The following is a 115,343-nucleotide window of genomic DNA, read 5'->3' on the forward strand; positions in this document are numbered from 1 at the left end:
CTTTTGCCATAAAATACTCCTGTTCTGGCCGCAGGCTTTTAAGAAAGTGTTACCCGGGCCCCCACAAGAATATCAACCGAAACGCATCCATTCTCAAGTAATGCTTTTGCACAGGCTTCTGCCGTAGCGCCTGTCGTTAGAATATCATCCACCAGAATGACGGATTTCCCACGCAGGGTATCACCATGGCGGGGCTGTATATCTATCGTACCTGCAACCTGCTTACGCCGCCCCTGACGAGAAAGGCCCGCTAATGCGGCCGTTCTGGAGCGCCGATACAGACCATCCAAGCAACAGGCTACGCCTGTATTGCGAGACAAGATTTTCGCCATGAGAGCGGCCTGATTATAACCCCGCTGCCACAGTCGCCAGCGATGAACAGGCACAGGGACCAACAACGCATCAGGCTTCAATATGTCCTGCCCCGCCTGCGCCATGAAACGAGCCAGAATAGCCGCATGTTCTGTCCGGTCACCATATTTCAGCCCCATGATGAGGCGGCGGGCCTGCCCTTCATAAAGAAACGCAGCGCGCCCCCTATGCCATAAAGGGGGATGAAACTCGCACTCTAGACAGAGGTACCCCCGCTCGGCAACGTCATCATACGTTATGGGCAGGGCACAAGCATCACAGAAAGGTGCGTGAACAAAACGGAGCCCGGCAAAGCAGGCTCCGCATAATATACCCCCCTGAGAGGCAATATCCTCACCACAGGAGATACAGCTAGGCGGAACGAGCCAGTTCAGCACGCTCCGCCCCAGTCTTTTCAGAAGGCTTTTCCCCGTAGGAAGACCCTTAATGCCCAGCGGCAGCAGCCTCAAAATCTGGCGCTTCCAGACCAGATGCTTCCAGCTGACTGATGAAAGCAGCCTTCAGGCGGGCCAGCCCTTCATGAGATTGTGCTTCAATCCGCCCGACTAAAACGGCCTGCGTATTGGAAGCACGAAGCAGCCACCAGCCATCAGCCGTATTCACCCGAACGCCATCCACGGAGGACACATCAGCCCCCTCTTTCTTCAGGCGCTCAGCCACTTCCTTGATGACATCAAACTTCCGTACGTCATCACAGGGGAAACGCAGCTCCGGCGTGTTGACCATGCGAGGCAGAGCCTCACGCATCTCAGCCAGTGTACCCGGCAGACGGGCTACAATGCCCAGAATGCGGATAGCACCATAAAGTGCATCATCAAAGCCGTACCATTTGTCGGCAAAGAAAATGTGTCCTGACATTTCGCCCGCAAGCGGAGACGATGTTTCTGCCATCTTGCTCTTGATGAGTGAGTGCCCTGTCCGCCACATCAGAGGCGTACCACCGGCCTTGCCGACTTCGTCAAACAGCACCTGACTGGCTTTGACGTCCGCAATGATGGTTGCCCCCGGATGCTTCTTCAGCACGTCACGGGCCAGCAGAACAAGAATCTGGTCCCCCCAGAGAATCTCACCCTTGCCATCCACAATACCGACACGGTCAGCATCACCATCAAAGGCCACGCCAACATCAGCCTTCTTCTCCCGGACCGCCTTGATCAGGTCCTGAAGATTTCCCTCAACAGTCGGATCGGGGTGATGATTGGGGAAGGTCCCGTCAATCTCAGGATACAGAACTGTATGCTCACCCGGCAGCTTCTTCACCAGACGGGAAAGAACTTCACCCGCAGCAGAGTTGCCATTATCCCACACAACCTTGAGCGGTCTCTCACCGTCATAATCCTGAAGCAGACGCTCGATATAAGCCTCTGAAGGGTCAAGCGTCTCAATCTTGCCCTCTGCCTTGGGAACAACATCACCCGCTTCGGCGAGACGTCCGATTTCACGAATCTGCTCACCAAAGAAAGGCTTGCCCTTCAACATCATCTTGAAGCCATTATGATCAGGCGGGTTATGGCTTCCCGTCACCATAATGGCCCCGTCAGACTTGCCCATAACAGCAGCATAATAGAGCATGGGGGTCGGGCCACGCCCAACACGGCGAACCGTCACGCCAGAATCAACAGCACCACGGACAAGCGCTTCTTCCAGTGCTGGAGAAGACAAGCGACCATCATACCCTACGGTCACAACACTGCCGCCATCCCGGCGGATCATGCTCGCAAAGACACGTCCCAGCGCATAGGCATCTTCAGGATGAAGGGTCTTCCCTACAATGCCGCGAATGTCATACTCACGCAGGCTTGTCGGCTCAAAATGATGTCTGAATCCCGTCATGACGTTTCTCCCTCTCAGACGTATTTCTTCAGGAAAGCACGCACGTCATCGGCCAGATCATGACGCTCCAGCGCCAGAGCCACTTGTGCCTCAAGGAAGCCCAACTTGCTGCCACAGTCAAAACGTGTGCCTTCATAACGCAGACCATGGAAGGGTACCTTCCCGATCATCTCGGCCATGGCATCCGTCAACTGCACTTCGCCACCCACACCTTTCTTCAGGGCGGAAAGAGGCTTGAGAACATCGGCTGTCAGCACATAACGGCCAATGATCGCCAGATTGGACGGTGCATCTTCTGGTGCAGGCTTCTCGACAAGCCCTTTCACCTCAACCTTACGCCCATCATCCTCACCGATTTCCAGAACACCGTAGCGATCTGTCCAGTCATGAGGAACTTCATCAACGGCAACTACATTACCGCCTGTCTGATGATAGACATCAGCCAGCTGGGCTACGCAGCTACGCCCGCCCTTAACGATATCATCCGGCAGAAGAATGGCGAAAGGATCATCCCCAATAAAGCTACGGGCGCACCAGATGGCATGCCCCAGCCCCAGAGGATTCTGCTGGCGAACAGCCACAAGTGACCCCGCCTTGACGCTGCTGCTCTCCAACGCCTGAATGGCAGACGTCTTGCCACGCTCACGCAGCGTTGTCTCAAGCTCGTATGCCACGTCAAAATAATCAATCAGATTATCTTTACCGCGAGCCGTGACGAGGCAGAACTCCTCAATCCCGGCCTCACGCGCTTCATCAATGGCATACTGGATCAGAGGCTTATCCACCACTGGCAACATTTCTTTCGGCATAGCCTTCGTTGCGGGCAGGAAGCGTGTCCCCAAACCAGCGACAGGCAAAACGGCTTTCTTTAATGGCTTGATCATCTCAACTCTCTCTAGATCCGTACCCTGTCCAGTATCAGCGACAGAGTTCTTTCTTCAATTCAGACGTGCCAGCAGGATATAATCTGGCCACCCCATTAAGCAGCCCCTTATATAAGGGAAATTGCAATACAAATACCACCCTAATATGAGGTGGTGTCCTAGCATCAAACGTATTTTTTCATGAAATCAATGTAACATGACTACTGCCATGCTTTAGCCATACTACTCTAAGGAAAGTATGGTGCGGCCGAGAAGACTCGAACTTCCACGGGGTTATCCCCCACAAGCACCTCAAGCTTGCGCGTCTACCATTCCGCCACGGCCGCTCCGTGACAAGCAGTCTCTTTTTCCTCATTTCTGAGGCGTGACCGCTTCGGTGAAATGGCCTATAGCCCATCGAAACAGAGAGGGCAATGGTCATGACACAGTTTTATGAAGAAATTATCTGGCAGGAAGACAAAAAGCTCTGCCCCTACCCCGATGCTCTGGATTTCATGCGCCAACAGGTGGAAGCCATTCATCAGAAGCAGGCCCCCCAGCGCCTTTGGCTGACAGAACACCCCCCTCTCTACACAGCCGGCACGTCTGCCAAACCGGAAGACCTCATCAACCCACACAATTACCCAACCTTCGAGGCTGGACGAGGTGGCCAATGGACCTATCACGGTCCCGGTCAACGTATCGCCTATGTCATGCTGGATCTCACACGTCCGCATGGCCCTCTACCTGCACGGGACGTACGGGCCTTCGTGCAGATGCTGGAGCGCTGGCTCATTATGAGCCTGCAAGCCATGAATATAGATGCCTTCACCCGGGAGGGACGGATCGGCGTCTGGTGCTTTGATGGCCAGAGCGGACTGGAAGCCAAGATCGCCGCTCTTGGCATCCGTGTCACACGCTGGGTCAGCTGGCACGGTATTTCGCTGAACGTATCGCCCTCACTCAGCGATTTTGACGGCATCATCCCCTGCGGCATCCGAGATTACGGCGTCACCAGTCTGCAACGCTTCAACCCCACCTTGAGCATGGATGATGCCGATGCCGCTCTCCTCAAAAGCTGGACGACCCTCTTTGGCCCCGTGACCCGTCAGACAGACTCCTGACCCTCACTCTGGCAAGGTAAAGCTGCTCTCGGATACGGGCTGATTCTCCTGCACATCAAACAGAGAAAGCCCGAAATGATGATGACGGGCATCAACACCCTGTATGCCCACCAAGGTCAGCTTACCATGCACGTCAGAGAACTGAAGCGTCAACAGGCCCTGGGAGGGATTGTCGGCTTCCGCTACGGAAATCTGGAGGGATTCAGCACCACGGGAGACTTTGGTGACCTGCACCTCTTTCTCAAACCCGATGGGATGACGCAGCAAAAGACCCAGCGGATTACGCTTGAGGGACAAATGCGTCACCGCACCATCATCAGCGTTCCGCAGGACAAGGCGACCATCCCGTGCCACAGCCCGCATGGCATGAGGTACCTCATACACCATCTCAAAACGGCCCGGCGCATAGGTAAATCGGCCATCACCCTGCTGCTGAGCTGGACCATCCTGCACAAAGGACGCCTGAAGGGATTTCAGCCCATTCAGATAGCTCTCGGCCCGATGGATGTCATGCCGATCAGCCGTGGCAAGATGGTCATACCCAGATGTGGCACAGCCTGAGAGGCCAAGCCCAACCACCGGGCCAGCAATCACACCACCCCAAAGCAGAAAGCCACCTGCAAGACGTTTCAGAAACTGTCCGTTTTTCACGCCTGATTCTCCCCTTTCAGGGTCAGAGATAAGGCATGAAGCCCCGTCCTGAACTCCGCTGCCAGAAGGTCATGGACGAGTCTATGCCGCTCCAGACTTTTCATCCCATCAAAGCGCTGGCTGACCACATAAAGGTGATAATGGGTCTCACCTGCCTGTTCGGGCCCTCGGCTCTCCTGCGAGGCTGTCCGCATGGCGACATGATGGCTGTGCCGGGCGCTGTCATCCCGGATTTCCAGCACGGAAGGATTCAGCGCCTCCTCCAGCACTGCTTTCATACGGTCGGCTCTTTTCATTGCGTCTCTTCCATGCTTGCCCACGGGGTCACAGGTTCTGTCTGTCACATTCATAACAGGAATCTTTTCTCCTCATGAGAAAGGATGCTTGCATCCATGCCAGACCTCTCCCCATATCGTCCATTATGCAACGCAAACCATCCAGACATAAAGCCTTCGCGCCAGACCCGGACGCTCCCCAGCAATGTTGCGACCACCCGGACTGCGACCAGCCCGCCGGCTATCGTGCCCCTCGTGGACGGGATAATCTGCGCAGCTATTACTGGTTCTGTCTGGAGCATGTCCGCCAATACAATGCCAACTGGGACTATTACCGGGGCATGACACCGGGGCAGATCGAGCGGCACCTGCGGGAAGATACGTCATGGCAGCGCCCCTCATGGAAGATGGGGACACCGGGCCACGATTCTGCACGATCCTCCTTCACACTGGATGATCTGCATGACCCGCTGGATATTCTCAGAGGCCACAAAGCCCGCCCCTCACGGGAAGCTGAAACACGCCGCCACGCCCCGGCCGCTCTGCGGGAACCTCTGGCACAGCTTAATCTGGAATGGCCGACCACCATTGAGGTCATCAAGACCCGCTATCGTGTGCTGGCCCGCCGCTATCATCCTGATGCCAATCAGGACGATCCACGGGCTGAAGAACGCTTCAAGGTGATCGGCACAGCCTATGCCACGCTGCGCGATCATTTTGCCAACAGCATGGAGCAGGAAACAGCCAGTGCTGGATAGCTGTTTTGCCTTTCCCGCATCTTCCCATCTTTCAGGGTTTATGTAATCGTACCTGTAGAGTCCTTAATAAGATGGACATATCTTCAGTCTTCCACATCACTCTTTCAATGACAGGAATCATGTCATGGCTCTCCCTTCCACACAGTCCCTTTCCGAGGTTCTCCCCCAGACACCTGACAGCCTGAAGCCCGCGCGGGAGCTGTTCGGGCTGGAACTGGACCTTGAAGTCCCTGTCTGGTCCCAGAAGACAGACCATGTTCCTGAGATTGACCCCGCCTACCAGTTCGACCGGGATACGACCCGGGCCATTCTGGCCGGTTTCATGCATAACCGCCGTGTGCTGGTGCAGGGCTTCCACGGGACAGGAAAATCCTCCCACATCGACCAGATCGCCGCGCGGCTGAACTGGCCCTGTGTCCGCATCAATCTGGACAGCCACATTTCCCGTATCGACCTCATCGGTAAGGATGCCATCACGCTGGAAGACGGCAAGCAGGTCACAGAATTCCGTGAAGGTCTCCTGCCATGGTGCCTTCAGAATCCGTGCAGCCTGATCTTTGATGAATATGATGCCGGGCGGCCGGATGTCATGTTCGTTATTCAGCGTGTTCTGGAGGCTAACGGTGCCCTGACCCTTCTGGATCAGAACCGTGTTATCCATCCTCACCCATCCTTCCGCCTGTTCGCCACAGCCAATACGGTTGGGCTGGGCGATACGACCGGGCTGTATCATGGTACGCAGCAGATCAATCAGGGCCAGATGGACCGCTGGAACATCGTCACCTCCCTGAACTATCTGCCCAAGGAGCAGGAAATCCGCATCATCAAAGCCAAGATGGGCGATGCTCTGGATGCCACACTCATCGGCCAGATGGTGGAGCTGGCGGACCTGAGCCGTGCGGGCTTCATGAATGGTGACATTTCCACCGTCATCTCCCCCCGAACAGTTCTCTCATGGGCCGAGAACATCACAATCTTCAACGATGTGCCGTTCGCCTTCCGTCTGAGCTTCCTCAATAAATGTGATGAAGCCGAGCGCAGCATCGTGGCTGAATATTATCAGCGCTGCTTCAACGCCTCACCGCTGGGTTAAGGTCTCATGTCTGATCCGCACGAACTCTTTCGCAAGGCAATCTTTGCCACGCAGCGCGCCCTGAGTGGTCATCAGGATGTCCCCATGACGCCCGCTCTGGCCTCTCTTGAGCGTGCGGCTCTTACCCCTGAGGACAAGACCTACATCCGAGGGGCCACGGATGCCGTGGCCCTCCACCAACGGCATCATGACCCGGAGAAGCGCATCACCATCCCCGATGCGCAGACCCAGACCATCACCGATGGTATGGAACAGGCCCGCTGCGAGGTCTATGGAGCCCGCCATATGGCAGGGGTTCAGGCCAATCTGGAGGATTATCTGGGGCGTAGGCTCCACACTCTCAACAGTGCCAAAATGATCGAGCGGGATGACATGCCTGTCCCGCTCGCCTTGGAGCTGCTGACGCGAGAAGCCCTATCTGGCCGGAAACTGCCGGAAAGCATGACCGGCCCAGCGCTGGACCAATGGCGCCAGTCCCTCAGCCCAAAAGCTCGTGATGCTCTGGCCCGACTGGCTGACGTGCAGAATGACCAGACTCTTTTCAATGAGGCGTCCCGGCAGTTCGTAAAAGTCTTCACCATGAAGGAGGCCGATGAAAAGACGGATGAGCCGGACCCTTCAAAATCCCGTGGCCAGAGTCAGGAAGACAAGACAGACGGCGAATCCTCCGCTCCCGATCCTCAGGGGCAGGAAGAAGAAGACGGCACGACAGAGGATGCCGAGGCCGCCATCAGCGATGATTCGGATGAATCCGCCAGCGCAGAAGGCCTTTCCTCCGATGAGATGGAAGCCATTCTGACGGAAGGCGAAAATGGCTACGAACAGCCTGCCGGTCCTTCCGCTCAACCCGAGGAAGAACGGGACTGTGTTGTAAAGAAGCTCGACAGCTATCAGGCCTATACGCAGGAATTTGACGAGGAAGTCCACGCTAGCGATCTCTGCGACCCGACCGAGCTGGACCTGCTGCGTGAAAAGCTGGATGAACAGCTCCAGCAGACTCAAGGTTTCGTCTCCCGTCTGGCGCATCGCCTGCAACGCAGACTTCTGGCGCAGCAGCAGCGCCGCTGGCATTTCGATCAGGAAGACGGCATTCTTGATGCAGCCCGTCTACCACGCATCATCAGCAACCCGTCTCTGCCTCTTTCCTACAAGCAGGAAGGCAAGATCGACTTCCGTGATACGACCGTCACCCTGCTGATCGACAATTCAGGTTCCATGCGAGGCCGCCCCATCACCACGGCGGCCATCTGCGGCGACATCCTTGCCCGCACGCTGGAACGCTGCGGCATTAAGGTCGAAGTTCTCGGCTTCACCACACGGGCATGGAAAGGCGGTCAGAGCCGGGTGAAATGGAGCGAAGCGGGCCGCCCGAAAGAACCGGGCCGCCTGAATGATCTCCGCCATATCATCTATAAATCGGCAGACACACCGTGGCGGCGTGCCCGGCGCAATATCGGCCTCATGCTGCGGGAAGGACTGCTGAAAGAAAACATCGATGGTGAAGCCCTGCTCTGGGCATGGAAACGCCTGAAGCACCGCCCGGAACATCGCCGTATCCTCATGGTCATTTCTGACGGGGCACCAGTGGATGACAGCACCTCCTCCGCCAATGGCCCGGAATATCTGGACCTCCACCTGCACCGTGTCATTCACCAGCTGGAAAATGACCCGTCCGGGGAGCTGCTGGCCATCGGCATCGGGCATGATGTGACACGTTATTACGCCAATAGCGTAACCATCAGCTCTGCCGAAGACCTTGGGGATACCATGGTTGCCCAGCTCACAGCTCTGTTTGCACCATCAACGACCAGAAAAGGACGGAGGGGATAATTTTCCCCTCCCCCCATTGCCAGAACTTCTGGTCTCCGCCACTCTCCGGAACATTATGTTGCATTCTTCTGCCCGTTTTCTACGCACTCTGACCATGATGGGAGGCCTCTCCCTACTGGCCCTGACCAGCACCGGCGGTCTGTCATCTGCCGCTGCCAGCACCCTGCCCCATCTTTCAGCAGACTGCTTTACCTACACGCCGGGGCAAATCGTCAAATCCGGTCAGGGTGTGCTCATCAAGGGGATGCAGGCAGAGCTGACAGGGACGCAGCATCGTATCACCATCACCTCCAGCACGGTGGTTGACCATAAACGCAAAATGAATGACGAGGCTCTGGCACGCCTCAACGCTGCCGTGGCCTATGCGGCCCTGACGGCCTATCATCGCGGCATGACCGAAGCCTGTTCCACCCAGCCCTTGCCCGAAGTAAAGGAAGTTCAGAACACACTGCCAGAGCTGACCTGGAAGGGCATCACCATGACGAGACCAGACCGGGTCTCCACGGCGAACTCAGCCCATGTGAATGTTCTCAGCACAGCGCCAACCATTCATGTGGTTTTTGATGCCACAGGGCTGCATTCCGCTGGTGCTATCCTGCTACCTTCTACCCTTTCGGGTGACGTAACATTCGTTCCGACCTCTAAACCACCCTATCACCTGACCATCAACAGGTTTCACACCATCCTCAATGGCAGTGATGTTGATGGTGAGGGACGGGTAACGGCTGGTGAAGGCTCTAAAAACCTTCAGGCAGATGTGCATCTCGCCATAAGCAAAATCGGCGATATGATCGATCAGGTCGGCAAGGTTGCCCCGGCGAAAATTACCGCCGCACTCCTCATTGCCCGCCTCATGGGCGAGCGGGAAGCCAATCACCGTACAGGCTGGCATATCATCGTGAATAATGGCACGATCCGGGTCAATGGCATCAAAGTGCCTGCCCCTTTCTGAGCCCTGCACTCAGATCATACAAAAAAAGCCGCCCCTTTTTTGAGGCGGCTTTTTTTCATGCCTGCTCCAGCTTCTGGATACCTTCAAGCGTGTGCATCTGCTCTGCCAGACGGGGCGTAATGCGATAGAAACCCGGTAGTCTGATTTCAATATCCTGCGTTTCTTCAAGCGTTGGCAGCAATACAATGCGCCCACGCCCTCCCTTCACGCTCTCCAGCATGTCATGGAGTGGGTCCAGTGCGGTTTCATGATCGATCCAGACCCGCAACTCACTCTTTTCATGCGCCGCAGCCGCTTCAAGGTCCTGCACGCTGTTCGCCGTGATGCGCAGAGCATCACCATCCAGTTTCAGCTCAGCCTGCACAAGCACGGCCTGCCCTGCTACCAGCAGGTCTCGACAGGCCTGCAAGGTCTCGGAGAATAACGTAACCTCACAGCCACCACTGGCATCCGTCAGCGTCACCCACGCCATCTTCTTGCCCGTCCGGGTGGGGCGTTCCTTCTTATCCACCACACAACCTGCAATGGAGACACGCATCACCCCCTGATGGGCTTTACTTTCCAACTGGAGAGACGGCGTCACACCAAGGCGCCGCAGCACATGCTTATAAGCATCCAGCGGGTGAGCGCTCATATGAAAACCGATCACACTGGCCTCGTGAGACAGCCGCTCGAAATCCGGCCATGGGCGGACTTTCTTCAACCGGAGAACTTCCCGCAGGCTGCTATCCACGCCACCACCGAACAGCCCCACCTGCCCCACTTCTTTCTCCTGCGCACGGGACTGTGCCCGGCGCAGGATGATCTCCGCACTGGCAAACACCGTATGACGGTCTGGCTCCAGACTGTCGAAGGCTCCGGCTTTGGCCAGACTTTCCATCTGTATCTTGTTGATGTTGCGGGAATCGCATCGCTCCGCAAAATCCGTCAGGTCACAAAATGGCTTTGTCCCCCGATCCCGCACCAGCCCTTCCATCGCCACAAACCCAACACGCTTGACGGCTGCCAGAGCGTAACGGATGCCAAGCTGCCCATCCTCCATTTTTTCAATAGAGAAATCAGCCTGCGATTTATTGATGTCCACTGGCAGAACAGGAATCCCCATCCGTCTGGCTTCCTGACAGAGAGCTGCCAGTTTTTCCGTCTTTTCCCGTGCCAGAGACATGCAGCCTGCGAGGAAGGCCACCGGGTGATTCGCTTTCATCCAGGCTGTCTGATAGGAAACGAACGCATAAGCCGCCGCATGGGATTTGTTAAACCCGTAATTGGCGAATTTAGCCATGAGGTCGAAGACTTCTTCCGCCTTCTCCGCCGTAATGCCCCGCTTCGTGGCGCCTTCACAGAAGATAGCCCGCTGCTTTTCCATCTCCGAGGCAATTTTCTTACCCATGGCACGCCGCAGCAGGTCAGCACCACCAAGGCTGTAACCAGCCATTTTCTGGGCAATCTGCATCACCTGTTCCTGATAGACCATGATGCCATAGGTCTCTTCCAGAATCGGGCGGATTTCCTCATGGGGCGGCTCCCACGGAGCCCCATGTTTGCGGCGACAATATTCCGGAATGTTTTCCATCGGGCCGGGACGATAAAGCGACACACCGGCGATCAGGTCTTCCAGACGGCTGGCAGCCATCTGCTTGAGCATGTCCCTCATGCCCGCCCCTTCGAACTGGAACACGCCCGCCGTGTCACCACGGGCCATCATCTCGAAGGTTTTCTTATCATCCAGAGGAATATGGGAGAGGTCCACCTCCACCCCCAGCTCCCGCAGGAAATCGACCCCCCGCTTGAGAATGGTCAGGGTCGTCAGCCCCAGAAAGTCGAACTTGACCAGCCCGGCCTGCTCCACGAACTTCATGTTATACTGGGTAACCAGCATTTCACTTCGAGGATCGCGGTAGAGCGGCACAAGCTCCACGAGGTCACGGTCACCAATCACCACACCGGCTGCATGAGTCGAGGCATGGCGATACAGCCCTTCCAGCTGCAAGGCGATTTCCAGAAGACGGCGGATCATCTCATCTGTATCCCGCATCTCCTGTAAGCGGGGTTCTTCCTCAATGGCCTGTGCCAGTGGTGTCGGCTTGGCCGGGTTGTTCGGGATCAGCTCCGCAACACGATTGACCATGCCGTAAGGCAGGCCCAGCACACGCCCCACATCCCGCACCGCCGCCTTGGCCTGAAGCTTTCCGAAGGTGATGATCTGCGCCACACGTTCATGGCCATATTCATTCCGCACATAGCGGATGACCTCATCCCGCCGGTCCTGACAGAAATCGATATCAAAGTCCGGCATGGATACACGTTCAGGATTCAGGAAGCGTTCGAAAAGCAGCCCAAACGGAATGGGATCAATATCCGTGATGGTCAGTGCATAGGCGACCAGTGACCCTGCCCCGGACCCACGCCCCGGCCCTACCGGAATGTCATGCGCCTTGGCCCACTGAATAAAGTCCGCCACGATGAGGAAGTAACCGGGGAAGCCCATATCAGCGATGATGTTCAGCTCGGTCTCAAGCCGTTCCTCATATTCTGCCCGGCGTTCCTCACCATCCTTCATGACGGCCAGACGGTTCTCCAGTCCTTCCCGTGCCATCGCCCGGAGGGTTTCTTCTTCCGTACTGCCTTCACGAACTTTCGGACAGACCGGCAGAAGTGGCTTGCGGGTATTCACCGCTACGGCACAATGCCGGGCAATCACCAGCGTATTGTCGCAGGCTTCCGGCAGATCATGGAATAGTGCCCGCATTTCCTCCGGCGTCTTAAACCATGCCTGACGGGAGACACGCCAGCGATCTTCCTCCGCCATGGTGCGCCCTTGGGCAATGCAGAGCAGTGCATCATGTGCTTCATGCAGCTCCGGCTTGGGAAAGAAACATTCATTAGTCGCCACAAGCGGCAGGTCCAGCTCATCGGCCAGAGCGATCAGCTGCGGCTCGGTGATCTCCTCCCCGGCTTCGTCCAGCCGGTTGATCTCAACCGCTACATAACCCCCGAATGCTTCCTTGAAACGCTGAAGCATCTGCCTTGCAGCTGCAGTCTGTTCACCAAGCAACAGCCTATTGATTGGCCCTCTATTGCCGCCCGTCAACAGGAACAGTCCCTCGGCACGGCTACAGAGCACATCCAGCGGCATGGATGGGTCTGCCGAATCACCATTCAGAAAGCCCTGCGTGGAGAGATACTGAAGATTCTCCAGCCCTTCTTCCGTCCTGGCCAGAACAACCAGCGGTTCCGCCGGAACACCGGGCCTGCCCGAAGCTGATGGCAGAGCCAGCTGACACCCGATGATAGGCTGTACACCGGCCTTGCGGCAGCTCTGGGAGAACTCCAGCCCACCGAACATATTGCCACTATCCGTCAGCGCTACGGCAGGCATGGCGTTCTTTTTGGCCAGCTCTACAAGCTCGGAAACACGGATGGCTCCCTGACTGAGAGAGTAGGCAGAGTGATTACGGAGATGAACAAAACTGGCGTAAGACATGGCCCATAGTTACCATGCCCTCACACCACTGCGGAACAGAAAACGCCCTCACCCCTGAAAAGGAACGATGCGCCCTTCGTCCAATGTTACGGTGCGATCCATCGCTGCGGCCAGAGCCTCGTTATGGGTAGCGATCAGCGCCGCCACGCCTTCTTCCCGCACGACACGCATAAGCTCGGCAAACACAAGATCAGCCGTCTTCGTATCCAGATTGCCCGTTGGCTCATCGGCCAGAAGCAGACTAGGACGGTTTGCCAATGCACGGGCAATCGCCGTCCGCTGCTGCTCCCCGCCAGACATGCGGCCCGGCAGGGCCTCCAGCCGATGGGAGAGCCCAAAACGGACCAGCAGATCTTCCGCCCGCTTTCGGGCCTCAGCTGGTTTCACGCCCGCTGCCAGCTGGGGGAGCACAACATTCTCCACTGCCGTGAATTCCCGCAGCAAGTGATGAAACTGATACACGAAACCGATTTCATCCCGCCGCAGAGCCGTCCGACCTGCCTCGCCCATTCTGGAAGTCGCCTGTCCCCTGATGAAGACCTCGCCCTTATCAGGACGCTCCAGTAGGCCAGCGAGATGCAACAGAGTGGATTTACCTGTTCCACTCGGTGCAACGAGCGCTACCAGCTCACCACTTTTCAGGGTGAAGTCGGCCCCACGCAGAATATGCAGCTCCTCATCCCCAGAATGGAAGGACCGGCCCAATGCCTCAAGTGACAGGACCGTGTTCTGCTCTTTCTCACTCATGGCGCAGAGCCTCCACCGGGTCCGTCTTTGCTGCACGCCATGAGGGATACAGTGTCGCCAGCAGGGACAGGACCAGCGACAGCACCGCTACCTCCACCACCTGCGACCAGACCAGACGGGCAGGCAGACGGGCCAGAAAATAGACTTCCGGATTGAACAGGTCTGTCCCCGTCAGGGATTCCAGAACGTGACGGATGCGTTCGATATTCAGGGCGAAGCAGATGCCCAGCCCTGTTCCCACGACCGTGCCCACAACACCAACAGACGCCCCGCACATGAGGAAGATACGCATCACGCTCCCCCGACTGGCCCCGAAGGTCCGCAAGACGGCAATATCCCGTGTCTTGTCCTTCACCATCATGATGAGTGAGGAAATCACGTTGAAAGCCGCCACGAGAATGATGAGCGTGAGAATGAGGAACATCACGTTCTGCTCCACCGTCACGGCATCCAGAAAACCGTTGGCGCTCTGCGTCCAGTCCAGCACCTGAAGACGGGGATCATTCAGGGCCTCCGCAATCCTGCGGCTGACGGACTGGACATCCAGCGGGTCAGACGTGCTGACCTGCATAAGAGATACACCATCACCCAGCATCAGGAACTTCTGGGAGGCCGCCAGAGGCATCAGGATGATGTTGCTGTTATAGTCGTTCCAGTTGGCATCAAAGATCAGGGCCACATGCAGCTTCCGCACTCGTGGCATCGTGCCGAATGGTGTGGCCTGCCCGTTGGGGGACAGGATGGTCAGTGGTGAGCCGACATGCAGGCCAGCCCGTTCGGCCAGCGTAATCCCCACGGCCACGGCGGAATCACCCTGGAAGTCATCCAGACTTCCTTCCATGATTCCATCACTAAGGGCTTTCCAGTTCCGCAGATCATCCTGCGCCAACCCTTCCAGCATGGCGCCCGTGGAATAACGGCCCGCTTCCGCAAGGACCGTGCCCTGCGTCATGGGCAGGACCTGCGTCACACCGGGAACCTTACGGATCAGCGCTGCATCATCCTTATATTCCCGGATGACCTGCCCGTAGGCATAGACGTTGAGGTCCCCATGCAGGCCAAGAATCCGACCCATGAGATCGGCCTTGAAGCCGTTCATCACGGCCATGACGATAATGAGCGTTGCTACCCCCAGAGCAATCCCCACAAGGGAAAAAAGCGCAATGACGGATGCAAAACGCTCCCCCTTGCGGGCCCGCAGATAACGTAGGGCAACTGTCCGCTCAAATCGCCCGAACATGATTAGCCAAGCCCCAGCTTCGCCAGAGCTTCCTCCAGAGGCAGCTCACTCCGCTCACCGGAAGCACGATGCTTCAGCTCCACCATGCCCGCCTTGGCCCCACGGGGACCAACGATGATCTGCCACGGATGACCCATCAGGTCGGCATCGTTGAACTTCACGCCAGCACGATCGGAACGGTCATCATAGAGCAGCCCTTCCGGGTCACGGCTGTAGATGGTCTCGCAGAGCTGGTCACACAGCTCATCACCGGGGCGAAGATTAAGCAGAGCCGCCCGATAAGGCGCCACTTCCTCCGGCCAGATGATCCCGGCTTCGTCATGAGAGGCTTCGATAATGGCCCCGACCAGACGGGACACGCCAATGCCATAAGACCCCATATGCGGATGGAGAGGCGCACCATCGGCACCACTCACTTCCACGCCCATGGATTCGGTATATTTCGTACCGAAATAGAAGATGTGGCCGACTTCAATCCCACGGCCCCCACGGCGGCGATCTTCCGGCACACTCTCCCATGCGGAAAGATCGTGCTTTTCATCCGTGGCGGAATAGGTCGTCTTCACGATCTCACGCAGCTTCTGGAAGTCTTCCTCCTCCTGCGGGTCGAGGCCGATGTTATCCCAGTCAATCTCATCCCAGCCAGCATCATAGAAGACCTCGCTTTCCCCAGTCGGGGCGAGGACGAGGAATTCATGGCTCAGCTCACCACCGATTGGCCCGGTATCAGCGGCCATCGGCACGGCCTGCACGCCCAGACGGCGGAAAATCTTCAGATAGGACAGCATGATACGGTAATAGCTGCTTACCGCCTCATCATAGGAGAGGTCGAAGCTATAGCCGTCCTTCATGTAGAACTCACGGCCACGCATCACGCCAAAACGGGGGCGGATTTCATCCCGGAACTTCCACTGGATATGATAGAGCATCTTCGGCAGTTCACGGTAGGATTTCACCGTGCCACCAAACAGGTCCGTCACCATTTCCTCATTGGTCGGGCCGTAAAGCAGCTCACGATCCTGTCTGTCCTTGATGCGCAGCATCTCTGGACCATAGGCATCGTAACGGCCGGAACGCCGCCACAGCTCGGCGGACTGAACGGTTGGCATCAGGATTTCCTGCCCACCAATTTTATCCTGCTCCTGCCGCACGATAGTGGCGATGTTCCGCAGGACACGCAGCCCCGCAGGCAGCCATGTATAGATACCTGATGAAGACTGACGCACGAGCCCTGCCCGCAGCATCAACCTGTGAGAGGCGATCTGTGCCTCAGCGGGGACTTCTTTCAGAGTAGGCTGAAACGCCTGACTTAACCGCATATTCCTGTTTCCTCAGACGCGCAGAAGGTGAACATCAACCAGCGGACGCTTCCGCAGTTTCCGGCCCAAAGCCCGGCGCAGCGCCGTACGGGCTGCATCCCGGAATGCCTGATCGTCCTGACGGAACTCATCAGGTATCTCATCAATGGCATAGGCAAATTCTTCACGGATGCGGGAACTTTCAGGGTCATCCCGTTCCAGAAGACCCGGCGCACTGATGCGCGGCTCACCGATGACATAGCCCTCATCATCCACGGCAAAGCTGGCCAGCACCATACCGTTGAACAGCATCCGGCGGCGGGCCGCCAGTACGCCGCCCGTCATGGGCAGAAGACGGTCGCCATCCAGGGCCAGCAGGCCGGTTGGTGCCGTATCGACCACTTCAACAGGCCCCGGCCCCAGATTAAGAATATCACCATCTTCCAGCAGCACGGCCTCGGCACCGCATTCACGAGCCAGTGCCCCGTGAGCCGTCAGATGACGCCATTCCCCATGGGTAGGAATGCTGTAACGGGGACGGACCAGACTGTAGAGATGACGGATATCGCCACCAGTCGCATGGCCGGATGTATGCACCATGCCGTCCTTATCCGTCAGAACGGTCACACCGCGGCGGGTCAGGTTATCCTGTACGGTCATAACCGCCTGCTCATTCCCCGGAATAACACGGGAGCTGTAGATGACCGTATCCCCCTCGCCCAATGAGATGGTGGAGTGGGTATCACAGGCAATCCGAGACAGGGCGGAACGGGCCTCACCCTGACTGCCGGTGATAATCATCAGCAGGTTCTCATCCGGAACATCCTTGATGTCATATTCCGTCAGGAACGGTGGCAGATCGGCGAAATAGCCGCATTCACGAGCAGCGGATTCAAGATTGCGGAGAGAACGCCCCACCACCATGATCTCACGACCAGAGGCCAGACCAGCCTTGGCGATGCTTTCCACACGGGCCACGTTACTGGCAAAGCAGGTAACGGCGACACGCCCTTCCAGTTTGGCAATCATTTCCGTCAGGCCGACACGGACTTCCGCCTCGGACTGGGAGCGCCCTTCTTTCATGACATTCGTGCTGTCGCCCACCATGGCCAGCACGCCCTCATCACCCAGTGCACGGAAGGCATCTTCATCTGTCACAGGACCAACCAGCGGGGTCGGGTCCAGCTTCCAGTCGCCAGTGTGAATGACAATGCCATGCGGGGTACGGATAGCAATGGCCTGCCCTTCCACAATGGAATGTGTCACCGGAATGAACTGAAGGTCGAACGGCCCCACCTCAAACCGGGAACCCGGCATGACGATGTGAATGATGACCTGATTCTGCAGTCCGGCTTCAGCCAGCTTGCGGCGCAGTACCGCTGCCGTGAAAGGCGTGGCATAGACCGGGCAACGCAAATAACGCCACAGATGGGCCACAGCCCCCACATGGTCCTCATGAGCATGTGTGATGACCAGCCCGTGCAGACTGTCCCTCCGTTCCGCAATGAAGGTCGGGTCAGACATGAGCACATCAGCTTCCGGTGTATCATTACCGGAGAAACCAATGCCGCAGTCAATCGCCAGCCAGTGCTCCTTACCGTCCTCACGCAGACGGTAAAGATTGAAATTCATGCCGATCTCGCCCGTCCCTCCCAAAGGAAGGTAGGCGAAATCACTTTTCTGTTCTGTCATAAACGCATCATATCCTGTTCAAGCGTTATCAGGGTGCCCGGAGGCATTATGGGCCTGTTGCCCAGAAAAATCGGTAATGAAGCGATCCCGGTTCTGCGCTGCCAGCATCCGCAGCCCTTCCAGCGTCAGATCAGGCGCCACTTCATCAAATAACGTTGTCCCTTCAGAAAAGAGCGGGGCCAGACCGCCGGTCGCCACAACTCTGGGACGTTCATCCATCTCACCGGCAATGCGGTGTACAATTCCTTCGACCAGACCCACATAACCCCAGAAAAGGCCTGATCGCATCGCAACACTCGTGCTGCGGCCTATTGCTTCCACCGGCCGCCCAACACTGACACGAGGCAACCGTGCCGCTGCCTGATGCAGCGCATCCATCGAGAGATTAACCCCCGGTGCAATCGCTCCGCCGCAATAGCGGCCCTGAGCATCGACAACATCAAAGGTTGTCGCCGTTCCAAAATCCACGACCACAAGCGGGCCACCACCATAAAGCTGGCGTGCCGCAAGGCCATTCAAAAGGCGATCCGCTCCCAGCTCGGCGGGCGTATCCACCAGTACATCCATCTGCCAGTCCAGCTCATGGTTGGCCACCAGGGGCTCGACATGCAGCCAACACCGGCATAAGCGCCGCAGATCATACAATGCAGCCGGAACCACCGTACCGATGATTGCCTGCGTTATACAATCCGGGCTCAACCCGGTCCTCTCCATCAGGCTTAGGAGCCAGACAGCATATTCATCTGCCGTTCTACGGTCATCTGTCGAAATGCGCCAGCGTCCTACCCATGATCTGCCATCATGAACGGCAAAAACCACGTTCGTATTGCCAGCATCAATGACGAGCAGCACATCGTCCCCTTTACTCACAGATCACATCACCCGTCACAACTGAAACCACGGCACCACCGTCCAGCGTGAGCAGAAGATGCCCCTGTGCATCCAGCCCGGCAAAGCGGCCTACTGTCTCCCTACCATGTCTTTGAAGGATCAGTCGAGTACCCAGAGGGTGAGCCCGTTGCATCCAGCCTTCCCAAACAGCTTTATTCCCCTCACCCTGCCAGCGTTCGCGCCAGTCATCAAAAAAATGGAGGATGGCACGAGCACAGGAAACAGCATCTGGTGGAGGGCAGAAATCTGCCAGAGCGGCAAGCTGTCGCCCTTCAATGGCCGGGGCCTGCCGCAAATTGGCCCCCATACCGATGACGGCCCAGCACGCAGAAGGGTCAGCACCAGATAGAAAGCTGGTTTCTATGAGAATGCCCGCCATCTTACGCCCGGAAAGCAGAAGATCATTAGGCCATTTCAGCCGTAGCTGGTCAGACAATGTGTCGGAACCAGACGCAGAAACCAGCCCATCATAAAAGGCCAGACTGACCAGATAGGGCAAAACCGCCCGAAAATCCTGATTGTCGGAAAAATGAAACAGGAAGGAAAAAGCGAGGTTTCCTTCACCACTATCCCAGCTTCGCCCACGGCTGCCCCGTGCGGCACTCTGTCGCTCTGCCAGTATAGCCAGCCTGTCTTGTTCGCCGGCTTCAGCCCGTTCCCGACAGAGATCGGAAGTGGATGCCAGCGTTTCATAATGTTCGAAACGCCAGTTCATAAAAAAACTTGAATGTGGGGTGGTGGGCAATGACGGGATCGAACCGCCGACCCTCTCGGTGTAAACGAGACGCTCTACCGCTGAGCTAATTGCCCGCCCCGACTTATATGCAAAAGCATCTCGGAGCGCAACGGGGAATTTTCATTTTTTTTCAAAAAATTATCTTCCCCGCCCGGTATCAGCAATCTTACTTGCTGACAGCGTCCTTCAGGCCCTTGCCCGGCTTGAAACGCACGGATGTGGAAGCCGGAATGTCGATTTCTTCCCCAGTGCGCGGGTTGCGACCCTTGGCAGCCTTGCGAGTGGCTGTCACGAAGCTGCCGAAGCCTACCAGACGAACTTCCTGCCCTTTGGCCAGTGTCTTCTCGATCGTACCGAACACGGCATCCACGACATCACCAGCCTTTGCCTTGGGAAGATCAGCGGCCTCGGCAACAGAAGCAATAAGTTCCTGCTTGTTCAGAGGTTTCTCCATGGTAAGCCTTTCCAATGGTTGGGTGAGACGGCCCCGGAAAGGGGCCAGAATCACATATTGCAATTTACATCTGCACTATGAAGCGGTTTTCGCCCGCGTCAACAGGTGGAGGGCAAGATACCCTCACTTAGTGCCGAATTGAGCGAGAAATTCCTTCCCCGTTTGCCTTCTTGCTTTTTGTTCCTGCCACATGGCTTGCAGGCAAGGCTTTGGGAGATGATGTCAAGGCAATATTCAACACCTCATCCATGTGCTGCACGGGGATGATTTCCAGCCCCTGCTTCACATTCTCCGGGATCTCGGCGAGGTCTTTAACATTCATCTCCGGGATCATCACCGTCTTGATGCCAGCACGAAGGGCCGCCAGAAGCTTCTCCTTCAGCCCACCAATTTCCAGCACACGACCACGCAGAGTTACTTCCCCCGTCATGGCCACGTCATGCCGCACGGGAATGCGTGTCAGCACACTGACCATCGATGTTGTCAGGGCAGAACCGGCAGAAGGCCCATCCTTAGGGACCGCTCCTTCCGGCAGATGCACATGAATATCCGTTTTCTCCAGCACGGCCGGATCAATACCGAAATCTTCCGCACGGGACTTCACGTAAGAGAACGCCGCAGAGACACTCTCTTTCATCACGTCACCAAGCTTACCCGTGTGACGGATCGTGCCCTTACCGGGCATGGTCAGGCTCTCGATGGTTAGAATCTCACCACCAACCTGTGTCCATGCCAGACCTGTCACGATACCGACCTGATCTTCCTGATCGGCCTCGCTATGGCGATAACGGGGCACGCCAGCGTAAGTCTCCAGCGTATCCGGCGTGACTTCAACTTTCTTGACCTTGCCAGACATGATCTCACGCACGGCCTTACGGGCCAGACGAGCAATCATCCGTTCCAGATTACGCACACCAGCTTCCCGTGTGTAGGAACGGATCAGAGCCAGCAGCGCCTCATCTGTTACATGCCATTCACCGGGCTTCAGGGCATGTTCCTTCGCCTGCTTCTCCAGAAGGTGCCGCTTGGCAATCTCCAGCTTCTCATCTTCCGTGTAACCGGACAGGCGGATGATCTCCATACGGTCCAGCAGCGGCTGAGGCATGTCGAGCGAGTTTGCCGTGGCGATGAACATGATATTGGACAGATCATATTCTACCTCAAGGTAGTGATCCCCGAACGTATTGTTCTGTTCCGGGTCCAGCACCTCCAGCAGAGCAGAAGACGGATCACCACGCCAGTCGGAACCGAGCTTATCCACTTCATCCAGCAGGAACAGCGGGTTACTGACACCAGCCTTCTTGACGCCCTGAATGATCTTGCCCGGCATGGCCCCGATATAAGTCCGCCGATGACCACGGATTTCGGACTCATCCTTCATGCCGCCCAAGGATACACGGACATATTTCCGGCCTGTTGCTCTGGCAATGGAGCGGGCCAGAGAGGTCTTACCAACACCCGGAGGACCAACCAGACAGAGAATCGGACCCTTCAGCTTCTTCGCACGGCTCTGAACGGCCAGATATTCAAGGATACGCTCCTTGATCTTCTCCAGCCCGTAATGATCGGCTTCCAGAACATCTTCTGCCTTCTGGAGCGACTTGATCAGCTTGGACTGCTTCTTCCACGGCAGACCGACCAGCCAGTCCAGATAGCTGCGAACGACCGTACCTTCAGCGGACATGGGGCTCATGTTGCGCAGCTTTTTCAGCTCGCCACGGGCCTTTTCCTTGGCTTCCTGACTGAGCCCCTGAGATTCGATCTTGTCCTCGATCTCACCCAGCTCGTCACGCCCATCCTCGCCCTCACCCAGTTCCTTCTGAATGGCCTTCATCTGCTCATTCAGATAATATTCCCGCTGGGTCTTCTCCATCTGCTTCTTCACACGACTGCGGATGCGCTTCTCCACCTGAAGAACGTCAATTTCCGCTTCCATCCCTGCAAAGATACGCTCCAGCCTTTCTTCAACAGAAAGAGTTTCCAGAAGCTCCTGTCTCTCCGGAATGCGTAGGTTGAGATGGCTGGCGATCGTGTCTGCCAGACGGGACGGGTCTTCCAGCTGACTGACAGACGCCAGAACCTCTGGGGCCACCTTCTTGTTCAGGCGGGCATAATCCTCAAAGCGTTTCATGGCCGAACGGGCCAGAGCCTCACGCTCGCCATCCCGCCCACTCAGCTCGTCAGGCAGGTCCTCAACTGAACTCTGGAAATAGCCATCCTGTTCCTTCAGACCGACCAGACGGACACGGCGCAGCCCTTCCACAAGAACCTTCACCGTTCCATCAGGCAGCTTCAGGAGCTGAAGCACGCTGGCAACGGTCCCGACACGAAACACATCATCAACAGTCGGCTCGTCCTTGCCCACATCCTTCTGGGAGACGAGGATAATCTCACGCCCATCATCAGGCATCTGGTCCAGCGCATGGATGGATTTTTCACGCCCGACAAAGAGCGGCACAATCATATGCGGAAAAACAACAATATTCCGCAACGGCAGCACGGGCAGAACAGGCTTTGCAGCACGAACCGTGCTGGTCTCGCTCTCTATCTTGAGGGTCTCAACCTTGGCCTTGGCAGTGACAGCCTTCTTGCGAGGGGTAACCGTCTTCTTAGATTCCTTCACCTTACCTGCGGCGGCACTAGTGGAGGATGCACGCCGGGTCCGGGTTGTTGTAGTCTTGTTACCCGTCTTTTTGCTTTCAGTCGTCTTACGCCGGACTGTCTTTGGTTTTTTTTCGTCACTCATGCTTCAGGATCTCCATAACGGACGATCAAACCCTTACCGCCCTACATGAAAGGCACGGCAAAGGCTCTTTCATTCTTGATCTCTATGTGGGGTATCAGGGTATGGGGGACAATACCCTGCCGCCATGAAGTGCCGGCAGAAAGGAGAAATCTGCCAGCATCTTCCCGTCAGTCAGCCACGTTTTCTTCACTGGCCGGCTGATCGTGGACATAAACGGGCTCCGCCTTACCCTCGGCCACGTCACGATTAACAACAACCTTTTTGACGTTCTTTCTACCCGGCAGGTCAAACATCGTTTCCATCAGGATTTTCTCCATAATGGAACGCAGGCCACGAGCCCCCGTCTGCCGCTCAATCGCACGGGCGGCGATCCCCTTAATGGCATCTTCCTCAAACTCCAGCTCAACCCCTTCCATCTGGAAAAGGCGCTGATACTGTTTGACCAGAGCGTTCTTCGGCTCTGTCAGAATCTGCACCAGAGCGGCCTCATCAAGGTCATTCAGCGTGGCAATGACGGGAAGACGACCAATGAACTCAGGAATGAGACCATATTTCATGAGGTCTTCCGGCTCGATATCCCGCAGAATATCCCCCAACTTCCGATCATCCTCAGAGCGTACATCAGCACCAAAGCCGATCCCGCTCCCTTTGCCACGAGCACTGATGACCTTATCCAGCCCAGCAAAAGCCCCGCCACAGATGAAAAGCATGTTGGTCGTGTCGACCTGCACAAACTCCTGCTGAGGATGCTTGCGGCCACCCTGCGGCGGCACGGAAGCCACGGTGCCTTCCATCAGTTTCAACAGAGCCTGCTGCACCCCCTCACCGGATACGTCACGGGTGATAGAAGGATTCTCAGCCTTGCGTGAAATCTTGTCGATCTCATCAATATAGACAATGCCCCGCTGAGCCCGTTCCACATTGTAATCACAGGCCTGAAGAAGCTTGAGAATGATGTTCTCGACATCCTCCCCCACATAGCCTGCTTCCGTCAGGGTCGTGGCATCAGCCATAGTGAAGGGCACATCCAGAATACGGGCCAGTGTCTGGGCCAGCAGAGTCTTACCCGTACCTGTCGGGCCAATCAGCATAATATTGGCCTTGCCGATCTCAACATCGCCGGCTTTCTCAGCCTGCTCAAGGCGCTTGTAATGATTATGCACAGCGACAGAAAGCACCTTCTTGGCGTCACTCTGGCCAATGACATAATCATTGAGAATCTGGCAGATCTCACGGGGAGTTGGCACTCCCTCACCGCTGGTTACAGGGCCTGTGCCACGCTCCTCCCGGATAATGTCCGTGCACAGCTCAACACATTCATTACAGATGAATACGGTCGGACCGGCGATGAGTTTCTTCACCTCATGCTGGGATTTACCACAGAATGAACAATAAAGCGTATTCTTGGAGTCGCTATCTTTTCCGCTCATTACAGCTCCTCAAACCCGTATGGGAAACGGGTATGTTCAGACCTCTGAATGCCCTGCCAGAACAATCAGATCAGGCCCCTTTCGTCTCTGTGGGATGTCGTACCACCACCTCATCCACCAGCCCGAATTCTTTGGCTTCCGTGGCGGAAAGGTAACGGTCACGCTCCAGAGCTTCTTCAATCTCCTCCAGAGCACGACCTGTATGTTCACGATAAATCTCATTCAGGCGGCGGCGTATCTGAAGGATCTCACGAGCCTGAATCTCAATATCCGAAGCCTGACCCTGCGCCCCACCGGAAGGCTGATGCACCATCACACGGGCATTTGGCAGACAGAAGCGCCGACCAGCTTCACCAGCCGCCAGAAGCAGCGACCCCATAGATGCTGCCTGACCAATACAGACCGTGCTGACGGGTGAGCGGATATACTGCATGGTATCGTACATCGCCAGACCAGCCGAAACCACACCGCCGGGACTATTGATGTAGAAGGAAATTTCCTTGGTTGGGCTGACGCTCTCCAGATAAAGCAGCTGGGCGCAGATCAATGAAGACACCTGATCGTAGACAGGGCCTGTCAGAAAGATGATGCGCTCCTGCAGAAGCCGGGAATAGATGTCGAAAGAGCGTTCACCCCGTGAGGTCTGCTCAACCACCATTGGAACAAGCGTGTTATTGAACACATCCAGAGGATTACGATCTTCAATGCCCATAGGTATTTTCCTTTACAGCTCCCCTTAGCCTAGCACAGCACACCTGCCCCTGTCTTTGCACAGATGAGAGTAGAATGGGCTTAAGCCAGTGGCCTCTCCCTGCCAAGAGCAAAAAAAAGGGGCAGCGGCTGCTGCCCCTTTTCCAGTCAGCATGACAATCAGTCAGCGTCCGGCATGGCTGCCAGTTCTTCTGCTGTCACTTCCTTCTCTGTTACCTCGGCCAGCTCGATCAGATAATCAACGACCTTGTTCTCCAGAATCGGGCCACGCAGGCTTTCGATAGCCTGAGGATTCTTCGTGAAGAACTCGAACACCATCTGTTCCTGACCCGGATAACGGCGTGCTTCCTGCTGCATGGCAGCCAGCAGTTCTTCCTGAGAAATCTGGATCTCCTGCTTGCGACCAATTTCAGCCAGCAACAGACCAAGCTTCACACGGCGTTCTGCAATGTTGCGGTAGTCAGCACGCAGTGTTTCTTCGTCCTTGGCGGCATCTTTCTCATCGAGGCTGCCATTCTTGCGTTCTTCCTCGATGCGGCTCCAGATCTGGCCAAACTCAGCATCAACCATGCTGGCCGGAGCTTCAAAATCCACCTTCTCAGCCAGAGCATCCAGCAGGTCACGCTTGATGCGCATACGGGAGAGCTGCTTATACTCACCCTCAGCCTGCTCGGTGATGAGCTTGCGCATCTGCTCAACGCTCTCCAGCCCGAGGGACTTGGCGAATTCGTCATCAATGGCCGGATTCACAGCCTTCTTCAGGGCATTTGCCTTGATCTCGAAGGTAGCTTCCTGACCCGCCAGTTCTTTGGCCTGATAATTCTCAGGGAATGTCACGGTGATAGTGCGTTCTTCGCCCGGCTTCATGCCTTCCATCTGCTCAGCGAAGCCCGGGATGAACCCTTCCCCACCGATCTCGACATTGACATCCTCGGCCGTACCGCCATCAAACGGTGTGCCGTCTTTCTTGCCAACGAAGTTGACATTCAGCACGTCACCCTTAACAGCTGGACGATCTTCTTCAACGGTCTCGAACTTACGGTTACGCTGCGCCACTTCGTTCAGAGCCTTCTCGATGACCTCATCGGCCACCTTGGCGCTGTAGCGTGTCAGCTTCGTGCCGGACATGTCGGGAGTCGGAATCTCAGGCAGGATTTCCATTTCCAGCGTGAACTCAAGGTCCTTGCCTTCAGTGCCAGCAGAAACGAGGTCAACCTTGGGCTGCATGGCGGGGCGAATATCACGCTCCTCCAGCAGGTTCCGGACGCTCTCCTGCACCAGCTTTTCCGTCACTTCAGCCTGAACGGATTCACCAAAACGCTGCTTGACGACAGCGGCAGGAACCTTGCCAGGACGGAAGCCAGGAAGCTTCACATCACGCCCCAGTTCGGCCAGACGGGCATCACAACGGCCCTGCAGGTCAGCAGCGGGGATAACTACGGTGAAGGACCGTTTCAGACCTTCGTTGAGTGTGGGCGTAACCTGCATGAATCCGCTATTCCTTCTCTATAAATCAGGGGATCACCAACATGGTGCATCAGGTGGAGAGTGCCGTGGTGCGGGCGGAGGGACTTGAACCCCCACAGCTTGCGCCACCAGAACCTAAATCTGGCGTGTCTACCAATTTCACCACGCCCGCATAATACCAGCCGGCCTGCTCTCCAGTATCTGGACCTATACGCTCAAGGCCAGACCCTTCATCGTCTGCGGATTTAGCGCATGAAACCCGCTGCGGCAAGGCCCCTCTCCCTGCATTTCCTTCATTTTTGAGAGAAATGCACACTTATCCCTCTCATGCCGGACAGGATGCCGCCTGTCGGGCCCGGCCTAGCTCATAAAAAAGATCTTCTGGCACGATCCAGCCTGCCTTCTTTTCCGCTGCCCTCTGTCCGGCTTCGCCATGAACCCAAACAGCCGCCGCTGCCGCCTCCCATGCTGGCATACCTGCCGCAAGAAACGCAGCGACAAGACCGCTCAGCACATCCCCTGCACCAGCCACCGCCAAAGCCGGCGTTGCATGAACATTCACAGCCACACGCCCATCCGGTGCAGCGATCAGCGTGTCCGCTCCCTTTAGAATCACCACCGTATCAAGCTCAGCCGCCGCCCGCCGTGCCGCATCCAGCCGACTGCCTGTAAGATCACCAAAAAGGCGTGAGAACTCACCCATATGCGGCGTAATGACAGAAACACCTTTTAAAGCTTCAGTCTTGCCGGCTGCCCATGACAGCGCACCTGCATCCGCCACAACCTGACGCCCAGCCTTCAGCAATAAGGGCAATGTCTGTTCGGCTTCTTCCATCCCAAGGCCGGGACCGCACACCCATACATGGCGCCGTTCATCCTTCAGGGCCTGCTCCAGCGGCTGCGTATCAACAATCGCCGCCGGTGATGCGAGTCGATATAAGAGCGCCGCATCGGATGGGACTGTCAGCCGCACCAACCCCGCCCCGACATGGCGAGCAGCCTCAAACGCAAACAGCGCTGCACCGTGCATCTCTGCACCACCGCAAATACTGACCACACCCCGCTTATATTTGTGATCATCCGCTGCCTGAACAGGAATGCTCCACAAAGATGGACCGTTCTCCCAAACGCGCACATCCATCTCCGCCATAATGGCTTCCGGAATAGCCAGATCTGCACAGACGACCTCACCACAAATCTCACGACCCGGTGACAGAAGGTGCCCCGGCCTTTTACGGATCAAGGCAATGCTCATCCAGCACGGTGTCACCTGCCCCCTGACTGCGCCAGTAGCTCCATCGAGGCCAGACGGAACGTCAATGGCAACAATTTGCCCTGCCGCTGCAAAAAACCGTTCAACAGCTTCTGGTAAGTCCCGATTCATGCCCGCACCAAAAACGGCATCAATCACAAGGTCAGCCTGCTGAGCTTCTTCTGGCACAAAAGGCACCATAGCCCCCTTCCAGCGCCGTGCCATCTGATCCGCCAGACTACCCTCCCGTGGCAACTGAAAAGAAGCCACGCTGACAGGCCACCCCCATTCTGACAGATAGCGGGCAGCCACATACCCATCCCCACCATTATTCCCCGGACCACATGCCACCAAAACACGACAAGGACGCCTGTGCTGGCGGATTAGCCGGGCCACCATCATACCCGCCCGCTCCATGACCATAGGAAGAATCGAGGCCATTTCACGATCCATACGCTGCGTGTCTTCCGGGCTCAAAAGAGCCGAAGCCAATGCTTTCCCGCACTGAAAACAGGACATAACGGAATCTTCCCTTTATAAGACATGACCGATCATTCATTCAGTTACACATCATGGATTGACTATGACCAGCTCCCTTACATGGGGTCTCATCCTCGCCCTGCACCTTCTCTGCATCACCTATTGGGTTGGCGGGGCCATCTTCTGTCTCCAGTCCCGCCGCACCACCCGTCTGCTGGAAGCCCAACAGGCCAGCACTGTACTACTCCAGACATATGGCCGTTTCCTCAAGGCGCTCTGCCATGTGGTTCCTCTGGCCGTCCTGACCGGGATTGCCCTCATCATCCACGCAGGGGCCTACCTGCCATGGCCGTTCCATCTCATGGCGCTCTGCGGCGTTGTCATGATCGGGATCTTCCTGAGCATGCTGTTTGGTCCGCTGAAGGCCGCACGCCGTGCCATCCGCCCACAGCCCCAGCTTTTCACGAGCCTGCACCGGCGGGCGGCCCTCATGGCCATTATTGGCATCATTGCGATCATCGCAGGGGCTCTGGGTGGCGGGGCCTGACCTCCTCCACCTTCATCAACTGAAAAGCTGTCTATCTTGCCAAAAAAGGCATTTAACGATAACGAACGGTAATGAACCGGGAATTATGGAACCTCCACTTTCCCGGTCATCTTCCATCTGCCCGACAGGGTGCCGGGCAGTCCGACCCGTAACAGAAACATTCCGAGAGTCATTTGAGCAGTAAACCATCCTCTGGTCCGTCCAAAACCCGCAGCAGCGCCAGCCGCACGCGGAAAACGTCCTCTACCCGCACGAAGACACCCCGTACCGGGACAGAAACCGGGATGGAACAGCCAGTAGATGATGCCGTGCAGAATGAGGAAGCGACCCCGGCCGCTCCCAAAACAGCCCGCCGCCGTACGGCAGCCAGCACCAGAAAAAAAGCCTCTGCCGCTTCCGTACCAGTCGAGACGGCTACGCCAGCAGACTCTGACGATGAAAATGCGGAAAAACCAAAACGCACGGTTCGCCGCCGCAGCGTGAAGACAAAAACCGAAGAAAACGCCTCGCCTGAAAAGGTTAAGGACGCAGCCGAGCCCGTCAAGAAGCCTGTGAGGCGGACCCGCCGGAAAGCTGCCACCGAAACGCCAGAAGCCGACAGCGTGACGGAAGATGCACAGGCCGCTGTGTCGGAAGCAGAAGCACCATCTCGTGCCCGCAAGGCACCGACACGCCGCAAATCTGCGACTGGCACAACAAAAGCCGCCAGCAGCCGCACCAAAAAAGCGGAAACCGAGGCTTCCAGCACAGAGACTGAAGAAAAGAAACCGGCCAAAACGACACGTACACGCCGGAAGAAGGTCGCCGAAGCTGAAGATGCTGCTCCCGTAACAGACACCGAGGCTGACGAGACAGCAGAGGCTAAGCCTGCAAAGAAAACCACTCGGCGCCGCACAACAGTCAAGACAACCGATGCAGAGGCATCCACCTCTACGACTGAGGAAAAGAAGCCTGCTGCAAAACCTGCCCGCCGCCGGAAAGCCGCCCCCAAACCAGAACCAGAGACTGAGGAGGTCCTCCCTCAGGACACTCCCGCCAGCGTAACGAAAGACGTGCTGGAAACGGATGACCGTATCCGCTTCAGCGATCTTGCCCTATCCCAGCCTATTCTCCGAGCTGTCGAGGAAATGGGCTATACACACCCAACACCGATTCAGGCGCAGGCCGTGCCGGAGATTCTGGCAGGGCGTGACGTTCTGGGCGTTGCACAGACAGGAACCGGAAAAACGGCGTCCTTTACCCTGCCCATGCTGGAGAAACTCTCAAAATCCCGTGCTCGGGCCCGGATGCCTCGCTCGCTGATTCTTGAGCCAACCCGTGAGCTGGCCCTTCAGGTGGCCGAGAACTTCAAGCAGTATGGTGCGCATCTTCGCCTTACCCATGCCCTGCTGATCGGCGGCGGAAAGATGAATGAACAGCGGGAGCTGCTCAACCGTGGGGTTGATGTTCTCATCGCCACACCGGGGCGCCTGCTCGACATGTTCGAGCGTGGTGGCCTGCTGATGACGCAAACGGACCTGCTTGTCATTGATGAAGCAGACCGGATGCTGGATATGGGCTTCATCCCCGATATCGAGCGCATTGTGGGCCTGCTACCCAAGCGGCGCCAGACACTTTTCTTCTCCGCCACCATGGCACCGGAGATTCGCCGTCTGGCTGATGACTTCCTGAATAACCCCAAGGAAATCACCGTAGCCCGCCAGTCTTCCGTTGCCAGCACCATCACCGAAGGGCTGCTGGTTGTAGAGAAGAAAGATAAGAACCGTGCCCTCTGCGCCCTGCTGCGGCAGGATGATGTGCAGAACGCCATCATCTTCTGCAACCGCAAGCGTGATGTGGACATGCTGGAGAGCCATCTGACACGACAGAAATTCTCTGTCGGCCATCTGCATGGCGATCTAACACAGGACCTGCGTTTTGAGACGCTGGAACGCTTCCGCACAGGTGACCTCCAGATTCTGGTCTGCTCGGATGTTGCTGCCCGTGGTATCGATATTGGCGGGCTTTCCCACGTCTTCAATTATGACCTGCCTTTCAATGCGGAAGACTATGTCCACCGCATTGGCCGCACAGGCCGTGCAGGCAAGGAAGGCAAAGCCTACAGCTTGGCCACACCAGATGAGCAGAAGCTGCTCGAAGCGGTCGAAACTCTGACGGGTAAGACCATCGAGCCTGTGGCCGTGAAAGGTTTCCGTCATCTTGAATGGCGTGGTGAAGAAGAAAACGCACCAGCTCCCGGTAAGCCTGAAAATAAGGAACGTCATCGGGGCGGCAAGGGTAAAAAACCTTCCGATGCCAAGCAGGAGGAGCGCCCTGCCCGCAAGAAGCAGGCGGAACGTGACCCTCTGCCGGAAGCCCGCAAACATGACCACAAGCAGCGCTCTGGTCGTGCCGAACTTCTTCCCCCTGTGCCGGAAAAGAACGGGATTCAGGATGGCTTTGGCGAGAATGTACCGGCCTTCATGAAGGTCAGCTTCCTGCCGGAACCGCGCGATCCGTCTGACGCATGATAGGAACCTCCATGCAGATTCATGCCACTGTCGAACAGCTTGGCCGTTCGGGAGACGGGATGGTGCGGCACGATGGGCAGGTCTGGTACATCCCCGGCACATTGCCGGGCGAGCGGCTTCACCTGCGCTTCCATAATGGTCAGGTAGAGCTACTGGAGCGGGAAAGCTCCTCTCCCCACCGTGTAGCCCCTCCCTGTTCCCTCTCTGAACGCTGCGGAGGCTGTGCTCTCCAGCATATGGACCAGACCGCCCTTCTGGATTGGAAAAAGGATCACGTCCAGCGGGCTCTGAACAAAGGCGGTTTTACAGACCTGCCTGAGCCCACTCTGTACCAGACGCCTCCTCACAGCCGCCAACGGCTTGACGTGGCCCTGCAACGGGTACCGGGGGGTATGGTTCTTGGACTGCATCAGCGAGGTGGCGATCCGGTGGACATGACAGAATGTCCCCTCATCCGCCCGGAACTGTTTGATCTGCTCCAACCCCTCCGCCAGTGCCTATCCTCTCTTGGCGCTCTGACAGGGCGTGGCAATCTGGCCATCAATCTTCTGGAAAGTGGCCCTGATCTCACACTGGAAACTCCGTCTCCTCTCAGCGGGTCCGACAGGGAGAAGCTGGCCGCTTTTGCACGGGAACATCACATCCCCCGCATCACATGGCGTCCGGCTCCCGGCAAGGTGATGGAAACGGCGGCTCAGTCTGGGCCGGTTTTTCATCATTTTGGGGGTGTGAAGATCTCTCCGCCTCCGGCCAGTTTCCTTCAGGCCAGTCAGGAAGGAGAACGGGCCATCTGCGAGGCGGTTCTCGCCGGTCTGCCTCCACTGAACCGGAAAGACCGAATCATTGAGCTTTACGCCGGTTGCGGCACCCTGACCTTTCCATTAGCTCAACACGGATTCGTACAGGCCTATGAAGGCGATAAAGCCGCCATTGCCGCCCTGCGTGTAGCCACCCATGGCAGCCGTGCCGAAGGATTCGAGCGGGATCTGAATCGTCAGCCCCTTCTACCGCCGGAACTAAACCAAGCCCGTGTGGTCATGCTGGACCCGCCTTATGCCGGTACCGGCAAACAGCTTGCTTCCCTCCTGCGCTCTAAAGTGCAGGATATGGTTTATGTGAGCTGCAACCCGGCTGCACTGGAAAAGGAACTCCCAGCCCTGAAACAGGCTGGCTTTGCCGTGCTGTCATGGACCGTGATCGACCAGTTTCTCTGGTCCACGGAAGTGGAGACCGTACTGGTTCTTTCCAGAGACCCCAAACGCATCCGCAAGGCCGAAAAAAAGCGGAAGGGATAATCTCCCTTCCGCTTCATCCTTGCAAAGCAGCTTTCACGATCAAACGTGAAAGCTTTCCCCACAGCCGCAACGGCCTTTTTCATTGGGATTGGTGAAGGTAAAGCCTGACTCCAGCTCCTTCACCTCATAATCCATGACCGTCCCGATCAGGAACAGCGTGGCCTTGCTGTCCACAAGCAAGGTCAGACCGTGATCCTCGATCCGCTCGTCCCCCTTCTGGATTTCCGGGACGAAATTCATTTCATAGGACATACCGGAACAGCCACGCTTGCCCACGCTGATACGCAGGAATTTTCCCTGTTCGGCTCCTTCGTACAGAGCCTTAAGACGGGCAGCGGCACGGTCGGTCATGGTCATCAAAGGTGGCAGGCTGCGTTTAGGGGCAGTATCTGTCATGAAAGTTACCCTCCCGGTTCCAGTTTCCAGCGTTTGCAATCAGAACATATTCAGGGCCAGACGAGCATTGTCGCTCATCCGGCTCATATCCCACGGTGGATCCCATACCACCTTGACGGTCACTTCCCGCACGGTCGGAACAGACAGCACGGCATAACGCACCATCTGGGGCAGCTCCTGTGCACTGGGGCAGTTCGGTGCCGTAAGAGACATCTCAATATCCACACGCCCGTCATCATGCAGGTCGATGGCGTAAATCAGCCCCAGCTCATACACATTGACCGGGATTTCCGGGTCAAAAACGGTCTCAATAGCAGCGATGACTTCATCCTGCTGCGGCGGAGCATCCACAGGCGGCGGAACAAGCTCCTCCTGCCCCTCATAGGCCTGCTCCCGTGTCGGAACAGACGGCCCAGCGGGAACAGTCTCCTCCACAGCGGGAGAAACCGCTTCTTCTCTGATCTTCAGGTCGTCTGCTTCTCTCATGATGTCCTCACGCAAGTAAGGCACGCGCACGCTCAATGCCATGGGCCAGAGCGTCTATCTCGTCACGTGTCGTATAAATGGCAAAACTGGCTCTAGCGGTGGCCTGCACTCCAAGCTCCTGCATCAGCGGTTCCGCACAATGCTGTCCGGCACGGATGGCAATCCCCTGCTGATCCAGCAGAACGGCCAGATCATGAGGATGGGCCCCCTCCACCTCGAGCGAGAACACACCGCCCCGCTCTACCGGGTTACCCATGATGCGCACTCCATCCGTCTTTTCAAGCACTGTCTGGGCATAAGCGACCAGATCACGCTCATGCGCCTCAATCGCCTCCGCCCCCAGACTTTCCACGAAACGGATGGCCGCCCCAAGACCCAGAACCTCCAGAATGGCTGGCGTACCGGCCTCGAACTTATGCGGCACATCCGCCCATGTCGCTTTCTCGAACGAGACGGACTGGATCATGTCGCCACCACCAAGGAAAGGCGGCATTTCCTCCAACAGAGGCAACTTTCCCCAAAGGATGCCAACCCCCGTCGGGCCATAAAGCTTATGGCCGGTAAAGACGAAGAAATCCGCTCCCAGAGCCTGCACGTCCACCCTGCGGTGCACGATGGACTGGGAGCCATCAACGATGATCTTTGCTCCATAACGATGCGCCAGCTCTGCCAGCTTCGTTACGGGGGTGATGGTCCCCAGCACGTTGGACATATGCGTGACCGAGACCAGAGCCACCCGGCCATCCCGCAGCAGCTCCTCATAGGCGGCAAGGTCAATGTCACCATCCGCATTGATCGGCGCAACACGCAGCTCAATGCCCAGACGGTCCCGCAGCATAAGCCACGGCACGATGTTGGCATGATGTTCCAGCGCAGAAATCAATACGGCCTGACCGGGCTTCAGCTGGTTCCCCAGCGAATGGGCCAAAAGATTGAGGCCTTCCGTACTATTCTTGGTAAAGACAATCTCCCGCCGGTCTGCCGCATTCAGGAAACGGGCCACATCATCCCGCACAGCCTCATAGGCCTGCGTGGTCCGTTCGCTCATATCGTACAGACCACGGTGAATATTGGCGTAACAATGCCGTGCCGCTTCACCCATGGCCTCTATGACGCAATCCGGCTTCTGGGCGGAAGCCGCACTATCCAGAAAGACCAGCGGGCGACCATGAGCCGTTTCGGAAAGAATGGGGAAGCGGGCACGCACGTTATCAAACATGGCCGGGCAATGCCTTCAGCAGATAATCACGCAGGCTTTCATGCTCAACCAGCTCTACCGTTTCCAGCAGGAAGGCCTGAACCAGCAGGTCACGGGCCTGCTCCTCCTGAACACCACGGGAACGGAGATAAAACAGCTGATCTTCATCCAGTGCACCAACGGTTGCCCCGTGGCTGCACTTAACGTCATCAGCGTAAATCTCAAGCTCCGGCTTGCTGTTCATCTGCGCCTTTTCGGAAAGGAGCAGAGCCTGATTCATCTGGTAGCCATCGGTCTTCTGGGCAATCTGATCCACCAGAATCTTGCCCTGAAACACACCCTGTCCGTTTTCAGACAGCACCGTCCGCACCGTCTGGCGGGATGTGCAGTCCGGCGAAGCATGATGGATCATAGAGGACAGATCATTCAGCCGGCTGCCATCAACGAGCTGGATGGCATTGACATTCGTGTTGCTGAACGGACCGGAAAGCTGGCTGACCACCTCCTGACGAGCCAGCACACCACCCTGATTGAGGGTGAAGCTGTCATAATTGCCACGCTCACCAATACAGGCACCAATGATCCCCAGACGGGCAGCCTCACGGCTTTCCGCCTGATGCGTGACATGGCTGAGATGGGCATTGTCCGCACAATGAACATCCATCTGCGGGTTCGTCAGATACTGTCCTTCACCAAGCTGGATATCCAACAGGGTCAGAGACGCCCCTTCATCCAGCGTGACACTGTGATGAAGGTGAGTGGAGACACCATTTCCTTCTGTCAGACTGACCATGACGATCAGACCGGCATCTTTCCCGGCCGGAACATGCAGCCGTGCCCCCGGCTGGCGCAGGGCCGCATTCAGCCCCGCAGAGAAACGCCCAGCCAGAAGCGGCTGTACGGCAGAACCATCACCATATTCCTGCACATCCATGCAGGCTGGCAGATGAGACAGAGCCTTACAGAACCGCCCATTGGCAAAAACAAGCAGACCATCATGCTTCGGCAGGGCCAGCCCATCCACACGCTGCTTCACGGCAGCATCATCAAGGGCCGGTGCGGCCTGCCATGCGACACCATTCAGGGACTGAAGCGGCGTATAATGCCATGCTTCAACCCGCCTTGTCGGCAGCCCTTCCGTCCCCAGCAGGGCTGCACGCTCCCCGGCACGACCCGTCAGGGCCTGCCAGGCTGCTGCATTGTTCTCACTCACGCTGCTGCCTCAAGAAACTGTTTGTAGCCCTGTTTTTCCAGCAGGGTGGCCACTTCCGGCCCGCCACTATGGATGATGCGGCCATGCGCCATGACATGCACACGGTCCGGCACGATATAGTCCAAAAGACGCTGATGATGAGTAATCACCAGAGAGGAGAAATCCGGCCCACGCAGGGAATTGACGCCATCTGCCACGATGCGCAGCGCATCAATATCCAGCCCGCTATCCGTCTCGTCCAGAATGGCAAGTGACGGCTTGAGCAGACGCATCTGAAGCACTTCGTTGCGCTTCTTCTCACCACCGGAGAAGCCGACATTCACGGCACGCTTAAGCATCTCGCCGGACATGGAAAGACGGGCCGTTTCCTCCCGTGCCAGCTTGAGGAAGGACACCGCATCCAGCTCCTCCTCACCACGGGCCTTGCGCACAGCATTTACGGCTGTCCGCAGGAAGTTGGCGTTATTGACACCCGGCAGCTCCACAGGGGACTGGAAAGCCAGAAACACGCCCAGCGCAGCACGTTCTTCCGGTTCCAGCTCCAGCAGGTCCTGTCCCTTGAAGTGAGCGGACCCACCCGTCACCTCATAATCCTCACGTCCTGCCAGAACGTAAGACAGCGTGGATTTACCGGACCCGTTCGGCCCCATGATGGCATGGACTTCCCCCTTGGGGATCGTCAGGTCCAGACCCTTCAGAATTTCCTTGGGGGTTCCGTCAGCATCGATCTGGGCTTTCAGCCCTTCAATCTTCAGAAAATCACTCATAGCTTAACCCACGCTCCCTTCCAGACTGATCTGAAGCAGCTTCTGTGCTTCCACAGCAAATTCCATCGGAAGTTCCTTGAGGACTTCCCGGCAGAAACCGTTCACGATCAGGCCAACGGCTTCTTCTTCTGAAAAACCACGAGACCGGCAATAGAAGAGCTGGTCCTCGGAAATCTTGGATGTTGTCGCCTCATGCTCGACACGGGCACTCATGTTGCGGCTCTCGATATAGGGAACCGTATGGGCACCGCACTGATTGCCGATCAGCAGGCTGTCACACTGCGTAAAGTTACGGCCATTACGGGCCTTGGGCTGCATACGGACCAGTCCACGATAGGTACTGTCCGACTTCCCGGCAGAGATGGTCTTGGCCACAATGGTGGACCGTGTATCCGGGGCAAGATGGATCATCTTCGTGCCCGTGTCGGCCTGCTGGTGCCCATTGGTCACGGCAACGGAATAGAACTCACCGACCGACCCCTTCCCCGCCAGAATGCAGGATGGATACTTCCATGTGATGGCAGAGCCGGTTTCCACCTGTGTCCATGAGATGCGGGCACGGTCACCTTTGCAGATGCCCCGCTTGGTCACGAAGTTATAGATACCGCCCTTGCCGTTTTCATCACCCGGATACCAGTTCTGCACCGTGGAATATTTGATGAAGGCATCTTCCATCGCCACCAGCTCAACCACAGCAGCATGAAGCTGGTTCTCATCACGCTGCGGAGCCGTGCATCCCTCCAGATAGGATACGGTAGCCTGATCCTCGGCAATGATCAGCGTCCGCTCAAATTGCCCGGTGTTACGGGCATTGATGCGGAAATAGGTGGACAGTTCCATCGGGCAGCGCACCCCTTTGGGCACATAAACGAAGGAACCATCGGTAAAGACGGCCGAGTTCAGGGCCGAGAAGAAATTATCAGCAACAGGCACGACCGTGCCCAGATATTTCTTCACCAACTCGGGATGTTCGATAATCGCCTCGGAGATCGGGCAGAAAATCACGCCTGCTTCAGCCAGCGTCTTGCGGAAGGTTGTTGCCACGGAGACGCTGTCAAACACGGCGTCAACAGCCACAGGCGTTTTCTGGCCTGCACCTTCCACACCAGCCAGCATCTCCTGCTCGTGAAGCGGAATGCCAAGCTTCTCGTAGGTCTTCAGCAGCTCGGGATCGACTTCATCAAGGCTTTTCGGACCGGGCTTCTTCTTGGGCTGAGCGAAATAATGGGCATCCTGATAATCAATCGGCGGATGTTTGATCTTTGCCCAATTCGGCTCGCTCATTTCCTGCCACGCACGGAAGGCCTTCAGTCGCCATTCCAGCATCCACTGAGGCTCTTTCTTGCGAGCGGAAATCAGCCGGACGATGTCCTCATTCAACCCTTTCGGGGCGAGGTCCATCTCCACATTCGTCTCAAAACCCCATTCGTAATTGGACTTGGCCAGTTTCTCAACGGCTTCACGGGTTTCCGACACAGCCGGCATGACATCCTCCCTGTTTCTCAGGCCTATGCATTGTCGCTTCCGCCGAGGTGGCAGAGGACGGATCAAATTTCAGATCGGGGTTGGCCATATCTGCCAGAGTAATGGTCTCCAGAGCCTGACGGACCGCTCCATTAACCATATCCCACTGCCCGGACAGGCCGCAGGTTTCCCCATGTGCACATTCCTTGCCATCACAGCAGGCCGTCACACAGATGGGACCATCCACAACGGTAATGACCCGTGCCACGGAGATGTCTTTCAACGCCTCCGCCAGACGATACCCGCCCCGTGCACCACGATAGGACACGACCAGCCCACCGGCTGCCAGTCCCTTCAGCAGCTTGGCAACTGTTGGTTCGGGCACGCCGGTCTCCTGTGCCAGAGAGGCGGCGGTAGCCAGATCGCCACGCACACCCAAGCGCACAAGAACAACAGTTGCATAGTCAGCCAGTTTGGACAGTCTCAGCACAATGAAAAACCTACAGCCTGTATCAATGATTCTTAATTTAAGACCCTACTGGTCCCCATTCAAGGAAGTGACCCATATTTTTCTTAGGGTCAAGCTTTATGTAATGCTTATCCACGGCGCCCCTCCAGTCTTCATCATGGGACGAGAATAAGGAGCAAGGCTTCCAGTACCGCTCCTACCACAAAACCGACCACAGTGCCATTAACACGGATATAAGCCAGGTCCTTCCCGATGCCGGACTCCAACCGGGATGACAGGCTCTCCGCATCCCAGCGTCCCACCACACGGGCAATCATTCCCGCTACATTCCGCTGCATCTGCGGCAGGGCCTGAAGAACAGCCTGACGAACCGCCTGATCTAACTGACTGGAGAGCTCCGTCTTATTTTCCAGCATCTCCACCAACTGCTGATAAGCCGTCTTCAGGGCTTGCATGTTCAGCCCATCATCACGCCGGCTATCATCTTCCACCATCTGGCACAGGCGCCGCCACAGCCCTCCGCTCCATTCTTTCACACTATCGTGAGAGAAAAAGGCTGCAATACTATCCATCAGATCATGGGCACTCTGCGGGTCTTCATCCAGATCACGGAGTTTTCTCCGTACCCAACGGGTAAAACCGTGCCTGATTTCAGAATCCATCGGGTCCACCCGGCTTAGCTCCGCTTTTAGAGCCGTAAGCACCTGCGTAGCTACTGAGGTTCCAATCGCCCAACCGATTAGACGCCCTCCCTGCTCCCGTACCCGCCGCTCCACGAAATGATGGAGGTCCGCTTCCTTCGTACTGACCAGCTCCTTGAACTGAGCAAGAAAGAACGAAAAAACTTCCTGATGCACATCGCCATCTACCATGGCTCGCAGGCCCCTGATGACCAGCGCCGTGATGTCATCCCGTTTCATCAGGGTTGGAAACAGGCTGACCAGAAAGGAACTGCCCCGTCCATCACCCATCCGCTCCAGCATGGCAGGGGCCAGCCCCCGCAAATGCCGAAGCAAACGCTCCTCTGTTTCTTCCTTCTTAAGAAGGCAAGCCAGAGCGGCAGGCAGGTCAGTACGCTCCAGCAGTCGCAGCATTTCTTCTTCCGTCAGAAAATGCTCGACCATGAAACGCCCAAGCGCCTCCCCCAGCTGGGCCTTACGCTGTGGCAGGATAGCCGTATGTGGAATGGGTAAGCCCAGCGGATGCCGGAACAGGGCCGTAACGGCAAACCAGTCTGCCACCCCTCCCACAACACCCGCCTGACTGCCCGCACGCAGCATTTCCAGCCAGATGGACGGACCAAAAAGCTTCTGCCAAAGGCTCAGCCGGCTAATGACTGCCAGCAGGGACGCCCCCACCAGCAGCAGAGTGGCCCAGAGAGAAACCCGATTTTTACGCGCTGGAACGGACATAATAACGGACTGACTCCTCAACACCGTCTTGCACGGGGCTGAGCACAGTCCCCGTCATTTCAAGAAAATACCAGCAGAACACAGGCAAAACAGACGGAAAACACTTCTTAACAACACTTGGCGCATTACCATAATTAAGCCTATACAGGAACGACCGTGCCGGTGCAGTGAGCCACTGCTCTCCTCCCGGCTGACATGAGATCAAGACCAAGCGAGACTGTTCCCCATGCCAGATTGCGCCTCCCAGACTGACGCATCGCCTGCCGAACTGATTGAATCCTGCGCCACAACACTGAAGCGCACACCACATGAGCTTTCCAGCCTGATCATTTCCATTGCGGAAAAAACAGGGCAGGAAAATGGGCTGGAAACAATCGGTCAGGCCATCCGTCTGTTGCGGGACCGCAACTTTGTAACCCGTGCCGATGCCCTGCGCCGCTATATCGGGCTGGAACGTGATGGTGCGGAGTGCCCACCAGAGCCACGCCTCCGTAAAGTAGCCGAACAGCTTGTTGCCCAAGCACGGACACCGGAAGACCTTGCCTCTACCGGCTTTGCGGCGGTCTTCACCGCTCACCCGACCTTTGCACTGGCCAATGACGTTTACGAACTTCTGGCCCGCCGTGCAGAAGACCCCGCCTGCCCGGTGCCGTCCCTGCCAAGCCATCGCCGTCAGGCTCCCCCCACGCTGGATGAAGAACAGTCTCTTGCTCTTGCCGCTATCACCCGTGGGCGTGATGCGCTGGACAAGCTGGCAGCAGAAATCTTTCAGGCCGCCCGCCGCCGCTGGCCCGATACCGAAGAACTGACCCCGGCCCCTGTTCGCCTCGCAAGCTGGGTCGGGTTCGATACGGATGGCCGTAACGATATTGGCTGGTGGGATACCATCCGTATTCGTCTGGGCCTCAAAATCGCCCAGCTGGAACGCCTGCTCGAAGGGCTGGACAAGATCGGCCTGAAAGAATCTGCCCTCGGCAAGCGGGTTGAGTCCGCCCTGCATGCCACGCAGAAACAGCGTGATGCCTGCCCCCGCTCCGTCCCCGGCCAGACCATGCAGCCGGAAGACATTGCCCGTTTCTCCCATATTCTCATTGATCTGCGGGAAACAGCTCTCCTCAGTGCCGAAGACCTGCTTCCCCTGTTCCGGGATGAGGCGGCAAAACTGGATAACGCCACAGCCCAGCAACTGGACGTCATCCGCACAGGTTTCCTGAATCACGGGCTGGGACTGTCCCACATCCATACCCGCCTCAATGCGGCACAGATTTACAACGTGGCCCGCACACGACTGGGCCTGACCGATGACCCAACCCTGCCGTTCCATCGCCGGGCATTGCTCTCCCATATTGATGCCGCCATGGATAATCTGAAGCCACTGGCCATTGATTTCGGGGCGTTGCTGGTAGAGCCCAGTGCGGCATCACGCCTGATGATGACCATGGCGCAGATCCTCAAGCATGTTGATTCTGGGTCACCCATTCGCTTCCTGATCGCCGAAACAGAAAGTGGCTATACGCTGCTTGCTACGCTCTGGCTGGCCCGCCTGTTTGGAATCCGGGACGACCAGATCGAAATCTCCCCACTCTTTGAAACAGAAACAGCCTTGGAGAACGGGGAAGAAATTCTGGAAGAAGCCTTCCGTTCTCCCCACTGGCGAGCTTATCTCCGGGCTAATGGCCGTCTCTCGCTTCAGTTCGGCTATTCGGATTCCGGGCGTTATGTCGGCCAGCTGGCCGCTGGGCCTATGGTCGAACGGCTGCGCCTGCGTACGCTGGAGCTGATGAAAGAGCATGGGCTGGACGATATCGCCCTGACCATGTTCGATACACATGGTGAAAGCATCGGTCGTGGTGCCCATCCTTTCAGCCTGAAAGAACGTCTGGAATATTTCTCTCCGGCCAATACACGCCATGCCCTGCATGAGGCAGGCATTACAAGCCGAGTTGAAGCGGCTTTCCAAGGGGGAGATGGCTACCTCTCTTTCGGAACGGACAAGCTTGCTTCCTCCACCATTGCTACACTGGCCGAGTTCGTAGCCTCACAGGGGGAACCCATTGCGAAAGACAAGCTGAATGACCCGCTTTTCAGCAAGCCTGATTTCGCCATGGATTTCTTCTCCACCATTGCCTTGAAAATGGGCGATCTGGTGAATGACCCCGGCTATACTGCTCTGCTAAGTGCCTTCGGCCCTGCGTTGGTGGACAAAACTGGCTCTCGTCCCTCTGCCCGCCAGTCCGATACGGCTCGGGTGACACGCATCACCCATCCCAGCCAGATACGGGCCATCCCTAATAATGCTATCCTCCAGCAGCTGGGCTGGTGGGCCAATGTTCTGCATGGTCTCGGTGGGGCAGCCCGCCGCCATACGGAACAGTTTGAACAGCTTCGCCATAGCTCACCCCGCTTCCGCCAGCTGATGGATTTTGCCTCTCAGGCCCTGAAACATTCAGACCTTGATGTGCTGCGGGCCACCATCCATCAGCTGGACCCCGGCACATGGCTGAACCGTGCAGCAGACTGCGACAATGCTGATGAGCGGGTTCACTTCCTCAATATCGCCCGTGATCTGGAGGAGCTGGAATTTTGGAAAAGTGTCCCGGCTCTGTTCCGCCGTATCCAGCGGGAAGACATCGCCCTGCGTTCTGCGTGGCCGGAAGCGCCCCGCATGGATGTGGATGAAAAACTGCTGCATGTCATCCGCTTTGCCCTGATGGATCGTATCTGGACACTGGGAACACACATTCCCTATTTCGGCCCTCGTGGCGGCCTGACACGAGAAGCCATCACAACGCTCATTCTCTGCCTTGACGTCCCACGGGCACTACGCCTTCTGGATGATCTGTTCCCCATCACTGCCCCCAGCATTGCTGATCTTGATTTCGGGGAACCCGGCGGGGCCGGTGTAGCACAGGGCTTTGCCCGTGAGCATCGGGAAATCTTCCAGCCACTGCGAGACGCTTTCGACCTCCTTCGGGAAGTCGGCGTGGCCATCATGCACGCCAATCACTGCTTCGGCTGATGTAACTACGTCAGAATAACAGACCTACAAAAAGGGCCTCTTTCTCTCCCGGAAAGAGGCCCTTTTCACATCTGATTCATTAGAGCTCAGAGTTCCCTACACCAAATATTTTCAATCCTGCCGCCAAGGGCCTCAATGGCCTTAAAACTGGCCTGAACATGCTCCGAGGCCAGATGCGCCTGAAGGCTGGCTTCATCCGCCCATTCCTCATTAAGCGTGAAGACACCTTCTGTCTCTTTGTCCTCATACGCCACAAAGCGAAGGCAGCCCTCATCCTGCCGTGACCTCTGCACAATCTTTCTGAAAAGGTCTCTCGCTTGATTATGATGGGCTACCGGGAAACGGATAATCGCCGTCACACAGTCTTTATTGTTCATGTCCTCAAACCTTTGGCTCTTCTTTCCAGATACCTTCCCTCGTGCGGCGCAGAGCGATCCCCGGCACGAAATCAGGCCGCCAAATCTTGGGTACGCCGACCTTCTGGGACAGATAGATACCCGTATGGCCGGAACAGAGATAGGCGATGAAACAGCCTGTCGCATAATAGACGATATTCGTCCCCCCAAAGAGTTCCACCCCCATAACCGTACAGGCCAGCGGCGTATTCACGGCACCACCGAACACGGCCACCATGCCCACACCCGCCAGAAGATCACCAGGCACACCCAACACAGGCGCAAGAGCGTTCCCCAGCCCTGCCCCAACAAAGAACAGAGGCGTGACTTCACCCCCTTTATACCCTGTGGCAAGAGCAATGACGGTGAAGACCAGCTTCAGCAGCCAGCTCCAGTCATAATGGGCCGTACTGAAGAAATTGACGATGGAGGCCCCTCCTGCTTCCGGAGCCATGACACCCAACCCCAGATAATCCCGTGTTCCCAGAAGCCAGACCAGCAGAATGGTCGCCACGCCACCAATGGCAGGCTGCAACCACGGTGTCGGGCAGATTTTCTTGATGATGGGGCTGAGCCTGTACACACCTTCCGCAAAAGCACGGCTGGCAAAGCCAAAGGCTACGGCAGCAATGGCAACCTTCACCCACAATACGGCATCAACATGAAACGGTACCTGCCCCGGTGCTGCAAGCCCCTTGAAGGTAACAGGATAGACAGCGTGATGAATCCCCCACTGATGGCATGTCCAGTCTGCAATGATGGACGTCACCGCCACAGGGAGCAAAGCTGAATAATCCAATGCACCAAGGGTCAAAACTTCCAGCCCAAAGACAGCCCCCGTAATGGGCGTGCCATACACGGCCCCCAGACCGGACGCCACACCGGCCGTTAGAAGGATACTCGTGCTGCGTTTATCCAACCGGAACCATGTAGCAAAACTGCTGGCAAGACTGCCCCCCATCTGTACGGCAGTTCCTTCTCGCCCCACGGACGCCCCAAAAAGATGACTAACAACCGTCCCGATAAAGACCAGCGGCGCCATACGCAGGGGAACCCCTTCTGATGGCTTATGGATCTCATCAATAATCAAGTTATTGCCACCACCAGCACGGCCGCCCCACCAATAATAGGACAGGGCCACAGCCACACCAGCAAAGGGCAACCCATACAGAATGGCCGGATGAACAAAACGATAATGCGTCACCCACTCCAACATCCAGAGGAACAAGGCGCAAGAACTACCTACGACCACGGCCAGAGGCACAAGCAGGCCCAGCCAGCGCAGAAGATTCAACAAAAAAGAGACGATTTCTTTAAAAGGCGGCATGACAGACTCCCTCACCAGTCCCTCCATATACGCTATGGAAGGCATTATTGGCAGGAATCATCAGCCTTTCCCGATGAACCGGGTGGCGGTTCGGCCATTCTGGCCCGGTGGTAATCCATCACCTTTTTTCAAGGAAACACCATCATACGACCGTCTGTCAATACAGGCGTAAAAGAAAACCCTCCGCCAGAAACCTGACGGAGGGCCTTCCTGAAAGAACAATCGCTAAAGAGCGTATCAGGCGCGCTCTGCGATGATCTCATCCTGCACGTTGCGCGGCACAGGCTCGTAATGGTGGAACTGCATGGTGAAGGATGCACGACCCTTCGTGGCAGAACGCAGATGGGAAATGTAACCAAACATTTCCTTCAGCGGCACCTGAGAGCGGATCAGAACGGTGGAGCCGGATGTCTCCTGGTTCTGAATGATACCACGGCGGCGGTTCAGGTCACCCACCACGTCACCAACGTGATCGTTCGGTGTGGTGATCTCCACATCCATGATCGGCTCCAGAATGACCGGACCGGCCTTCTTCATACCTTCACGGAAGCAGGCCTTGGCAGCAATTTCGAAGGCCAGAGCGGAGGAGTCAACGTCGTGGTACTTACCGTCTTCCAGAGTGAACTTGAAGCCCACCGTATCGAAGCCAGCCAGCACGCCCGTCGTGGACTGCATACGCACGCCCTTTTCGACAGCCGGGATATATTCCTTCGGCACGGCACCACCAACGATCTTGTTCTCGAACAGGATCTCCTCGGCACCCTTCTCTGTCAGCGGCTCGAAGGTGATCTTCACCTCAGCGAACTGACCGGAACCACCGGACTGCTTCTTGTGGGTGTAGGTCTCGGTGTGGGACTGAGTGATCGTCTCACGATAAGCAACCTGCGGAGCACCGATGTTTGCATCAACGCCATACTCACGGCGCAGACGGTCCACGATGATGTCCAGATGCAGCTCACCCATACCGGAAAGAATGGTCTGACCCGTTTCCTGATCTGTCCGCAGGTGCAGGGACGGATCTTCAGCTGTCAGCTTCTGGAGAGCCAGAGTCATCTTCTCGACAGCATCCTTGGTCTTCGGCTCGACAGAGATGTCAATCACCGGAACCGGGAACTGCATACGCTCCAGAACAACCGGATCAGCAGCATCGGCCAGCGTATCACCTGTCACGGTGTCTTTCAGACCAACGAAGGCAGCAATGTCACCAGCACCGACAGACTTCACTTCCTGACGCTTGTCAGCGTGCATCTGGAACATGCGGCCAACGCGTTCCTTCGTGCCCTTGGTGGTGTTCAGCACGGTATCACCCGTGTTCAGCACGCCACGATAGACACGGACGAAGGTCAGTGTACCGTACTTGTCGGAGATAATCTTAAAGGCCAGACCAGCAAACTTGCCTTCCGGGTCAACCGGGATGATCGGCAGGAAGCTCTCATCAACTTCCTTGTCTTCCGGCGGAGCAATGCGGATGCCCTCAACCTCATCCGGAGCCGGGAGGTAGTCGATCACGGCATCCAGCAGCGGCTGCACACCCTTGTTCTTAAAGGCCGTACCGCACAGCACAGGGCGGAACTCACCGGAGATCGTACCCTTCTTGATGCAGCGCTTCAGGGTGGCAACATCCACTTCACCCTTGTCGAAGTACTCCTCCATAGCGTTGGTATCAACGCTCAGAGCCGTGTCGAGCAGGTTCTGACGTGCTTCTTCAGCACGCTCCTTCATGTCAGCCGGAATTTCCTCATAGTGGAACTTAGCGCCCAGCTCACCGCCTTCCCAGACGATGGCACGCATTTCCACCAGGTCAACAACGCCAACCATGTTTTCTTCAGTACCGATCGGCAGCTGAAGCGGAATGGCCACGATGTCCAGCTTCTCCTTCAGGGTGCTGAAGGCGTAATCGAAGTCGGCACCGGTACGGTCCAGCTTGTTGATGAAGATGATGCGGGGCACGTTGTAGCGGTCAGCCAGACGCCAGTTGGTCTCGGACTGCGGCTGCACACCGGCCACACCTTCGATCACGAAGATGGCGCCATCGAGCACACGGAGAGAACGGTTCACTTCGATGTTGAAGTCGATGTGACCAGGTGTATCGATGATGTTGATGCGATGACCTTCCCACTCACAGGTCACAGCAGCAGAGGTGATGGTGATGCCACGCTCACGCTCCTGCTCCATATAGTCGGTTGTGGTGTTCCCGTCATGCACTTCACCGATACGGTGGGACATACCAGTGTAGTAGAGCATACGCTCTGTTGTTGTCGTCTTACCGGCGTCAATATGCGCGGTAATACCGATGTTGCGAATCTTTGAGAGAGCGGACTTCGCGCCCTGGACGCTGTCGTCGGTCACGGGAAACCTCCAAAATGCAAGGAAAGGTGCCCCGGCTGTACCAAGGCACCCTCATCAGACCCTGTTATGAATACTGGAAAACAGCCCTCTCCGGCAGAGCCAGCCCGGAGCAGCCGCTCATCCCTCAAGGGGATGAGCTTCCAGAGCCCTGATCAGGCAGCTGGCTGGGCAGCCTTACGCTCCTGAACGCGCAGGATACGGCGCTTGATGACCAGAGCTTCCGGTGTCAGCTTCCGGTTCGGCGTACCCAGCAGGAAGGAATCAAGCCCGCCATTGTGCTCAACCGTACGGATACCCTTGGCAGAAAGGCGCATACGCACCGGAGCTTCCAGAATATCGGAAAGGAGTGTGGCTTCCTGCAGGTTCGGCAGGAAACGGCGACGGGACTTGTTGTTGGCGTGGCTGACGTTATTGCCCGTCAGTACCCCTTTGCCCGTGACATGGCAACGGCGAGACATAGAACTTCCTCGATACTGTGATACGCAGAGCCGCATAAGCAGCCCGGCATGTTCCGTAAATAAGGCGGGCTTATGACTTACTGACGCTGATACGTCAAGTCTTTCCTGCCTTTCATACCGACAGAAGCAGCCCGCTACCCCTCTACATCCGAATGCGTTTCCGCGAAACCCCCTCTTGCCTGCAATCTCCACATTCCTGCGTAAATACCCGCTTTTTCCAGAAGTTCATGGTGCGTTCCCTCCTCCACGACCTGCCCGGCCTCCATTACAAGAATATGGTCCGCATGTTGAATAGTGGAAAGCCGATGAGCGATCGCAAGGGTCGTTCTGCCAGATGATAAAGTCATCAGCGCCTTCTGGATGTCCGCTTCCGTTCTGGTATCAAGGGCGCTACTGGCCTCATCCAAAACCAGCAGGCGGGGATTACGCAGGATCACACGGGCAATTGCCATCCGCTGCCTCTCCCCGCCTGAAAGACGCACACCCCGCTCCCCGACCAGCGTTTCCAGCCCATCCGGCAGGCGATCCAGAAAGCTCCCCAACTGGGCGAGCTCTGCCGCATGACGGATTTCTTCAGAACTAGCCCCTGTCCGTCCGTAAGCGATATTTTCGGCAATCGTGGCATTGAACAGCGATGTCTCCTGCGCCACCACGCCAATCTGTGCCCGAAGGTCTTCAAGAGACAAAGACGGCAAAGGAACACCCGCCATCAGAACATTGCCGTCCAAAGGGTCATAAAGGCGGCTCACAAGCTTTGCGAGAGTGGACTTACCCGAACCACTGCGCCCCACGACAGCCAGCATCCTACCTGCCTCCAGCCGAAAATTAACATCCTTCAGGATCAGCCTCTCTGGCGTGTAGCCGAAAGAAACATGCTTCATTTCCAGCATCACATCGCCTTCCTGAACCTCCGGCAGGGGTACAGGTGTGGCGGGAGACTGTATTTCCGGTTTCAGTGCCAGAAGCTCAAGATAAGCTTCCATATCGACCCGGGCATTCCGCCATCCAGCACCAACGTAATTCAGTGCCCCAACAGAGGCATAAACACTCCGCAGATAGGTGCCCATCAACACGAACTGGGCAACACCGAGTCTATGCGCTGCAATATCGGCGATCGCCATCCCCAGTAAAGAAGCTGTTGCCAGCGCAATCAAACAATTCCGTACGGCCTGAGAACTTCCAATCAGCCATTGTAAATGCATTTCTGCCGTACCCAGCTCCTGCCACGCACGCTCCTGCCGTCTGCATTCATGGCTTTCATTACCGAAAGCACGGACAATATCAGCATTGAGAAGGCTATCCACCAAATGCCGATGGACATTACCATTAGCCTTATTACGAGCCCGCCGTGCCTGCATGCGCCAGCGTGTGAACAGGTAGGAAATCCCCCCATAAAGCACCATCGTCCCACAGAGCAGACCAAGATAGAGCCCATCAAACACACGCAGTACAACAAGAAAGGTCAGCCCTAACCCCAGCAGGTTCGGCAGAACATTGGAGAACACCATATCTACGATCGTACTGGCCGCATCGGCGCCACGGTCGATGATGCGGGTCAGTGCCCCCGTCTGTCGTCCCTGATGGAACCGAGCACTGAGGCGATGAATATGTTCCAACCCCAGAAGGCTGATCCGCTCCCGCAGCGACACCCGCACCGGCACCATGAGCAAACTGCGGACCGGGCCAGCAATACCCCCCAGAACACGCAGGACCGTATATTGCGCCAGCAAAGCCATAATTGCCGCCATGATGACCTCATGACTGGAAACATGCCCCACCATGCCACTGAACAACCATGGCGTTGCAACGGTAGCCAAACTCTCCAGCAGCAACAGCGCACAAGAAAGCCAGAAACGTATCGCCCATCCCCGTAGAGAGGGGGGACGGACCAACCGCCAGAATGCCCGTAGAGACAGACGCCTCACTTTTGTTGCTGCCATAAAAACCTGATAGAGAGTCCTGTGATGCTGCATCTGGCAGCCGCCAATGAAGCAGGTTCTTACACTGTCCGGCCCTGTCTGCCATCAGCCAACAGAGTCCTTTCCCTTACTCCCCGCCCGATAACCGTCTGAGAGAGATCATGCTGTCCCCTGCCGCATCCCCTTTCCTCCGCCACATAGAACGCTGCAACAATGTCACTCTCCCGGCGGGGCGACTGCCCCTGCTCCATAGGAACGACAGGATCGGCCTGATCGACCCAGCCTGTCTGGACTGGCTGACCAACCCCGCCATGGCCGGTCTGGTGAATGTCACGAATGAGGCCATCATTCTGCCAGAAGGTCAGAATCTCAGGGAGATCAGCAGCCTCCTTGTTCAGCAGGGGCATTGTGTTCCTTTTCGTGAATGGTTTGATGTCCGCTCTCCTGAAGGAGACATCATCGGGCAGATTGACCGTGCCCTGATCCCCATCTTCGGCGTAGAAGCATCTGGCGTGCACATGAACGGCCTTGTGAAGAAAGAGAGCGGTCTGCACCTGTGGGTTGCCCGCCGCAGCCCCCATAAACGGCTTGACCCCGGTAAGCTGGACCATCTCGTGGCGGGCGGCATGAGCAGCGGCCTTACCCCAGACGAAACCCTCGCCAAAGAAGCGGAAGAAGAAGCCGCCATTCCGGCCACGCTCATCCAGCAGGCCCACCATGCCAGCACGCTCCATTACGCCATGACCCGCCCGGAAGGACTCCGCCGGGACCGGCTATACTGCTATGACCTTGTGCTGCCAGACAGTTTTGTTCCTCGTGCCAATGATGGCGAGGTGGAGTCTTTCCGCCTTACACCTATTGATGAGGTTTTCGAACGTGTTCGGGATAGTGATGATTTCAAATTTAACGTTAATCTTGTCCTGACAGACCTTTTCCTTCGCCTTGGGATGTTCGATAAGCAGGATGCTCTGGTTCTGGCAGACATTTTACATGCAAAAGGCTGAGAAAAAGCCGTTGCCTGACTGTCCCACCGGATTGGGGCCTCTATTTTTATTCTGGCTGGATGACTGAGATACCACGCAACATGACTGACACCACGCACAGGGAGCCACAGCTCAAACTGCCTCCCCCTTCCAAAACCTTGCAGAAGCGTGCCCGTGGCTTTCTGGCCCTGTTCTTCGTGCTGGCTGCGCTCTGGACACTCAGAAGCATGCTTCCGGCCCTGCTCTGGGGTGGCATCTTCGCCATCGCGCTCTGGCCTCTCTACAAACGGTCAGAAAAGAGCCTTGGCCGGTCCATCCTGCTGCCAATCCTCTTTACAGGGGTGCTTGCACTCATCTTTCTCGTGCCTGTCTCCTTCATCAGTATTAAAACGGCCGATGAAATCCGGGGGGCCCTACTCTGGATCGACCGTATCCGCCATGAAGGGATTCCAACACCGACATGGCTGGACCGCCTACCCGTGGCTGCTGGACAGACCAAGGCGCTATGGTCGCAGTATCTTGGCAATCCTGATGCTCTGAATGAGCTGTTCCACTCCATGAATGTGGGTCATGGCGTTGCTGTGGGGAAACAGTTCGGCTCCGAGGTGCTGCATAGAGGCATCTTGTTCGGCTTCTCCATGCTGACCCTGTTCTTCCTGCTCAAGGATGGCGATATTATCATCCGGAAATGCTCGATCGCCTCACAGCGGCTCTTTGGCCCGCAAGGGGAAAGTCTGGCACGGCAGATCATTTCCTCCATCCATGGCACGGTGTCCGGCCTCGTACTGGTCGGACTTGGTGAAGGGGCCATCATGGGCATCTGCTACATCGTAGCCGGTGCGCCTCAGCCTCTGATCTTCGGACTGGCCACCGCTATTGCAGCAATGGTCCCCCTATTGGGCTGGATTGCCGTCTCAGGCGTTTGCCTGCTTATCGCCTTCAAGGGGACTGTCGTCACCGCTGCCATCGTATGGCTGATTGGTGCCGTTGTGCTCTTTGTCGCTGATCACTTCATCCGTCCTGTCCTGATTGGTGGCAGCACGAAGGTACCGTTCCTCTGGGTCCTGCTTGGTATTCTCGGTGGTGCGGAAACATGGCAGTTGATGGGGCTGTTCATCGGGCCGGCCATCATGGCAGCGCTTCATCTGCTCTGGACACTCTGGACCAGCAGCAAAGGCTCCGGACCGAGCATCATACGCCATAAAAAGAGGTGAGAACCGCAGGAGATGGTCGGGCAGGCGGGATTCGAACCCACGACCCCCAGTCCCCCAGACTGATGCGCTACCAGACTGCGCTACTGCCCGTCGTCCTGCGGTGAGGAAGCTCTAGCAGCCCCGGACCATTCCTGCAATGGACCGGGGCCTTTTTTTTAATGTTTTTTCAGTCAGTAATAATTTTTTTCATCTGGGATAGCTCACCAAGAAGCGCATGAAGCACATCATCAAGCTGTTTCTTTCGCTTCATCTGAAGGCGATGCTGCTCATCCTGAGCCTCCAGCGTATTCCGCAGGGCTGTCCCTTCTTCCTCAAGAAGGCCGATCCGTTCAAGCGCCTGTGCATGACGCTTCCTTTCATCCACGAACCCGACCTGCTCCTGCTTCATTGTGCCATTTTCGGCTTCCAGAGCCTGTACCTTGCCAGAAAGCAGGTCACGCTCCTTCTGCACTGCCTCCCCTTCCTTGAGAGAGCGCTTCAAACGCACATTCTCATCCTCAAGAGACTGCATAATCAGCACAGACTGTTCCAGCTTACGTACAATCTCCTGCCGTTCCGTACCGGCAGTTTCCAGCTTGTCCTCCAACTCCTGACGGCGTGTCTCAGTTGCATCATGTTGCGACACGAGCTCTTTCTGTTTCTTCTCCTGCTCGGCAACTGTCGCCTGAAGCGTTGCCAATGTTTCCTGACGAGATTCAGCTTCTTTCTGCCATTTCTGAACCTCTGCCGTCAGGTGCTCCACCGTTTCTTCAAGAGTCTTATGCTGTTCTGTCTGCTCACGGTTACGGGCCTCATTCAGCTCACGCTGTTTCTGAGCGTCCTCACGCAGTTCCTTATTGGCCACTTCCAGATCATGACACCGCTTCGCTTCCGCCTGGGCAGCCTCCAGCTCTTTGCGTAGCGGCTGCATCTGAGCGTTTTCACTCTCAAGAGTCGCTACTTTTTTCCGTAGAGCTTCAAGCTGGACCTTCTGAGCTTCAATAACCTGATGCTGTTCCTTTGTTTCAGCCATCAGCTTTTTTACAGTTCCCTGAAGCTCGTGATAACGCTCCTCCTGCTCCCGGCTCCGCTCCACTTCGGCTTCACGCAATTTGCGCCCGGTTTCACGCAGTTCCTTGTTTTCGGCCTCCAGAGCACGGCATCGTCCAGCCTCTGCCTGTACGACTTCCAGCTCCTCCCGAAGCGCCTGAATCTGCCCATGTTCAGCCTGCATAGTGGCCAACTTTGCCCGCAGAACCTCAAGCTGCGCCTGCCGCTCTTTGCGAAGCTCAGCTTCACGATGCTGGTCTTTCAATTCGGCAGACAAGCGTTCAATCGTCTTCTGCAAAGCCTGATCGTGCTCGGCCTGCTGACGCTGCCGTACAGCCTCTGCTTCACGCTGCTTCTGAGCAGCCTCACGCAGCTCCCGGTTTGTGGCCTCCAGAGCACGACACCGCCCGGCTTCCGCCTGAGCAGCCTCCAGCTCCTTACGCAGGGCCGCAACCTGCTGTTCCTGCTGGGAAGACGCTGCTTGACGCTGTTCTTCCAACTCGGCCGTCAGGCGCTCAACAGTTTTCTGCAATGCCTGATTATGCTCGGCTTGCTGGCGCTCTCGAGCAGCCTCGGCTTCACGCTGCTTCTGCGCAGCCTCACGCAGCTCCCGGTTCGTGGCCTCCAGAGCACGGCACTGTTCAGCTTCCAACTGGACAGTCTCAAGCTCCTGACGCAGGGACTGAATCTGCCCGTGCTCGGCCTGCATAGTGGCCAGCTTTGCCCGCAATGCCTCAAGTTGAGCCTGCTTTTCCTGCTGAGAAGCAGCTTCCTGACGCTGTTCTTTCAGCTCAGCCGTAAGATGCTCAATAGAGTCCTGAAGGGTAAGATTCTGCTCCTCCAGCTCCTGCACATAGGCGGCCTGCCCTTCTTTTGGAGCAGAAGCTGAACGTGCAGCCTCCAAAGCTTCCTTGAGGGACGCATTTTCATCTTCCAGAGTCTTGAGGGACACAGCGATGCGCCCGAACTCCTCCAGACGTTCATTGAGGCGTGCATTATCCTGCTGAAGCTTTGCCAGAGCTTCAGACGAAACAGCCCCCTCCGTCCCAGACGGAGCCGCCGCAGGTGCGTCTCTGGCTATGCTCTGCTCTGGCTGAGCTGCGGGTGTTCCCTCCGCTGCGATGAGTCCCTCACGCCTGAGCAAAGGAACGATCTCATGGCTTTTGGCCCCCTCCTGATACAGCAGTCGGGCGATGTTCCGCACGATAGCAACGGCCTGCTCATCGTAATAGCTCTGCCCATCCTCACGCTGCTCCGTCCTGAAAACGGGATAAAGACTCTCCCACGACCGCAGACGGTACAAAGGAAGCCCCAGCTCCTCGGCGACACTGACTGCCGGACGCATGCCGCCCTGATGAAGCTGACGTGATTCTTCTGATGTCATGAGCGGGCACCCTGCGTCCGTAATTTACCATTGACATTTTCCCGCAAGAGGCGGGATGGACGGAAAAATGGCACACGCCGGGCTGAAATGACGGCCTCCTGCCCTGTCAGCGGGTTTCGTCCCAGCCGGGTTGCCTTGTCCCGTACAGCAAATGTCCCAAACCCACTGATCTTCAGAGACTCGCCCTGCTCAAGAGTCTGGACAAACAGCTCAAACATCTCTTCCAGAAACAGGATAGCCTGTTGCCGGGAAAAGCCATGCTCCTCCTGAAGGAGCTCTACCAAATCAGCGCGTGCAATCGTCTCCATAATAACAAGACGTATCACGAGCCATCTGATTAGCACACTGAAAAAAACAAAAACTCTGAGCAATAACGGAAGGGAAGCCTCTAAAAGCCTTTCCGCCACCTTTTACATACGGATGAGAGCTGAACCCCATGTGAGTCCGCCGCCCAGAGCTTCCATAAGGACAAGCTCGCCCTTTTTAATCCGCCCATCCCGAACAGCTTCATCCAGCGCCAGCGGAATAGATGCTGCGGAGGTATTGGCATGACGATCCACCGTCACCACAACCCGGTCGGACGGCAGGGACAGTTTCTTGGCCATACCGTCAATGATACGCAGATTCGCCTGATGCGGCACCATCCACTGAATGTCCGTGCCCTGCAATCCGTTCGCTTCCAACGCTTCATCAACAGCAGCAGCCAGATTAACCACAGCATGACGGAACACTTCCCGCCCATGCATTTTCAGTGCCACCTTACCGGAAGCACAACCGACAGCCCCATCCACATAAAGCAGATCACCAAGACGGCCATCGGCATGAAGATGCGTAGAAAGGATGCCTTCCCCAGCCTTAGCGCCACCTTCCAACAGAACAGCCCCGGCACCATCCCCAAACAGAACACAAGTAGAACGGTCTTCCCAGTCCAAAAGACGGGAAAACACCTCAACACCAACCACAAGGATACGCCCGGCCTGACCAGAACGGATCATCGAATCAGCAACAGTCAGCGCATAAACAAAACCGGAACAGGCAGCGCTGACGTCAAAACCAAAGCCCCGCTTCATGCCCAGTGCTGCCTGTACACGCACGGCAACGGACGGGAAAACCTGATCTGGCGTTGACGTCGCTACAATGACAGCATCGACCTCGTCAGCCGTTCTACCTGAATAATCCAGAGCACGCTGTGCTGCCGCATGAGCAAGGGATACGGCCGTCTCGTCACCAGACACGATATGACGCTGGCAGATGCCGGTACGGCTCCGAATCCAGTCATCAGATGTATCGAGGTTGAACTCGGCAGCAAGCTCATCATTGCTGAAAGCACGCTTCGGGAGAGCTCCGCCAACACCCGTCAGGCGGGTCCCTCCTACGCTGTGCTGAACTGCTTGATCCTGCGCCATGAGCGACCTTACTCCTGCTCTTTGCTTTCTACGGGCTGCCCCAGCATCCCCAACTGCTCCAGCCGATGGCGAATCTTGTCATTCAGATTATTTTCCACGGCATCAATGGCCACATCCACCGCCGAGGCGAACCCTTCAGCATCAGCGCCACCATGGGACTTCACGACAATACCATTCAGTCCGACAAAAAGCGCACCATTGTAACGGCTGGGATCAATCCATTCTCTCATACGCCGCAAACCGGGACGAACCAGAAGATAACCAAGCTTCGTCAGCCAGTTGGTTCTGAAGACATGGCCCAGCAGCCCGAATGCCAGTTTCAGAGCCCCTTCACCTGTCTTCAGGGCAACATTGCCGGTAAAACCATCCGTAACCACAACATCCGTCACACCGGCAGTGATGTCGTGCCCTTCCACAAAACCGTGGAAACGGTCAGCCAGAACACTATCCCGTAGCCGTTCGGCAGCCTGCTTCAGTCGCTCATCGCCTTTCAGCTCCTCAGAGCCAACATTAAGCAGACCGATGCTCGGTGCCTTGAGGGACAGCGCTGCCTGAGCAAAAGCCTCCCCCATAATGGCAAACTCGACCAGATTACGGGCATCACAAACGATATTGGCACCGAGGTCCAACATAACCACATCGCCACGAGCCGAAGGCTGCACAGCGGCCATAGCCGGGCGTGAAATACCCGGAAGGGCTTTGACGATGATTTTGGCCAGCGCCAGCATGGCACCACTATTGCCAGCAGAGACGACACCGCGTGCCTCACCAGAGGCAACGGCCTCCATAGCGACACGCATGGACGAGCCACGCAGGCGCAAGGCGGCTGTAGGCTTCATTTCCATAGGGATGCTTTCCGGCGCATGGCGCACGGTACAGATAGCTGCCAGCTTGGGATGGGTCCTGAGTGCGGCATTCAGGACCGTTTCATCACCAATGAGAAGAACCCGGATATCGGGGTGACGGATAGCCGTCATCTCCAACCCGGCGAGAACGATCTCAGGGGCTTTATCTCCCCCCATGGCATCAACGGCTAGGGTAAAAGGAACCGAAGACTGTGCAGCCTGTCTGCTGCCCTCACCCTCAGCTCTAACGCCAGACGCCTCCGTCATGAGTGCAGCTCCCTGAAGATTCCCTGTTTTCCTGCCTATGCAGGCTTCACGCACATAGTGCCCCGGACTGAGGAATAGCCCGGGGCGTCATCCATTCGCAGGATGAAAAAATCAGGCGCGGACGGCTGTCTTCAGCGCGCGGCCCTCAGCACTGACAACCTCACGGCCATCATAATGCCCGCAATGGCTGCACACATGGTGCGGACGCTTCATCTCACCGCAATTAGCGCATTCTGCATGAGCCTCGATGCGAAGCGCATGGTGGCTGCGGCGCATGCCACGACGGGACGGTGTAGTCTTTCTCTTAGGAACGGCCATGGGTATCTGCCTCTCACTGGGTTGTGTATCCGGCTTCTGCTACCGCACAGCGCGGCCTCAAGCCAGAGAAATCTCATAATTCTCACCACCGCCATAAGCCACGGTGCTCAGGCGTGGGGCTCTAGCAGAGAGATCGCCTCTCTGCAAGCCATCAATGCCATCACGGCATCATTCATTGCAGTAGAACTTACCAGTACTGCATGAAAATTACCACTCCCCTACTGCTTTTCCTTCAGCTTTTTCAGTGCTTCAAAAGGATTTTTCCGCCCTTCGCCGGGATGGGCCTCCAACTCGTCATCAGAGGGTGTGACCTCCACAAATCGCTCCAGCCCTGCCCCTTCACGCCGCGGATAAGGATCAAGGCAGAGAGCCAGCTGCTCGGCCGCAGCTTCGCCCAGATCAATCATCCGCCCATCATAAGGGACATCATCTGTATCTTCCTGAAGAAGCGCTTCAATATCCAGATCTTCATCATCCGGCATGTCGGCTTCCGGCACGAAACGAAGGCTAAACTGTTCGTCCACCACTTCTTTTACCGGCTCTCCTGTAATGATGCAGGCTTGCTCTGCTTCTGCCTGAATATGCCCCTCTGCCAGCACGATACTATCCGCCCCTCGCCGAAGCTGAAACACACAAACCAATTTTGCCAGAGACAGAAGCCCGAAACGCTCCTGCAATGCAGCTCGCTCCTCAGCGCTGGCCTCAACCACGTCTTTCAGCGGGCGACCTATTTTTGCCAAAGGAACACGGCGGGAGAACTCAGGGGCAATACGCTCTCCCTGACCAGCCCCGACAGGTTCGTTTTTGTCTTTAGATGACATCATGACCTCATGAAGATGGAATAATATAGCTCTGAAACTGCCTCTTTCAGAAAGGGACATGTCTGGGAAGTCAAGGTAAAACTATACTGTTCCACCCCCTGCATCATGAACGGCATTTCATGAAAAAGATTGACATGCAGCCCTTTTCTGGGGCACCGGGAGAGCACGTACGGCTTGCCCGCCATATCATCAGGACAGTTTGCCCTTCATGACCAGCCTTTCTACCGCCTCCACTCCAGATCAGGGTTCCCGTTTCTCACGCATGGCCCGTTACATGGCAACGCACCGCCGCTGCTGGGCGGGTGTTCTGGCAGGCGGGCTGCTCATGCTCAGCGGCTGTGAAGCCATCAGCCCGCCCCCTATTCCCCGTGGGGCTCTTATTGAGAAGATGGATTACGACCAGCTGGTCCTGAACTCCAGCACCCAGAATGATGCGCTGAGCATACTGGGTTCGCCGACCGCCCATGCGACCTTCAATGACAATACATGGATTTACATCTCCATGACGAAGGACCTCGTCCCTCTCGCCCACCCGGTCGTGGATAAACAACAGGTTCTGGTGCTGAACTTTGATAATGCTGGCGTGCTTCGCAAAATGAACGTGCTGAACAAGCGTGACGCTATTCCCGTCAATATGGCCAGCGGCGTAACACCAACACCGGGTACCCATATTTCCGTCATTCAGGAACTGCTGGGCAATGTGGGTCATTACAACCCGATGAGCAGCATGGGCAGCACATTCGGCGGTATGGGTGGTGGCATGGGCGGCGGCCCAATGAGCGGTCAGGGAACCGGCAATGGTGGTGTTGGCAACTCCATGCCCTGACGGCCTCTCCTGATAAACAGCGAACCAGAAAGAAGGGGAGCGCCTTTACGGGCACTTCCCTTTTTTCATGCTAAGGCTCCAGCCGTCAGTTCAGTCCCGCCCATCCCAATCCGGATGATCCACGGCCCGCAGAACACGGCGGAAACCATCCACGGCATTTCCATCAACCCGCCTATATGCCTGCGTCAAAACGGTGCGGATGGCTGAAAAGAGCTCCGCTTCCAGCTGTCTGCCCTCCTCTGTCAGATAGACAGGTCGCCGCCGCCTGTCCGCCTCATCCTCACGCTGTTCGACCAGCCTTTTTTCTTTCAACTCACCCAGCGCACGCCCAAGCGACTGTTTGGTGATTCCCAGACGCCTGCATAGTTCACTCGGCAGAAGCCCTTCGTGACTCCCCGCAAGAAACAGGATGCGGTGATGCGCCGGCCCCAACCCATAACGGCCCAGCCCCTTCTCGCAGGCCAGAGAGAGATATCGCCAGACAACCAGAAGCCCTTCGAAGGACTGTCTGATGGAATCTTCCCGCAAATACAGGTGCGCATCGACTACGGCACATGGTCCATTCTGCATCACAGTCTCCCCTCCTGTTGCTTTCCTGATTAAGGCTGTCCCCTCACAGCATACGCCTCTCCCTCATGAGGTGCCATCAGACATGACAGATAATCCACAGATAAAAAGGCTGTTCACTCTTTCAGCCTGTCAGAAACTATTGTCTCATGTTTTGGATTATGATAGGCCACTTCACACTGTAATCGGATCCGCGTCCTTCAAAATGGGTGATGCTACAGACACCGCTCGGGAAGGATCAGAACCCCAAAGGAGATGACGACACCGTGCAGGTTCTCGTTCGTGATAATAATGTTGACCAGGCGCTGAAAGCCCTCAAGAAGAAAATGCAGCGCGAAGGCGTCTTCCGTGAGATGAAGCTTCGCCGCCATTTTGAAAAGCCCTCTGAGCGTCGTGCCCGCGAGGTGGCTGAGGCCGTGCGCCGCGCCCGCAAGATGGAGCGCAAGCGTCTGGAGCGCGAAGGCTTCTAATCGCAGCCTTTCGTACTTTACGAATGAGAAAGCCATCCATTAGGGTGGCTTTTTTCATATCTACCCAGCGTGTTTCACCATATCCACCAGCCGCTCAGATCATGCCGCACCTCAAGGCGGTAGGTCCGCACGGGATGCGCCCCATCATGGCGCCATGATGACATCACCCCTGCCGGAACAGGCCCATAATGAGCATCCTCAACATACAGGACCGTCTTCACTGCCGGGTGCTGTAGTCCCTGTATGTAGCTCCATCGTTCATCCCGTCCCAGAATCATGACACCCTCCGGCTTCTGAAAAGCGAGAGCCGAAGCAAGGGCATAATCATCGGTTACCAATGCTGACGCCCCTGCCTCATGAGCTTTCAATACCAGCTCATGCGCCAGATCACTCCAGCCAGCGCTTAACCGTGCAATAGGGTTCAGATGAGCAGGCAGCGGCACAATGCCTGTCAGACATTGTGCATAGACCAGCAAAGTACAGGCCCCGCCTGTCAGAACAGCCCCTTTCAGACGTCCTCCATAGCCAGCCCCTGTCAGGATCAATAGCGGGTATAATACCCAGACCCAGTTGGCCTGCACACGGTCCCCTGTCACATGCCACAGAAATACCAGCATGGCCGGTACTGAAAGCCAGAGAAAAACGCCATTTTCCCGTCGGGATCGCCACAGCCCCACACAGCAGAGCACGGCAACCCATGGTGTCAGCATGGCGAGCTGCCCCGCCAGCAGTTCTCCCAGAAACTGACCTGCCCGTCCCGGATGCCATTGTGTCGCCCGTCCCCCCTGTTTCAGAAACCCAGCCCAGCCATGACGGCCATTCCAGACAAGAGTGGGAATCAGCGCCAGAAAGGCACAACCTCCCCCTATCCATGGGCCCGGTGCTTTCCAGAATTTCCGCTGACTGAACAGAACAAAACCCGCCAGCCCCACAGCCCAGAGTATGGCAGTATATTTCGAATCCAGTGCCAGCCCCAATCCAGTACCAGCCAGCCCCCACCAGCCCCAGACTTCACGGGACCACGGCCCACCCAGCCCTCTGTCCCTAATGGCATGAGACAGAGCCCACATCGTCAGGCTGAGGAAAACGAACAGGGGCACGTCCGGCGTAGCAGGAATAAGCCCTATCCCGGCCATTAGAGTGGCATTCAGCAGCAGAATGGCCCGCAATCCGGCATTGCCCCGCTGGGGAAAAAACTGTTTTGCCGCCAAAAATAAAAAGAGAGTGGCCAGCCCAAACCCGACCAGACCACCAAAGCGCACACCAAAGGCCGTATCACCCCACAGAAACGTCCCCAGACGGATAAGAAACGCCACCATGAAAGGATGGTCCAGATACCCACCCTGTATATGCCGGGACCAGAGCCAGTAATAGGCTTCATCCGGTACAAGAGGCACTTGTGCTGCCACGACCAACCGTAACAGACACAGAAGGGCCAGCCCTCCCCAAAGTAACAGACGTTTATGCGAGGGCACCATCAAACGCTTCCCCTCTTACAGGGGAACGCCAGCCCTCTCGCAGCTCGTTCTGATGACCTGAAATGTCTGAACCCGCACAACATGATTCACTTCGATCAGGTCCCGCGTCAGACGATTCTGATGCTCGACATCACGGGCCATGAGATGCAGGAGAAAATCCTCCCCGCCCCGGATCATATGGCATTCCCGTGTTTCCGGCCATTCTGCCACGTGGGCCTCAAACTCCTCCAGTACCTTGCCCTTCTGGCTGTCCAGCCCCACCAGAACGTAAAAACTGATGGACCAGCCCAGCATCGCCGGGGCCAGTATGGCATGATATCCCTGAATGAGCCCCATCTCCTCCAGCCGCCTCACACGGCGTAGGCACGGCGGTGCGGAAATCCCAACCCTGCGAGCCAGCTCCACATTCGTGACCCGACCATCCTGCTGAAGTTCGGAGAGAATGCTGCGGTCAATATCATCAAGGTCTGCAATGCTCATACGGTTTCCAGCAACTCTACGTGATGGCCCTTAACGGCCCCAGAAGAAACAGATTCACCCGGAACGGGGCGTTATCCCCGCCTATATAGCTTTATCTTTCTTATGTGGAAACTCTTTACACCCATGAGCGAAAGATTGTTGCGTCCACTATAGGAATCTAATCATTTTTATCGACATCTTTCATACAGGATATCTGTTACCCTGCATCCCGTCCCGCACCTAGTATCACCCCACCCCTCGAAACCACCCTTCTTCCGCCCCTATATTCGGAACAGATTTCTTGATTACGGAGTTCTCAATGGCAGAAACACATCATACCGATATGCTGATTGTTGGTGCTGGCCCGGCAGGCTATACCGCCGCCATCTATGCAGCCCGAGCAGGCATGCAGCCGCTTCTCGTCACAGGGATGCAGCCGGGTGGGCAGCTCACCATCACCGATGAAATTGAAAACTTTCCCGGCTTTGCCAAACCTGTTCAGGGCCCTTGGCTCATGGAACAGATGCGTGAACAGGCCGAACATGTCGGCACACGGCTGATCTATGACCTCATCACCGAGGCCTCCCTGAAACAGGGCCCCGATGCCGAAGGCTATTTTCATCTCACTGGAGATTCCGGCGACCAGTTCCGTGCCCGTACGGTTGTCATTGCTACGGGTGCTCAGGCCCGCTGGCTCGGTCTGGACTCTGAACAGAAATATCAGGGTGCTGGTGTGTCCGCCTGCGCCACATGTGACGGTTTCTTCTACCGTGGCAAAGAAGTCGCCGTCATTGGTGGCGGTAACACAGCCGTGGAAGAAGCTCTCTACCTGACGCACCACGCATCCACCGTTCATCTGGTTCACCGCCGTGATAGCCTGAGAGCCGAACGTATCCTTCAGAAACGCCTTCAGGATAACCCGAAGATCAAGGTTCACTGGAACAGGGCTGTCCGGGAAGTCATCGGCGAAGGGACGCCTGCTGTGGTCACCGCTCTTGAGCTAACCGATACGCAGGACCCGACCAAGACGGAACGGCTGGCTGTTGATGGTGTCTTCGTGGCCATCGGGCACAGCCCCAGCACCGGCCCCTTCCGCCACGAAGTGGACTGCGATGCCGAAGGCTACATCATAACCAAACCGGGAACGGCCACGACATCCATCCCCGGAGTCTTTGCAGCGGGTGATATTCAGGATAAAACCTACCGTCAGGCCGTGACTGCCGCTGGCACGGGCTGCATGGCAGCTCTGGAAGCCGAACGTTACCTTGCCGAACGGAATTACGCAGACTGATCTTTCAGACAGATGGTACGAGTCATTTTCCGGTTTACCGTATCGGAAAATGACCGGACCATATCAATACATCCCCGGACAAGAAAATAGGAAAAGGCCTTTTTTGTTCACATTGTCTTTTTCTGAATTCGTAACCAGAAGATAACGTATTCCGGTACCATTCTACTCTTGACCGATCGTTGCTTTTCGGGAATTTTTTACGGATTAGATGTACGGTAAGGTTACAGTGTAGGGTGTTATGAGCAGAGCGGGCCATGATTATTGCGAAGGGGCATACGGGAATCAAAAAATGGACTGGGATAAACTCCGTATCTTTCACACCGTGGCCGAAGCTGGCTCCTTTACCCATGCTGGGGACCGGCTCAATCTAAGCCAGTCTGCCGTGTCACGACAGATATCCGCCCTTGAAGATGTACTGGGCGTTCCCCTGTTTCACCGTCATGCCCGTGGCCTTATCCTGACAGAACAGGGCGAAGTACTCCATCGCACCGCACGGGAAGTATTCTCCAAGCTCGCTCTGACGCAGGCCTTCCTGAGTGAGAACCGGGAAAAAGCAGCCGGCAAGATCAAGGTCACCACGACATCAGGCTTTGGGCTTTCGTGGCTGACACCACGCCTACACCGCTTTGTGGAACGCCACCCCCATGTAGAGGTCACGCTTCTTCTGGAAGATTCCGATCTCGACCTGAGCATGAGAGAGGCTGACGTTGCCATCCGCCTGCATCCCCCTACCCAGCCTGATCTGATCCAGCGTCATCTGGCCAGCTTCCATATGCCGATCTATGCCAGCAAGGAATATCTTGAGGAACACGGCACCCCTACCACCCTTACAGACCTTGCGAACCATAATCTGATTGGTTTTGCAGGCTGGCATCTTCCCCTCCCGCATGTAAACTGGCTGATCGAACGCCTTGTGAAGGACAAAATCATCCTTCAGCCTAAGGTCCGTCTCGCCGTCAATAATATTGCCGCTGTTGGCATGGCCATTGCACAGGGCAACGGCATCGGGACGCTACCTTTCTACACGGCCTCCGCCCATCCCAACCTCGTCCGCATCCTGCCGGACGTTCATGGTCCGCTGGCAGAAGCCTTCTTCGTCTATCCAGAAGAACTGAAAAGCTCCAAGCGCATCTCCGTCTTCCGGGATTTCCTGCTGGAAGAACTCAGCAGCGCCCGCACAGGCAAGGACATCCCTTCACACAGTGCTGAGCCCTTCATTTCTTCAGGCGATTAACCCTTTCACGCAGCTCCTTCCCCGCACGGAAGAACGGAACACGTTTTGCCTCCACAGCAACAGACTGGCCCGTCCTCGGGTTTCGCCCCTGATGGGCCGTATGCTGGCGTGTTCCGAAACTGCCAATACCCCGCAGTTCTGCCCTGTTACCTGACGCCAGACCGTCAGCAATGTGCGAGAAAACACCATCAACAGCCTGACCGACTTTCTCCCGTGAGAGGCCTTCCAGACGGGACGTCAATAAAGCGACAAATTCTGAGCGTGTCATCCATACTCTCCGTCACTGGTTACTCTATGGAGAGTGACAAGGGAAAGGCTAAAGCGTCAAGAAAAAACGGCACCTCACAAAAAAAGGCCGGGAATAAACCCGGCCTTTTTTATAAGAATGTTAATGAAACATTTCACGCTTTACTATCGTTATCACGTTTGTTCTCAGCGGAAACACCAATATTACGCCCTAAACCGATTGTTCTGGCCAGTTCAGACCGGCGTGCCGCATAAGCCGGAGCCACCATGGGATAATCGGCGGGAAGCCCCCACTTTTCCCGGTACTGCTCTGGTGTCATGTCATATGTGCTCTTGAGGTGGCGCTTCAACATCTTGAGCTTTTTTCCGTCTTCCAGACAGATGATATAATCAGGGAATACCGACTTACGAACAGGAACAGCCGGCTGCTGTTTGGACTGGTCCACTGTCTCCCGGTTTTCATTCCCCTGACCAGCCAGAGCGTCATAGACCTGACGGATCAGTCCTGGCAAGCTGTCGGCAGAGACATCAGACCCGGCCAACTTGGCCACGACAATATCAGCCGTCAGCTCAAGGAGCTTCCGGCGCTCGTCATTATGGGAGGTCTGACTTTCTCTGGCCACTGTATTGTCCGTCATTGAATAACCTTCATCGCTATAAGTCTTCATGGGAGGTTTCATACAAATTTTACTATTTTTCCCTTGGACACAAAAGAGAAATATTCTCCGTTCCTCAAAAAAACATTTCGACTGCAATCACAATGATTTTTTTGTTCACTTGTAAGTGTCCCCCCTCGCATCTACAGGCAAAGAAAAGTAGGCTCCCGCACGAGAACCCACTGGACATACAATGATCACCCGCCTCCTCTCCCTACTCACTTTCAGGACGCCACCTTTTCTTTACTGGGTCTTTACCCCTTCCTTGAACGGGTTCCTCTTTGCCCTGCGCACAACCATTGCTGCCTGCCTCTCTCTTGGGATTGCCCTATGGCTGGAGCTGGACAGTCCCATCTGGGCCCCTATGACGGTCTGGTCCGTAGCGCAGCTGACACGTGGAGAAAGTCTTTCCAAAGCACGCTGGCGTATTGTCGGGACACTGACAGGCGGTACGGCGGCCCTGATCTTTGTCGGCATCTACCCGCAGGCCCCTTGGGTGTTCTTTCCCCTCATAGCCCTCTGGATCGGCCTCTGTAGTGGGCTGGCAACATTTGTCAGTAATTTTCGCTCTTATGCGCTGGTACTCTCCGGTTATACCTGCGCCATCATCTGCATGGATGTCATTCCCAATACGGGCAACATTTTTATGTTTGCCGTCTCCCGGGCCAGCTACATCATTCTCGGCGTTCTGTGTGAGGCTTTTATCGGGCTGCTCTTTGCCGTCAATCAGGACCGTCTGGCCCATATCAAAATCAGGCAGAAACTGGAATCAGCCCTCACTCTGGTGGCGGACACTCTCTATCATATTCTCAAGCAAGACACGGGCGCCCTGACAGAAGCCCGCAACCTGTTTGGCACCATCCTCTCCATTAATGACCAGATCGAATTTGCTGAAGTGGAAATGGGCGCTCACGGGCATGAGGGTGACCATGCACGTGCAGCTCTGGCTGCTGTCTCTGCCCTGCTCTCCCGCAGCTTTGGCATGGCGGCACGACTGGCCCTTCTCTCCACCAATCACAAAGATTTCGATACGGTCGTCCGGGCCTTCATCCAATTCCTTAAAACATTCTCGGAAAGACTACGCAAAGAAGATGAAATATCCGAACTTCTGGCCGAGCTTCAGCATCTTCGGGACATCTGCCGCCGTTACGCCACACCACACCGCCGCAAAGTCGTCCCAGCCCCCCATATGGAGGCGGACATAGAGGAAGCATCAACCGTCATCACCAATTCTGCACTCGATGAGCGCATCCTTTTCTCATCACTCGGTGACCTGATTGGTGATCTGGAAGAAGCCATTACAGAATATCACGCCAGTACCCATACCATTCGTGGTGATCATTTCCAGTTTCAGCATCATACCTATCGGGATGGACGCCTTGCCTTCAATAATGGCTTCCGGGCGGCACTGGCCATTCTGGTCACATCCCTCATTTATGAAGTCACAGCATGGTCCAACGGGAATACGCTCATCAGTATCACGGCTCTGATCTGCGGGCTATTCGCCACAAAGGAAAACCCTGTTCTGGGAACCGTCAAATTCCTGAAAGGGCTGGCTGTGGCATGGTGTGTGGCATGGCTGCTCTGTTTTGTCTTCATTCCCATGGTCACGACCTATGAGCCGCTCATGCTCATCCTCTCCTGCGCCATGATGATTGGCGGCCTCGCCCGTGCCAACCCGGCAACAGCCCCGGCGGCTTCGGCCTTCAACCTGCTCATGCCCCTCATGCTGGGCATCCAGAATCATCATGTCATTGATGAAAGCAAGTTCTACAACACCAATCTGGCCATCATACTTTCTGGCGTGACCGCCGTGCTCATCTTCCGCAGCATCCTACCGTTCGACAGCAAAGCCGAAGGCTTCCGCCTGCGGAAAGCCACACTACGGGAACTCCGTAACCTCGCCAATCTGAATAGCACCCCCCAGATCAGTGCCTGGATCGGTCACAGCACAGACCGCTTTTCTCGCCTGCTCCGCCACGCCCCCACCATGACCCCACTTGTGGAGGCAGGCATACAGGGCACGCTGGCAACCCTGACATTGGGGCTGAACATCATCCGCCTTCGTCATCTCCTCAACCGTGAATATCTGCCAGAGAGCGCCCGGCGGCCTATCACGCTTGTGCTCTATCATATTGAACACGCCTCCCGGCGCCATGACCGTGCCGCTCGCCTCACCCGTGCCGCTATCCGCCGCCTGCGTGAACTGGATACACAGGACCATGAGGCCATCATCCGGCTGGAGATCACCCGTGCCCTGACCTATCTTGTGGTGGTCGAGCACACGCTGCGCACCAACGAGGACTTTCTGGATGCCAGCCGTCCCTTCCTTGGAACAGGTTTCTCGGTCTTCCCCGGTCATGAAACGCCCCATGAGGCTGCTCTGGAAAAGGCTTGATCTCCTGATCTTATGACGCCAGAGTTCCGGGACCTTTTCCTTACCTGAGACCCTCTGCTTCATGAAGATCCATTACATCGTTACCAGCCTGGAAACAGGCGGTGCCGAATTTGCCATCCCCGACATCGTCAAAGCACTTGAACAGTTCGGTCATCAGGTTGATGTCACCGCCTGCGAAGCCCGTGATATGGGGGCAGCCCCTTATCTGGAACGTGCAGGCATTCCCTACAGGCTGATTGACACAAAACGCCGCAATTTCTTTCTCGCCCTGTTCCGCATCCTGCGCCTGCTTATCAAAAACCGCCCTGACATCATCTGGACTTCACTGAGCCGTGCCACGCTTTTGGGGCAACTTGCCGGGAAAATCCTCAATATTCCGGTCGTGAGCTGGAAGAACAGCGCCAGCATACGCTTCACAACAACAGCGGGACGTCCCATCACCCGGCTTTGGGTTGCAGACTCATCCTATGTCGCGCGGTTCCTGCATGAAAAAATGAACATTCCGCCAGAGAAGATCACATCATGGCCTCTCTATGTGGCCGCTCCCAATACACACCCCGCTCCCAACTGGAATGGCCAGACGCTCCTCCACATAGGCAGCACGGGGCGGCTTCATGAAGTAAAGAACTATCCTCTCCTCATTGAGGGCTTAGCCCTGTTCCGGGAGCGTCATCCCCAATGGGCGGACCTTGTTCATCTCTCCTTCGCTGGTGATGGCCCCCAGCGGGCCGAGCTGGAAGCGCTCATCCAGACGCACGGGCTGAAGAAACATGTCTCGCTGAAGGGCTTCCAGACGGATGTTCCGGCTTTCCTCAGCACGCTTCAGCTTTATACCCAGCCATCACGCTATGAAGGCATGTGCCTTGCCGCCCATGAAGCCATGAATATGAGCCTGCCCGTGGTGGCAACACCTGTCGGAGAAATGCGCAACAGCGTCCAGCCCGGCAAGACGGGCTTCCTTCTCCAACCCGACAGGATTCCGGAAACATTCTGTGAGACACTGGCGGAAATCTTCCAGAATCCCGGTCTGCTTCACCGCTATGGGGAGGCTGCAAAGCAGCACATTGAGCGCCATTACAGCCGGGAGGCCTTTCTGCAACGCTGCGGGCAGATTTCTGAAAGACTGCATCAGATGGTTCCGGGGAAATAGACACCATGACAAAACTCTGCCGCTATGGCCTTGCTGGCTCAGAAAAACCGGGGCTGATCGACAGTGCGGGAACACTGCGTGACCTATCCAGCCTCTGGCATGACCTGACACCTGAACGCCTGTCTCCCCAGTCTCTTGCTCGTCTGGCTGAATATGATGTGTCATCCCTGCCAGTCGTTGAGGGGTCGCCACGTTTCGGAATTCCTGTCAGTCATGTTTCCAAATGTGTCTGCATCGGGCTGAACTATGCCGACCATGCGGAAGAAGCTGGCCTCCCCATCCCGCAGGAACCCATTGTGTTCCTCAAGGCGCCTTCAGCACTGTGCGGTGCTTATGATGCCATTCCCATTCCTCCCCATGCTTCCAAAATGGACTGGGAAGTCGAACTGGGCATTGTCATCGGTAGTACAGCACGCCATGTGACCGAAGCCGATGCCCTGAAGCATGTTGCCGGTTACTGCATCATCAATGATGTTTCAGAACGCAGCTTCCAGATGCAGTCATCACAGTGGGACAAAGGGAAAGGCTGCGACAATTTCGGGCCTGTTGGTCCTTTTCTTGTAACGGCGGATGAAATTGCTGATCCGCAGAATCTGCGTCTCTGGCTGGATGTCAACGGCGTCCGGCGTCAGGATGGCTCAACGGCCACCATGATATTTTCCGTGCGTGAGATCATTGCTTATCTCAGCCGCTACATGACACTTCTGCCCGGCGACATCATCGCTACCGGCACACCGCCCGGCGTTGGTATGGGCCATACTCCGCCGGTCTGGCTACAGGAAGGAGATGGAATGCGCCTCGGTATCGAAGGGCTGGGCGAACAGAGGCAGACACTCGTCAGATGGCACCGTGATCTCCCGGCCAGATAGTTCCACGAAACAGAAACAGACAGGACAGTAGCATTAGCCGGGAAGCCTTCCTGCAACGCTGCGGGCACATTTCTGAAAAACTGCACCAGATGGTTACGAAGGAACAGACATCAGACGAAACTCTGCCGCTATGGCCTTGCAGGCTCCGAAAAACCGGGATTGAATCGACAGTTCAGGGACGCTGCGTGACCTGACACCTGAATGCCTGTCCCCCCAGTCTCTTGCGCAGCTGACTGATACCAGCATACGCTTACACCCTCGGTTTATCTTATAGGATAGAAAATGAAGAAACTTGGATTGATTGGTGGGACAGGCCCAGAGTCAACACTTATATATTACAAGAAAATAGTATATGGCGCAAAGGAGATGTCTGGAAAAGACTTCTTCCCAAATATAAATATTGATAGCGTCAATGTATTTGATATACTGAACTTCTGCTCACAGAGTGACTATAACTCACTAACAGAATATCTCATGAAAAGTATTCACAATCTTATCCGGGCAGAATGTGAAATCATTGCCCTTACCGGAAATACCCCGCATATCGTTTTCGAAAAATTATGTGAGCGTTCTGCCGTACCACTCATCAGCATGGTGGATGCAACCAGAGACAAAGCTGTAGAGCAAAACATCAAACGGGCAGGCCTGCTGGGAACAGCATTCACGATGGTAGAGGATTTTTTCAGGAAACCCTTCATCGAAGCAGGTATCGACATCTTCATTCCCGACGAAGATGGCATCCGATTCCTATCGGAGAAAATAGCCTCTGAATTGGAGGTTGGGATCGTCAACCCCGCTACACAAAAGAAAATCCTCGAAATTATCAATGAGATGCAGCGGCAGCATAACATAGAGGCCATAATTCTGGGCTGTACAGAACTGCCACTCCTGTTCTCAGATCAACCAATTCCTTTACCATGTCTGGACACGCTGAGCATCCATACGGAAGCTCTTCTCTCAGCAATGAATACCCATTGCTAAAAACAGATCCACACAAGGAGCCATTAAAATGGCTCCCTCATGCAATAAGCCATAAAGCTATCATCAGCAGGCAGACAACAGGAACAGGCAGGACAGCAGCATCAGGGCCAGCACCACAAAGATGGAGACATAAAGAACCATCTTCTGAATCCAATGCCTGTCCGTCCCTGTCGCTCCCGGAATGAGCTGCAAGGCCATCTCAATCTTGCTGGGAGAGGCCATCAGCAGGAACGATGCTGCAACATTATGGATACCCATGAACCACAGCACGCTGAAATGCAGCGAACGGGCAATATCCGCCTGAGTTGCCGCAAACATGGCATTGGCCCCGCTATTGGACCCCGTCACGAAACCACCTAATGCCGCCACCAGAGGCGCCATCACAGCATAACCCGGCCCGGCCTGTGCCAGTGTTCTGGCAAGGCACTCCGCCATGCCGGATATGGACATCAAAATACCGATGACAAGAAACAGCCCCGTTACGGAGGCACTCTGCACCCATGAGTCCCATGCTTTCCGCACAGGTGACCTCTGAGGCAATCCTTTTGCCGCAAACAAAGATGCCACGAACAGCCAGACGGCTGGAGACGCCAGATAATGCCAGCCAGCAGGCAGTTTCAGCAGTCCCACAATCCAGCTCGTCAGCAGAACACCAGACAGCAGGACAGCGTAACTATACAGAGCGTTGCGTCCTTCCCTGTTCAGATGAGGCACCTGCCTTTTACCGCCCAGCATCAGATAAAAGACAATCATGATAAGCGCCGCCAAAGCCCCAGCGGGCGCCGTGCCAACCACCAGATTCATCACGCTTATCAGCAGGCACAGGCACAGGCCGGACAAGAAGCCGTAGAACACATCCCGTCTGCGATGTTCGGCAGACCCGCTCAGCAGAGCTGCGGCCATACCTGTCAGCGTAAAGGGAATGAAACTGATGACCGCTGATACGATACCGAGCTTATAGAAGGACACGTCAGCCATTGTGGCCGCAATCAGCGTGCCCGGTCCCATTGAGCCCCACGGAACAGCACACAACCCCATCAGGCCAATCACAGCCACCCGTGACGCCGACAGCCCTAAATGCACCAGCAAAGGAATGGCAATGGTAATGCCTATGCCAAACCCCGTCACAGATTCAGCAAAAGGCGTAATGCCATGAACAATCAGCAGAATCGTGCCGATATTATTGCCAGACCGTTCCTCAATCCATTTTGCCAGAGCAGCCTGTCCCCTATTATGCTGAAGCACGTTGGACAGCAGCAGGCCACCAGCAATGATGGCAATGACTTCTGTCAGGATAGGCCCCCAGCGTAAGGATGCCGCTCCTATCTGGGATAAAGACAAAGGAAACGCCAATGCGATGGCCATGATCGTTGCGACAACACCCAGCAGGGCCGCATGAAGTGCCTTCATTCTAAGCCCTAATGCCAGAATGGTCAGTAGAATGGGAAAGAAGCTGAGAAAAATGGTCATCGGCCACCACAACTTTCATATACGAAAACTAATTTTCTAATATGAAAATTATCGGAGATGAGTCAATTGGACAAGACACCACAGAAGCATGATGCCACCTTTGGCAGTGCCATCCGCCTGCGCCGCAACCGTCTGGGGGTGACGCTGGATCAACTTTCAGAACAGACAGGTATTTCAACAGCCGTGCTCTCACGGGTTGAGCGGGGACATCACAGCCCTACCCTGCATAATGCCCTCAGCATTGCTCAGGGTCTGGGCTGTGAACTGATGGAACTCCTCCAGCACGACCCGACAGAGCTCGTCCGTGCCGGTGAGCACCTGCGCCTTGTTGACAAAGAAACGGGAATTGAACGGATTACTCTGGCCCGTCCCAATCCCAGTATCGAACTGCTGAAATATATCGTGCCGCCGGGCATGACATCCCGGCGCTTTGCAGCCCATGAATCCCGCAGTCAGGAAGTATTCCATATCCTGCAAGGTACACTCGAAATCCACACAGCCCGAAAGACCCTGACACTTCAGGCGGGAGACACGGCGACCGTTCTCGTGGATATGGAACACTGGTTCCGCAATATCGGGTCAGAGCCTGCACATTTCGTGCTGATGATCATGGGGGGATGAGCCGTCCCCCTCACTCGCTGGACTGCTCTATCTGTTCCGTAATTGGCTCGACAATCATGTTAAGGCGTTCTGTTTCAAAATCCATATGAGTCGTTTCCAGCTTGGGAAGATTTTTACTGACCTTGATCGAAAGATGCTTAAAACGATCCACCTTGCCATACAGGCCCTGCTGGCCTGCCAGTGCCGTGACGGTGCTGTTATAATGTTTGCTGGCCGTACCCAGAGTGCCGCCCAGTTTCTGTAGCCTCTCCGCAATGAGAGACACTGAATTATAAATATCGCCTGCCCGCTCGCTGATTTCACGAGCCTCCGCATTGCTTCGCTCAATCATCCAGAGATTGGATACAGTCCGCAGAATGGGGATAAGTGTCGTGTGAGACACCAGTACGATCCCCTTCTTATATCCATACTCGAACAGGTCCCGGTTCGTCTTGAGAGCATCAATATAGGCCGGCTCAATCGGCATGAACATGAGGACAAAGCTGGGGCTCCGGATGCCGATCAGATTGGTATAATCTTTGGACGCCAGATCATCTATGTGCTTGCGAACGGCTTTTACATGATCGCTCATCGCCAGCTGATAATCGACCTGACTCTCTGCCCCAATGGCCCGGTCATACGCATTCAGGGAAACCTTACTATCAATGATGATATGTTTCCCGTCTGGAAGCTTGATGAGATAGTCAGTCTGTTTCTGGCGACCTTCTGCGTCCTTGAAAGAACTCTGAACCTCGTAATGAGCGTCTTCCACCAAGCCACTCATTTCCAGAGTGCGGCGAAGCTGCGCCTCGCCCCAAGCCCCACGCTGCTGTGAATCCCCTTTCAGCGCAGAGGCAAGGCTGCTGGCTTCCTTGCTCATCTGAAGGCCAATATCCAGCACCTTCCTAATCTCGGCATTAAGGTGAGCATTACCCTGAAGTGAAGCGTCATGCACCTCGTTGATACGTTTCTGAAAACCCTCAATCTGCTCCCGGAAGGGCTTCAGCATGTTGGCAACATTGAGCTGGCTGGTATCGGCAAAGGTCTTGCCTTTTTCCTCAAAAATCCGGTTGGCCAGATTTTCGAACTCCTTCAACAGAGACTGTCTGGCCTCGCCAAGCTGCTGTATCTGCTCCCCAAAATGTTCCTCTTTTCTCTCCAATGTCGTTCTGGTTTCGACATAGTCACTTTGGAGAGCCACATAAGTCTGGGAGAGACTGTCATAGCGCTGGATATAACCGGCCAAGGCTTCTTTCGTCTCTTTCAACGTCTCACGGATTCCAGCCAGCTGGGTCTGGGCTGTCGTGGCTGAAAGTTCAGCCTCATGAAGGCTGCTCCTGCAATCTTCCAGCTCCTCCCCATATTCTTCGTTCTGATCGCTGATACGTTGGAGCTCATCCTCAGAATGCCGCAACCGAACAGCAAGCTCCGCTTTCTGATGTCCATGCCGTCTTGATGCCAATAGATAGCCAACAGAAAAAGCCAGCAGAGCCACAACCACAATAGTTATGAAGTCAATCAACAGGTCTAATATGGACATCATTCAAATCCCTGAAAATCAGTAATATTCCTTTATCCCCGTTCATCTCAGGAATGACAAGGGCGCAACACACTGTAATATCAGAGGAATCATTCTGGCGGAGAGAGAGGGATTCGAACCCTCGGAACGCTTGCACGCTCAACGGTTTTCGAGACCGCCCCAATCGACCACTCTGGCACCTCTCCGGGGCTTGGGATGTCGAAACAGGATGCAACCTGTCATCACCAAGTAATGCCCCACCTTATGGCGATATTCTGACAGGATGACAAGGGGCACATGCCCCCTCACCCTGCCTGCACACCGCAAATCCTGCTTTTTTATTGACGATACGCAGGAAAAGCCCTATGGAGACCCTCTGTTCCTACGGTTTTCCGCTTCGCGCGGGGCTGTCTGAACCAATGACAAAAAGCGAGCGGGTCATCCTCTCTGCCTGCGATGGCAGAGTTGAAGGCCAGAGGCTTCGGTAACATAAAGAGAGTTTTGCATGTTTGCAGTCATCCGCACGGGCGGGAAACAGTATCGCGTTGCCAAGGACGCCATCCTGAAGGTTGAAAAGCTGGATGCCGAAGCTGGCAGCACAGTCACCTTCTCTGATGTTCTGATGGTTGGTGGTGAAGGCAGCACGAAGATCGGTGCGCCGCTGGTTGAAGGTGCAAGCGTCACCGCTGAGGTTGTCGCACAGGACCGTCTACCGACCGTCATCATCTTCAAGAAGCGCCGCCGTCAGAACAGCCGCCGTAAGAACGGCCATCGTCAGCCGGTCACCGTTCTGCGCATTACCGCAATCAACGCGTAATTTCGCCCGTTCCTAAGGAGACACAGTCATGGCACAAAAAAAAGCAGGTGGTTCCAGCCGTAACGGACGCGATAGCGCCGGCCGCCGTCTTGGTGTGAAGAAGTTTGGTGGCCAGAGCGTCATCGCTGGTAACATCATCATCCGTCAGCGCGGCACGAAGGTGCACCCGGGCGAGAACGTTGGTATGGGCCGTGACCATACCCTTTTCTCTCTGGTCGATGGTCGTGTCCGCTTCCAGCGTCGTGCTGGTGGCAAGGTGCATGTTTCCGTTGCACTGGCAGAAGCTGCCGAATAACGCACTCTGCCTGCCTTACAGGCACAGAGCATGAACAAGGGTCGGCTCCATCATGGTGCCGGCCTTTTTTCTTCTTATCCCCCCTTTATTGTGGCGGCTCCCCATGAAGTTTCTTGACCAAGCTAAAATCTATGTCCGCTCCGGTGATGGAGGGGATGGTGTTGTCGCCTTCCGGCGGGAAAAATACATCGAGTTCGGCGGGCCAGACGGCGGTGATGGTGGTCGGGGTGGCCATATCTATTTCCGTGCCGTGCCCAGCCTCAACACGCTGATTGACTTCCGTTACACACAGCATTTCCGTGCCCGCAAAGGCGGCAACGGCGCTGGCTCCAACAAGACCGGCGCTGGTGCTGATGATGTCATCATTGATGTGCCCATCGGGACGCAGATTTTCGATGAAGACCGTGAGACCCTGCTGGCTGACCTTGATGAAGCCGACAAAATTGTCCTGCTCTGTCAGGGGGGCGATGGCGGGCTGGGTAATGCTCATTACAAGAGCAGCACCAACCGTGCCCCTCGCCGTGCCGACAAAGGCTTCCCCGGTGAAGAACGCTGGGTCTGGCTGCGCCTGAAGCTGATTGCCGATGTCGGGCTTGTCGGGCTGCCCAATGCGGGCAAGTCCACCCTGCTTTCCGTAGCTTCTCGTGCCCGCCCCAAAATTGCTGATTACCCCTTCACCACCCTGCACCCACAGCTTGGTGTTGTGCGCCTTAATGCCGTGGAAGAATTCGTCATTGCCGACATTCCCGGCCTCATTGAAGGTGCCAGCGAAGGGACTGGTCTGGGCGACCGCTTCCTCGGCCATGTGGAGCGCTGCGCTGTCCTGATCCATCTCGTGGATGGCACGGATGAAAACTGTGTCCAGAACTGGAAGCTCATCCGCAAGGAGCTCAAAGCCTATGATGAAGGGCTGGCCGCCAAGCCGGAAGTTCTCGTCCTAAACAAATGTGATGCTCTGCTGCCGGAAGAAATTGAGGAGCGTAAAGCTGCTCTGGAAGAAGCTTCTGGTGCGGAAGTCCATCTGCTTTCCGGTGTCAGCCGAGACGGCCTGCCGGAACTGCTGCGCTACCTTCAGGACCGCGTAACGGCCTCCCGTAACGCAGCTCTCTGACACACATACAAAAGGGCCGTGCAACATGACATCGCACGGCCCTTTTTATATTCTGGCATCAGAAACCATCAGGCCCAGATAACAGAGAGGCTCCTCACACCCTGCGCCCCACGGATCAGGACACCCTGAATATCAGCCGTGGCAGAAGGGCCGCTCATCAGCACGCCGTAACCTGCCGTCCGAAACTCTGAACGCTCCTGATAGGCGTTGTGCATGTTGCCCACCAGCTCATCTTTTGAGAGCAGAACGATCAGATGCTGCGCCAGATGCACATCGGCCAGATGGTCTTTCAGTTCCACTTCGCTGAGAAAGACACCTCCCGTTTCCGCCACGCCAAAAGCAGCCCGTACGACCATGACATCCACCTTATCGGCCTGCTCATGCGTCTCCAGCTCCTCAATCCGCAACGTACCTTTTACTTCTGGTACAGCCGTGCAAAGATTACGCATCTCCGGGAACACCCGCTTGATGGCCTGCTCAATCCCCTCACCTTCCTGCAAAGGCAGCATCTTGCCGCCCATCAGGGCCAGACTGACTTCGAACCGTTCCGGGCTGGCATCCTGCTCACCCAGCGTCACGACTGGCGGCAGAGGGTAAGCTCCCTCTTGCGGAGACTTCTTTTCCTTCAAACGCTGCATGATGACATCACGAGCACTCATTGTCTCATCACTCATGCCTGTGTCTCCTCATGCTGCTTGGCCTTATTCAGGCGGTTCTTCTTATACCAGCTATGGAATGTCTCCTTCACCGGGTGAGGCAGCTCACGATGTTTGCCCCATGGATTCAGATAATTATACAGCACAAAGCGAGGCATGGTTTTCAGGGCCACTTCCGTCCCGCTAATGGCCAGACGATACATGGTTGGCTGGGCCAGAAGCCGCCCCGCCATCTTCATAATCTCCCGTTTGACGAACGGAATCTCATGCCGCTCTGCCAGCACACGCCGCCATTTATAGAGCTGGTCGTGAATATCGATCTTCACCGGGCAGACATTGGTGCAGCTACCGTTCATCGTAGAGGCAAAAGGCAGGGTGCTGAACTTCTTAGCATTGAAGGTCGGGTCAATAATCGCCCCGATCGGCCCGGAATAGACAGACCCGTAAGACTGCCCACCGGAACGGCGATAGACCGGGCAGGTATTCATGCAGGCCCCGCAGCGGATGCATTTCAGCGAAGTCCAGAAATCATCCATCCCCAGACGTTCGGACCGGCCATTATCCACAAGGATGACGTGCATTTCCCCGCCCTTCTTGGGCTTACGGAAATGGGTCGTATACTGGGTGATTGGTGAACCAAGCGCACTACGGGACAGAAGCCGGATGAACACACCAAGGTCCGCCATGCGAGGAACCAGACGTTCAATCCCCAGTGTGGCGATATGCAGGTTCGGCAGATTGGCACTCAAGTCCGCATTACCCTCGTTAGTGCAGACGACAAAACTGCCCGTTTCCGCCACGAGGAAGTTACCGCCTGTCATGCCCGTGTCACCACTCAGCAGGACCGGACGGGCCGCATTACGCTGTGCTTCTGCCAGAGCGTGCGGGTCATCAATATTCGGGTCGGTATTGTAATATTTGGCGAAAGTCTTCGCCACATCCGAAGTCAGCTTCTGAACCGCTGGTACGACCACATGACTGGGCAACTGATTATCCAGCTGCTGGATGCGTTCACCGAGGTCTGTCTCGGTCACACTGATGCCTTTTGGCTCCAGATATTCCCGCATCTCGCACTCATCCGTAATCATCGACTTACTCTTGATGATGGATGAATGACCATGATCCCTGAGGATCTTCTCCACTATGCGGTTATGTTCCGCACCATCCCGTGCCCAATGAACATGAATACCGTTACGGCGGGCATTCTCCTCAAACTGCTCCAGATACTGGGGCAAATGAGCCAGCGTATGTTCCTTCAGCCGAGATGCCTGCTCCCGCAGTTCCTGCCATTCCGGCATGATATGCATCTGCTCGTCACGCTTCTGGCGCATGTCCCACAGACGTTCATCATGGAAATGACGGTGCGGCTCATCTTTTAGAAACTCCGCCGCCAGCTTGGCATGAGGGACCGGTTTGTTGCTCATGACCGTGCTCCATTCAGAATCTCTGCGATATGAATGAAGCGTATGGGCACGCCATTCCGCTCGGCACAGCCCTGCTGATGCATCATGCAGGACGTATCAGCGGAGACAATATACTCTGCTCCTGCATCATGATGATCCGTCACTTTATCCAGCCCCATACGAGCAGACACAGCTTCTTCCGTAACGGAATAAGTACCACCAAAACCACAGCATTCATCAGGACGTTTCGGCGCGGCAAATGAAATGCCCTTCACAGCAGAAAGAAGGGTCTTTGGTTTAGAAAAGAACGGCTCGCCCAACTCGGACATGCTGGCTGTCCGCAGAGCACGCAGTGTTGCACAGCTATTATGCATCCCGACCTTGTGAGGGAACTCTGCCCATGGGAATTCCCGCACCTTCAGAACATCATGAATGAACTCAACCAGCTCATATGTGTTCTTACGCACATGCCGGACTTCATCAGTCTGCTCGATGGCATCGAAATTATCCCGGATATGATGGACGCAGCTCCCTGATGGAGACACGATCACGTCATATTTCGAGAAATTACGGATGAAAAGAGCTTCCGTCTCTTTGGCATCACGATTGCATCCGGAATTCGCCATGGGCTGACCACAACAGGTCTGATCCATGGGATACTCAACCTCCTGCCCCAGCTTTTCCAGCAACTCCAGCGTTGCAATACCCGTCTTGGGATAGAAAGCATCTATGTAGCAGGGAATAAATAAACCAATTTTCATAATGGTTCATTCTATGAAATCAGATACTCAATATCAATAAAACAAAATGTGAGATTCATATATTCATTGCATATCGAACAATCAACATACTCACCATTTATATCATCTAAATGATAATTACTATCATTTAGGCTGGAATGATAAAGAAAAAGGGGCACAAAAGTGCCCCTTTTCTTCAAAAAACTCTACTTTATCAGCAGATAATTTGGAAACCTTACTTGGCAAGCTCTGGCAGTGGGTTCATCAGAGCCGGGTTGTCGATGTAATCAACCGGCACGGCGATGACCACAGGGCCCTGTGTCTCCATACCTTCACGCAGGGCTGCCTTCAGGCTCTCCACGCTGTTGACGTTGATACCCTTGGCACCGAAGGAACGGGCAAAAGCGGCAAAGTCAATCGGACCGAAGGCCACAGCAGCATCACGGCCGTATTTCTTCTCCTCCTGAATACGGACCATGTTGAAGTGCTGATCCACCCAAATGATATGAATCAGATTGCTCTTGAGGCGAACGGCTGTCTCAAGATCCATGGAGGACATCATGAAGCTGCCATCACCGGAAACAGAAATGACCTTCTGGGCCGGATTCAGCAGGCTGGCGGACATGGCCCACGGCAGAGCAACACCCATTGTCTGCTGGCCGTTGCTGATGAGCATCTGGCGGGCACGGAATACTTCAAGGAAGCGTGCGTGCCAGATATGGAAAGACCCCATATCCAGACAGATCGTGATGTCCTGCGCCACGAAATCTTCCATCACCTTGATGATCTCAAGCGGATGGAGCATGCCCTGCTGAGAGCTCTTTGCCTTGGCGAAGGCATTATTCTGGGAAGCACGATAGACTTCCAGAATCTTGTCCAGAGCTGCACCGGAAGTCAGGGCGCCTGTCTCACGAGTCAGATGCTGCATGGTCAAGGCGATGGAGCCGATCAGCTCAATCTCAGGGTTGAAGGCGTTATCCAGCTGAGCCGGAACGACATCAATATTGATGATCGGACGAGCGGATTTTCTGTTCCAGAGGCACGGATCATACTCAATCGGATTGTACCCGATAGCCACGACCAGATCAGCCTCATCCAGCAGGTAATCACCATACTGGTTATGGAACAGACCAACACGGCCACCAAAGCGTGACACCAGGTCCTTGGAAACAGTACCAGCAGCCTGATAGGTGCCAACAACCGGCAGGTTCGTCTTCTTCAGGAAAGCACGGATGGCATCAGCATTTTCCGGACGGCTGGCCTTCATGCCCAGCAGGACGACCGGCTTCTTTGCCTTCTTCAGGGCAGCTGCTGCTTCCTTGATGACATCTTCCGGAGCCGGACCATCCTTGACGGCATTGCGGTTGCCCATCACCGGATAATCTTCCGTGATCTCAGAGTTCAGCACGTCCATCGGCACGCTGACGAAAGCACCACCCTGACGGGGGGTCTCAGCCGCACGGAACGCATTCGCGATCACCTCAGACGTAGCAGCCGGAGCACCGATTTCGGCGCTGTACTTCGTCACCGGGCGCAGCATGCTGACCGTGTCCATGCTCTGATGGGTCAGCTTCAGCAGGTCGGCACGACCGACAGCACCACCAATCGTCAGGACCGGATCGCCTTCGGAGGTTGCTGTGGCCAGACCAGTCGTCAGGTTGGAAACACCCGGACCAGATGTAGCAATCGCCACGCCAGCTTTACCTGTCAGGCGGCCGATACCCCCTGCCATGAAGACGGCATTCTGCTCGTGACGGGCCACGATTGTACGGATGGGGGAATCTTCCAGTGCCTCAAAGAGCCGGTCAATCTTTGCGCCGGGGATACCCACAATGTGGTCAACGCCGTGGGCCTCAAGATTACGGACGATCAGATCAGCGGCTGTCTGTGCTGGCTTGGAGGATTTTTTCTGTGTCATGATAGTTCCCTGATCATGCCCGCCCTGAAAACGCCAGACGGGCCTTTATGGTCATGTATCAGCCGGGGGTCTGAAACCTCAGCCACCCTCTGCCGTGCGGATGGCCTCATGCAGACCAGCAGGCTGAAGGTCGGCCTTTGCGAAGTCTTCCGTCTTCGGGAGAGCAATCTCCAGATCGGAGATGCGGGCGACTTCCAGCTTGCCGGACTTCACACGGTAATTTGTCACATGGCCGCCATGCTTGCGGTCATCACTGAGGACATGGAGGTGATAACCTGCGACATTAATCCCCTGCATGTAGGGTGGTGTGCGGAAGCCAAGCATCACACCGCTGATCTCGCCCATGCTGAAGGTCGGCTGCTTGGCCACAACTTCCAGCATCCCCGGATAGGGCTTATGCTGACAGAACACCGTACGGGTATCGACTTTCTCAAATTCACCCGTAAAGCGTACAGCACCGAAAAGATTGGGATTATCAATAAGCTCATTGACGAGTTCTTCGAACTCCTCCTTGTCCATGGGCTTATCAATCGTCACCGTTTTTTCCGGTTCGAAATAAGTCACACAGGCAAAGGGGGTCTTCATATCCGCCGTGGTGCCAGAGGCAATCCCCTCGGAGCGGAACTGACGGACCTCACCTTCAGTCACAATCATCTCGCCATCCAGAGCATCAAACGTCCCCAGACCGAAATCACCATGCTGGACCAGCTCACCCAGCGTCATTTCACCGTCATAGACGGCATCCAGCAAGGCAGCCATCGTGGATGTCTGGAAAAGACGGTTTGGCTTTACACCTGAAGGTCGAGTCATATTGCCCCCTGTGTTGTTAATGTCTTCTTTTGTAATGCAGGGAAAAAACTCCCACAAATATATAGTTCCCATTATCTCCATATATTTTATATATGGCTTATGGATATCCGACATTTCCGCTATTTCGTCACCATCGCCGAGACCGGCAACATCACCAAGGCCGCTGAAAAGCTGGGTATGGAGCAGCCTCCCCTCAGCCAGCAGATACGCCGTCTGGAGCAGACACTGGGCGTTTCTCTCTTTCGCCGGCAACCCCGTGGCGTAACGCTGACAGAGGCCGGGCTCACTCTCCTGCCTCATGCACGGCTGATCCTTGATCTCCGCCGTCAATTCATTGAAGACGCTCACGGGCTGGCTCAAGGCAAGAAAGGCCATCTCCGCATTGGGCTGGCGGGGGCTGTCCCCCTACTGCCCAGTATTCCTTTCGCCATCCGGCAGTTCAGCAACATCGCACCGGGCGTAACGCTCTCGCTGGAAGAAAGCAACACGCCTGCCCTCTGCGAGGCCCTGCTTTCCTACCGCATGGACATCACCATTTTGCGCCCTCCCGTGCCGGATCAGGCCAATGTGCGGGTCATTCCCCTCTTGGACGAACCTACATTGATCGCCCTGCCCAAAGGACACCCCTTCACTGACGTACCGGAGCTGCATCTCAGCCGTCTGGCAACGGAACCACTCATCATCTTTCCCCGTGAGCTGGGGCCGGGTTTTTTCGATGCCATTCTGGCAGCCTACCGGGATGCCGGTGTCACGCCCTCATTAGGCCAGCAGGCCCCCCAGATTGCCGGGACTATCCCTCTGGTAGCCGCAGGACTGGGCGTTTCCATCGTGCCGCAATCCCTCGATCAGCTTCATACAGGCGGGGTCACGTTCCACCGTATCGCCCGCCCTGCGCCCCATGCCACTCTGGCCATTGGCATACGGATGGGCGAACAGCCTCCGCTCATCCATCATTTCATCTCTGTTCTTCAGCAAGCCTGCAAAACTTACAAGGACCTGCCAACCTGACAGACCTATGAACAGAAAAGCCTTCCCCACAGGTACAAACGTACCCACAGGAAAGGCTTTCTCATCATATCAGGTCAAAAAGACCGACCTGCTTACATGCCCAGCGCACGGCGATAGATGTCGAGCAGGGTCTCCTGCTCCTCCACCTCGGCAGGCTCCTGCTTACGCAGTTTCAGAAGCTGCTTCACCACTTTCACATCAAAGCCGGCTGATTTTGCTTCCTGAAATACGTCACGAATATCGGACCCGAGGGCTTTGCGTTCTTCTTCAAGGCGTTCAACACGCTCAATGATGGACCGCAGACGGTCCACAGCGATACCACCCGTTACGGCACCCTCATCACCATTGCCAATAGCCATACCTTCTCCTCCTCACTATACCCGAATGCCGGTTCCTCAGAGCGGCTTATCGCCCTCTCATACCCATGGTCAATACCACGCCTGCGAAAGAGCCACAGGCAGCAGCCACCCCGTAAGAAAAGGAACCGCACGAACCGGAACGAAACCGTTTCTCCTCCATCCCCTCCATCCGTTCTGATATGGCTTGAACGAGACCAGAGACAGGCTTTAAAAGAGGACCAGAAACAGGATACGGGGGCAAAGATAACCCGCCCCGGAGTTTCCAGAACAGGAAAGGTACGCCTTATCATGGCACACTCTCAGCAGACCGCCCCGTTTGACTACGTCATCTTCGGCGCCACGGGCGATCTGACGATGCGCAAACTTCTCCCGGCCCTCTATAACCAGCTTCGTGTTGGCCATGTTCCGGAGGAGGCCCGTATCATCGGGACTGCCCGGTCTTCCCTGTCCCGTGACGAGTATATTGCCCGTGCCCGTGAAGCTCTGGAAAACTTCCTGCCAGAACAGCACAAAAATGCCGAGCTGATCGAGCGTTTCCTCAAGAAAGTTCATTACGTTACGCTGGATGGCACGAAAAGCGACCATAACTGGGATGACCTGAAGGCCGTTCTGGACCAGTCCCCGGCTGACCGTATCCGTGTCTTCTACTACTCCACGGCACCGCAGCTTTTTGAAGCCATCAGCGAGAATCTCCACCGTTTCGGCTTCATCACCCCGCAGTCCCGTGTCGTGCTGGAAAAGCCGATCGGAACAGACAGTGCCTCTGCCAAGGCCATCAATGATGGTGTGAGCCGCTTCTTTGAAGAAAACCAGATTTTCCGCATCGACCATTATCTGGGTAAGGAAACCGTGCAGGACATCATCGCCCTGCGCTTTGCCAACCCGATCTTCAGTGCTGTCTGGTCTGCTGAGCACATCCAGAGCATTCAGATTACCGCTGCCGAGACCGTAGGTGTGGAAGGCCGTGCCGCCTATTATGACACGTCCGGCGCCCTGCGTGACATGATCCAGAACCATCTTCTTCAGGTCCTCAGCCTCTGCGCTATGGAGCCACCGGCTGATCTGGAGGCAGATTCTGTCCGTGACGCCAAGGTGAACGTCCTGAAAGCTCTGCGCCCTATCCCGGAAGATAAAGTCGCCAGCGAGACGGTCCGTGCCCAGTACGTCAAAGGTGAGCTGAAAGGTAAGCCTGTTCCGGGTTATCTGGAGGAGCTGGGCGATGAGAGCCACACCGAGACCTACGCCGTCATGCGGGCCTATATCGATACACCACGCTGGAAGGATGTGCCTTTCTACATCCGCACGGCAAAGCGTTCGACAAAGAAGGTGAGCGAAGTCATCGTAACCTTCAAGAAATCCGCGTCTTCCCTGTTCGGCACATCTGCCGCGTCTGACCGTCTGGTAATCCGCCTCCAGCCGGATGAAGGGTTCGGGCTGGCTCTGAATATCAAGAATCCTGCGGCTGCCGGGTTTGACCTCCAGCATGGCAGCATGACCGGAAAGTTTGCTCCGGCTGACGGGTCCCTCATCCCGGATTCCTACGAGCGTCTGATGCTGGATGCTGTCCGTGGTTATCCGGCCCTTTTCATTCGCCGTGATGAAGTGGAAGCCGCATGGGCATGGGTTGAACCGACCCTGAAAGCATGGGCTGCCAACAAAGCACCGATGGCGCATTACGCTGCCGGTTCCTACGGGCCGGAAGAAGCACGCCGCTTCATCGCCACAACAGGCGATGCGTGGCATGAAGACATGGCGCACTGATCTGCCCATGAGCAGCAACAGGAACGGTTTCCCCGTGCCTGCCATATGATTCGGCAAACCGCCCTGTCCTTTCTGGCAGGGCGGTTTTGCCTATCCGTCCTTTCACCTTTTGTCCATCCAGCCCCAAGGCACTCCCATCATGACAGAACCCACCACACCACCCCGGTTAGGCCGCCGCCGTCCAAGGCCGCCACGCTCCCTGAAACAGCACATCATCCGCCGCCTCATTGTCGTGGTTCCTGCTTTCCTGCTCATGTTCACCTTTGTCCGCACTGGGATACTGGACAGTCTCTATGACCAGTTTACCTTCAGTAAACTAAGCTGGTTCGACAATACCGCCCTTGTGGAGCATCTGCGCACCGTCATCACTCATAAGGGGCTGACCACTCTGCCGCGGCGCTGCCTTGTCATGGTCGTCAACGGGGATGGCAGCGTGAACACACCCACGATTGACGTGCTGGGACGGCATGGGAATGGCTGCCCCGGTGACAAACCTTCGGCAGAACTGCTCTTTCATGTGCGGGTGGATCGTGCAGGCCAGAGCATCATGACCGATGCAGGCTCGCCCGACATGTACCACCCCCTTACCCCCTGATGAATGCCCTGACCTGACCTGCCGCTTGACCCGCCCCGGACAGGCAGGCATAAGCACCCCCAGCCAGATGGTCGGGCGATCGCTGTGGTCCTTACGGAACATGGAGGAAAGTCCGGGCTCCACAGGAAGACGGTGCCGGCTAACGGCCGGCGGGGGCGACCCTAGGGACAGTGCCACAGAAACAATACCGTCCGCCTGTTTTCTCCTTTCTTGGGAGATGATGCGGATAAGGGTGAAACGGTGCGGTAAGAGCGCACCGCGCGGCTGGCAACAGCGGCGGTCATGGTAAACCCCACCGGGAGCAAGACCGAATAGGAATGACAAGCCAGATTATGGCTGAGGGGTCCTGCCCTGTCATTCGGGTTGGTTGCGTGAGGTGTGTTGCAAGACACATCCCAGAGGAATGATCGCCCCGTCCCTTGCTATCATGGGACAGGACAGAACCCGGCTTATAGACCATCTGGCCCCTCATCGTCCGCTCATGACCAGTCACGTCACAAGTCATCACCAGTTATGACCATGACGGGCCGAATACAGACACTCTCCTCCTCTCATTACCCCTTTGAAAATCCACATCTTCTTGGTCTCCGCCACAGAAGCCAGCTTCATATTGATGACATATTTCACGAAACTCTTGTTAAGTATTTATGCGACTTCTCTTAACGATCCACATCTCCTTTCCAGTGTCCTCACAATAAAAAGACAGGACACTGCCATTTTTCGCAATAAAACTTTGACGTCCCATAAAATCCCATGATACCCCATAACATCCCACCATCGGGGAATGGCATCGACCGTCCATCATTCACAGGCAAGGGAGGGAGGGACTTTTCAGATCATGACCATGTTTCTCGGAACCCACGCCAGCCGGGTGGACGCCAAAGGCCGCATTTCCATTCCCTCTCCCTTCCGCACTGTCCTGCGGGAACAGGCACGGCCGGGAGATGCCCTGATGATCATTCGGCCCTCCCACCTGCATGATTGCCTTGAGGGATGGTCTGCATCCGCCTTTTTCGCCTTCTCCAGTGCGCTGGATGACTATGATCCTTTTTCAGAAGATCATGACGATCTGGCCACAAGCCTTTATGCCGATGCTTATCCTCTGGACTGCGACAAAGAAGGCCGGGTTAATCTCCCAAAAAACCTGAAAGACCACGCCAAACTGGAAGGAGACGTCACCTTCATGGGGCTGGGCCGTGTCTTCCAGATATGGAACCCGACACTTGCCGAAGGCCGCCGAGAACAGGCCCGCAGCCGCGCACGGGACCTTGGCCGCCATAGACGCCCCACCGCTCAGGAGGCTTCCACATCATGAATCACGCCTATCAGATCGCTGAGGAAATGCAGCAGGAAGGTCACTTCCCCGTCATGCTGCCAGAGGTTCTGGAAACCCTGAATCCTCAGGCAGAGGGCGTGTATCTGGATGGTACCTTTGGCGGTGGCGGTTACAGCCGTGCCCTCCTGCGTGCCGCCCCCTGCACCGTCCACGCCATTGACCGTGACCCCGATGCCATCAAACGGGGGCAGCCCCTCGTTGCCGCCTCTGAAGGACGGCTGCACCTCCATCAGGGGACCTTCAGCGCCATGAAAGAACTGGTCGGTCATGTCGGTCCCTTTCAGGGCATCGTGCTGGACCTTGGCATGTCCTCCTTCCAGCTCGATCAGGAAGATCGTGGCTTTTCCTTCCGTCATGATGGCCCGCTGGATATGCGCATGAGCACTGACGGGCTGAGCGCTGCCGATATCGTCAATGGCGAGAAAGAGCAGGCTCTGGCAGATATTCTGTATCATTATGGTGAAGAACGCCGCTCCCGCCGTGTCGCACGGGCCATTGTCGATGCCCGCCAGAGTGGCCCGATACAGACAACCGGGCAACTTGCCGAGATCATCCGTAAGGCCGTTCCCAAAGAGCGCCCCAATTTTGACCCTGCCACACGCAGCTTTCAGGCCATTCGCATCGCCGTGAATGATGAGCTGGGAGAGCTGGAACGCACCCTAGAGGCCGCTCCTACCCTTCTGGCCCCGGGTGGGGTTTTCTGCATCGTGACCTTCCATTCTCTGGAGGACAGGATGACAAAACGGGCTCTCGCACGGCTGGCTGGCCGCGTAGCCGGCCCTTCCCGCCACACACCGCTCTCCATGCAGCGCTCAGAAGCCCCTGCTTTTGAGCTCCTGCACACACGCCCACGCACACCGACAGAAAAAGAACTACAGCTTAACCCCCGCTCCCGCAGCGCACGTCTGCGCGCCCTGCGGCGCCTCCCCGCCAATGGAGCCCCAGCATGATCCGTTTCGTTACCCTTTTCTGCGCCGCTATGGCCGCCGGTTCTGGCCTGTTTCTCTATACAAAGAAACACGAGACCCTCGTGCTCAATCAGGACATCCGGAAGACGGTCGAGGATACACGCCGTGTCCAGCAGCAGACAGCCATCCTTCGCACCCAGTGGGCTCTCCTGAACCAGCCTGACCGCCTGAGCGCTCTGGCTCAGCGTGTCCTACCGGAGTTGAGTCAGGTGGAGCCGACCCAGTTCGTCCAGCTGGCAGACCTTCAGAAGCGTCTCCCGGCTATCGACCACCGTATTATCCCTCCCTCACCTGGCCATACCGTGCAGCCACAGCCCAAGAAGGTGTCAGCCACACCTGTGGAGCCTGCCCACCCCGTGCCGGCAGCCGCTACGGTACACCCTCAGCATGACATGACCACAACGGCGGCTGTGGATCATCACACCAGCCGCCCACGCATGCGTGATGCCAATGGCGAGACGGACCGGCAACTGGAGAGAAGTCTGGCCCTTCTTAGCGGTCAGGGGAGCAGTGGCACGCCCCGCCATCACGCTCATGCTCTGGATATCGACCATAAGAAGGCACATCCCACCCCCGACCATACGCATGATGAACCTACCGAGGATGTTGTCTGGCATCCGGCCCAGCCGGGGGGGCATCGGGTCCGGGCTCATATGGGAGGGATTCACACCGCCTCCGCCCCAGCAACAGGGGATCAGTCTTCTCTCCCGCCGCCCGTTCCTCTGACCAACTGAGCCAGAGGCGGGTCTTGCGCCCGTTCACGTCTCATACCTGCCGAGCCTACGCCCCATGGCCTCCCGACCGTCCCGAAAGACTGACCAGACCCGCCAGAAAACCTCATCTGGTGGGAAGACAGGACGCCGTTTCATCCTGATCCGTCTTCTGGACTATATCCGGAAATGGTGGGCAGACCGCCGGGAAAATCCCCTTAGCTGGCTGGAGAAAAGCCAGAACAGGCTCATCTATCTCGGCATGGGCTTCCTGTTCCTGTATGGCGGCGTGGCCGTAAAGGCGCTCTTTGCCACCATACTGGCTCCCATGGCCCCGCTGCCCAACCAGATTGGCAATTCCATACCGGAAATCCCCCATCCGGACCCCAAAGCCATGGCGGGCAATGGCTTCGTGCTGCCCAACATCAAGCGGGCCAGCATTGTGGACCGCAACGGCCAGCCGCTGGCCCTCTCCCTGCCCATTGTGCAGGTCTATGCCAACCCCATGGAAATCATTGAGCCGGAAGATGTGGCCAAGAAGCTCCGCACGATCCTGCCCAATCTCAACATAGAAGAAACTGTCCGCCGGCTGAAACAGAAGAAACAGTTCGTCTATATCGCCCGCAATATTGCCCCCACGGATGAACTTGCCATCAACAATCTGGGCATTCCCGGCCTCTATTTTGAAAATGGTGAACAGCGCCATTATCCACTGGGCAATGTGGCCGCCCAAATTCTCGGCAGCGTAGATATCGACAATCACGGCATTGCGGGCGTGGAGAAATTCTTTAACCAGCGCCTGCTGGAGGACCATACCCCACTCCGTCTTTCCATTGATGCCCGTGTGCAGGCCGCCATCCGTGATGAACTGAATGACGCCAAGACCCGCTTCCGGGCCATTGGTGCCTCTGCCATCCTGATGGATGTCCATACCGGGGAAATTCTGGCCATGGTCAGCCTACCTGACTATGACGCCAACAACTTCGCTCATGCCGCTGACGACGCCCGCTTCAACCGTGCCGTGACAGGCATGTATGAACCCGGCTCGACCTTCAAGCTCCAGACGGCGGCTATGGCCCTCCAGCTGGGCGTGGCGCACCCGTGGGACCAGTTTTCAACCATCCCCATCCATGTCGGCCGCTTCACGATTTCCGACCTCAAGACAGATCACTTCGCCCCATGGCTGGCTCTGCCTTCAGTCATGGCCTATTCATCCAACCCCGCCTCGGCTCACATTGCGCTGGATGTCGGGCGGCAGCGCCAACATGACTGGCTGAAGAATATGGGGTTTCTGGATCGTGTTCCTGTAGAGCTCCCCGAAGCAGGACGCCCTCTGGTCCCTTCTCTTAAAAACTGGGGGGAAACCACAGTCATGACGGTCGGCTTTGGTCATGGTGTGGCAGAATCCCCTCTCGCCATCGTCCGGGGAACGGCCTGTACGGGTAACGGGGGCTATCTGGTCACCCCCACCCTTCTGGCCCGTGATCATCTCAATGATGATGTCGTCATGGCAGAGGAACAAAAGGGACCGCATCTCATTTCTGCTGAAAATTCCAGCCTGTTGCGGCGCATCCTGCGGCTTGTCGTCACCAAAGGGATCGGCAAGAAGGCCGAAAGCCCCGGCTATCTCGTGGGAGGAAAGACAGGTACGGCAGAAAAGATCGGTGCCCATGGTGGTTATCTGAAACATGTCAACATCACAGCTTTTACAGGCATGTTCCCCATGAACGACCCAAAATATGCCCTCTATGTCATGCTGGACGCCCCTCAGGGGACAGCAGAAACACACGGCTGGACCACGGCCGGATGGATTGCTGCCCCGACTTTCTCCCGTATCGTGACACGCACAGCCCCTATGCTGGGGCTATTCCCTCTGGAACCCGCCAAAGCCCAGCAGATTGATGAACAGCTGGCCCTGTCACTTTCACCACCCGTGCCGCCCGGTGTCCACCGCCCGCTCGGCCCCGGCAATGACCCCGGCGCTGCCACCGTCAACCGTCTGGCCGCCAAGCATGGCGCCCATCACGCCCGCTGACGCTGATTCTGTTACCGCTCCCATCATGAAGGCATCTCCCATGAAACTCTCCTCCCTGCTCCATCATCATGGCCTTTCCAGAGAGCTCATCAAAGACCCGGAGATTTCCAGCATCACTGCTGACAGCCGGAAGGCAGGAGCAGGTAGCCTTTTCGTAGCCCTGAAAGGAACAAAACAGGATGGGCGCCATTTCATTCCCTTAGCCATTGCCCAAGGGGCGGCGGCCATCGTACTGGCCGCCTCACCAGATGAACATTATCCCACAGAACAGAGTGAAAACGGCCACACAGCCCTCATCATCACCCTGCCCGACCCTGCCCGTTTCCTCGCCCGGTCTGCGGCCCTGCTGGCTGGTCCACAGCCGGACCACATCGCCGCCATCACCGGCACAAACGGCAAGAGCAGCACGGCAGACTTCCTCCGTCAGCTTCACCAGCTCCGTCACGAGAAAGCAGCAAGCCTCGGTACTCTAGGGCTCATCAGCGATGTGGACCTGCCTCCTCTGCCGTCCCTGACTACACCCGATGCCGTTACCCTTGCGGACACGCTTGCCGCCCTCAAGGCAAAAGGTATCAACCATGTCGCACTGGAAGCCTCGTCACATGGGCTTCAACAGCACCGGCTGGATGGTGTTGCCATCACGGCGGCAGCGTTCTCCAACCTCACACGGGACCATCTGGATTATCATCACACGCTGGAAGCCTACCGACAGGCCAAGCTGCACCTGTTTGACGACCTGCTTCCCGAAGGAGGCCGGGCCGTCATCAACAGCGACATGGATGGCGAAAGCTACAAGGCCCTTCATGAAATCGCCATACGCCGCAGGCTGAACCTCCGCACGGTTGGCACGACAGGCAAAACCATCCGCATTCTGGAGGCCACACCTACCCCGCAGGGCATGGACCTAACGCTGGAACTTCATGGTCTTACCCTGCCGCCGCTTCACTTCCCACTGCCGGGCCGTTTTCAGGCCGAGAATGCCCTTCTGGCAGCCGCTCTTTGCTGGGATGACGACAAGGACGCTGAATCAGTCATCGCCCTGCTGCCGCACCTGAAAGGCGTACCGGGCCGCTGCGAGCCTGTCGCCCATCTGCCGAACGGGGCCTGCGCTTATGTGGATTATGCCCACACACCCGACGCTCTGGAACATGTGCTGCTCAGCCTGCGGCCTCATGCCAGCGGCCGACTGGTCGTTGTCTTCGGTGCAGGCGGAGATCGTGACAGGGGCAAACGCCCCCTCATGGGGCAGATTGCCGCCCATCTCGCTGATGAAGTCATCATCACCGATGACAATCCCCGCAGTGAAGACCCTGCCTCCATCCGGGCTGAAATCCTTGCCACAGCACCGCAGGCAAAAGAGATCGGCGACCGTAAAGAAGCCATCCGTACGGCTCTTGCAGGGCTGAAAGAAGGCGATGTTCTGCTCATCGCCGGGAAGGGGCATGAAACAAGCCAGATCATCAAGGGCGAGACGCATCCTTTCGATGACCGTACCATCACTGCCACACTCGCAAAGGAGCTTGCCTGATGCCCACCAGCCTCTGGAACAGCAGGGAACTCCGTGACGCCACACAAGGAGAACTTTCCGGTGATGTGCAAGTGCATGGCGTCTGTATCGACACACGTATCCTACAGCCCAGCGATCTTTTCATTGCCCTGATCGGCTATAATTCAGACGGGCACCGTTATCTGCGACAGGCATTAGAGGCCGGAGCCAGCTGCGTTATGGCTCATGATGAGGCCGCTATTGCCGAAGCGGACCTAACAGATGATCCCCGCCTGCTGAAAGTCACCGACACCATGCAGGCACTGGAGGCTCTGGGGCGTTATCGGCGGTCACAGTTTCAGGGCAAGGTCATCGCCATTACGGGAAGCGTGGGAAAGACAACCACCAAGAACATGCTAGCTACGGCCCTTGCGCCTTATGGCAGGGTCCATGCCTCCGTGGCCTCCTTCAACAACCATTGGGGTGTCCCGCTGACCCTCGCCCGCCTGCCGAAAGAGGCCGACTTCTGCATCAGTGAAGTGGGCATGAACCATCCCGGTGAGATCGCTCCACTGGCAGCCCAGATACGCCCGGATATCGGCGTCATCTCCACCATTGGCAACGCTCATCTGGGCCATATGGGCAGCATTGACGCCATTGCCGAAGAAAAAGCCGCCTTGTTTGCTGCGCTTCCTTCATCAGGCATTGCCCTCTGCCCGGAAGGTTCACAGGGCCTTGCCCGTCTGACAGATGCCCTGCCTGCTGACGTGCCCCTCTGGCAGGTAGGCACGACAGAAAAAGCAATCATCCAGCTGACGCAGCTTGCCTGCACGGCGGAAGGCAGTCACTTCCATCTAGCCACACCACAGGGGGAAACGGACGTACAGCTTACGGCCCCCGGCCCTCATCTGGCCCGCAATGCCGCTCTGGCCCTCGGTGCCATTGCCGCACTAGGGCTTTCCCCACAGGCAGGCGCCGAAGCCCTGCATCCTTTCCTTCCCGAAGCAGGACGGGGTCAACAACGCCTGTTGCCCGGCAATGTCACCCTGCTGGATGAAAGCTACAATGCTTCCGGCCCCAGCATATGCGCCGCCATCGAGACGCTGGCCCTCATGCCTGCAACCCGCCATATTGCCGCTCTGGGCGACATTAGAGAACTGGGCGAGTTTGCTGATGCCGAACATCGTGCTTTAGCCAAGCCGTTAATAAAGCATGACATTCTAACATTCTGCTGTGGTTCGCATATGAAAGCCCTTTACGAGGCCCTGCCACCTTCCTTACAGGGAGGGTATGCTGAAACTTCAGTCCAGCTTGCTTCCCTGCTGCGCCCTGCCCTGAAAAAGGGAGATGTCCTGCTTGTGAAAGGAAGTCTGGGCAGTAACATGCGCGCCCTCATTGCTCTACTGGAGCAGCCCGTACCCACAACACAACACGCCCCAGAGTCCGCCTGATGCTCTTTAACCTCCTTGCTGCACCTTCTTCCTCTCACGGCGGCCTTCTCAATCTGCTGCATTACATGACCTTCCGGGCCGGATGTGCCTGCCTGACAGCACTGGTCATCTCCCTGCTGCTCGGCAAGCCCTTCATTGCCCAGCTCAAACGCATCCAGCGACAAGGTCAGCCCATCCGTGCCCTCGGGCCGGAACGGCACATACTGGAGAAAGCCGGTACCCCCACCATGGGCGGCGGCCTCATCCTGTTCTCCCTCACGCTTTCCACCCTTCTCTGGGCCGATCTGTATGACGGGTTCGTCTGGGCTGTCCTGCTGACAACGCTGGGCTTCGGGGCTATCGGCTTTGCAGATGACTATCTCAAACTGGCCAAGGGTAACAGTAAAGGCGTCTCCAAGAAAATCAGACTGGGTGGAGAATTCCTGATTTCCTGCCTTGCCGGTATCGCCATGGAAGCCCTGACACCGCCTGACCTGCGCAATGCCGTGGCCTTTCCCTTTGCCAAGACATTCGTGCTGCATCTCGGCTATGTCTTCCCGCTCTTTGCGATGGTGACCATCACGGGCTTCGGCAATGCCGTGAACCTGACGGACGGGCTGGATGGGCTGGCCACTGTACCCTCCATCATTGCGGCCCTCGTCTTCGCCCTGATTGCCTATCTGGTCGGCAACCATGTGTTTGCGGATTACCTCCAGCTCCATCACGTCCCCGGTACCGGAGAACTGAGCATCTTCTGTGCTGCGTTGATCGGGGCCGGGCTGGGCTTTCTCTGGTTCAATGCACCACCGGCAGAAGTCTTCATGGGGGATACCGGGTCTCTGGCACTGGGTGGAGCACTGGGTGCCGTGGCGGTCGCCGTAAAGCATGAACTGGTCCTCTGCCTCGTTGGCGGGCTGTTCGTGGTGGAAACCATTTCCGTCATCATTCAGGTCTTCTGGTTCCGCCGCACGGGGAAGCGCATCTTCCTCATGGCCCCGCTGCATCATCATTTTGAAAAGAAAGGCTGGCAGGAACCGAAAATTGTCGTCCGCTTCTGGATTGTTGCCATCATTCTGGGGCTGTGTGGTCTCGCCACACTGAAGCTACGCTAATGACCACCGCATCCTCTCTCTCCTCCCTCACATGGCCTGCCACACTGCTGGCAGGTCGGCGCTATGCTGTATGCGGTCTGGGACGTAATGGTGCGGCTGTCGTGCAGGCCCTGTTAAATCTGGGCGCAACGGTTCAGGCATGGGACGACAACAAACCAGAACTCCCTGAACCTCTTTCCACTCATCCACGCCTGACCCTTGCACCACTTGTCGATCTCTCGGGCATGGATGCCCTGATCCTCTCGCCCGGCATTCCTCATCACCTGCCCAAACCACACCCCACAGCCCTGTTGGCGCAGGAACAACATGTCCCCATCCTCTCGGATGCAGAACTGCTCTGGCAGGTCGTACGTAAAGCAGGTTCAAAGGCACGCTTCGTCTCCATTACGGGAACAAACGGCAAGTCAACCACCACGGCCCTGTTGACCCATATTCTCACACAGGCCGGTATTCCTGCCTGCTGTGGTGGCAATTTCGGTACAGCCTCTCTTGCCCTGCCTGCTCTGGGAGATGATGGCGTCTATATCGTCGAAATGTCCTCCTACATGCTGGAACGGCTGAAGGACTATCACGCCTGTGCCGCTGCCCTACTCAATCTGACACCGGACCATCTGGACCGGCACGGCTCCATGCAGGGCTATCTTGATGCCAAAGCGCATGTTTTTGACAATATGACACAAGATGATCTCGCCATTCTGGGCGAAGATGCCTCATGGACGAAAGCCCTGCGCCAGCGACTAACAGAACAGGGTGTGACCGTACGAACCCTTGCCATCACGCAGGCCGTGCCAGAAACGGAAGCACCATTTTTACCGGGGCAGCATAACGCCCAAAATATCGAAACCTGCCGGGCCATCGCCCGTCATCTTGGCCTGACGGAAGATCAGATCGCTGCGGGAATCAGAAGTTTCACCGGGCTGGATCATCGCCTTCAGCTCGTGGCGCAGGCTGATGGAATCAGCTTTATCAACGACAGCAAGGCCACCAATGCCGAGGCCAGCTTTCATGCGCTCCGGGCCTTTCCCAAAAGCCTATGGATCGCCGGGGGAACCGCTAAGGAAGGCGGCATAGCCAGCCTCGCACCGCTTTTCAGCCATGTACGCCGGGCCTTTCTCATCGGGCGGGATGCGCCACTTCTGGCTGAAACGCTGGCGGCCCATGATGTTTCTTTCGAGATGAGCGAAACGCTGGAACAAGCCACTCAGGCCGCATGGGATTTCGCCCGGACGCAGGAAGCCCTGCCTATCCTACTCTCCCCGGCCTGTGCCAGTTTTGACCAGTTCCGCAATTTTGAAGAACGAGGCACGGCCTTTGCAACACTGGCCCGCCGCCTCTGTGCGGAGGTACCCTGCTGATGGCTTTTTCCGACCGTTCCGACAGTTCCGCCAAAGCCCAGTGGTGGCGTAGTCTCGACCATGTCAGCCTGAGCTGCGTGGGTATCCTGATTGCTCTGGGCTACATCCTCATGCTGGCTGCCAGCCCTGCCGTGGCACACCGTATCGGGGCCTCCCGGAACATGTTCATCCTCAAGCAGGTGGTCTTTCTGGCCCTTGCCGGTTCGGTCGTCATCATCACATCCCGGATGAGCCCCCGCATGATCGGGCGGATCGCCGTCATGGGCGGTATTGTGGCTCTGGGGGCCACCTTCATGACCCTTGTTCATGGCATGGAGATCAAGGGAGCCAGACGCTGGATCGCTCTGCCACTCATGTCTGTTCAGCCCTCTGAGTTTCTAAAGCCCTGCTTCGCAGTCGTAACGGGCCTTCTGTTGAGCCTGCGCCATACGCTGAGGCTCTCCAATGGCTGGCGCTTTCCGGGACGGCTGGTAGCCTGTGGGGTCTATGTTGTCATTGCGGCGCTGCTGCAGGCACAGCCTGATATTGGGATGCTGTCCGTCATCAGCATGGTATTCATTACCCAGCTTTTCATTGATGGTCTTCCCATCATCGTGTTCGGTATGCTGGTTTCGGCAGCTCTGGGTGCCTTCGGGGTAGCCTATCTGGTATTTGAGCATGTTCATTCCCGTGTGCAGCGCTTCCTGCATCCTGATGTAGGCGACCATTACCAGATTGATACCTCCATGCGGGCCTTCGGGAACGGAGGACTACTCGGCCGTGGCCCCGGTGAAGGCCGGGTGAAAGACCTTCTGCCCGATGCTCATGCTGACTTCGTCTTCTCCGTAGCCGGGGAGGAATATGGTTTCGTGATGTGCCTGTTCATCATCGCCGTTTTCACCGTACTGGTTTTCTCTACCCTCAACCGCCTGTTGGAGGAAAAGAATCCCTACATCATTCTTTCAACCAGCGGGCTGATAACTGGGTTCGGGTTGCAGGCCTTTGTGAATATGGGGTCATCACTCCATCTGATCCCCACCAAAGGGATGACATTACCGTTCATTTCCTACGGGGGCAGTTCAGCGCTTTCGGTTGCCCTGACCATTGGCATGGCACTCGCCCTGACCCGCCACCGCATACAACCGGGCCTGTTTACGCCGCCCCCTGCCTCTGCTGAAACAGCAACACGCCTGACCACATCATTCCAGAAAGGACACGACTCATGACACATGCACCGATCGTCATTGCCGCCGGAGGTACGGGCGGACATTTCTTTCCTGCTGAAGCTCTGGGAGCCGAGCTATTGGAACGAGGCTACCCTGTCATTCTCATGACGGACGCCCGCAATGGTCGTGCCTCACAAGGTGTCTTTGCACGTAGCCCCCGTTATGTTCTCAATAGTAGCGGCGTGGCTGGTAAGAAACCGATCGACAAGCTCAAAGGCATAGGTCGGCTGCTCTGGAGCAGTCTGGGAGCCCGTCAGGTCATGGCCAGACATCAACCTGCCGCTGTGGTCGGCTTTGGCGGTTATCCATCCATTCCGCCCCTGCTCGGCAGCCGCCTGAATCTGGGCAGGAAACCCGCCCTCATCATTCATGAAGGCAATGCCATTCTTGGGCAGGCCAATGCCCTTCTGGCCCGTTTCGGCGATGCGATTGCCACATCCTACCCACGTGTCGCCCGTCTGCCAGTCGGAAAACATGTTGTGCAGACAGGTATGCCCGTCCGCCCTGCCATAGAGGCACTGGCCGAGACACCCTATAAAGCGCCAGAAACCTACAGTGATGCCCCCATCAACCTGCTCATCTGGGGTGGATCACTCGGTGCACAGATATTCAGTTCGGTCGTGCCGCAGGCTCTCTGCAACCTGCCACGGCATATCCGGCTTCGCCTGCAGGTCACCCAGCAGGTTCACGAAGATATGGTGCCTGTTATTTCCGGCATCTATCAGCAAGTCGGCATCAAAGCGACAGTCACCCCTTTCATTGACGATGTCGCCACAGAGCTGGACAAGGCGCATCTTGTCATCGGTCGTGCAGGTGGGTCTTCCGTAGCCGAGCTGGCCATGGTCGGGCGTCCATCCATTCTCGTACCGCTCCCCATTGCTGCTTCCGATGAGCAAAGCGTCAATGCTCAGGCTATGGAGCGGGTCGGCGGCGGATGGATGGTCCGTCAGCGTGATTTCTCCTCCGATGCGCTCTGCAAGCATCTGCTTCACCTGATCGATCACCCTGAAGAACTGGCTCATGCCGCCGAAGGGGCCCGTGCGCTCCAGCAACGTCATGCTGCCAAAAAACTCGCTGATCTGGTTGAAACGACCATCAAAGCCTGATTACCTGCCTTTTCCCTTCCCCTCTGCCGGAGCTCCCCCTGATGCGTGCATTACCCCTCAACCTTGGCCTGATCCACTTCGTTGGCATTGGCGGCATCGGCATGTCCGGTATTGCCGAAGTGCTGCACATGCTTGGCTACAAGGTTCAGGGCTCGGATATTGCTGAAAATGCCAATGTAAAGCGTCTTCGCAAATCCGGCATTCATGTACATATCGGCCATGATGAAGCCAATCTGGGGGAAGCACGGGTCGTTGTCATCTCTACCGCCGTGAAACGGGATAATCCGGAAGTCATGGCTGCCCGTGCCCGGCTGATTCCCGTTGTCCGGCGGGCAGAGATGCTGGCGGAGCTGATGCGCTTGCGCTGGGCCGTGGCCATCGGGGGGACGCATGGCAAGACCACTACCACCAGTCTCGTGGCCTGCGTGCTGGAACAGGCCAAACTGGACCCGACCGTCATCAATGGCGGTATCATTGAAGCCTATGGCACCAATACCCGCATGGGGTCCGGTGACTGGATGGTTGTGGAAGCTGACGAAAGTGACGGCTCCTTCCTCCGCCTGCCCGCCATCATTGCCGTTGTCACCAACATGGACCCCGAACATCTGGATCATTGGGGGTCTGACGAGGCTATGGAAGCCGGATACCGACAGTTCGTCTCCAACATTCCCTTCTATGGCTTCGCTGTCCTCTGCGTAGATCACCCCCGTGTGCAGCAGATGATTCCCCAGCTCTCCGACCACCGTGTCGTGACTTACGGCTTCAGCCCGCAGGCCGATGTCCGGGCCGAAATCATCGGGACGGACAGCAAGGGCGTGACCTTCAACGTCACCATCACAGACCGGACCACCAGCAGCCAGCGTCTGGCGGGTCCATTCCATCTACCCATGTTCGGGCACCATAATGTCCTCAATGCCGTAGCGGCCATTGCCGTGGCGCAGGAAATGGAAATCCCCGATCACGTCATCGCTGATGCCCTTGGCGGCTTCCGTGGTGTCCAGCGTCGTTTCACCCTGACCGGCACATGGAATGACGTAAAAATCATTGATGATTACGGCCATCACCCTGTCGAAATCGCCGCCGTTCTGAAAGCTGCCCGGCAGGCTGGAGCCGGTCACGTCATCGCCGTCATCCAGCCGCACCGTTATTCACGCCTCAGCGCCCTGTTCAATGATTTCTGCACCTGCATGAATGACGCCGATACCGTCATCGTAGCCGATGTCTATGCTGCCGGAGAAAGCCCCATCGAAGGCATCGGGCGGGACCAGCTTGTCGAAGGGCTGCGGGACCGTGGGCACCGCCATGTCCTGCCTCTGGCCTCCCCGGATGAATTGGCCGATCTTGTGGCTGACATTGCCGCCCCGGGCGATTATGTCGTCTGTCTCGGGGCTGGGTCCATCACTCATTGGGCACAGGCCCTGCCTGAACAGCTTTCCAACCTCAAGCGGGACGCATCATGACGGCTGGCACCCTTTTCCAGAGTCTGCGAGGCCGACTGAAAGCACAAGCCCCTCTGGCCGCCCGCAGTTGGTTCCGCAGCGGTGGAGCCGCAGACTGGCTGTTCGTCCCGCAGGATGCCGAAGACCTTGCCTCGGCCCTGCGCCAGTGCCCGCCTGATATGCCCGTGACGGTTCTGGGGGCCTGCTCCAACGTCATCATTCGTGATGGTGGCCTACCGGGATTGACCATCCGCCTCGCCGGAGGCTTCGCTGGTATCGAGGCTGATGGCGATGGCCTGATCACTGGAGCCGCTGCACTGGACAGTAGCGTGGCCGAAACGGCGGCACAGGCTGGCATGTCCGGCTTTGCGTTTCTCTCCACCATTCCCGGCTCCATTGGCGGGGCAGTCTGCATGAATGCGGGGGCCTATGGGGGTGACATGTCCACCCTACTCGACTGGGTAGACATCCTGACCCATGAAGGCACCCTCCAGCGTCTGCCCGCCTCGGCCCTGAACATGCAGTACCGTCACAGCTCCCTGCCTGAAGGCAGCATCGTCCTGCGTGCCCGCCTGAAAGCCTGTGAAGAGGAAGACCCCGCCGCCATACAGCAGAAAATGCAGGAGATGCGGGCCAGTCGTGAGGCCAGCCAGCCCCTGCGGGCCCGGACAGGTGGCTCCACCTTCCGCAATCCCGAAGGCCATAAAGCATGGGAGCTGATTGACGCTGCCGGCTGCCGGGGCCTACGCCACGGCGGAGCGCAGATCAGCGAAAAGCACTGCAATTTCATGCTCAACACAGGTAACGCCACCAGCACGGAGCTGGAGGAACTCGGTGAAACAGTCCGTGCCCGTGTTCTGGATAAAAGCGGCATCAGTCTTCATTGGGAAATCAAACGACTAGGCCGTCCTCTCCCCTCCGCTCCTTCCCTCTGATGATGAGACAACCGGGCATGACAGACAAAAATACTCTCCCCGCCGCCAAGCCTCTTTCCATCGCTGTATTGATGGGCGGTATATCCAGCGAACGTAGCGTCAGCCTCTCCAGCGGCAAGGCTGTCATGACCGCTCTGAAAGAAGCCGGACATCATGTTCACGCCATCGATGCAGGACCGGACATCACAGCCACTATCACCGCTCTGAAAGCCTGCCAGCCGGATGCTGTCTTCAATGCCCTTCATGGTCCCGGTGGCGAAGATGGCGCCATTCAGGGCGTTCTGGAATGGCTGGGAATTCCCCATACCCACTCTGGCATTCTGGCTTCTGCCATTGCCATGAACAAGGCCAGCACTCGTATGGCCCTTCAGGCAGCCGGACTGCCTGTGGCAGAAGGCTGTCTCATCACGCCGGAAGAACTGAAACAACGGGCACCGTTACAGGCCCCCTATGTGCTCAAGCCCGTAGCGGAAGGCTCCTCTGTCGGTGTGCACATTCTTCATGAAGATGATGCCGAAAAACGCCGGACCATCGCCGATTCATGGACATTCGGCCCCCAGATTCTGGCCGAGCGTTTCATCCCCGGCCGTGAGCTGACGGTTGCCGTACTTGGTGATGATGCCTTAGCCGTAACGGAAATCCTCCCGCAGGAAAGTGGCGGGTTTTACGACTTCGCTGCCAAATATCAGGCCAATGGTTCCCGCCACATCATCCCAGCCCCCCTGCCTTCTGACATTACGGAACAGGCCCTCACCCTTGCCCGCAAGGCTCATCAGGCTCTGGGCTGCAAGGGAGCCAGCCGGACAGACTACCGTTATGATGGCGATCGTAGCGAGCTCATCATTCTGGAGGTCAACACCCAGCCGGGTATGACGGCCACATCCCTGCTCCCCGAGCAGGCCGCCGCACGCGGTGTGAGCTATCCGCTGCTCTGTCACTGGCTGGTGCTGGATGCGCTGGGTCAGGCACAGCCTCTGTCCCTTCATCCCGTTCCCCAGCCCTGAAACGGCTGACGCACCGTGATGTCCTTCTTCAGAAAACGGCCTCAGGCCCCTGTTGATCCCTATGGAGACCGCCCCTCCAGCATGTCCCTGTTCTGGCAGAGGCAGAAGGTCATCATGCGGCGTCTGGGTATCATGCTGCTGGTCCTTTTCCTACTGGCAGGGACTGGCTGGCTGGCATGGACAAGTCTCGGTGCCCACACCCTAACCAGCAGCCTGCGTGCCCGTCTGGCTGCACTGGACCCTCTACAGATACGCCACATCACCATTACAGGGCGCCACCTGACGGATGAGAGCGAGATCATGGAGGCCCTTGGCACAAACCTGAATCGTTCTCTTTTCAGCTTCTCTGTCGAAGATGCTCGCCAACGGATTGATGCACTCCCCTTCATTGAGCGCTCCACGGTCGAGCGGCATCTGCCCGATACCGTCAACGTCACGGTGGAGGAAAAAAATCCCATCGCCATCTGGCAGATGGATGGTCATTTCGTCCTCATCAACCAAAAAGGTGACACAGTTTCCCGGCAGGAGCTGACCGCTCATAACAGCTCAGTCTTCCGCAAGCTGCCCCTTGTCGTTGGAATGGGTGCAAACACGGAGGCTGATGCCATCATTACCCTGCTAAACCAGTTTCCGGACATCAACAGCCACACACTGGCCCTGATCCGCATCGGCCAGCGGCGCTGGAACATCCTCATGCAAAACGGCACAACCCTCATGCTGCCAGAAGGTGCCGAGGCAGCCGCTCTCGCACGGCTACATACCTACCAGACAGACTACCAGCTGTTAGACCGTCCCCTCAAAACGATTGACATGCGCCTCTCTGACCGTATGGTCATCCATCCTGCCACCCCCAACGCCGACCAGGATGCACAGCCCACGCCTCCACCGTCCGAGCACTGAAGCCTCATGACCCGCCCTGCTCCCCATTCTCGCCAGTCTCAGGTAGTCCTCCAGCAGAGCCGTGCCATCCTGCCCATTCTTCCCTCCGAGGAGCAGCAGGGCTTTACATGGACACCGGGCCTGAAAACGGTTCTCGATATCGGCTCAACAAAAACAACCTGCCTGATCGGCCAAGGTCTGAAAAATGGTGGGCTACGGGTGCTTAGCTGGGGATGGCGGCGTTCGGAAGGCATTAACTCAGGGGCTATTGTTGATGCCCGCAAGGTGGAACGGGTCATCCGGGCTACGGTCGGCGATGCGGAACGTAAGATCAGCCGCCGGATCAGGGATGTCACCGTTAATCTCTCCTGCGGGAATCCCCGCAGCTATCATGTCGATGCCTATCTGGCACCCGGTGGCCGGGAAGTGGGTGAAGAAGACATCCAGTATCTTTACGAACAGGCCCGCCACGATGCCATCGAGCCAGATCGCAGGCTTGTCCATGTCATGCCACTTGGTTTCAACGTGGATGACAACATCACAGTGCTCGATCCCTGCGGGCAACGCTGTGAAAAGCTGATGGGCAAGTTTCATGTCATTGATGCGCAAATCAGCCCCCTTCACACCCTTGATGCCGTCCTGCGCAAAGCAGAACTTCGGGCCGTTGACATGCTCTCCAGCCCTATCGCCTCCGGCATCGCCGTTCTGGACCATGATGAGCGTGACCTTGGGGTGACCGTTGTTGACATGGGAGCAGGCACCACGACCCTCTCCGTCTTCGCCCGTGGCCGTGTGCTCTATACCCGGCATATCCGGGTTGGCGGGCATCACATCACACGGGACATTGCCGGTTATCTGTCCATCCCGATCGAAACGGCAGAACGTCTCAAAACCCTTTATGGTGTGGCCTGTGCATCCTCCAATGATTCTTCAATCCCCATTGCGCTTCCCCTCTCCCACCATAATGCCGTTCGCCAGATCACCCGGGCCGACCTCGTCCGGGCCATTGCCCCCCGTGTTGAAGAAACATTGGAAATGCTGCGGCATGAGCTGGATGGTGCCGGACTGGGCCGCCCAGCGGAAGGACGTGTCGTTCTGACAGGCGGCGGAGCGCTGCTCAACGGGCTTGATACGGTCGCTGCCGAAATCCTCAATCGCCCCGTGCAGGTCCGCTCCCCCTCAGGCATACGGGGGCTGCCGGAAGCTGACCATCCTTCCATATGGGCAGGATTTTCCACGGCATCGGGGCTGCTCGCATGGGCTGCCGGAGCTCGTGACAGTTTCTGCCTGCCAGAAAAAGAGATTCCACAGCGAGGCATGGGATGGCGCCTTGCCAGACTGCTACGAAGAAAGTTATGAGCTGAAGATGTAGGGCTGATATTTAGCGTTACATCTCCGTCTCCAAATGCTACCGTGTAGCCAATATCTGTCTGCTACAGCCTTACCTGTAGCCATCTGTTCTCATCCACGGCCGGAGCAAGACCGTTATGTCATTGAACCTGACCCCAACATCCCCCGGTGTAAGCGCTGTCAGCCCCCCGCGCATTACCGTCATTGGAGTTGGTGGCGGCGGGGTCAATGCGGTCAACAACATGATTACCGGCCAGCTGCGTGGCGTGAACTTCATTGCCGCTAACACAGATGCCCAGCAGCTTGCCCTCTCCAAGGCAGAGACACGGCTTCAGCTTGGCCCTACCCTGACGCGTGGGCTGGGTGCTGGTGCAAAGCCTGAAGTAGGTCGCCAGTCTGCTGAAGAAGTGGAAGATGAAATCCGCCAGCATCTGGAAGGTGTGGACCTCGTCTTCGTGACGGCTGGCATGGGCGGCGGCACTGGCACAGGGGCGGCCCCTGTCGTGGCCCGGATTGCTCATGAAGTCGGGGCCCTGACCATCGGTGTCGTCTCCAAACCGTTCGACTTTGAAGGCTCCCGCCGCAGCCGTGCCGCAGCCGCCGGTATTGCCGAGCTGGAAAAATATGTCGATACACTTCTGGTCATTCCTAACCAGAACCTCTTTGGCAGCGCTTCCCTGACCACGTCACTCGTGGAAGCCTTCGCCATGGCAGATGATGTCCTCTATAGCGGCGTCCGCAGTGTGACTGATCTGATGCTGGAAGCCGGTTATCAGAATCTCGACTTTGCTGATGTCCGCACCGTCATGAGTGGTATGGGCAAGGCCATGATGGGCATTGGCATGGCCTCAGCCGAGGAAGATGGTGAGGACTGGGCTATCACCGCCGCCGAACGGGCCATCTCCAACCCACTGCTTGAAGAAACATCCATCGCTGGGGCTCGTGCTCTGCTTGTCAACGTCACACTTGGCGAAGATATGAGCCTGCTGGCCTATAACCAGATCATGAATCTCATTCGTGAGACCGCAAACTGCGAAGATGAAGAAATCAACAGCGGTTTTGTCGTCAAGCCAGAGATGAATGGTAAGGTTCAGGTGTCCGTCATCGCTACGGGTCTGGATGGTCGGACCCGTTATGACGTCTCCGACAATATCGCTGCCGAGAAGCAACAGCAGGTTCCTCCGGTGCGGGAAAATCCCATCCCCAGACCTGCCGTTCCCGAAGAAGCACCAGCCGCTCAGGAAGATGAAACCCCTGAGCAGGACAGCCAGCCGTCTCCGGAAGAAGAAGCCCCTGCTCATGAGGCTCCTCAGCCGGAAGCAGCAGCTGATTCCACACCGCCTTTGCCTAATTATGACCCGCATCTTGGGCCGCACCAGCCTGCGGGAACAGCACCTGAGCCCGTCCGCCCTCGTGAGGAACCAGCGCAGACAGGTGGCGGACTGTTTAGCCGCTTCTTCCGCAGCCGCCCGGCGGCCGATCAGGAACGCCGTGACCCGCCGCCTCCAGCAGGGCAGAAATCTCCACAGCGTGATCACACCTCTCCCCTTGCTGAGGATGATGACCTGAACATTCCCACTTACCTGCGCCGTGGGCCAAAATAAGCCCCTCATGATCCCGACTGTCCCGCCCAACGTGGCGGAACGGTCGGGAGTCCCGCCACGCTGAACAGGGGCCCCCATGGCCGAGCAGACCGCCCGCACGACAGATACGGCTTCCCTGCGCCGCTGGACCCGCTTTCAGGCCAGCATTGGTTCCTCCTCACCGACCATCATGCAAACAACCCTGAAACACCCCATCCATTGCCGGGGGATCGGGCTGCATGCTGGCCAGCCTGTTCTGATGCGGCTCATTCCGGCAGAAGCGGATACGGGCATTCGCTTCCAACGACTGGATAAGGCGGGATCGGCACCATTCCGTATTACGCCAGACCGTATCATTTCCAGTCCTCTGGCTACTGTGGCCGCTTCTCCCCATCAGGCTGACCTGCATGTGGCCACTATTGAGCATCTCATGGCCGCCCTCCATGCCTCTGGCATAGATAATCTTCTGATTCAGCTGGATGGGCCGGAACTGCCCATTCTGGATGGCTGTTCACAGGCTTTTCTCTTTCTCCTTGATTCAGCGGGTATTGTGAGGCTGGAGACACCCCGGCGCTCCATAGAGGTTCTTCGTACCGTTCATGTCACTGGCAAAAATGGAGCCCATGCTCGCCTCCTACCGGGGAAGGCAGGACAATTAGAGATTGCCCTGACCATTGATTTCCCCGCCCCAGCCATTGGCAAACAGTCCCACGAGATCACCCTCTCCCGGCAAAATTTTGAGCAGGACGTGGCCTTCTGCCGAACCTTCGTCAATCATCAGGACATTGCTCCCCTTCAGGCGCAGGGGCTGGCTCTTGGTGGTTCACTGGAAAACGCTCTCGTCATCCAACATGATCGTATCCTCAATCCCGGCGGGCTGCGCCATAGTGAAGAATGTGTCCGCCACAAAATATTGGATACGATTGGAGACCTCTATTGTGCAGGCTATACATTATCCTGCCGCTATGAAGGTCACAAAACAGGTCATGCTCTCAATAACCAGCTTCTGCGTGCCCTGTTCGCCTCGCCAGAAAACTGGCGGTTCTCTGATGGAAGCGCATCGTCACTTCCCCCTTCCGAATGATAATCTCAGGCCGGAAAGCAAGAACCCCCTTTTCCCAGAAAACTCCCATGCTATAAGAAAATCATGGTCAGCAGCATCCTAAAATCCCACATGGGTTCATCCCGTTTCAGTCTCTCGGTCTTTGGTATCCCGGCTCTGCTTGGGCTTGCCCTCCTCACCGGCTGTTCCAGCTCCGATGCCGACATACAGGCAAAGCTGCCACGCACGGCAGATGCTGAGACCCTCTATAATTACGGGATCGATGCCCTTCATGGTGGCCATTACAAGCTGGCCAGTAGCGAGTTTGAGCTCCTGCAGCAGAACTTCCCTTACTCCGGCTATACGGGCAGTGCCGAGCTGATGGAAGGTTATGCCTACTATCTACAGGGGGAGTATGCCCTCTCTGTCCAGCAGCTGGAACGCTACCTCCAGCTGCACCCGACAAGCCCGGATGCTGCATACGCCTACTACCTGCGTGGCCTCTGCTATTATGAACAGATTGGTGATGTCTCCCGTGACCAGCTCGGCACGCTGGAAGCCATGGATGCTCTGCAGGAAGTCATCACCCGCTTTCCCCAGACATCCTATGCTCGTGATGCCCAGCTGAAGATCGACCTCTGCCGTGACCATCTGGCCGGTAAGGAAATGTTCGTTGGCCGTTACTACCAGCGGGAAAAAGACTATCAGGCTGCCTATGGCCGCTACCAGCGTGTCATTCAGGACTTCCAGACGACAAACCACGTCCCGGAAGCGCTGGAACGCCTGGTTGAAGTCAATCTGGACCTCGGCCTGCCTGATGAGGCACGACAGGCCGCTGCCGTTCTCGGCTACAACGCCCCGGATAGCCGCTGGTATCGCCTTGCTTACAATAAGCTGAAATATAACCACCAGCTCACGCCGCAGCTTCCCAAACCCTCACGCAGCGAGAAGAAGCGTGAACGTCATGACAGGAAACATCATGTCATGGCACCACCTCCCGTACAGCAGGGTGCACCGGCCTCCCCGGATTCCGTCATCGTACAGCCTGTATCCACGACACAGTCTGCCCCCGTGACATCCGTTGAGATTCCACCGGCTCCTACGGGTAACGGTAAAAAGTCACGCTAAACCACAGTGGCCGGGATGCCTGCCCGTTTCTGACCCTTTATGGAACGTAACATGCGGAGCCGGAATTATCTGGCTCCGCATCATTCCACCAGCTTCCCCTATTGCACTGGCTGCTTTTCTTCCTGAATATCTGGCACCGCATTTTCTAAAGACCCACGGCAGATGGACATAATCCACACTCTCTGCACGGTTCTGGAGGCTGCATTATGCTGACACATCTCTCTATCCGTGATGTCGTCCTGATTGAAAAGCTGGACCTTCCCTTCCACGGAGGCCTCACAGCCCTGACAGGGGAAACAGGCGCCGGTAAATCCATTCTTCTGGACAGCCTTGGCCTCGCTCTGGGAGAACGAACCAGCAGCCGCATCATCCGGGCTGGCGCAAGCCAGAGCAGCGTGACGGCTGTCTTCGAGCTCCCCATGGGCCACCCCGTCTATGGGCTGCTCCGTAACAAAGACATTGCCTCCATTGAGGAAGGCGAACCTCTGGTCCTGCGCCGGATCGTCACGAAAGAAGGGCGATCCCGTGCCTATATCTGCGACCAACCCATCGGCATCAGCATCCTGCGCGAAGTGGCCTCCCTACTCGTGGAGATACAGGGCCAACATGAGCAGATGGGGCTCGCAAACCAGAGCGCCCATCAGACACTTCTGGATGCCTTCGGTGTCCCGCAGAAGCTCCGTCAGCAGGTCGCACGTTGCTGGGATGAATGGCAAAATGCCCTGCGCAGCCTGAATAAGGCCCGTAAGGATGTAGAAGACGCCAGTAAAGAAGAAGACTGGCTTCGTCAGGTCGTGGAAGACCTCTCTACCCTAGCCCCCAGAGAAGGCGAGGAAGACGAGCTTGCCGCCCTACGGGTCAAGCTTCAGCAGGATGAACGCCGGGGCGAAGCCGTAGCCGCCGCCCTTGCCGAACTCACCCCACGGGACCGCCGCACAGCCACACCAGCCAATGCGCTCCGTTCTGCCAACCGTGCCCTTTCCCGGCTATTACCTTCACCGCTGGACCGGGCACAGAGTGAGGAGCAGGAAACACCTTCCGCCCAGCAGGAGCAGGCACAGGAGGCCCTCACAGCTCTGGAAAAAGCCGAGGAATATCTGGCCGAGGCCGAAACCCTACTCTCCCGGCTGGCGGTAGATACCACCGTGGATTTCCGCCTTCTGGAAGAAACGGAGGAACGGCTATTCACTCTGCGGGCCGAAGCCCGTAAGCACAAGATCAGCGTCAGTGAGCTCCCCTCTTTTCTGGAAAATCTGAACCAGCGGCTTGCCAGCATTGATTCCAGCTCTGAAGCTCTAGCCCGACTGGAAGAACAGGTTCGGGAGAACCGAGCCGCCTATGAAAAAGCGGCACAGGAGCTGAGCGCCGCCCGTGGCAAAGCCGCCCGTCAGATTGAAAAACGGGTCATGGCCGAGCTGGTGCCTCTCAAACTGGAACGAGCCCGCTTCATTGTCGAACTCTCCCCACTGCCTGCCGAACAATGGAACCGGCATGGCATGGAACAGGTTGCCTTCCTCATCGCCGCCAATCCCGGACAGCCACCGGGGCCACTCGGCAAGGTAGCCTCCGGTGGGGAGCTCTCCCGCCTTATGCTGGCTCTCAAGGTTGTGCTGGCGGGCCGGTCTTCCCTCACCACACTGGTCTTTGACGAAGTTGATTCTGGTGTTGGCGGTGCCACAGCATCCGCCATCGGTGAGCGTCTGAACCGTGTAGCAAAAGATGTTCAGGTGCTGGCCATCACTCATAGCCCGCAGGTCGCCGCCTATGGGAACCATCAGCTGCGTATTGCCAAGCAGGTCGTCAATAACCAAACTCAGACCAGCGCCACTCCTCTGACAGATGAGGAACGCCGTGAGGAGCTGGCCCGTATGCTCGCTGGCGATACCGTAACCGATGCTGCCCGTGCGGCAGCGGACAGCCTCCTTGGACCCACAGCAGAATGACCAAAACACCATCCCATGCCCAGCGTCACGCCGAACTGGAAGCAAAGATAGCCCGTTGGAATGAAGCCTATCATGGTCGGGATAATCCGGAAGTTTCCGATGCCGAGTATGACAATGCCCGGCTGGAGCTGGTCATGCTGGAAAAACGCCACCCGGAACTGAAAACAAAGGACGGCGTGTCTTCACAGGTAGGTGCCGCTCCCAACCCTGCCTTCAGCAAGGTAAAGCATCGTGCCCCCATGCTCTCGCTGGATAATGTGTTCAGTGAGGATGAATTTGCCCAATTCGTCAGCCGGATCGGGCGATTTCTGGGGCTTGATGAAGCCCAGACAGACGGCCTGACCTTCGTGGCTGAACCCAAGATTGATGGCCTTTCCATCAGCCTGACCTACGAAAAAGGCCAGCTGACAGTCGCCACAACCCGAGGCGATGGCACGACAGGGGAAGATGTCACTGCCAATGTGCGGACCATCAGCACCATTCCCCAGACCCTGCCCGCTCCCTTCCCAGACATTCTGGAAATCCGGGGCGAAATCTTCATGAGCCGTGCCGAGTTTCTGGCGCTCAACCGGCAGCAGGAAGAACGGGGTGAAAAGCCCTTCGCCAACCCACGCAATGCCGCCGCCGGGTCACTCCGCCAGCTGGATGCCTCCGTCACGGCCCGCCGCCCTTTGGGACTGTTCGCCTATGGGCTGGGCTATAATACCGGCGTGACCGTCACGACCCATCTGGAATGGCTGGAACAACTGAAAAAATGGGGCTTTACTGTTAATCCCCTCTCCCGTTCGATCAGCCATGCCAGTGATGTCCCCGCCTATGTGGACAGTCTGGCCAAAGAGCGGCCTGATCTTGATTACGATATTGATGGCATCGTCTTCAAAATTGACGCCATAGACCTTCAGACACGCCTTGGCTTTGTAGGACGTGCCCCCCGTTGGGCCATCGCTTGGAAATTTCCAGCAGAACAGGCCATCACCCGGTTGAATGACATTGAGATTCAGGTGGGGCGGACGGGTGCCCTCACCCCTGTGGCACATCTGGAACCCATCAATGTCGGTGGGGTCATCGTCTCACGGGCAACACTGCATAATGAAGATGAAATCCGCCGTCTAGATGTTCGTCCCGGTGATCTCGTTCGTATCCAGCGGGCTGGAGACGTCATTCCACAGGTGCTGGGTGTCGTGGATGCTGAGCGGCAGGACCGGGCCGGACCATTCCACTTCCCCGATCACTGCCCCGTCTGCCACGCCCATGCCGAACGCATTGGCGATGAAGCCGTGCGCCGCTGTTCCGGTGGCCTGACCTGCCCGGCCCAGACGGTCGAGCGGCTTATCCATTTCGTCTCCCGCAAGGCCTTTGATATTGACGGGCTGGGGGAACGCAGCATCCGCAGCTTCTATGAACTTGGGCTTGTGCACCGTCCGGGCGATATTTTCCGCCTACACGAACACAGGGAACGCCTCCAGAAACTGGAAGGCTGGGGAGCACAATCAGTCGATAATCTGCTTCAGGCCATTGAAGACCGCCGCACCATCAGCCTGCCCCGCTTCATCTATGCGCTTGGCATCCGGCGCATCGGGGAACGCAATGCCCAGCTGCTGGCCCGCCATTATCAAAGCTTCCCTGTCTGGCTAGACGCCATGATAGCCGCTATTAAACCAGAAAGCGAAGAACGGGCCTCTCTGAGCGCCATCATGGGTATTGGCCCAGCCATTGCCGAGGAAGTGGCTGCCTTCTTTGCTGAGGACCATAATCGTGAAGCGCTGGACGACCTCACACCAGCTTTGACCATCAGTGAAGAAACCGGCCCTGATACGGATAATGAAGGCCAAGCACCTCTGAGTGGTCAGGTCATGGTGTTTACGGGGTCACTCACCACCATGTCACGGGCAGAAGCCAAGGCCATTGCTGAACGTCTGGGCGCACAGGTGACAGACAGCGTCTCCCGCCGCACGACATTGGTCGTATTGGGCGAAAAAGCAGGCTCCAAAGCCAAAAAAGCGCATGAGCTGAATATCCGCACACTGGATGAAACAGGCTGGAGAGCTCTGGCAGGGCTCCCTGAAGCAACACTCTAAGCAGCCGCAGCAGTTGGGGTAAACAGGCCGTAAAAAAGAGACTGCTATCCGCCCGAAACGGCACAAAGAAATTGAAACCTGCCCCAACTGCATTATCATGCCCGCATCATCACCGCCTGCCCTGTCGGGCGGGTATAGAGAGAGCGCATGCCCACCACATCACCAAGTCATCACCCCCTCATCATGCTGATTGCTGGCCTTTTGGTCACGGTTGTGCTGATTGGGGTGTCCATTCTCATCTCCCTTTCCGAAATATCTTTTGCCGCAGCACGGGAAACCCGCATGCGGGCACTGGCCAAAGAAGGCAATAAACGAGCACGGGCTTTTCTGCGTCTTCGCCGCAATAGCGGACAGGTTATGACAGCCATCCAGATCTGTCTTAATGCAGTGGGTATTCTAGGCGGCGTGGTTGGCGATGCTCTGCTCAGCGAACCTTTTGCCGATGGCCTTCACTATCTGGGCCTGTCTGCACCATTGGCGGAGAAAGTCGGCTCCTTCAGCTCCTTTATTCTTGTGACAGGGCTATTTGTTCTGTTTGCCGACCTGTTGCCCAAACGCACAGCCATGAACGCCCCGGATAAGATCGCTCTGGCTGTTGGCTGGTTTCCAGCCCTTGTCCTCCGGCTGCTTTATCCAGCTGTATGGGTCTTCTCCCACATTGCCGACATCATCCTGAAGCTGCTGCGTATTCCTGCCACAGCCACGGTGGAAGCCGTGACACCGGAGGACCTCCGGGCCATTCTGGCAGCGGGTACAGCATCTGGTGTTCTACTGGAACAGGAACACCAGATGATTCAGAATGTCATGGCGTTACAGAACCGCTCTGTGACCTCAGCCATGACGCCCCGGGATGAAATTGTCTATCTGGATGTGAATGAAAGTCTGGAGAGCCAGCGTGACAAGGTGCGGGTGCGTCCTTATTCTCGTTACCCGTTCTGCGATGGATCGCTGGATAAAGTGGTTGGGTCCATTCGTGCAGAAGACGTACTGGTTGCCGTAGTGGACGAACCTGCCACACTGACCAACCCGCAAAAAGCGCCCCCCAAGCAGATCTTCAATATGCGCCGGGATGTTCTTTCTCTCCCCGATACGCTGAATCTCTGGGAAACACTGGCCCAATTCGATACACACGGAGCGGGGTTTGCACTCATTTTTAATGAATATGGACTGGTCGTTGGCCTGATTACCTATAAGGACATCATGGGCGCCTTGATGGATGGGTTGGCCAATCCATTTGAAGAACAAGCCATTGTTCGCCGTGATGATGATTCATGGCTTATTGATGGGGCTGCGCCTATTCTGGATGTCATCCGGGAGCTGGATATTCCCCTCTTTCATGACAATGCTGAATTCGACACGATTGCCGGTTTCATCACCCATCGCCTGCGCCGCATGGCACGCAAGACCGATCGTGTTGAAGTCGCTGGCTTCCGTTTTGAAGTCGTGGACGTTGAACGGTTCCGCATCAATCAGCTTCTCGTCACACGCATGAAAGGCCCCCGCTCATGACCATGCACCTCCAGGCTGAAGACATTACATCACAGGATGCTCTGCTCATCATAGACATGCAAAATGACTTCATGCCTAGTGGAGCACTCCCTGTTCCTGGTGGAACTGCCCTTCTGCCTGTCATCAATCAACTGAGCGGAGCAGGATTTCGTGCCGTTATCGCCTCACAAGACTGGCACCCTGCCGGACACTGCTCTTTTAAAGAACAGGGAGGATTATGGGCCACCCACTGCCTTGCTGGCAGTCACGGTGCAGCGTTGGTTGACGGGCTGGACCAGACGCATATCACGCATATCATTCGCAAAGGCATGGCCTTGAAGGCTGATTCCAACTCAGCTTTTTATGATGACGCAGGAACAGATACTGGCCTGACCGCCCTCCTGAAAGGATTAGGCGTGAAGCGGGTCTTTCTGTGCGGCGTTGCTCTGGATGTCTGCGTTATCGCCACGGCACGCCATGCGCTTCAAGACGGATTTGAAACGATCATTGTTCAAAATGCTGCTGCGGGGATTAATGCCCTCCCTTCTTCTTTAAAGGAGGGCATTTCATTCTGTAAGCTCGTCTCACACTAACGAACACACTTCCCCTTACACAACCAGCCGCCGGTAAAGCCTGCTTTCAAAAGTCCTGAACGAATATAGGGATTTTTCTTCATAATATTCCATACAAATTCACTTCGCAGATTTTCAATCATCAACACGATAGGCCCCTGATCTATTCCCAACTGTTGGCCATCTACCCAGAAACCCTGATTGATCTGAAAACTTGGATTAAAAGCATCTACAAAACCATATTTATTATAAATAACATCACCATACCGATGCTTCATCTCCTCAAGAGACGGCAAGGCTATTTCTGGTGCAAAAGCGACAGACCCGCCCACAGCAGTCGGCGCTATTGTGCCATCATCCAGCACATAATCCCTTCCAGCTCCACGGGCACTATACGCCATAAAGTGGCGCTTTCTACCATCCACCTCACGCTCGGCATCACCCGGACCATCAGATGCTGTCAAACCCCAAACGGCACCGCCATAACCCCGCCAATGTCCCGGATTACGCACAGCATAATCCCGCTGTGCATACACAGCCTCACGACTATTCTGGAAGTAATCCCGGCCCCGCTGACGACTGGCCTTATCGTAAATATTACGGAAATCTACCCAGCACTCACTATACTGATGACCAAACAAAGGAGCGAAGTTCAGGAAGTTATGACCGTAAAAATCCCCCTGCTGCCCCTGATGGGTTTCTGTCCACCGATCCCATAAACCTTCCGGCAGAGCATGATCGGGAGCGCCCAATGCCATAATGTAAAGCAGCATCCCCTCATTATAGCCTTTCCACTGAGCTGGCAGAAAACGGCCCGGTGGCATCCACCCCATACTCAGCCATTCACTATTACCACCCCTCATCCAGCGCCAATCCACCCGGCGATAGAGCTTATCTGCCAGCTGACGGATTTCCGTCTCCTGCTCATCTGCTCGGTCATAATAAGACTGGGCAAACAGCACGCCCCCCATGAGCAAAGCTGTATCTATACTTGAAAGCTCAGACCAATCCGCAACACGCAATCCCGTCTCAGAATCAAGAAAGTGATAGAAAAACCCCCGATACCCTGCCGTACCGCTGGAAGCCTCCCCCTGAGGGAGAGATGCCAGGAACCGTAGCGTCACAAGCGTACGTTCCACGGCCTGCTGTCGAGTAATATAGCCCCGTTCTACGCCCACACCATAGGCCGTCAACCCAAAGCCCACACTAGCGATGCTGGCAGCCCCATGCGGAAGTGGTGCCCTATCTGGCACAAGCCCATTAACGGGATTTGCTGTCTCCCAGAACCAGTTAAACGTACGATGTTCCAGGTCCTGAAGGAAAGCCTCGTGCTGCGTGCCAACCGCGACACTCCTAACTGGTTCCTCAGCCTGGGTAACAGACGTAAATAGACAAATAGAGAGAATAGAAAAGAGAAGAAACTTATACTTAAAACAAGAAAACATTTTCATCCTGGATATTTTAGCCATCAAACAAGGTGTGATTTATCTACAATCGATGTCTTATTATCACTATAATGCTTTCCTTTCGATGAAAACACCTTATGCTTCGCATAATTATTGAATATCGAATATGATATGCCATTAGACACGCTATGAATCT

The 115,343-nt window shown here is 56.4% G+C and carries 102 protein-coding genes, 5 tRNA genes, 1 other RNA gene and 1 riboswitch (2 of these 109 running past the window's edge); of the genes, 49 read left to right on the top strand and 59 right to left on the bottom strand.

The window, feature by feature from the left end:
• The 5 genes from grxC to NQF86_RS03895 form a co-directional block, all read right to left on the bottom strand.
• Positions 1–10, bottom strand: the start of a protein-coding gene (gene grxC / locus NQF86_RS03875; RefSeq protein WP_266116276.1) for a glutaredoxin 3. 251 nt of this gene lie to the left of the window's left edge; the window shows 10 of its 261 coding nt (coding positions 1–10); it begins with the start codon at positions 8–10; the stop codon falls past the left edge of the window.
• 28 nt (positions 11–38) lie between these two features.
• Entirely contained in the window at positions 39–821 is a 783-nt protein-coding gene (locus tag NQF86_RS03880) for a ComF family protein (RefSeq protein WP_266116277.1), read from the bottom strand.
• Positions 796–2,205, bottom strand: coding sequence for a phosphoglucomutase/phosphomannomutase PgmG (pgmG, locus tag NQF86_RS03885; RefSeq protein ID WP_266116278.1), 1,410 nt, complete (start codon positions 2,203–2,205; stop codon positions 796–798). Before pgmG ends, NQF86_RS03880 begins: the two co-directional genes overlap by 26 nt.
• Before the next feature lie 14 nt (positions 2,206–2,219).
• A complete protein-coding gene (gene galU / locus NQF86_RS03890; RefSeq protein WP_266116279.1) occupies positions 2,220–3,089 on the bottom strand; it encodes a UTP--glucose-1-phosphate uridylyltransferase GalU in 870 nt (289 codons plus the stop codon).
• Positions 3,090–3,328: 239 nt separating this feature from the next.
• Positions 3,329–3,415: transfer RNA gene (locus NQF86_RS03895), tRNA-Leu, on the bottom strand.
• A gap of 87 nt (positions 3,416–3,502) precedes the next feature.
• Between NQF86_RS03895 and lipB the strand changes: the two genes are divergently transcribed.
• Positions 3,503–4,192, top strand: coding sequence for a lipoyl(octanoyl) transferase LipB (lipB, locus tag NQF86_RS03900; RefSeq protein ID WP_407652850.1), 690 nt, complete (start codon positions 3,503–3,505; stop codon positions 4,190–4,192).
• A gap of 3 nt (positions 4,193–4,195) precedes the next feature.
• Here lipB and NQF86_RS03905 read toward each other — a convergent pair whose 3' ends face one another.
• Together NQF86_RS03905 and NQF86_RS03910 are read right to left on the bottom strand one after the other, a co-directional pair.
• The gene (locus NQF86_RS03905) at positions 4,196–4,843 is read right to left on the bottom strand and encodes a LolA family protein (protein WP_266116281.1); all 648 of its coding nucleotides are present in this window, start codon (positions 4,841–4,843) and stop codon (positions 4,196–4,198) included.
• Positions 4,840–5,139 (bottom strand): BolA family protein, encoded by a 300-nt coding sequence (locus NQF86_RS03910; protein WP_266116282.1) that lies wholly within the window; start codon positions 5,137–5,139, stop codon positions 4,840–4,842. Before NQF86_RS03910 ends, NQF86_RS03905 begins: the two co-directional genes overlap by 4 nt.
• A gap of 125 nt (positions 5,140–5,264) precedes the next feature.
• Here NQF86_RS03910 and NQF86_RS03915 point away from each other — a divergent pair, with 125 nt between their 5' ends.
• From NQF86_RS03915 to NQF86_RS03930, 4 genes are all read left to right on the top strand, one after another.
• A complete protein-coding gene (locus NQF86_RS03915; RefSeq protein ID WP_266116462.1) occupies positions 5,265–5,876 on the top strand; it encodes a J domain-containing protein in 612 nt (203 codons plus the stop codon).
• 124 nt (positions 5,877–6,000) lie between these two features.
• Positions 6,001–6,969 carry an AAA family ATPase gene (locus tag NQF86_RS03920; RefSeq protein WP_266116283.1) on the top strand — a complete coding sequence of 323 codons (969 nt, stop codon included), beginning with the start codon at positions 6,001–6,003 and terminating at the stop codon, positions 6,967–6,969.
• 6 nt (positions 6,970–6,975) lie between these two features.
• A complete protein-coding gene (locus NQF86_RS03925) occupies positions 6,976–8,799 on the top strand; it encodes a cobaltochelatase CobT-related protein (RefSeq protein WP_266116284.1) in 1,824 nt (607 codons plus the stop codon).
• Between the two features lie 55 nt (positions 8,800–8,854).
• Positions 8,855–9,751, top strand: coding sequence for a hypothetical protein (locus NQF86_RS03930; RefSeq protein WP_266116285.1), 897 nt, complete (start codon positions 8,855–8,857; stop codon positions 9,749–9,751).
• Positions 9,752–9,806: 55 nt separating this feature from the next.
• On the opposite strand, the gene dnaE is transcribed toward NQF86_RS03930, so the two are convergent.
• The 15 genes from dnaE to NQF86_RS04005 all read right to left on the bottom strand — a co-directional run bounded on the left by dnaE (position 9,807) and on the right by NQF86_RS04005 (position 28,418).
• Positions 9,807–13,235: a DNA polymerase III subunit alpha gene (gene dnaE, locus NQF86_RS03935; RefSeq protein WP_266116286.1), complete on the bottom strand. Its 3,429-nt coding sequence runs from the start codon at positions 13,233–13,235 to the stop codon at positions 9,807–9,809.
• 48 nt (positions 13,236–13,283) lie between these two features.
• On the bottom strand, positions 13,284–13,982 hold the full coding sequence (locus tag NQF86_RS03940) for an ABC transporter ATP-binding protein (RefSeq protein ID WP_266116287.1): 699 nt from the start codon (positions 13,980–13,982) through the stop codon (positions 13,284–13,286).
• Positions 13,975–15,222 (bottom strand): lipoprotein-releasing ABC transporter permease subunit, encoded by a 1,248-nt coding sequence (locus NQF86_RS03945; RefSeq protein ID WP_266116288.1) that lies wholly within the window; start codon positions 15,220–15,222, stop codon positions 13,975–13,977. The genes NQF86_RS03940 and NQF86_RS03945 overlap by 8 nt, the downstream gene beginning before the upstream one ends.
• A gap of 2 nt (positions 15,223–15,224) precedes the next feature.
• The gene (gene proS / locus NQF86_RS03950; RefSeq protein ID WP_266116289.1) at positions 15,225–16,541 is read right to left on the bottom strand and encodes a proline--tRNA ligase; all 1,317 of its coding nucleotides are present in this window, start codon (positions 16,539–16,541) and stop codon (positions 15,225–15,227) included.
• A 12-nt stretch (positions 16,542–16,553) separates the two neighbouring features.
• Positions 16,554–18,212, bottom strand: a complete 1,659-nt coding sequence (locus NQF86_RS03955) for a ribonuclease J (RefSeq protein WP_266116290.1) — start codon at positions 18,210–18,212, stop codon at positions 16,554–16,556.
• Positions 18,213–18,230: 18 nt separating this feature from the next.
• The gene (locus NQF86_RS03960; RefSeq protein WP_266116463.1) at positions 18,231–19,064 is read right to left on the bottom strand and encodes a type III pantothenate kinase; all 834 of its coding nucleotides are present in this window, start codon (positions 19,062–19,064) and stop codon (positions 18,231–18,233) included.
• A 10-nt stretch (positions 19,065–19,074) separates the two neighbouring features.
• On the bottom strand, positions 19,075–19,818 hold the full coding sequence (locus NQF86_RS03965) for a biotin--[acetyl-CoA-carboxylase] ligase (RefSeq protein ID WP_266116291.1): 744 nt from the start codon (positions 19,816–19,818) through the stop codon (positions 19,075–19,077).
• A gap of 20 nt (positions 19,819–19,838) precedes the next feature.
• Positions 19,839–19,913, bottom strand: a tRNA-Val gene (locus NQF86_RS03970).
• 92 nt (positions 19,914–20,005) lie between these two features.
• Positions 20,006–20,293, bottom strand: coding sequence for an HU family DNA-binding protein (locus tag NQF86_RS03975; RefSeq protein WP_043559910.1), 288 nt, complete (start codon positions 20,291–20,293; stop codon positions 20,006–20,008).
• A gap of 127 nt (positions 20,294–20,420) precedes the next feature.
• On the bottom strand, positions 20,421–23,039 hold the full coding sequence (gene lon, locus NQF86_RS03980) for an endopeptidase La (RefSeq protein WP_266116292.1): 2,619 nt from the start codon (positions 23,037–23,039) through the stop codon (positions 20,421–20,423).
• 167 nt (positions 23,040–23,206) lie between these two features.
• Positions 23,207–24,469 carry an ATP-dependent Clp protease ATP-binding subunit ClpX gene (gene clpX, locus NQF86_RS03985; protein WP_266116293.1) on the bottom strand — a complete coding sequence of 421 codons (1,263 nt, stop codon included), beginning with the start codon at positions 24,467–24,469 and terminating at the stop codon, positions 23,207–23,209.
• A 70-nt stretch (positions 24,470–24,539) separates the two neighbouring features.
• Positions 24,540–25,181, bottom strand: a complete 642-nt coding sequence (locus tag NQF86_RS03990) for an ATP-dependent Clp protease proteolytic subunit (RefSeq protein WP_266116294.1) — start codon at positions 25,179–25,181, stop codon at positions 24,540–24,542.
• Positions 25,182–25,339: 158 nt separating this feature from the next.
• Positions 25,340–26,668, bottom strand: coding sequence for a trigger factor (gene tig, locus NQF86_RS03995; protein WP_266116295.1), 1,329 nt, complete (start codon positions 26,666–26,668; stop codon positions 25,340–25,342).
• Between the two features lie 66 nt (positions 26,669–26,734).
• Positions 26,735–26,819 (bottom strand) — tRNA-Leu (locus tag NQF86_RS04000).
• A 153-nt stretch (positions 26,820–26,972) separates the two neighbouring features.
• A complete protein-coding gene (locus NQF86_RS04005) occupies positions 26,973–28,418 on the bottom strand; it encodes an NAD(P)H-hydrate dehydratase (RefSeq protein WP_266116296.1) in 1,446 nt (481 codons plus the stop codon).
• Between the two features lie 64 nt (positions 28,419–28,482).
• Here NQF86_RS04005 and NQF86_RS04010 point away from each other — a divergent pair, with 64 nt between their 5' ends.
• From NQF86_RS04010 to NQF86_RS04020, 3 genes are all read left to right on the top strand, one after another.
• Positions 28,483–28,926, top strand: coding sequence for a hypothetical protein (locus NQF86_RS04010; protein WP_266116297.1), 444 nt, complete (start codon positions 28,483–28,485; stop codon positions 28,924–28,926).
• A gap of 173 nt (positions 28,927–29,099) precedes the next feature.
• Entirely contained in the window at positions 29,100–31,436 is a 2,337-nt protein-coding gene (locus tag NQF86_RS04015; protein WP_407652851.1) for a DEAD/DEAH box helicase, read from the top strand.
• Between the two features lie 11 nt (positions 31,437–31,447).
• A complete protein-coding gene (locus NQF86_RS04020) occupies positions 31,448–32,731 on the top strand; it encodes a class I SAM-dependent RNA methyltransferase (protein WP_266116298.1) in 1,284 nt (427 codons plus the stop codon).
• 39 nt (positions 32,732–32,770) lie between these two features.
• On the opposite strand, the gene NQF86_RS04025 is transcribed toward NQF86_RS04020, so the two are convergent.
• From NQF86_RS04025 to NQF86_RS04060, 8 genes are all read right to left on the bottom strand, one after another.
• Complete coding sequence (locus tag NQF86_RS04025; protein ID WP_077395666.1) at positions 32,771–33,127, bottom strand: HesB/IscA family protein; 357 nt, start codon at positions 33,125–33,127, stop codon at positions 32,771–32,773.
• A gap of 39 nt (positions 33,128–33,166) precedes the next feature.
• Entirely contained in the window at positions 33,167–33,613 is a 447-nt protein-coding gene (locus NQF86_RS04030; protein ID WP_266116299.1) for an SUF system Fe-S cluster assembly protein, read from the bottom strand.
• Positions 33,614–33,620: 7 nt separating this feature from the next.
• A complete protein-coding gene (locus NQF86_RS04035) occupies positions 33,621–34,832 on the bottom strand; it encodes a cysteine desulfurase (RefSeq protein WP_266116300.1) in 1,212 nt (403 codons plus the stop codon).
• Positions 34,825–36,024: a Fe-S cluster assembly protein SufD gene (gene sufD, locus NQF86_RS04040; protein ID WP_266116301.1), complete on the bottom strand. Its 1,200-nt coding sequence runs from the start codon at positions 36,022–36,024 to the stop codon at positions 34,825–34,827. Before sufD ends, NQF86_RS04035 begins: the two co-directional genes overlap by 8 nt.
• The gene (gene sufC, locus NQF86_RS04045) at positions 36,021–36,791 is read right to left on the bottom strand and encodes a Fe-S cluster assembly ATPase SufC (RefSeq protein WP_266116302.1); all 771 of its coding nucleotides are present in this window, start codon (positions 36,789–36,791) and stop codon (positions 36,021–36,023) included. Before sufC ends, sufD begins: the two co-directional genes overlap by 4 nt.
• A gap of 3 nt (positions 36,792–36,794) precedes the next feature.
• On the bottom strand, positions 36,795–38,276 hold the full coding sequence (sufB, locus tag NQF86_RS04050) for a Fe-S cluster assembly protein SufB (RefSeq protein WP_266116303.1): 1,482 nt from the start codon (positions 38,274–38,276) through the stop codon (positions 36,795–36,797).
• Entirely contained in the window at positions 38,251–38,745 is a 495-nt protein-coding gene (locus tag NQF86_RS04055) for an SUF system Fe-S cluster assembly regulator (RefSeq protein WP_266116304.1), read from the bottom strand. The genes sufB and NQF86_RS04055 overlap by 26 nt, the downstream gene beginning before the upstream one ends.
• 134 nt (positions 38,746–38,879) lie before the next feature.
• Positions 38,880–40,136, bottom strand: a complete 1,257-nt coding sequence (locus NQF86_RS04060; protein ID WP_266116305.1) for a DUF445 domain-containing protein — start codon at positions 40,134–40,136, stop codon at positions 38,880–38,882.
• Between the two features lie 226 nt (positions 40,137–40,362).
• Here NQF86_RS04060 and NQF86_RS04065 point away from each other — a divergent pair, with 226 nt between their 5' ends.
• Positions 40,363–43,155 (top strand): phosphoenolpyruvate carboxylase, encoded by a 2,793-nt coding sequence (locus tag NQF86_RS04065; protein ID WP_266116306.1) that lies wholly within the window; start codon positions 40,363–40,365, stop codon positions 43,153–43,155.
• A gap of 86 nt (positions 43,156–43,241) precedes the next feature.
• On the opposite strand, the gene NQF86_RS04070 is transcribed toward NQF86_RS04065, so the two are convergent.
• The 6 genes from NQF86_RS04070 to NQF86_RS04095 form a co-directional block, all read right to left on the bottom strand.
• Entirely contained in the window at positions 43,242–43,532 is a 291-nt protein-coding gene (locus tag NQF86_RS04070) for a putative quinol monooxygenase (protein ID WP_266116307.1), read from the bottom strand.
• A gap of 4 nt (positions 43,533–43,536) precedes the next feature.
• Positions 43,537–44,877 (bottom strand): voltage-gated chloride channel family protein, encoded by a 1,341-nt coding sequence (locus NQF86_RS04075; RefSeq protein ID WP_266116308.1) that lies wholly within the window; start codon positions 44,875–44,877, stop codon positions 43,537–43,539.
• Positions 44,878–44,921: 44 nt separating this feature from the next.
• A riboswitch (Fluoride riboswitch) is annotated at positions 44,922–45,009 on the bottom strand.
• Positions 45,010–45,114: 105 nt separating this feature from the next.
• Complete coding sequence (gene fusA, locus NQF86_RS04080; protein WP_266116309.1) at positions 45,115–47,226, bottom strand: elongation factor G; 2,112 nt, start codon at positions 47,224–47,226, stop codon at positions 45,115–45,117.
• 152 nt (positions 47,227–47,378) lie between these two features.
• Entirely contained in the window at positions 47,379–47,684 is a 306-nt protein-coding gene (gene rpmB, locus NQF86_RS04085; RefSeq protein WP_077395677.1) for a 50S ribosomal protein L28, read from the bottom strand.
• Positions 47,685–47,818: 134 nt separating this feature from the next.
• Positions 47,819–49,543 carry an ATP-binding cassette domain-containing protein gene (locus tag NQF86_RS04090; protein ID WP_266116465.1) on the bottom strand — a complete coding sequence of 575 codons (1,725 nt, stop codon included), beginning with the start codon at positions 49,541–49,543 and terminating at the stop codon, positions 47,819–47,821.
• On the bottom strand, positions 49,440–49,709 hold the full coding sequence (locus NQF86_RS04095) for a hypothetical protein (protein ID WP_266116477.1): 270 nt from the start codon (positions 49,707–49,709) through the stop codon (positions 49,440–49,442). Before NQF86_RS04095 ends, NQF86_RS04090 begins: the two co-directional genes overlap by 104 nt.
• A gap of 55 nt (positions 49,710–49,764) precedes the next feature.
• Here NQF86_RS04095 and NQF86_RS04100 point away from each other — a divergent pair, with 55 nt between their 5' ends.
• Positions 49,765–50,607, top strand: a complete 843-nt coding sequence (locus tag NQF86_RS04100; protein WP_266116310.1) for an NUDIX hydrolase — start codon at positions 49,765–49,767, stop codon at positions 50,605–50,607.
• Between the two features lie 80 nt (positions 50,608–50,687).
• Positions 50,688–51,800 carry an AI-2E family transporter gene (locus NQF86_RS04105; protein WP_266116311.1) on the top strand — a complete coding sequence of 371 codons (1,113 nt, stop codon included), beginning with the start codon at positions 50,688–50,690 and terminating at the stop codon, positions 51,798–51,800.
• Between the two features lie 13 nt (positions 51,801–51,813).
• On the opposite strand, the gene NQF86_RS04110 is transcribed toward NQF86_RS04105, so the two are convergent.
• The 7 genes from NQF86_RS04110 to NQF86_RS04140 form a co-directional block, all read right to left on the bottom strand.
• A tRNA-Pro gene (locus tag NQF86_RS04110) sits at positions 51,814–51,890 on the bottom strand.
• 76 nt (positions 51,891–51,966) lie between these two features.
• Positions 51,967–54,213 (bottom strand): MerR family transcriptional regulator, encoded by a 2,247-nt coding sequence (locus tag NQF86_RS04115; protein ID WP_266116312.1) that lies wholly within the window; start codon positions 54,211–54,213, stop codon positions 51,967–51,969.
• A complete protein-coding gene (locus NQF86_RS04120; protein ID WP_407652853.1) occupies positions 54,210–54,539 on the bottom strand; it encodes an integration host factor subunit alpha in 330 nt (109 codons plus the stop codon). Before NQF86_RS04120 ends, NQF86_RS04115 begins: the two co-directional genes overlap by 4 nt.
• A gap of 84 nt (positions 54,540–54,623) precedes the next feature.
• Positions 54,624–55,619, bottom strand: a complete 996-nt coding sequence (locus NQF86_RS04125) for a beta-ketoacyl-ACP synthase III (RefSeq protein WP_266116313.1) — start codon at positions 55,617–55,619, stop codon at positions 54,624–54,626.
• An 8-nt stretch (positions 55,620–55,627) separates the two neighbouring features.
• A complete protein-coding gene (gene plsX / locus NQF86_RS04130; RefSeq protein ID WP_266116314.1) occupies positions 55,628–56,731 on the bottom strand; it encodes a phosphate acyltransferase PlsX in 1,104 nt (367 codons plus the stop codon).
• A gap of 111 nt (positions 56,732–56,842) precedes the next feature.
• Positions 56,843–57,049 carry a 50S ribosomal protein L32 gene (gene rpmF, locus NQF86_RS04135; RefSeq protein WP_266116315.1) on the bottom strand — a complete coding sequence of 69 codons (207 nt, stop codon included), beginning with the start codon at positions 57,047–57,049 and terminating at the stop codon, positions 56,843–56,845.
• Positions 57,050–57,267: 218 nt separating this feature from the next.
• The gene (locus NQF86_RS04140; RefSeq protein ID WP_266116316.1) at positions 57,268–57,873 is read right to left on the bottom strand and encodes a DUF177 domain-containing protein; all 606 of its coding nucleotides are present in this window, start codon (positions 57,871–57,873) and stop codon (positions 57,268–57,270) included.
• A gap of 259 nt (positions 57,874–58,132) precedes the next feature.
• On the opposite strand from NQF86_RS04140, the gene NQF86_RS04145 reads away from it, so the two are divergent.
• Positions 58,133–58,696 (top strand): outer membrane protein assembly factor BamE, encoded by a 564-nt coding sequence (locus NQF86_RS04145; protein ID WP_266116467.1) that lies wholly within the window; start codon positions 58,133–58,135, stop codon positions 58,694–58,696.
• 90 nt (positions 58,697–58,786) lie between these two features.
• Here the strand turns inward: NQF86_RS04145 and NQF86_RS04150 are convergent, their stop codons facing one another.
• Positions 58,787–59,266 carry a MarR family winged helix-turn-helix transcriptional regulator gene (locus tag NQF86_RS04150; RefSeq protein ID WP_266116317.1) on the bottom strand — a complete coding sequence of 160 codons (480 nt, stop codon included), beginning with the start codon at positions 59,264–59,266 and terminating at the stop codon, positions 58,787–58,789.
• Positions 59,267–59,529: 263 nt separating this feature from the next.
• Between NQF86_RS04150 and rpsU the strand changes: the two genes are divergently transcribed.
• A complete protein-coding gene (gene rpsU / locus NQF86_RS04155; protein ID WP_026294133.1) occupies positions 59,530–59,733 on the top strand; it encodes a 30S ribosomal protein S21 in 204 nt (67 codons plus the stop codon).
• Between the two features lie 74 nt (positions 59,734–59,807).
• Here the strand turns inward: rpsU and NQF86_RS04160 are convergent, their stop codons facing one another.
• Positions 59,808–61,211: a glycosyltransferase family 39 protein gene (locus tag NQF86_RS04160; RefSeq protein WP_266116318.1), complete on the bottom strand. Its 1,404-nt coding sequence runs from the start codon at positions 61,209–61,211 to the stop codon at positions 59,808–59,810.
• A gap of 15 nt (positions 61,212–61,226) precedes the next feature.
• Positions 61,227–61,691 (bottom strand): Lrp/AsnC family transcriptional regulator, encoded by a 465-nt coding sequence (locus NQF86_RS04165; RefSeq protein ID WP_266116319.1) that lies wholly within the window; start codon positions 61,689–61,691, stop codon positions 61,227–61,229.
• A 298-nt stretch (positions 61,692–61,989) separates the two neighbouring features.
• On the opposite strand from NQF86_RS04165, the gene trxB reads away from it, so the two are divergent.
• Both trxB and NQF86_RS04175 read left to right on the top strand, forming a co-directional pair.
• Complete coding sequence (gene trxB / locus NQF86_RS04170) at positions 61,990–62,961, top strand: thioredoxin-disulfide reductase (RefSeq protein ID WP_266116320.1); 972 nt, start codon at positions 61,990–61,992, stop codon at positions 62,959–62,961.
• A 289-nt stretch (positions 62,962–63,250) separates the two neighbouring features.
• The gene (locus NQF86_RS04175) at positions 63,251–64,195 is read left to right on the top strand and encodes a LysR family transcriptional regulator (protein ID WP_266116321.1); all 945 of its coding nucleotides are present in this window, start codon (positions 63,251–63,253) and stop codon (positions 64,193–64,195) included.
• Here the strand turns inward: NQF86_RS04175 and NQF86_RS04180 are convergent.
• Together NQF86_RS04180 and NQF86_RS04185 are read right to left on the bottom strand one after the other, a co-directional pair.
• Positions 64,176–64,463: an HU family DNA-binding protein gene (locus NQF86_RS04180; protein ID WP_266116322.1), complete on the bottom strand. Its 288-nt coding sequence runs from the start codon at positions 64,461–64,463 to the stop codon at positions 64,176–64,178. The two genes, NQF86_RS04175 and NQF86_RS04180, sit on opposite strands and share 20 nt — an antisense overlap.
• A gap of 133 nt (positions 64,464–64,596) precedes the next feature.
• The gene (locus tag NQF86_RS04185; protein ID WP_266116323.1) at positions 64,597–65,079 is read right to left on the bottom strand and encodes a MucR family transcriptional regulator; all 483 of its coding nucleotides are present in this window, start codon (positions 65,077–65,079) and stop codon (positions 64,597–64,599) included.
• Positions 65,080–65,290: 211 nt separating this feature from the next.
• Here NQF86_RS04185 and NQF86_RS04190 point away from each other — a divergent pair, with 211 nt between their 5' ends.
• From NQF86_RS04190 to NQF86_RS04205, 4 genes are all read left to right on the top strand, one after another.
• Positions 65,291–67,495: an FUSC family protein gene (locus tag NQF86_RS04190; protein WP_266116324.1), complete on the top strand. Its 2,205-nt coding sequence runs from the start codon at positions 65,291–65,293 to the stop codon at positions 67,493–67,495.
• A 61-nt stretch (positions 67,496–67,556) separates the two neighbouring features.
• Positions 67,557–68,645: a glycosyltransferase gene (locus NQF86_RS04195; RefSeq protein ID WP_266116325.1), complete on the top strand. Its 1,089-nt coding sequence runs from the start codon at positions 67,557–67,559 to the stop codon at positions 68,643–68,645.
• Positions 68,646–68,650: 5 nt separating this feature from the next.
• Complete coding sequence (locus NQF86_RS04200; RefSeq protein WP_266116326.1) at positions 68,651–69,514, top strand: fumarylacetoacetate hydrolase family protein; 864 nt, start codon at positions 68,651–68,653, stop codon at positions 69,512–69,514.
• A 282-nt stretch (positions 69,515–69,796) separates the two neighbouring features.
• A complete protein-coding gene (locus NQF86_RS04205) occupies positions 69,797–70,495 on the top strand; it encodes an aspartate/glutamate racemase family protein (RefSeq protein WP_266116327.1) in 699 nt (232 codons plus the stop codon).
• A 63-nt stretch (positions 70,496–70,558) separates the two neighbouring features.
• Here NQF86_RS04205 and NQF86_RS04210 read toward each other — a convergent pair whose 3' ends face one another.
• Positions 70,559–71,965 (bottom strand): L-lactate permease, encoded by a 1,407-nt coding sequence (locus NQF86_RS04210; RefSeq protein WP_266116328.1) that lies wholly within the window; start codon positions 71,963–71,965, stop codon positions 70,559–70,561.
• Between the two features lie 66 nt (positions 71,966–72,031).
• On the opposite strand from NQF86_RS04210, the gene NQF86_RS04215 reads away from it, so the two are divergent.
• Positions 72,032–72,586, top strand: a complete 555-nt coding sequence (locus NQF86_RS04215; protein ID WP_266116329.1) for a helix-turn-helix domain-containing protein — start codon at positions 72,032–72,034, stop codon at positions 72,584–72,586.
• Between the two features lie 10 nt (positions 72,587–72,596).
• On the opposite strand, the gene rmuC is transcribed toward NQF86_RS04215, so the two are convergent.
• A complete protein-coding gene (gene rmuC / locus NQF86_RS04220) occupies positions 72,597–74,108 on the bottom strand; it encodes a DNA recombination protein RmuC (RefSeq protein ID WP_266116330.1) in 1,512 nt (503 codons plus the stop codon).
• 92 nt (positions 74,109–74,200) lie between these two features.
• Positions 74,201–74,290, bottom strand: a tRNA-Ser gene (locus NQF86_RS04225).
• A 299-nt stretch (positions 74,291–74,589) separates the two neighbouring features.
• Here NQF86_RS04225 and rplU point away from each other — a divergent pair.
• The 3 genes from rplU to obgE all read left to right on the top strand — a co-directional run bounded on the left by rplU (position 74,590) and on the right by obgE (position 76,307).
• Positions 74,590–74,901 carry a 50S ribosomal protein L21 gene (gene rplU / locus NQF86_RS04230; protein ID WP_266116331.1) on the top strand — a complete coding sequence of 104 codons (312 nt, stop codon included), beginning with the start codon at positions 74,590–74,592 and terminating at the stop codon, positions 74,899–74,901.
• Positions 74,902–74,929: 28 nt separating this feature from the next.
• The gene (gene rpmA, locus NQF86_RS04235) at positions 74,930–75,196 is read left to right on the top strand and encodes a 50S ribosomal protein L27 (RefSeq protein ID WP_043559867.1); all 267 of its coding nucleotides are present in this window, start codon (positions 74,930–74,932) and stop codon (positions 75,194–75,196) included.
• Positions 75,197–75,299: 103 nt separating this feature from the next.
• A complete protein-coding gene (gene obgE / locus NQF86_RS04240) occupies positions 75,300–76,307 on the top strand; it encodes a GTPase ObgE (protein ID WP_266116332.1) in 1,008 nt (335 codons plus the stop codon).
• A gap of 68 nt (positions 76,308–76,375) precedes the next feature.
• On the opposite strand, the gene NQF86_RS04245 is transcribed toward obgE, so the two are convergent.
• The 5 genes from NQF86_RS04245 to budA form a co-directional block, all read right to left on the bottom strand.
• Positions 76,376–76,966, bottom strand: a complete 591-nt coding sequence (locus NQF86_RS04245) for a LutC/YkgG family protein (protein WP_266116468.1) — start codon at positions 76,964–76,966, stop codon at positions 76,376–76,378.
• Positions 76,967–76,977: 11 nt separating this feature from the next.
• Positions 76,978–78,387, bottom strand: coding sequence for a lactate utilization protein B (locus NQF86_RS04250; protein WP_266116333.1), 1,410 nt, complete (start codon positions 78,385–78,387; stop codon positions 76,978–76,980).
• Positions 78,384–79,127, bottom strand: a complete 744-nt coding sequence (locus NQF86_RS04255; RefSeq protein ID WP_266116334.1) for a (Fe-S)-binding protein — start codon at positions 79,125–79,127, stop codon at positions 78,384–78,386. Before NQF86_RS04255 ends, NQF86_RS04250 begins: the two co-directional genes overlap by 4 nt.
• Before the next feature lie 214 nt (positions 79,128–79,341).
• On the bottom strand, positions 79,342–81,024 hold the full coding sequence (alsS, locus tag NQF86_RS04260; protein WP_266116335.1) for an acetolactate synthase AlsS: 1,683 nt from the start codon (positions 81,022–81,024) through the stop codon (positions 79,342–79,344).
• Positions 81,025–81,102: 78 nt separating this feature from the next.
• On the bottom strand, positions 81,103–81,834 hold the full coding sequence (gene budA, locus NQF86_RS04265) for an acetolactate decarboxylase (RefSeq protein ID WP_266116336.1): 732 nt from the start codon (positions 81,832–81,834) through the stop codon (positions 81,103–81,105).
• A gap of 99 nt (positions 81,835–81,933) precedes the next feature.
• On the opposite strand from budA, the gene NQF86_RS04270 reads away from it, so the two are divergent.
• Positions 81,934–82,842 carry a LysR family transcriptional regulator gene (locus tag NQF86_RS04270; RefSeq protein ID WP_266116337.1) on the top strand — a complete coding sequence of 303 codons (909 nt, stop codon included), beginning with the start codon at positions 81,934–81,936 and terminating at the stop codon, positions 82,840–82,842.
• A 92-nt stretch (positions 82,843–82,934) separates the two neighbouring features.
• Here NQF86_RS04270 and NQF86_RS04275 read toward each other — a convergent pair whose 3' ends face one another.
• The gene (locus NQF86_RS04275) at positions 82,935–83,201 is read right to left on the bottom strand and encodes a DUF2312 domain-containing protein (RefSeq protein WP_266116338.1); all 267 of its coding nucleotides are present in this window, start codon (positions 83,199–83,201) and stop codon (positions 82,935–82,937) included.
• A gap of 288 nt (positions 83,202–83,489) precedes the next feature.
• Between NQF86_RS04275 and zwf the strand changes: the two genes are divergently transcribed.
• The 25 genes from zwf (at position 83,490) to NQF86_RS04400 (ending at position 113,762) form a co-directional block, all read left to right on the top strand.
• The gene (zwf, locus tag NQF86_RS04280; RefSeq protein ID WP_266116339.1) at positions 83,490–84,962 is read left to right on the top strand and encodes a glucose-6-phosphate dehydrogenase; all 1,473 of its coding nucleotides are present in this window, start codon (positions 83,490–83,492) and stop codon (positions 84,960–84,962) included.
• A gap of 139 nt (positions 84,963–85,101) precedes the next feature.
• On the top strand, positions 85,102–85,557 hold the full coding sequence (locus tag NQF86_RS04285; protein ID WP_266116340.1) for a hypothetical protein: 456 nt from the start codon (positions 85,102–85,104) through the stop codon (positions 85,555–85,557).
• Positions 85,558–85,620: 63 nt separating this feature from the next.
• An RNA gene (gene rnpB, locus NQF86_RS04290) (RNase P RNA component class A) lies at positions 85,621–86,025 on the top strand.
• 370 nt (positions 86,026–86,395) lie between these two features.
• Entirely contained in the window at positions 86,396–86,872 is a 477-nt protein-coding gene (gene mraZ, locus NQF86_RS04295) for a division/cell wall cluster transcriptional repressor MraZ (RefSeq protein ID WP_266116341.1), read from the top strand.
• Between the two features lie 26 nt (positions 86,873–86,898).
• Positions 86,899–87,843 carry a 16S rRNA (cytosine(1402)-N(4))-methyltransferase RsmH gene (rsmH, locus tag NQF86_RS04300; protein WP_266116469.1) on the top strand — a complete coding sequence of 315 codons (945 nt, stop codon included), beginning with the start codon at positions 86,899–86,901 and terminating at the stop codon, positions 87,841–87,843.
• Entirely contained in the window at positions 87,840–88,595 is a 756-nt protein-coding gene (gene ftsL / locus NQF86_RS04305; protein ID WP_266116342.1) for a cell division protein FtsL, read from the top strand. Before rsmH ends, ftsL begins: the two co-directional genes overlap by 4 nt.
• 238 nt (positions 88,596–88,833) lie before the next feature.
• Positions 88,834–90,606 carry a peptidoglycan D,D-transpeptidase FtsI family protein gene (locus tag NQF86_RS04310; protein ID WP_266116470.1) on the top strand — a complete coding sequence of 591 codons (1,773 nt, stop codon included), beginning with the start codon at positions 88,834–88,836 and terminating at the stop codon, positions 90,604–90,606.
• Between the two features lie 40 nt (positions 90,607–90,646).
• Positions 90,647–92,134 (top strand): UDP-N-acetylmuramoyl-L-alanyl-D-glutamate--2,6-diaminopimelate ligase, encoded by a 1,488-nt coding sequence (locus tag NQF86_RS04315; protein ID WP_266116343.1) that lies wholly within the window; start codon positions 90,647–90,649, stop codon positions 92,132–92,134.
• A complete protein-coding gene (locus NQF86_RS04320; RefSeq protein ID WP_266116344.1) occupies positions 92,134–93,543 on the top strand; it encodes a UDP-N-acetylmuramoyl-tripeptide--D-alanyl-D-alanine ligase in 1,410 nt (469 codons plus the stop codon). Before NQF86_RS04315 ends, NQF86_RS04320 begins: the two co-directional genes overlap by 1 nt.
• Positions 93,543–94,634 (top strand): phospho-N-acetylmuramoyl-pentapeptide-transferase, encoded by a 1,092-nt coding sequence (gene mraY / locus NQF86_RS04325; RefSeq protein WP_266116345.1) that lies wholly within the window; start codon positions 93,543–93,545, stop codon positions 94,632–94,634. Before NQF86_RS04320 ends, mraY begins: the two co-directional genes overlap by 1 nt.
• Complete coding sequence (gene murD / locus NQF86_RS04330) at positions 94,634–95,989, top strand: UDP-N-acetylmuramoyl-L-alanine--D-glutamate ligase (RefSeq protein WP_266116346.1); 1,356 nt, start codon at positions 94,634–94,636, stop codon at positions 95,987–95,989. The genes mraY and murD overlap by 1 nt, the downstream gene beginning before the upstream one ends.
• The gene (locus tag NQF86_RS04335) at positions 95,989–97,194 is read left to right on the top strand and encodes an FtsW/RodA/SpoVE family cell cycle protein (RefSeq protein ID WP_266116347.1); all 1,206 of its coding nucleotides are present in this window, start codon (positions 95,989–95,991) and stop codon (positions 97,192–97,194) included. The genes murD and NQF86_RS04335 overlap by 1 nt, the downstream gene beginning before the upstream one ends.
• Positions 97,191–98,300 (top strand): undecaprenyldiphospho-muramoylpentapeptide beta-N-acetylglucosaminyltransferase, encoded by a 1,110-nt coding sequence (murG, locus tag NQF86_RS04340; protein ID WP_266116348.1) that lies wholly within the window; start codon positions 97,191–97,193, stop codon positions 98,298–98,300. Before NQF86_RS04335 ends, murG begins: the two co-directional genes overlap by 4 nt.
• Positions 98,301–98,341: 41 nt before the next feature.
• Positions 98,342–99,760 carry a UDP-N-acetylmuramate--L-alanine ligase gene (murC, locus tag NQF86_RS04345; RefSeq protein ID WP_266116349.1) on the top strand — a complete coding sequence of 473 codons (1,419 nt, stop codon included), beginning with the start codon at positions 98,342–98,344 and terminating at the stop codon, positions 99,758–99,760.
• Positions 99,757–100,674, top strand: a complete 918-nt coding sequence (gene murB / locus NQF86_RS04350) for a UDP-N-acetylmuramate dehydrogenase (RefSeq protein WP_266116350.1) — start codon at positions 99,757–99,759, stop codon at positions 100,672–100,674. The genes murC and murB overlap by 4 nt, the downstream gene beginning before the upstream one ends.
• Positions 100,675–100,691: 17 nt before the next feature.
• Entirely contained in the window at positions 100,692–101,678 is a 987-nt protein-coding gene (locus NQF86_RS04355; protein WP_266116351.1) for a D-alanine--D-alanine ligase, read from the top strand.
• 18 nt (positions 101,679–101,696) lie between these two features.
• Positions 101,697–102,578 (top strand): cell division protein FtsQ/DivIB, encoded by an 882-nt coding sequence (locus NQF86_RS04360; protein WP_266116352.1) that lies wholly within the window; start codon positions 101,697–101,699, stop codon positions 102,576–102,578.
• A 6-nt stretch (positions 102,579–102,584) separates the two neighbouring features.
• Positions 102,585–103,916, top strand: coding sequence for a cell division protein FtsA (ftsA, locus tag NQF86_RS04365; protein WP_266116353.1), 1,332 nt, complete (start codon positions 102,585–102,587; stop codon positions 103,914–103,916).
• Positions 103,917–104,044: 128 nt separating this feature from the next.
• Positions 104,045–105,511 carry a cell division protein FtsZ gene (gene ftsZ / locus NQF86_RS04370; RefSeq protein ID WP_266116354.1) on the top strand — a complete coding sequence of 489 codons (1,467 nt, stop codon included), beginning with the start codon at positions 104,045–104,047 and terminating at the stop codon, positions 105,509–105,511.
• 76 nt (positions 105,512–105,587) lie between these two features.
• Positions 105,588–106,574: a UDP-3-O-acyl-N-acetylglucosamine deacetylase gene (gene lpxC, locus NQF86_RS04375; RefSeq protein ID WP_266116355.1), complete on the top strand. Its 987-nt coding sequence runs from the start codon at positions 105,588–105,590 to the stop codon at positions 106,572–106,574.
• 90 nt (positions 106,575–106,664) lie between these two features.
• The gene (locus NQF86_RS04380) at positions 106,665–107,660 is read left to right on the top strand and encodes an outer membrane protein assembly factor BamD (RefSeq protein ID WP_266116471.1); all 996 of its coding nucleotides are present in this window, start codon (positions 106,665–106,667) and stop codon (positions 107,658–107,660) included.
• Positions 107,661–107,866: 206 nt separating this feature from the next.
• Positions 107,867–109,603: a DNA repair protein RecN gene (gene recN, locus NQF86_RS04385; RefSeq protein ID WP_266116356.1), complete on the top strand. Its 1,737-nt coding sequence runs from the start codon at positions 107,867–107,869 to the stop codon at positions 109,601–109,603.
• A complete protein-coding gene (gene ligA, locus NQF86_RS04390) occupies positions 109,600–111,681 on the top strand; it encodes an NAD-dependent DNA ligase LigA (protein WP_266116357.1) in 2,082 nt (693 codons plus the stop codon). The genes recN and ligA overlap by 4 nt, the downstream gene beginning before the upstream one ends.
• 147 nt (positions 111,682–111,828) lie before the next feature.
• A complete protein-coding gene (locus NQF86_RS04395; RefSeq protein ID WP_266116358.1) occupies positions 111,829–113,190 on the top strand; it encodes a hemolysin family protein in 1,362 nt (453 codons plus the stop codon).
• Complete coding sequence (locus NQF86_RS04400; RefSeq protein ID WP_266116359.1) at positions 113,187–113,762, top strand: isochorismatase family protein; 576 nt, start codon at positions 113,187–113,189, stop codon at positions 113,760–113,762. The genes NQF86_RS04395 and NQF86_RS04400 overlap by 4 nt, the downstream gene beginning before the upstream one ends.
• Here NQF86_RS04400 and NQF86_RS04405 read toward each other — a convergent pair.
• Both NQF86_RS04405 and NQF86_RS04410 read right to left on the bottom strand, forming a co-directional pair.
• Positions 113,759–114,994 carry a glucoamylase family protein gene (locus NQF86_RS04405; RefSeq protein WP_407652854.1) on the bottom strand — a complete coding sequence of 412 codons (1,236 nt, stop codon included), beginning with the start codon at positions 114,992–114,994 and terminating at the stop codon, positions 113,759–113,761. The two genes, NQF86_RS04400 and NQF86_RS04405, sit on opposite strands and share 4 nt — an antisense overlap.
• A gap of 215 nt (positions 114,995–115,209) precedes the next feature.
• On the bottom strand, positions 115,210–115,343 hold the final stretch of the coding sequence (locus NQF86_RS04410; protein ID WP_266116360.1) for a glycosyltransferase family 32 protein. Its footprint extends 919 nt past the window's final position; only the last 134 of its 1,053 coding nucleotides appear in the window; its start codon lies beyond the right edge, outside the window; the stop codon is at positions 115,210–115,212.

It is taken from the genome of Bombella pluederhausensis (assembly GCF_026385525.1).
Classification (GTDB): Bacteria; Pseudomonadota; Alphaproteobacteria; order Acetobacterales; family Acetobacteraceae; genus Bombella; species Bombella pluederhausensis.

Bases quoted from the DNA above. Each gene is read 5' to 3' on its own strand.
- NQF86_RS03930 (WP_266116285.1), top strand. From the start codon at position 8,855: ATGTTGCATTCTTCTGCCCGTTTTCTACGCACTCTGACCATGATGGGA.
- galU (WP_266116279.1), bottom strand. From the start codon at position 3,089: ATGATCAAGCCATTAAAGAAAGCCGTTTTGCCTGTCGCTGGTTTGGGG.
- NQF86_RS04010 (WP_266116297.1), top strand. From the start codon at position 28,483: ATGACCAGCTCCCTTACATGGGGTCTCATCCTCGCCCTGCACCTTCTC.
- rpmF (WP_266116315.1), bottom strand. From the start codon at position 57,049: ATGGCCGTTCCTAAGAGAAAGACTACACCGTCCCGTCGTGGCATGCGC.
- NQF86_RS04160 (WP_266116318.1), bottom strand. From the start codon at position 61,211: ATGGTGCCCTCGCATAAACGTCTGTTACTTTGGGGAGGGCTGGCCCTT.
- ftsL (WP_266116342.1), top strand. From the start codon at position 87,840: ATGATCCGTTTCGTTACCCTTTTCTGCGCCGCTATGGCCGCCGGTTCT.
- alsS (WP_266116335.1), bottom strand. From the start codon at position 81,024: ATGACACAGAAAAAATCCTCCAAGCCAGCACAGACAGCCGCTGATCTG.
- NQF86_RS03920 (WP_266116283.1), top strand. From the start codon at position 6,001: ATGGCTCTCCCTTCCACACAGTCCCTTTCCGAGGTTCTCCCCCAGACA.
- murC (WP_266116349.1), top strand. From the start codon at position 98,342: ATGCGTGCATTACCCCTCAACCTTGGCCTGATCCACTTCGTTGGCATT.
- NQF86_RS04075 (WP_266116308.1), bottom strand. From the start codon at position 44,877: ATGCCGCCTTTTAAAGAAATCGTCTCTTTTTTGTTGAATCTTCTGCGC.
- NQF86_RS03915 (WP_266116462.1), top strand. From the start codon at position 5,265: ATGCAACGCAAACCATCCAGACATAAAGCCTTCGCGCCAGACCCGGAC.
- dnaE (WP_266116286.1), bottom strand. From the start codon at position 13,235: ATGTCTTACGCCAGTTTTGTTCATCTCCGTAATCACTCTGCCTACTCT.
- pgmG (WP_266116278.1), bottom strand. From the start codon at position 2,205: ATGACGGGATTCAGACATCATTTTGAGCCGACAAGCCTGCGTGAGTAT.
- NQF86_RS03925 (WP_266116284.1), top strand. From the start codon at position 6,976: ATGTCTGATCCGCACGAACTCTTTCGCAAGGCAATCTTTGCCACGCAG.
- plsX (WP_266116314.1), bottom strand. From the start codon at position 56,731: ATGACGGAGGCGTCTGGCGTTAGAGCTGAGGGTGAGGGCAGCAGACAG.
- mraZ (WP_266116341.1), top strand. From the start codon at position 86,396: ATGACCATGTTTCTCGGAACCCACGCCAGCCGGGTGGACGCCAAAGGC.
- NQF86_RS04315 (WP_266116343.1), top strand. From the start codon at position 90,647: ATGAAACTCTCCTCCCTGCTCCATCATCATGGCCTTTCCAGAGAGCTC.
- NQF86_RS04275 (WP_266116338.1), bottom strand. From the start codon at position 83,201: ATGGCTATTGGCAATGGTGATGAGGGTGCCGTAACGGGTGGTATCGCT.
- NQF86_RS03945 (WP_266116288.1), bottom strand. From the start codon at position 15,222: ATGTTCGGGCGATTTGAGCGGACAGTTGCCCTACGTTATCTGCGGGCC.
- NQF86_RS04140 (WP_266116316.1), bottom strand. From the start codon at position 57,873: ATGATGTCATCTAAAGACAAAAACGAACCTGTCGGGGCTGGTCAGGGA.
- NQF86_RS04100 (WP_266116310.1), top strand. From the start codon at position 49,765: ATGCTGTCCCCTGCCGCATCCCCTTTCCTCCGCCACATAGAACGCTGC.
- NQF86_RS04165 (WP_266116319.1), bottom strand. From the start codon at position 61,691: ATGAGCATTGCAGACCTTGATGATATTGACCGCAGCATTCTCTCCGAA.
- murG (WP_266116348.1), top strand. From the start codon at position 97,191: ATGACACATGCACCGATCGTCATTGCCGCCGGAGGTACGGGCGGACAT.
- murB (WP_266116350.1), top strand. From the start codon at position 99,757: ATGACGGCTGGCACCCTTTTCCAGAGTCTGCGAGGCCGACTGAAAGCA.
- NQF86_RS04335 (WP_266116347.1), top strand. From the start codon at position 95,989: ATGGCTTTTTCCGACCGTTCCGACAGTTCCGCCAAAGCCCAGTGGTGG.
- NQF86_RS04150 (WP_266116317.1), bottom strand. From the start codon at position 59,266: ATGCAGAATGGACCATGTGCCGTAGTCGATGCGCACCTGTATTTGCGG.
- recN (WP_266116356.1), top strand. From the start codon at position 107,867: ATGCTGACACATCTCTCTATCCGTGATGTCGTCCTGATTGAAAAGCTG.
- rmuC (WP_266116330.1), bottom strand. From the start codon at position 74,108: ATGATGTCCATATTAGACCTGTTGATTGACTTCATAACTATTGTGGTT.
- NQF86_RS04395 (WP_266116358.1), top strand. From the start codon at position 111,829: ATGCCCACCACATCACCAAGTCATCACCCCCTCATCATGCTGATTGCT.
- NQF86_RS03955 (WP_266116290.1), bottom strand. From the start codon at position 18,212: ATGACAGAACAGAAAAGTGATTTCGCCTACCTTCCTTTGGGAGGGACG.
- lpxC (WP_266116355.1), top strand. From the start codon at position 105,588: ATGGCCGAGCAGACCGCCCGCACGACAGATACGGCTTCCCTGCGCCGC.
- budA (WP_266116336.1), bottom strand. From the start codon at position 81,834: ATGACTCGACCTTCAGGTGTAAAGCCAAACCGTCTTTTCCAGACATCC.
- NQF86_RS04030 (WP_266116299.1), bottom strand. From the start codon at position 33,613: ATGAGAGAAGCAGACGACCTGAAGATCAGAGAAGAAGCGGTTTCTCCC.
- NQF86_RS04185 (WP_266116323.1), bottom strand. From the start codon at position 65,079: ATGACGGACAATACAGTGGCCAGAGAAAGTCAGACCTCCCATAATGAC.
- lon (WP_266116292.1), bottom strand. From the start codon at position 23,039: ATGAGTGACGAAAAAAAACCAAAGACAGTCCGGCGTAAGACGACTGAA.
- NQF86_RS04355 (WP_266116351.1), top strand. From the start codon at position 100,692: ATGACAGACAAAAATACTCTCCCCGCCGCCAAGCCTCTTTCCATCGCT.
- NQF86_RS04125 (WP_266116313.1), bottom strand. From the start codon at position 55,619: ATGGCGCAGGATCAAGCAGTTCAGCACAGCGTAGGAGGGACCCGCCTG.
- NQF86_RS03910 (WP_266116282.1), bottom strand. From the start codon at position 5,139: ATGAAAAGAGCCGACCGTATGAAAGCAGTGCTGGAGGAGGCGCTGAAT.
- NQF86_RS04070 (WP_266116307.1), bottom strand. From the start codon at position 43,532: ATGAACAATAAAGACTGTGTGACGGCGATTATCCGTTTCCCGGTAGCC.
- ftsZ (WP_266116354.1), top strand. From the start codon at position 104,045: ATGTCATTGAACCTGACCCCAACATCCCCCGGTGTAAGCGCTGTCAGC.
- ligA (WP_266116357.1), top strand. From the start codon at position 109,600: ATGACCAAAACACCATCCCATGCCCAGCGTCACGCCGAACTGGAAGCA.
- NQF86_RS04020 (WP_266116298.1), top strand. From the start codon at position 31,448: ATGCAGATTCATGCCACTGTCGAACAGCTTGGCCGTTCGGGAGACGGG.
- NQF86_RS04145 (WP_266116467.1), top strand. From the start codon at position 58,133: ATGGCCCGTTACATGGCAACGCACCGCCGCTGCTGGGCGGGTGTTCTG.
- NQF86_RS04205 (WP_266116327.1), top strand. From the start codon at position 69,797: ATGAAGAAACTTGGATTGATTGGTGGGACAGGCCCAGAGTCAACACTT.
- obgE (WP_266116332.1), top strand. From the start codon at position 75,300: ATGAAGTTTCTTGACCAAGCTAAAATCTATGTCCGCTCCGGTGATGGA.
- NQF86_RS04320 (WP_266116344.1), top strand. From the start codon at position 92,134: ATGCCCACCAGCCTCTGGAACAGCAGGGAACTCCGTGACGCCACACAA.
- NQF86_RS03990 (WP_266116294.1), bottom strand. From the start codon at position 25,181: ATGGGCATTGAAGATCGTAATCCTCTGGATGTGTTCAATAACACGCTT.
- NQF86_RS04310 (WP_266116470.1), top strand. From the start codon at position 88,834: ATGGGCTTCCTGTTCCTGTATGGCGGCGTGGCCGTAAAGGCGCTCTTT.
- NQF86_RS04200 (WP_266116326.1), top strand. From the start codon at position 68,651: ATGACAAAACTCTGCCGCTATGGCCTTGCTGGCTCAGAAAAACCGGGG.
- NQF86_RS04255 (WP_266116334.1), bottom strand. From the start codon at position 79,127: ATGAAAATTGGTTTATTTATTCCCTGCTACATAGATGCTTTCTATCCC.
- NQF86_RS04065 (WP_266116306.1), top strand. From the start codon at position 40,363: ATGCCAGATTGCGCCTCCCAGACTGACGCATCGCCTGCCGAACTGATT.
- NQF86_RS04190 (WP_266116324.1), top strand. From the start codon at position 65,291: ATGATCACCCGCCTCCTCTCCCTACTCACTTTCAGGACGCCACCTTTT.
- NQF86_RS04245 (WP_266116468.1), bottom strand. From the start codon at position 76,966: ATGAGTGCTCGTGATGTCATCATGCAGCGTTTGAAGGAAAAGAAGTCT.
- rpmB (WP_077395677.1), bottom strand. From the start codon at position 47,684: ATGTCTCGCCGTTGCCATGTCACGGGCAAAGGGGTACTGACGGGCAAT.
- NQF86_RS04175 (WP_266116321.1), top strand. From the start codon at position 63,251: ATGGACTGGGATAAACTCCGTATCTTTCACACCGTGGCCGAAGCTGGC.
- zwf (WP_266116339.1), top strand. From the start codon at position 83,490: ATGGCACACTCTCAGCAGACCGCCCCGTTTGACTACGTCATCTTCGGC.
- trxB (WP_266116320.1), top strand. From the start codon at position 61,990: ATGGCAGAAACACATCATACCGATATGCTGATTGTTGGTGCTGGCCCG.
- NQF86_RS03940 (WP_266116287.1), bottom strand. From the start codon at position 13,982: ATGAGTGAGAAAGAGCAGAACACGGTCCTGTCACTTGAGGCATTGGGC.
- clpX (WP_266116293.1), bottom strand. From the start codon at position 24,469: ATGAGCGGAAAAGATAGCGACTCCAAGAATACGCTTTATTGTTCATTC.
- NQF86_RS04195 (WP_266116325.1), top strand. From the start codon at position 67,557: ATGAAGATCCATTACATCGTTACCAGCCTGGAAACAGGCGGTGCCGAA.
- NQF86_RS04115 (WP_266116312.1), bottom strand. From the start codon at position 54,213: ATGACATCAGAAGAATCACGTCAGCTTCATCAGGGCGGCATGCGTCCG.
- sufB (WP_266116303.1), bottom strand. From the start codon at position 38,276: ATGCCGGCTGTGTCGGAAACCCGTGAAGCCGTTGAGAAACTGGCCAAG.
- murD (WP_266116346.1), top strand. From the start codon at position 94,634: ATGACCACCGCATCCTCTCTCTCCTCCCTCACATGGCCTGCCACACTG.
- NQF86_RS04025 (WP_077395666.1), bottom strand. From the start codon at position 33,127: ATGACAGATACTGCCCCTAAACGCAGCCTGCCACCTTTGATGACCATG.
- NQF86_RS04210 (WP_266116328.1), bottom strand. From the start codon at position 71,965: ATGACCATTTTTCTCAGCTTCTTTCCCATTCTACTGACCATTCTGGCA.
- tig (WP_266116295.1), bottom strand. From the start codon at position 26,668: ATGCAGGTTACGCCCACACTCAACGAAGGTCTGAAACGGTCCTTCACC.
- rsmH (WP_266116469.1), top strand. From the start codon at position 86,899: ATGCAGCAGGAAGGTCACTTCCCCGTCATGCTGCCAGAGGTTCTGGAA.
- NQF86_RS04270 (WP_266116337.1), top strand. From the start codon at position 81,934: ATGGATATCCGACATTTCCGCTATTTCGTCACCATCGCCGAGACCGGC.
- NQF86_RS04035 (WP_266116300.1), bottom strand. From the start codon at position 34,832: ATGTTTGATAACGTGCGTGCCCGCTTCCCCATTCTTTCCGAAACGGCT.
- NQF86_RS04180 (WP_266116322.1), bottom strand. From the start codon at position 64,463: ATGACACGCTCAGAATTTGTCGCTTTATTGACGTCCCGTCTGGAAGGC.
- NQF86_RS04360 (WP_266116352.1), top strand. From the start codon at position 101,697: ATGTCCTTCTTCAGAAAACGGCCTCAGGCCCCTGTTGATCCCTATGGA.
- NQF86_RS04005 (WP_266116296.1), bottom strand. From the start codon at position 28,418: ATGTCCTGTTTTCAGTGCGGGAAAGCATTGGCTTCGGCTCTTTTGAGC.
- sufC (WP_266116302.1), bottom strand. From the start codon at position 36,791: ATGAGTGATTTTCTGAAGATTGAAGGGCTGAAAGCCCAGATCGATGCT.
- lipB (WP_407652850.1), top strand. From the start codon at position 3,503: ATGGTCATGACACAGTTTTATGAAGAAATTATCTGGCAGGAAGACAAA.
- mraY (WP_266116345.1), top strand. From the start codon at position 93,543: ATGCTCTTTAACCTCCTTGCTGCACCTTCTTCCTCTCACGGCGGCCTT.
- NQF86_RS04380 (WP_266116471.1), top strand. From the start codon at position 106,665: ATGGGTTCATCCCGTTTCAGTCTCTCGGTCTTTGGTATCCCGGCTCTG.
- proS (WP_266116289.1), bottom strand. From the start codon at position 16,541: ATGCGGTTAAGTCAGGCGTTTCAGCCTACTCTGAAAGAAGTCCCCGCT.
- NQF86_RS04285 (WP_266116340.1), top strand. From the start codon at position 85,102: ATGACAGAACCCACCACACCACCCCGGTTAGGCCGCCGCCGTCCAAGG.
- NQF86_RS04400 (WP_266116359.1), top strand. From the start codon at position 113,187: ATGACCATGCACCTCCAGGCTGAAGACATTACATCACAGGATGCTCTG.
- NQF86_RS04060 (WP_266116305.1), bottom strand. From the start codon at position 40,136: ATGTCCGTTCCAGCGCGTAAAAATCGGGTTTCTCTCTGGGCCACTCTG.
- NQF86_RS04250 (WP_266116333.1), bottom strand. From the start codon at position 78,387: ATGAGCAACAAACCGGTCCCTCATGCCAAGCTGGCGGCGGAGTTTCTA.
- NQF86_RS03975 (WP_043559910.1), bottom strand. From the start codon at position 20,293: ATGGAGAAACCTCTGAACAAGCAGGAACTTATTGCTTCTGTTGCCGAG.
- rplU (WP_266116331.1), top strand. From the start codon at position 74,590: ATGTTTGCAGTCATCCGCACGGGCGGGAAACAGTATCGCGTTGCCAAG.
- NQF86_RS03965 (WP_266116291.1), bottom strand. From the start codon at position 19,818: ATGAACTGGCGTTTCGAACATTATGAAACGCTGGCATCCACTTCCGAT.
- rpmA (WP_043559867.1), top strand. From the start codon at position 74,930: ATGGCACAAAAAAAAGCAGGTGGTTCCAGCCGTAACGGACGCGATAGC.
- NQF86_RS04095 (WP_266116477.1), bottom strand. From the start codon at position 49,709: ATGGCAGACAGGGCCGGACAGTGTAAGAACCTGCTTCATTGGCGGCTG.
- NQF86_RS04105 (WP_266116311.1), top strand. From the start codon at position 50,688: ATGACTGACACCACGCACAGGGAGCCACAGCTCAAACTGCCTCCCCCT.
- ftsA (WP_266116353.1), top strand. From the start codon at position 102,585: ATGACCCGCCCTGCTCCCCATTCTCGCCAGTCTCAGGTAGTCCTCCAG.